This window comes from Breznakiella homolactica, assembly GCF_016616095.2.
In the GTDB taxonomy this organism is placed as follows: domain Bacteria; phylum Spirochaetota; class Spirochaetia; order Treponematales; family Breznakiellaceae; genus Breznakiella; species Breznakiella homolactica.
Genome location: NZ_CP067089.2, coordinates 1,265,546 through 1,380,888 on the forward strand (window position 1 = coordinate 1,265,546; position 115,343 = coordinate 1,380,888).

Annotated in this window: 100 protein-coding genes (2 of these 100 running past the window's edge); 47 read left to right on the plus strand and 53 right to left on the minus strand. The window is 51.0% G+C overall.

Translation table 11 applies throughout. From position 1 onward, the window contains the following. On the plus strand, positions 1-994 hold the 3' portion of the coding sequence (locus JFL75_RS05875; protein ID WP_215625756.1) for a nucleoside 2-deoxyribosyltransferase. Its footprint begins 98 nt before the window's first position; only the last 994 of its 1,092 coding nucleotides appear in the window; its start codon lies beyond the left edge, outside the window; it ends in the stop codon at positions 992-994. A gap of 284 nt (positions 995-1,278) precedes the next feature. Here the strand turns inward: JFL75_RS05875 and JFL75_RS05880 are convergent, their stop codons facing one another. After that, positions 1,279-2,073 (minus strand): GntR family transcriptional regulator, encoded by a 795-nt coding sequence (locus tag JFL75_RS05880; protein ID WP_215625757.1) that lies wholly within the window; start codon positions 2,071-2,073, stop codon positions 1,279-1,281. A 161-nt stretch (positions 2,074-2,234) separates the two neighbouring features. On the opposite strand from JFL75_RS05880, the gene JFL75_RS05885 reads away from it, so the two are divergent. The 9 genes from JFL75_RS05885 (at position 2,235) to JFL75_RS05925 (ending at position 10,174) form a co-directional block, all read left to right on the plus strand. Further along, the gene (locus JFL75_RS05885) at positions 2,235-3,266 is read left to right on the plus strand and encodes an ADP-ribosylglycohydrolase family protein (RefSeq protein WP_215625758.1); all 1,032 of its coding nucleotides are present in this window, start codon (positions 2,235-2,237) and stop codon (positions 3,264-3,266) included. Next, positions 3,263-4,168 carry a carbohydrate ABC transporter permease gene (locus tag JFL75_RS05890; protein WP_215625759.1) on the plus strand — a complete coding sequence of 302 codons (906 nt, stop codon included), beginning with the start codon at positions 3,263-3,265 and terminating at the stop codon, positions 4,166-4,168. The genes JFL75_RS05885 and JFL75_RS05890 overlap by 4 nt, the downstream gene beginning before the upstream one ends. Then, the gene (locus JFL75_RS05895; protein ID WP_215625760.1) at positions 4,165-5,001 is read left to right on the plus strand and encodes a carbohydrate ABC transporter permease; all 837 of its coding nucleotides are present in this window, start codon (positions 4,165-4,167) and stop codon (positions 4,999-5,001) included. The genes JFL75_RS05890 and JFL75_RS05895 overlap by 4 nt, the downstream gene beginning before the upstream one ends. A gap of 24 nt (positions 5,002-5,025) precedes the next feature. Then, positions 5,026-6,384 (plus strand): extracellular solute-binding protein, encoded by a 1,359-nt coding sequence (locus JFL75_RS05900; protein ID WP_215625761.1) that lies wholly within the window; start codon positions 5,026-5,028, stop codon positions 6,382-6,384. A gap of 66 nt (positions 6,385-6,450) precedes the next feature. Then, complete coding sequence (locus JFL75_RS05905; RefSeq protein WP_215625762.1) at positions 6,451-7,275, plus strand: HAD family hydrolase; 825 nt, start codon at positions 6,451-6,453, stop codon at positions 7,273-7,275. Next, a complete protein-coding gene (locus JFL75_RS05910; RefSeq protein WP_215625763.1) occupies positions 7,272-8,138 on the plus strand; it encodes a sugar phosphate isomerase/epimerase family protein in 867 nt (288 codons plus the stop codon). Before JFL75_RS05905 ends, JFL75_RS05910 begins: the two co-directional genes overlap by 4 nt. 23 nt (positions 8,139-8,161) lie before the next feature. Next, on the plus strand, positions 8,162-9,295 hold the full coding sequence (locus JFL75_RS05915; RefSeq protein WP_215625764.1) for an SIS domain-containing protein: 1,134 nt from the start codon (positions 8,162-8,164) through the stop codon (positions 9,293-9,295). Between the two features lie 10 nt (positions 9,296-9,305). Next, a complete protein-coding gene (locus tag JFL75_RS05920; RefSeq protein WP_215625765.1) occupies positions 9,306-9,710 on the plus strand; it encodes a secondary thiamine-phosphate synthase enzyme YjbQ in 405 nt (134 codons plus the stop codon). Between the two features lie 50 nt (positions 9,711-9,760). Beyond that, positions 9,761-10,174 (plus strand): EamA family transporter, encoded by a 414-nt coding sequence (locus JFL75_RS05925; RefSeq protein WP_251106223.1) that lies wholly within the window; start codon positions 9,761-9,763, stop codon positions 10,172-10,174. Between the two features lie 14 nt (positions 10,175-10,188). Here the strand turns inward: JFL75_RS05925 and JFL75_RS05930 are convergent, their stop codons facing one another. Continuing rightward, positions 10,189-11,307: a lipid II:glycine glycyltransferase FemX gene (locus JFL75_RS05930; protein WP_215625767.1), complete on the minus strand. Its 1,119-nt coding sequence runs from the start codon at positions 11,305-11,307 to the stop codon at positions 10,189-10,191. Between the two features lie 576 nt (positions 11,308-11,883). Here JFL75_RS05930 and JFL75_RS05935 point away from each other — a divergent pair. From JFL75_RS05935 to JFL75_RS05945, 3 genes are all read left to right on the plus strand, one after another. Further along, positions 11,884-12,834, plus strand: a complete 951-nt coding sequence (locus JFL75_RS05935; protein WP_215625768.1) for a hypothetical protein — start codon at positions 11,884-11,886, stop codon at positions 12,832-12,834. 14 nt (positions 12,835-12,848) lie between these two features. After that, entirely contained in the window at positions 12,849-13,547 is a 699-nt protein-coding gene (locus tag JFL75_RS05940) for a hypothetical protein (RefSeq protein ID WP_215625769.1), read from the plus strand. Between the two features lie 72 nt (positions 13,548-13,619). Next, on the plus strand, positions 13,620-14,375 hold the full coding sequence (locus tag JFL75_RS05945; RefSeq protein ID WP_215625770.1) for an exodeoxyribonuclease III: 756 nt from the start codon (positions 13,620-13,622) through the stop codon (positions 14,373-14,375). A gap of 19 nt (positions 14,376-14,394) precedes the next feature. Here the strand turns inward: JFL75_RS05945 and JFL75_RS05950 are convergent, their stop codons facing one another. Next, the gene (locus tag JFL75_RS05950; RefSeq protein ID WP_215625771.1) at positions 14,395-15,231 is read right to left on the minus strand and encodes an aldo/keto reductase; all 837 of its coding nucleotides are present in this window, start codon (positions 15,229-15,231) and stop codon (positions 14,395-14,397) included. A gap of 57 nt (positions 15,232-15,288) precedes the next feature. After that, positions 15,289-16,974, minus strand: coding sequence for an oleate hydratase (locus JFL75_RS05955; protein ID WP_215625772.1), 1,686 nt, complete (start codon positions 16,972-16,974; stop codon positions 15,289-15,291). Between the two features lie 247 nt (positions 16,975-17,221). Between JFL75_RS05955 and JFL75_RS05960 the strand changes: the two genes are divergently transcribed. Beyond that, on the plus strand, positions 17,222-18,277 hold the full coding sequence (locus JFL75_RS05960; RefSeq protein WP_215625773.1) for a glycosyl hydrolase family 18 protein: 1,056 nt from the start codon (positions 17,222-17,224) through the stop codon (positions 18,275-18,277). Position 18,278: 1 nt separating this feature from the next. Here the strand turns inward: JFL75_RS05960 and JFL75_RS05965 are convergent, their stop codons facing one another. Then, positions 18,279-19,250, minus strand: a complete 972-nt coding sequence (locus JFL75_RS05965; protein WP_215625774.1) for an alpha/beta hydrolase — start codon at positions 19,248-19,250, stop codon at positions 18,279-18,281. A gap of 145 nt (positions 19,251-19,395) precedes the next feature. On the opposite strand from JFL75_RS05965, the gene JFL75_RS05970 reads away from it, so the two are divergent. Beyond that, positions 19,396-19,866, plus strand: coding sequence for a flavodoxin domain-containing protein (locus JFL75_RS05970; RefSeq protein WP_215625775.1), 471 nt, complete (start codon positions 19,396-19,398; stop codon positions 19,864-19,866). A gap of 29 nt (positions 19,867-19,895) precedes the next feature. Here the strand turns inward: JFL75_RS05970 and JFL75_RS05975 are convergent, their stop codons facing one another. Continuing rightward, on the minus strand, positions 19,896-20,648 hold the full coding sequence (locus tag JFL75_RS05975) for a DUF2087 domain-containing protein (RefSeq protein ID WP_215625776.1): 753 nt from the start codon (positions 20,646-20,648) through the stop codon (positions 19,896-19,898). 219 nt (positions 20,649-20,867) lie between these two features. Here JFL75_RS05975 and JFL75_RS05980 point away from each other — a divergent pair, with 219 nt between their 5' ends. From JFL75_RS05980 to dinB, 4 genes are all read left to right on the plus strand, one after another. Beyond that, positions 20,868-22,064: a GGDEF domain-containing protein gene (locus JFL75_RS05980; protein WP_215625777.1), complete on the plus strand. Its 1,197-nt coding sequence runs from the start codon at positions 20,868-20,870 to the stop codon at positions 22,062-22,064. Between the two features lie 90 nt (positions 22,065-22,154). Further along, positions 22,155-23,576 (plus strand): DUF3943 domain-containing protein, encoded by a 1,422-nt coding sequence (locus JFL75_RS05985; RefSeq protein WP_215625778.1) that lies wholly within the window; start codon positions 22,155-22,157, stop codon positions 23,574-23,576. A gap of 38 nt (positions 23,577-23,614) precedes the next feature. Then, positions 23,615-24,778 (plus strand): Mbeg1-like protein, encoded by a 1,164-nt coding sequence (locus JFL75_RS05990; RefSeq protein WP_215625779.1) that lies wholly within the window; start codon positions 23,615-23,617, stop codon positions 24,776-24,778. Positions 24,779-24,973: 195 nt separating this feature from the next. Further along, a complete protein-coding gene (dinB, locus tag JFL75_RS05995; protein ID WP_215625780.1) occupies positions 24,974-26,218 on the plus strand; it encodes a DNA polymerase IV in 1,245 nt (414 codons plus the stop codon). A gap of 364 nt (positions 26,219-26,582) precedes the next feature. On the opposite strand, the gene JFL75_RS06000 is transcribed toward dinB, so the two are convergent. The 9 genes from JFL75_RS06000 to JFL75_RS06040 form a co-directional block, all read right to left on the minus strand. Next, positions 26,583-27,911, minus strand: coding sequence for a sulfatase family protein (locus tag JFL75_RS06000; protein ID WP_215625781.1), 1,329 nt, complete (start codon positions 27,909-27,911; stop codon positions 26,583-26,585). Further along, entirely contained in the window at positions 27,908-30,253 is a 2,346-nt protein-coding gene (locus JFL75_RS06005) for a glycoside hydrolase family 65 protein (RefSeq protein ID WP_215625782.1), read from the minus strand. The genes JFL75_RS06000 and JFL75_RS06005 overlap by 4 nt, the downstream gene beginning before the upstream one ends. 33 nt (positions 30,254-30,286) lie before the next feature. Next, a complete protein-coding gene (locus tag JFL75_RS06010; RefSeq protein WP_215625783.1) occupies positions 30,287-31,126 on the minus strand; it encodes a carbohydrate ABC transporter permease in 840 nt (279 codons plus the stop codon). Continuing rightward, the gene (locus tag JFL75_RS06015) at positions 31,123-32,004 is read right to left on the minus strand and encodes a carbohydrate ABC transporter permease (RefSeq protein WP_215625784.1); all 882 of its coding nucleotides are present in this window, start codon (positions 32,002-32,004) and stop codon (positions 31,123-31,125) included. The genes JFL75_RS06010 and JFL75_RS06015 overlap by 4 nt, the downstream gene beginning before the upstream one ends. 111 nt (positions 32,005-32,115) lie before the next feature. Then, complete coding sequence (locus JFL75_RS06020) at positions 32,116-33,363, minus strand: ABC transporter substrate-binding protein (RefSeq protein ID WP_215625785.1); 1,248 nt, start codon at positions 33,361-33,363, stop codon at positions 32,116-32,118. Between the two features lie 181 nt (positions 33,364-33,544). After that, on the minus strand, positions 33,545-34,513 hold the full coding sequence (locus JFL75_RS06025; RefSeq protein ID WP_215625786.1) for a LacI family DNA-binding transcriptional regulator: 969 nt from the start codon (positions 34,511-34,513) through the stop codon (positions 33,545-33,547). Between the two features lie 435 nt (positions 34,514-34,948). Beyond that, positions 34,949-36,502: a DUF4127 family protein gene (locus JFL75_RS06030; RefSeq protein WP_215625787.1), complete on the minus strand. Its 1,554-nt coding sequence runs from the start codon at positions 36,500-36,502 to the stop codon at positions 34,949-34,951. Positions 36,503-36,522: 20 nt separating this feature from the next. After that, positions 36,523-37,455: an N-acetylglucosamine kinase gene (locus tag JFL75_RS06035; protein WP_215625788.1), complete on the minus strand. Its 933-nt coding sequence runs from the start codon at positions 37,453-37,455 to the stop codon at positions 36,523-36,525. After that, complete coding sequence (locus tag JFL75_RS06040) at positions 37,455-38,522, minus strand: SIS domain-containing protein (RefSeq protein ID WP_215625789.1); 1,068 nt, start codon at positions 38,520-38,522, stop codon at positions 37,455-37,457. Before JFL75_RS06040 ends, JFL75_RS06035 begins: the two co-directional genes overlap by 1 nt. Before the next feature lie 123 nt (positions 38,523-38,645). Here JFL75_RS06040 and JFL75_RS06045 point away from each other — a divergent pair, with 123 nt between their 5' ends. Then, on the plus strand, positions 38,646-39,782 hold the full coding sequence (locus tag JFL75_RS06045; protein WP_215625790.1) for an ROK family protein: 1,137 nt from the start codon (positions 38,646-38,648) through the stop codon (positions 39,780-39,782). 376 nt (positions 39,783-40,158) lie between these two features. Here JFL75_RS06045 and JFL75_RS06050 read toward each other — a convergent pair whose 3' ends face one another. Continuing rightward, complete coding sequence (locus tag JFL75_RS06050; RefSeq protein WP_215625791.1) at positions 40,159-40,797, minus strand: helix-turn-helix transcriptional regulator; 639 nt, start codon at positions 40,795-40,797, stop codon at positions 40,159-40,161. Positions 40,798-41,165: 368 nt separating this feature from the next. Between JFL75_RS06050 and JFL75_RS06055 the strand changes: the two genes are divergently transcribed. The 10 genes from JFL75_RS06055 to JFL75_RS06100 all read left to right on the plus strand — a co-directional run bounded on the left by JFL75_RS06055 (position 41,166) and on the right by JFL75_RS06100 (position 55,835). Next, positions 41,166-42,440, plus strand: a complete 1,275-nt coding sequence (locus JFL75_RS06055; protein WP_215625792.1) for an ABC transporter substrate-binding protein — start codon at positions 41,166-41,168, stop codon at positions 42,438-42,440. Positions 42,441-42,513: 73 nt separating this feature from the next. After that, positions 42,514-43,446, plus strand: a complete 933-nt coding sequence (locus JFL75_RS06060; RefSeq protein ID WP_215625793.1) for a carbohydrate ABC transporter permease — start codon at positions 42,514-42,516, stop codon at positions 43,444-43,446. Between the two features lies 1 nt (position 43,447). Then, positions 43,448-44,296, plus strand: a complete 849-nt coding sequence (locus JFL75_RS06065) for a carbohydrate ABC transporter permease (RefSeq protein ID WP_215625794.1) — start codon at positions 43,448-43,450, stop codon at positions 44,294-44,296. A 4-nt stretch (positions 44,297-44,300) separates the two neighbouring features. After that, entirely contained in the window at positions 44,301-46,808 is a 2,508-nt protein-coding gene (locus JFL75_RS06070; RefSeq protein WP_215625795.1) for a beta-mannosidase, read from the plus strand. Next, entirely contained in the window at positions 46,799-47,920 is a 1,122-nt protein-coding gene (locus tag JFL75_RS06075) for an alanine racemase (protein WP_215625796.1), read from the plus strand. Before JFL75_RS06070 ends, JFL75_RS06075 begins: the two co-directional genes overlap by 10 nt. Continuing rightward, positions 47,917-49,512 (plus strand): N-acyl-D-amino-acid deacylase family protein, encoded by a 1,596-nt coding sequence (locus tag JFL75_RS06080; RefSeq protein WP_215625797.1) that lies wholly within the window; start codon positions 47,917-47,919, stop codon positions 49,510-49,512. The genes JFL75_RS06075 and JFL75_RS06080 overlap by 4 nt, the downstream gene beginning before the upstream one ends. Before the next feature lie 50 nt (positions 49,513-49,562). Then, positions 49,563-50,024: a RidA family protein gene (locus tag JFL75_RS06085; protein WP_215625798.1), complete on the plus strand. Its 462-nt coding sequence runs from the start codon at positions 49,563-49,565 to the stop codon at positions 50,022-50,024. A gap of 51 nt (positions 50,025-50,075) precedes the next feature. Further along, positions 50,076-52,319 (plus strand): glycoside hydrolase family 3 N-terminal domain-containing protein, encoded by a 2,244-nt coding sequence (locus tag JFL75_RS06090; protein ID WP_215625799.1) that lies wholly within the window; start codon positions 50,076-50,078, stop codon positions 52,317-52,319. Positions 52,320-52,363: 44 nt separating this feature from the next. Beyond that, positions 52,364-54,766: a glycoside hydrolase family 9 protein gene (locus JFL75_RS06095; RefSeq protein WP_223292776.1), complete on the plus strand. Its 2,403-nt coding sequence runs from the start codon at positions 52,364-52,366 to the stop codon at positions 54,764-54,766. 181 nt (positions 54,767-54,947) lie between these two features. Next, positions 54,948-55,835, plus strand: a complete 888-nt coding sequence (locus JFL75_RS06100; RefSeq protein WP_215625800.1) for a fructose bisphosphate aldolase — start codon at positions 54,948-54,950, stop codon at positions 55,833-55,835. 14 nt (positions 55,836-55,849) lie between these two features. On the opposite strand, the gene JFL75_RS06105 is transcribed toward JFL75_RS06100, so the two are convergent. From JFL75_RS06105 to JFL75_RS06120, 4 genes are all read right to left on the minus strand, one after another. Then, on the minus strand, positions 55,850-56,710 hold the full coding sequence (locus JFL75_RS06105; RefSeq protein ID WP_215625801.1) for an SDR family NAD(P)-dependent oxidoreductase: 861 nt from the start codon (positions 56,708-56,710) through the stop codon (positions 55,850-55,852). Between the two features lie 94 nt (positions 56,711-56,804). Beyond that, positions 56,805-58,097, minus strand: coding sequence for a sodium ion-translocating decarboxylase subunit beta (locus JFL75_RS06110; protein ID WP_432756663.1), 1,293 nt, complete (start codon positions 58,095-58,097; stop codon positions 56,805-56,807). A gap of 53 nt (positions 58,098-58,150) precedes the next feature. Then, positions 58,151-58,762, minus strand: a complete 612-nt coding sequence (locus JFL75_RS06115) for an OadG family transporter subunit (protein ID WP_223292777.1) — start codon at positions 58,760-58,762, stop codon at positions 58,151-58,153. Between the two features lie 178 nt (positions 58,763-58,940). Continuing rightward, on the minus strand, positions 58,941-59,282 hold the full coding sequence (locus JFL75_RS06120; RefSeq protein ID WP_215625803.1) for a hypothetical protein: 342 nt from the start codon (positions 59,280-59,282) through the stop codon (positions 58,941-58,943). A 148-nt stretch (positions 59,283-59,430) separates the two neighbouring features. Here JFL75_RS06120 and JFL75_RS06125 point away from each other — a divergent pair, with 148 nt between their 5' ends. Further along, complete coding sequence (locus JFL75_RS06125) at positions 59,431-60,012, plus strand: hypothetical protein (RefSeq protein ID WP_215625804.1); 582 nt, start codon at positions 59,431-59,433, stop codon at positions 60,010-60,012. A 15-nt stretch (positions 60,013-60,027) separates the two neighbouring features. Here JFL75_RS06125 and JFL75_RS06130 read toward each other — a convergent pair whose 3' ends face one another. Together JFL75_RS06130 and JFL75_RS06135 are read right to left on the minus strand one after the other, a co-directional pair. Further along, positions 60,028-60,333 (minus strand): hypothetical protein, encoded by a 306-nt coding sequence (locus JFL75_RS06130; RefSeq protein WP_215625805.1) that lies wholly within the window; start codon positions 60,331-60,333, stop codon positions 60,028-60,030. 192 nt (positions 60,334-60,525) lie between these two features. After that, on the minus strand, positions 60,526-61,890 hold the full coding sequence (locus JFL75_RS06135) for an MATE family efflux transporter (protein WP_215625806.1): 1,365 nt from the start codon (positions 61,888-61,890) through the stop codon (positions 60,526-60,528). A 114-nt stretch (positions 61,891-62,004) separates the two neighbouring features. On the opposite strand from JFL75_RS06135, the gene JFL75_RS06140 reads away from it, so the two are divergent. After that, the gene (locus tag JFL75_RS06140; RefSeq protein WP_215625807.1) at positions 62,005-62,781 is read left to right on the plus strand and encodes a sulfite exporter TauE/SafE family protein; all 777 of its coding nucleotides are present in this window, start codon (positions 62,005-62,007) and stop codon (positions 62,779-62,781) included. 29 nt (positions 62,782-62,810) lie between these two features. Here JFL75_RS06140 and JFL75_RS06145 read toward each other — a convergent pair whose 3' ends face one another. The 10 genes from JFL75_RS06145 to JFL75_RS06190 form a co-directional block, all read right to left on the minus strand. Continuing rightward, positions 62,811-63,965 carry a radical SAM/SPASM domain-containing protein gene (locus tag JFL75_RS06145; protein WP_215625808.1) on the minus strand — a complete coding sequence of 385 codons (1,155 nt, stop codon included), beginning with the start codon at positions 63,963-63,965 and terminating at the stop codon, positions 62,811-62,813. Positions 63,966-63,974: 9 nt separating this feature from the next. After that, complete coding sequence (locus JFL75_RS06150; protein WP_215625809.1) at positions 63,975-65,003, minus strand: YeiH family protein; 1,029 nt, start codon at positions 65,001-65,003, stop codon at positions 63,975-63,977. Between the two features lie 114 nt (positions 65,004-65,117). Then, complete coding sequence (gene garR, locus JFL75_RS06155) at positions 65,118-66,002, minus strand: 2-hydroxy-3-oxopropionate reductase (protein ID WP_215625810.1); 885 nt, start codon at positions 66,000-66,002, stop codon at positions 65,118-65,120. A 70-nt stretch (positions 66,003-66,072) separates the two neighbouring features. Next, positions 66,073-67,584, minus strand: coding sequence for a galactarate dehydratase (garD, locus tag JFL75_RS06160; protein ID WP_215625811.1), 1,512 nt, complete (start codon positions 67,582-67,584; stop codon positions 66,073-66,075). 6 nt (positions 67,585-67,590) lie between these two features. Then, entirely contained in the window at positions 67,591-68,934 is a 1,344-nt protein-coding gene (locus JFL75_RS06165) for an enolase C-terminal domain-like protein (RefSeq protein WP_215625812.1), read from the minus strand. A gap of 1 nt (position 68,935) precedes the next feature. Then, positions 68,936-69,769 carry an MBL fold metallo-hydrolase gene (locus JFL75_RS06170; protein WP_215625813.1) on the minus strand — a complete coding sequence of 278 codons (834 nt, stop codon included), beginning with the start codon at positions 69,767-69,769 and terminating at the stop codon, positions 68,936-68,938. Next, positions 69,762-71,285 (minus strand): tripartite tricarboxylate transporter permease, encoded by a 1,524-nt coding sequence (locus tag JFL75_RS06175; protein WP_215625814.1) that lies wholly within the window; start codon positions 71,283-71,285, stop codon positions 69,762-69,764. The genes JFL75_RS06170 and JFL75_RS06175 overlap by 8 nt, the downstream gene beginning before the upstream one ends. An 11-nt stretch (positions 71,286-71,296) precedes the next feature. Continuing rightward, positions 71,297-71,758 (minus strand): tripartite tricarboxylate transporter TctB family protein, encoded by a 462-nt coding sequence (locus JFL75_RS06180; RefSeq protein ID WP_215625815.1) that lies wholly within the window; start codon positions 71,756-71,758, stop codon positions 71,297-71,299. A gap of 55 nt (positions 71,759-71,813) precedes the next feature. Next, complete coding sequence (locus tag JFL75_RS06185) at positions 71,814-72,803, minus strand: Bug family tripartite tricarboxylate transporter substrate binding protein (RefSeq protein ID WP_215625816.1); 990 nt, start codon at positions 72,801-72,803, stop codon at positions 71,814-71,816. 62 nt (positions 72,804-72,865) lie between these two features. Beyond that, a complete protein-coding gene (locus JFL75_RS06190; protein WP_215625817.1) occupies positions 72,866-74,191 on the minus strand; it encodes an enolase C-terminal domain-like protein in 1,326 nt (441 codons plus the stop codon). Positions 74,192-74,459: 268 nt separating this feature from the next. On the opposite strand from JFL75_RS06190, the gene dapA reads away from it, so the two are divergent. After that, positions 74,460-75,341: a 4-hydroxy-tetrahydrodipicolinate synthase gene (dapA, locus tag JFL75_RS06195; protein WP_215625818.1), complete on the plus strand. Its 882-nt coding sequence runs from the start codon at positions 74,460-74,462 to the stop codon at positions 75,339-75,341. A 24-nt stretch (positions 75,342-75,365) separates the two neighbouring features. Continuing rightward, positions 75,366-76,160 carry an IclR family transcriptional regulator gene (locus tag JFL75_RS06200; RefSeq protein WP_215625819.1) on the plus strand — a complete coding sequence of 265 codons (795 nt, stop codon included), beginning with the start codon at positions 75,366-75,368 and terminating at the stop codon, positions 76,158-76,160. Positions 76,161-76,211: 51 nt separating this feature from the next. Here the strand turns inward: JFL75_RS06200 and JFL75_RS06205 are convergent, their stop codons facing one another. From JFL75_RS06205 to JFL75_RS06260, 12 genes are all read right to left on the minus strand, one after another. After that, positions 76,212-77,570, minus strand: a complete 1,359-nt coding sequence (locus JFL75_RS06205) for a TolC family protein (protein ID WP_223292778.1) — start codon at positions 77,568-77,570, stop codon at positions 76,212-76,214. Then, positions 77,567-80,653 carry an efflux RND transporter permease subunit gene (locus JFL75_RS06210; protein ID WP_215625820.1) on the minus strand — a complete coding sequence of 1,029 codons (3,087 nt, stop codon included), beginning with the start codon at positions 80,651-80,653 and terminating at the stop codon, positions 77,567-77,569. Before JFL75_RS06210 ends, JFL75_RS06205 begins: the two co-directional genes overlap by 4 nt. Before the next feature lie 3 nt (positions 80,654-80,656). Then, positions 80,657-81,715: an efflux RND transporter periplasmic adaptor subunit gene (locus JFL75_RS06215; RefSeq protein WP_215625821.1), complete on the minus strand. Its 1,059-nt coding sequence runs from the start codon at positions 81,713-81,715 to the stop codon at positions 80,657-80,659. A 331-nt stretch (positions 81,716-82,046) separates the two neighbouring features. After that, a complete protein-coding gene (locus JFL75_RS06220) occupies positions 82,047-83,333 on the minus strand; it encodes a glycosyltransferase (protein WP_215625822.1) in 1,287 nt (428 codons plus the stop codon). A gap of 123 nt (positions 83,334-83,456) precedes the next feature. Next, on the minus strand, positions 83,457-84,512 hold the full coding sequence (locus JFL75_RS06225) for an efflux RND transporter periplasmic adaptor subunit (RefSeq protein WP_215625823.1): 1,056 nt from the start codon (positions 84,510-84,512) through the stop codon (positions 83,457-83,459). A 270-nt stretch (positions 84,513-84,782) separates the two neighbouring features. After that, positions 84,783-85,874: a HAMP domain-containing sensor histidine kinase gene (locus JFL75_RS06230; RefSeq protein ID WP_215625824.1), complete on the minus strand. Its 1,092-nt coding sequence runs from the start codon at positions 85,872-85,874 to the stop codon at positions 84,783-84,785. Then, positions 85,871-86,542, minus strand: coding sequence for a response regulator transcription factor (locus tag JFL75_RS06235; protein ID WP_215625825.1), 672 nt, complete (start codon positions 86,540-86,542; stop codon positions 85,871-85,873). Before JFL75_RS06235 ends, JFL75_RS06230 begins: the two co-directional genes overlap by 4 nt. Before the next feature lie 106 nt (positions 86,543-86,648). Then, positions 86,649-88,025, minus strand: coding sequence for a TolC family protein (locus JFL75_RS06240; protein WP_215625826.1), 1,377 nt, complete (start codon positions 88,023-88,025; stop codon positions 86,649-86,651). Between the two features lies 1 nt (position 88,026). After that, positions 88,027-89,967, minus strand: a complete 1,941-nt coding sequence (locus tag JFL75_RS06245; RefSeq protein WP_215625827.1) for a MacB family efflux pump subunit — start codon at positions 89,965-89,967, stop codon at positions 88,027-88,029. A 1-nt stretch (position 89,968) separates the two neighbouring features. After that, complete coding sequence (locus tag JFL75_RS06250) at positions 89,969-91,027, minus strand: efflux RND transporter periplasmic adaptor subunit (RefSeq protein ID WP_215625828.1); 1,059 nt, start codon at positions 91,025-91,027, stop codon at positions 89,969-89,971. Between the two features lie 710 nt (positions 91,028-91,737). Beyond that, entirely contained in the window at positions 91,738-92,241 is a 504-nt protein-coding gene (locus JFL75_RS06255; protein WP_215625829.1) for a hypothetical protein, read from the minus strand. A 73-nt stretch (positions 92,242-92,314) separates the two neighbouring features. Beyond that, positions 92,315-92,941 carry a TetR/AcrR family transcriptional regulator gene (locus JFL75_RS06260; protein WP_215625830.1) on the minus strand — a complete coding sequence of 209 codons (627 nt, stop codon included), beginning with the start codon at positions 92,939-92,941 and terminating at the stop codon, positions 92,315-92,317. A gap of 327 nt (positions 92,942-93,268) precedes the next feature. Between JFL75_RS06260 and JFL75_RS06265 the strand changes: the two genes are divergently transcribed. Continuing rightward, the gene (locus tag JFL75_RS06265) at positions 93,269-95,362 is read left to right on the plus strand and encodes a methyl-accepting chemotaxis protein (RefSeq protein WP_215625831.1); all 2,094 of its coding nucleotides are present in this window, start codon (positions 93,269-93,271) and stop codon (positions 95,360-95,362) included. A 118-nt stretch (positions 95,363-95,480) separates the two neighbouring features. Here JFL75_RS06265 and JFL75_RS06270 read toward each other — a convergent pair whose 3' ends face one another. Together JFL75_RS06270 and JFL75_RS06275 are read right to left on the minus strand one after the other, a co-directional pair. Continuing rightward, positions 95,481-96,143 (minus strand): YczE/YyaS/YitT family protein, encoded by a 663-nt coding sequence (locus JFL75_RS06270; protein WP_215625832.1) that lies wholly within the window; start codon positions 96,141-96,143, stop codon positions 95,481-95,483. 161 nt (positions 96,144-96,304) lie between these two features. Continuing rightward, positions 96,305-97,648 carry an iron-containing alcohol dehydrogenase gene (locus JFL75_RS06275; protein ID WP_215625833.1) on the minus strand — a complete coding sequence of 448 codons (1,344 nt, stop codon included), beginning with the start codon at positions 97,646-97,648 and terminating at the stop codon, positions 96,305-96,307. Positions 97,649-97,765: 117 nt separating this feature from the next. Between JFL75_RS06275 and JFL75_RS06280 the strand changes: the two genes are divergently transcribed. Together JFL75_RS06280 and JFL75_RS06285 are read left to right on the plus strand one after the other, a co-directional pair. Further along, complete coding sequence (locus JFL75_RS06280; RefSeq protein ID WP_215625834.1) at positions 97,766-98,206, plus strand: PTS sugar transporter subunit IIA; 441 nt, start codon at positions 97,766-97,768, stop codon at positions 98,204-98,206. A gap of 141 nt (positions 98,207-98,347) precedes the next feature. Next, on the plus strand, positions 98,348-99,205 hold the full coding sequence (locus JFL75_RS06285) for a MurR/RpiR family transcriptional regulator (RefSeq protein ID WP_215625835.1): 858 nt from the start codon (positions 98,348-98,350) through the stop codon (positions 99,203-99,205). A gap of 1 nt (position 99,206) precedes the next feature. Here JFL75_RS06285 and JFL75_RS06290 read toward each other — a convergent pair whose 3' ends face one another. The 4 genes from JFL75_RS06290 to JFL75_RS06305 all read right to left on the minus strand — a co-directional run bounded on the left by JFL75_RS06290 (position 99,207) and on the right by JFL75_RS06305 (position 102,449). Further along, on the minus strand, positions 99,207-100,160 hold the full coding sequence (locus JFL75_RS06290) for a hypothetical protein (protein ID WP_215625836.1): 954 nt from the start codon (positions 100,158-100,160) through the stop codon (positions 99,207-99,209). Positions 100,161-100,304: 144 nt separating this feature from the next. After that, entirely contained in the window at positions 100,305-101,150 is an 846-nt protein-coding gene (locus JFL75_RS06295; RefSeq protein WP_215625837.1) for a PTS system mannose/fructose/sorbose family transporter subunit IID, read from the minus strand. Then, positions 101,147-101,947 (minus strand): PTS sugar transporter subunit IIC, encoded by an 801-nt coding sequence (locus tag JFL75_RS06300; protein WP_215625838.1) that lies wholly within the window; start codon positions 101,945-101,947, stop codon positions 101,147-101,149. The genes JFL75_RS06295 and JFL75_RS06300 overlap by 4 nt, the downstream gene beginning before the upstream one ends. Positions 101,948-101,969: 22 nt before the next feature. Further along, entirely contained in the window at positions 101,970-102,449 is a 480-nt protein-coding gene (locus JFL75_RS06305; protein WP_215625839.1) for a PTS sugar transporter subunit IIB, read from the minus strand. 286 nt (positions 102,450-102,735) lie between these two features. Between JFL75_RS06305 and JFL75_RS06310 the strand changes: the two genes are divergently transcribed. The 6 genes from JFL75_RS06310 (at position 102,736) to JFL75_RS06335 (ending at position 107,538) form a co-directional block, all read left to right on the plus strand. After that, the gene (locus tag JFL75_RS06310) at positions 102,736-103,353 is read left to right on the plus strand and encodes a beta/alpha barrel domain-containing protein (protein WP_215625840.1); all 618 of its coding nucleotides are present in this window, start codon (positions 102,736-102,738) and stop codon (positions 103,351-103,353) included. Positions 103,354-103,360: 7 nt separating this feature from the next. Beyond that, positions 103,361-105,004 (plus strand): phosphoenolpyruvate--protein phosphotransferase, encoded by a 1,644-nt coding sequence (gene ptsP, locus JFL75_RS06315; RefSeq protein ID WP_215625841.1) that lies wholly within the window; start codon positions 103,361-103,363, stop codon positions 105,002-105,004. Then, entirely contained in the window at positions 105,001-105,258 is a 258-nt protein-coding gene (locus JFL75_RS06320) for an HPr family phosphocarrier protein (protein WP_215625842.1), read from the plus strand. The genes ptsP and JFL75_RS06320 overlap by 4 nt, the downstream gene beginning before the upstream one ends. A gap of 60 nt (positions 105,259-105,318) precedes the next feature. Beyond that, entirely contained in the window at positions 105,319-105,948 is a 630-nt protein-coding gene (locus tag JFL75_RS06325) for an HAD-IA family hydrolase (RefSeq protein ID WP_215625843.1), read from the plus strand. A gap of 31 nt (positions 105,949-105,979) precedes the next feature. Continuing rightward, entirely contained in the window at positions 105,980-106,609 is a 630-nt protein-coding gene (locus JFL75_RS06330) for an HAD-IA family hydrolase (RefSeq protein WP_215625844.1), read from the plus strand. Positions 106,610-107,112: 503 nt separating this feature from the next. Beyond that, positions 107,113-107,538 carry a copper resistance protein NlpE gene (locus JFL75_RS06335; RefSeq protein WP_215625845.1) on the plus strand — a complete coding sequence of 142 codons (426 nt, stop codon included), beginning with the start codon at positions 107,113-107,115 and terminating at the stop codon, positions 107,536-107,538. A gap of 121 nt (positions 107,539-107,659) precedes the next feature. On the opposite strand, the gene JFL75_RS06340 is transcribed toward JFL75_RS06335, so the two are convergent. Beyond that, the gene (locus JFL75_RS06340; protein ID WP_215625846.1) at positions 107,660-108,508 is read right to left on the minus strand and encodes an AraC family transcriptional regulator; all 849 of its coding nucleotides are present in this window, start codon (positions 108,506-108,508) and stop codon (positions 107,660-107,662) included. A gap of 132 nt (positions 108,509-108,640) precedes the next feature. Here JFL75_RS06340 and JFL75_RS06345 point away from each other — a divergent pair, with 132 nt between their 5' ends. Genes JFL75_RS06345 through JFL75_RS06360 form a run of 4 tightly spaced genes read left to right on the plus strand, consistent with a single transcriptional unit; the run spans position 108,641 to position 113,586 of the window. Further along, positions 108,641-109,405, plus strand: coding sequence for an HAD family hydrolase (locus tag JFL75_RS06345; RefSeq protein WP_215625847.1), 765 nt, complete (start codon positions 108,641-108,643; stop codon positions 109,403-109,405). Further along, positions 109,392-111,209 (plus strand): ABC transporter permease, encoded by a 1,818-nt coding sequence (locus tag JFL75_RS06350; protein ID WP_215625848.1) that lies wholly within the window; start codon positions 109,392-109,394, stop codon positions 111,207-111,209. Before JFL75_RS06345 ends, JFL75_RS06350 begins: the two co-directional genes overlap by 14 nt. Before the next feature lie 20 nt (positions 111,210-111,229). Then, positions 111,230-112,351 carry an ABC transporter ATP-binding protein gene (locus JFL75_RS06355; protein WP_215625849.1) on the plus strand — a complete coding sequence of 374 codons (1,122 nt, stop codon included), beginning with the start codon at positions 111,230-111,232 and terminating at the stop codon, positions 112,349-112,351. 26 nt (positions 112,352-112,377) lie between these two features. Further along, positions 112,378-113,586, plus strand: a complete 1,209-nt coding sequence (locus JFL75_RS06360; protein ID WP_215625850.1) for an ABC transporter substrate-binding protein — start codon at positions 112,378-112,380, stop codon at positions 113,584-113,586. Positions 113,587-113,688: 102 nt separating this feature from the next. Here the strand turns inward: JFL75_RS06360 and JFL75_RS06365 are convergent, their stop codons facing one another. Next, positions 113,689-114,960 (minus strand): anaerobic sulfatase maturase, encoded by a 1,272-nt coding sequence (locus tag JFL75_RS06365; RefSeq protein WP_215625851.1) that lies wholly within the window; start codon positions 114,958-114,960, stop codon positions 113,689-113,691. A 20-nt stretch (positions 114,961-114,980) separates the two neighbouring features. Then, a protein-coding gene (locus tag JFL75_RS06370) for a dienelactone hydrolase family protein (RefSeq protein ID WP_349629693.1) crosses the window boundary here: on the minus strand, positions 114,981-115,343 show its final stretch. Its footprint extends 606 nt past the window's final position; the window shows 363 of its 969 coding nt (coding positions 607-969); its start codon lies beyond the right edge, outside the window; it ends in the stop codon at positions 114,981-114,983.

The following is a 115,343-nucleotide window of genomic DNA, read 5'->3' on the forward strand; positions in this document are numbered from 1 at the left end:
GTATTACGGGTTCAATGTGGTGTTGCCCAACGATACCCCAAAAAAACTTGACCACGAAAACCTGCGGCTCAACGCGGATGCCATATTCGCGAACCTCAAGGAGGTTATCAAAGAAACTGGAATCATCATCGCGGATCTGGAACTCTTCAGGAGCACCGAGGCCGACGGCGGAACGGTCTTTGAAATGGGGATGGCCCACGCGAAAGGGGCGCTCCTGTACGGCTATACCCGGGATAAGCGGGCCATGGTACAGAAAAACCAGTTCTGCGCCATGGCGGAGAACGGTGGCGTCAGGGCCCAGGATGGGCAGATCCACCGGTACGCGGACCTGCCCTTTGCCCCAAGCATCGTTGCTTCGGCAATGATTGTAGAGGGTGATTTCCATGATTGCCTCAGGGCGGTGATGAGTGATCTCGACGAACGCAAAAAGCGGGAATACCTAGGGGGTGCCGCTGCCTGTTCTGCGGGAGCAACGATTCCGGAAAGACCCGGGGATTCCGAGCCGGTAATCTTTTTATCAGGCCCCGGCCGGTACAGCGATAACGCCCGGGAACGGTACGCGGAAATGGTCCGCCGATGCAGACAGTCCGGATTCAAGGCAGTGACCCCGCTGGACGGACTGGATGAGATTGAACTGCAGACACCGGATCCCCTGGAACGGGCGTGCCGGCAGTTTTCCCTCTGGCAGCGGCACGTACGTAACTGCGACATATTTCTGGGGGATATCGGGGATTTTCACGGGTGGGAACCCTGCAGCGACACGGCCTTTGAAGCGGGCGCGGCATGGATGCTCCGCAGGGAATGTTACTGCTATATGCCCGATACCAGCCCCATGATGGAACGGATACCCAACATCGGCGGCCTCGACTGGGCGGGCAATATCGTTGAGAATTTCAACTACCCGGTAAACCTGATGTTCGCGTCATCCATGCCCGTCCTCCAGGGAAGCTTTGAGGATGTACTGGAACAGATAGTTAAACTGCGTTCAAAGTAATCAGGGGTAAGTAATACATCCTGTCACCAGCGCCGCCCCATACAGGAACAGCGTTCTCCCCGCCCCGGCCACGTACAGGGCCTTCCGCGGTATACAGCCACCCGCAGCACCGAAGCATGGGGCCGGACTGGTAACGCGGGGTGCCTTAGAATATGGGCTCTGAGCGACTTTCGAGGCCGCTGGCCGACACGGAGCCAGAGCCCATATTCTACGGCAGGCCCCCCGGACCTTGTTTACACCATGCTTCGGTGCTGCTGATTATCAGGTATACCGCAGATACCCTGCTACGGCCCCATGACGAAACCCTGGTCCGTATGGTGCAGGGTAAAATGGAACCGTACCTTATCACCGAGCCAGGCGGTCTGGGAGTATTCCACGGGACGGCCGTCGGAGAGATAGGAAATTCCCTTAATAAGAATCAGGGGCGCGTCATAGGTACTGCGGAGAAGCTCGTACTCCGACTGGGTGGGCCGGACCACATCGAGGTAATCCTCCACCCGCACCGGTGTTATGCCGTACCGTTTCACCAGGGTTTTTGACAGGGAATTGTCGATGAGCCCGTCCTCAGCGAATTTAGGAACCAGACTGTCGGGGAGCCAGGATTTCCCGATGGCAATCGGCTTTTTATCGAGCAGGAAAAGCCGCTTCATGTAAATGACTTTTTCATTGTCCCGGAGCTTGAGGCTTTCGTGTATTTCCGGAAAAGTGGAAACGAGCCGTTCCAGCTGAAGAACCTTGGCGGTCATGGTGTTTTTCCCGTAGCTTTCCTGGGTCATCCGCCGGCCGGAAACGAGGGTATAGCTGAGATCATGCACAAAAGGGGAAGGAACGGCATTGATGATCGCCGCCTTGCCCCGGTATTTTTTGATTATTCCGTCCTTTTCCAGTTCCGCCAGGGCCTGCCGGAGGGTAATTCTGCTGACATCGTATTGGGTGGCAAGCTCCGACTCCGAAGGCAGGGACTGATGGATGGCCCATTCACCTTTGGTAATCCGTTTTTTCAAATCGAGCTCGATCTGGTAATACACCGGTATCGGCGAATCCCTGTTGATTGCGACAGAATAACCGTTCTTTTCCATATTCTATCCTTAATATAAAGATACCATGTTTTCAATACTATTATTTCCCGCCGTGAATTAATTCAGGGGAAATGTTCTTATACAGAAAAACTTTTGTTGACATACATTATAACATATAATAACATATATACAAGTTTACAGGATAAATTTCCGGAGGAAATATGGAAACAGCACCATTTGAGCGGGTTGCGGGAAGCCTCTACGGAATGGCAACCGGGGATGCCCTGGGGGTCCCTACCTCATTTCTGACACCGGAACATATCCGCCGGGTATGGGGATGGGTTGATACATTCTATCCGCCCGAACCGGGCCATATTTTCCATGACGGACTTACCGCGGGGGAGTTTACCGACGATACGGAACAGGCCCTGGCGCTGATAAAATCCTTTACCAGGGAACGGCGGGTCGTTCCCGAGGATGTGGTCCGGGAAATTCTCGCCTGGGCCGAACGGGTAAAGGACAAATACGCCAGCCCCCTGGGCCCGAGCACCGAACGGGCGCTCAAGGCCATTGCCGCGGGGGCGCCGGTCACCGAATCGGGCAAATGGGGCAATACCAACGGCTCGGCCATGCGGATAAGCCCGGTGGGTATCATTCACGGTCTGCGGGGTTCTTCCTGTGAGGAACTCGTACGGGATGTATACCTCACCTGCCTGCCGACCCACAACACGACGGTATGTGTTTCCGCCGCCGCCGCGGTTGCCTGGGGAGTCGCCTGCTGTATCCGCGGGGAACACAGCGTTCAAACCATTGTTGAAGAAACCATGAGAGCCGCGGATTTGGGAAAACAGTTCGGCCACGAGATTCCCGCGGCATCCATATCCGCGCGTATTGCCCATATTCATACCATGATTGCGGAACGGTCTAGTGACGAACAGGCGGCCGCGGATATCTACGCCCTGTTCGCCGGGGGTGACCTGGCGGCGGATTCCATACCGGTCGCCATAGGGCTCTTTGAACTTGGGAAAGGCGATCCGAAACGGGTCAATGAGCTCTGCGTTAATTTCGGCGGTGACTGCGACACAAACGCCGCCATGGCCGGAGCCATGGCCGGAGCTTTTGCCGGGATAGAGGCCGTTCCCGCGGAATGGCGCGAGACCGTACGGACCGTTAACAAGGTAAATCTTGAACAATACGCCCGGGATCTTATTACGCTTGCCCCGGAATGGAAAACAGGGGAGATACAGCCATGAGCGGTCCTTCGCCGTATGCCCTGAACCGGAGTCAGCGGTTCAAGCGGAAGCTGGAACCTTTCTTATATTTGCTGCCGGCAATACTTTTTTTCGGCCTGTTTACCTATTATCCCTTTATCAATACAACCATAAACAGCTTCTTCCTGGTTGATTCCATGGGAAGAATAAAAGCCCCGGTGGGATTCGAAAATTACATCCGGGTGCTGACAAACCCGAAATTCCTCCAGGCAATAAAAAACACCTTCCTGTACGCGTTTATGGCGGCGCCCCTGAGTATTTTCATCGCCCTCCTGCTGGCATTGGTGGCCAACAGACGGCGGCTGGCGTCTTCCGTATACGAAACTCTGTTTTCCCTGACCATGGCGATGTCCATGTCGGTGAGCGCCATGATATTCCGCCTGGCTTACAACCCCACCATCGGCGCGGTCAACTATCTGCTTAACACCCGGATAAACTGGCTCAACGATGACCGGTACGCCATGGTTGCCATCAGCGTCATATCCGTGTGGATGAATATCGGCTACAACTTCCTGTTCCTCCTGGCCGGAATCAGGGGTATCTCCAGTGAAGTTCTTGAAAGCGCCGAACTTGACGGAACGTCATTGTTCAAACGAACGGTTCACATCATTCTGCCCATGATATCCCCTACCCTGTTTTTCCTGATCTGCACGGCCCTTGCCAAAAGCATGATGATGTCGGGCCTGGTTCTTATCTTTACCAATTCCGGGAGCATCGCCACCACCGCCAATGTCGAAACCATGATCTCATTTATGTACAAACAGGCGGTGAACAATCTTAATTACAATGACGCCTACGCCGCGGCGATGATTGCCTTTGCTATCACCTTCATCCTGATACTGATCAGTTTCCGGTTTGAAAAGAAAGGGGTGTATTACAAATGACCAAGGCACGGGCAATAAAACAGACAAAGAGTGTTCTGTACCAGGCGTTCGCGATTTTCCTCGGATGCGTCATAATCCTCCCCATCATCTACGCGCTGCTTATTTCATTCATGCCGGCGAACCAGATTCTGCGGCGGCCCCCGACATTCATTCCCAAAACCTGGATACTGGATAACTACCGGATGGCGATATCAGCCACAACCCTGGGCCGGTTCATGATCAACTCGCTGATCATCGCGGGAGTCTCCAGTATTATCCGGGTTATTACATCGGCCATGGCGGCCTACGCGTTCGTATTTTTTAATTTCAAATTCAAGAATATTATTTTTATGATCTTCCTGGGAACAATAATGGTTCCCTCGGATATTGTGCTGGTAACCAATTACCGGACCGTTGCCAACCTCGGTCTGATCAACACCTACACCGGCATGATGATAATATTTTTCTGCTCCGCCACGAACATTTTTATGATGCGGCAGTACTTTATGACGTTCTCGACCAGTATAAAAGAAGCGTCCACCATTGACGGGTGCGGCAATTTCCGGTTCTTCATCCAGATTCTGCTGCCCCTTTCCATGCCGGTGATGACCACGATTTTTATTTCGTCATTTATCAGTACCTGGAACACCTATCTGTGGCCCATGCTCGTTACGAACCAGAACAATATGCGGACCGTCCAGGTCGGGGTTACGATGATGAACTTTCCCGACGGGGTTGTCTACGGCCCGATCATGGCCGCTTCAATTCTTGTGCTTTTGCCTACACTGCTGATCTTCGTCATCTTCCAGAAGAAGATTGTCGGAGGAATCATGGGTGGGGCTGTGAAGGAATAATTTTTTGTTCAGGAGGGAAACCACATGAAACGGCTAATCACAGCGGTTCTCGCAATCTGTCTCCTCGTTCCCGCGGCGGTTTTTGCCGGCGGTTCGAAGGAAGGCACCGGCGCTCAGGACGGCATGATTCAGATTGAATTCTGGCATACCATGTCAGGAGTAAACGGCGGTGCCATCGACAAACTCGCGGAAAACTTCAATTCCACCATCGGCAGGGAAAAGGGCATCATCGTAAAATCGGTATTCCAGGGCAACGATAACAGTGAAAAACTGAAGACCCTTGCCCAGGCCGGGGACTTCAGGAATTTCCCTGATATCGCCCAGATAGCCGGCGCCGGAATACCGTCGGCCATAACCTACGAGCAGCTTGTACCGGTCCAGAGTATGTTCGAAAAAGGCGGATCAACCCTTACCCGGGACGAAATTGAGCCGAACATGCTCAGGGCGTACACATACCGGAATCAGCTGGTGGGTATGCCCGTAAGCTGTTCCGCGATTCTCCTGTTCTACAACCAGGATATGTTCCGTTCAGTGGGACTCGATCCCAACAGGCCCCCCGCCACGATCGCGGATATGGCCCAGGCAATTTCGAAACTGATGATTAAAAAGGGCAGCACCGTGGATCGGTATGGACTCAATGTCGCTGTCCGGCGGTATCAGCTTTCCAATTTCATCGGCGGCCAGGGTACGGGGAATTATTTCGGTGACAATGAAGGCGGACGGACGGCGCCCATGACGCGGGTTACCTTCGGCGACGACGGTACCCTGATGGCGTTCCTCAATGAATGGGAAAAGGTCATCAATACCGGGGGATACAAACCGGTGGAGGACAATATAAACGAAGAATTCGCCCTGGAACTTTTCGGCATGGCCATCATGTCCACGGCCCGGATCGGGATAGTTACCAATCTGGTGCAGGATAATTTTAAGTGGGCCGTGGCGCCGCTCCCCAAAGTTAAAGCCACCGACACCGGAGGAATTTCCGTGGGCGGCTCCTGCGTGGTTATGTTCGATCCGGCCAAGGACAGCAGCCGGGTGAACGCCGCCTGGGAGTTTGTCCAGTATCTCGCGTCCCCGGACGCGCAGTTCCAGTTCCACAAAGACACGGGATACATTCCGGTGAACCGGAAAGTGTATGAGCTCCCTGGAGTTGACCAGTGGTTCGCGGCAAATCCCAGCTACAAAGTAGCGGTGGATGCGATCCACGCGTCGAATCCGATTGTCCAGGAACCCTTTGATATTATCAACTGGGAAATTGATTCCGTCATCCGGGAACACATGCTGAATTTTGCCACCGGAAAAGAAACAAAACAGCAGTGCCACGACGCCATAGTCCGGGAGTGCAACGAAAAACTCGCGGCCTACCACAGGGCTAATTCGTAGCGGCGATTACACCCGCCCCGGCTGCCAGGGCATGCCGGGGTTATTTTCAAAATACGGAGTGCTGTGTTGATTAAACTGGTTGTATGCGATATAGACGGCACGCTTATCGGCGCGGATGAGAATCTGCATGAAAAAGCATCGGAACTTACGAAACGGCTCGACGCGGAACATATTCTTTTTTCCCTGGCCACAGGCCGGGCGGATTACCTTGTTTCCCGGTACGCGGAACAGCTCGATATTTCTGTTCCCTATATTACCTGCAACGGAGCCGCGGTTGTTTCCGGCGGACGGCGCCTGACGGAGAAGCTCATGGACGCCGCACCGCTGGAAGCGGTGATCACCGAGGCGGACCGGCTTGGGCTTTCCATCGTGTACAGCCTCGGCGGCCGGGAATCGGTCTGGCGGGAGACTCCCTGGATTCTCGAATCCCGCCGCCGCTACGGCCGCTACGGCCGGGTGCACCGTTTCTCCCGGGAAGAATGGGCGGACACGAAGCTCGACAAAGTTCTCATATTGGATGAAAATAAAGAAGGGAAAATCGATACTATCGAAAATCACTGCCGGAGACTTTTCCCGGATTACGGTTTTACCCGGTATATCGACTGGTCCGTGGAAATAGTTGCCGGAGGGGTGAGCAAAGCCCAGGGCCTGAAGGAACTGGCCGCACTGCTTGGGATACCTCTGGACGAGGTGCTTGCCATCGGGGACCACCAGAATGACATTGAAATGATCACCGCCGCAGGACAGGGGGCTGCCGTAGGCAATGCCACCGCGGACCTGAAAAAAGCGGCGGATTACGTATGCAAAGCCGAGGCCCTGGACGGTGTAATAGAAGCGGTAAACCATTTCTGTTTTTCCGGGCGGCAGCTCAGGAAGGTACCGAACCGATGAGACTTTCAACTTCAACATGTTTGGTTTTCAACCGCCCCGGGGGACGGAAAGCCTCAATAGAAGACTGCATCCGCCTCTGCGCCGGGGCAGGCTATACCGTTATGGATATGAATTTCCATGACTGCGCTACGTTTGAAACCCCGCTGTGGCACAGCGGATGGGAATCATGGGTCCATACAATCAATGAAACGGCCCAAACATACGGCATTGAATTCTCCCAGGCCCATTCCCATTTTTACAATTACTGCGATCCCGCCATAACCGGCAGGGATGTATATGATGAAAAAATCAGGCGGGGGATTATCGGCGCCGGGATCCTCGGAATACCGTGGACCGTAATACACGCCGCCACCGACTTCGGTTCCGCCACTCCGGTGGCTTCTTCAAAAAAGAAGGCGCTGGAATATTTCAAACCTTTGCTTGAACTGGCCGCGGAACACAATGTGGGAATCGCCATAGAGAATTTATGGGAGCTAAACATTTCACCCCAACGCCGCTATACCACCACAGCGGAGGAACTGGTCGATCTCGTTGACTCACTGCCTTTCAGTAATGTGGGTATATGCTGGGATGCGGAACACGCGGATATCATGCAGCAGGACCAGCTCGCGGCTCTCAGCCTTGTGGGGGACCGGCTTAAGGCGACCCATATATCCGACAACAAGGGACGGTACTTCGACCATCTGCTTCCATTTGCGGGCACCACAGACTGGCCTGCTGTTATGAAAGCTCTTAAGGCCGTTGGATACAGCGGAGACTTCACCTACGAAGTTCTCCATTATATAGACAACACCCCCGATGAACTGGTTCCCGGGGCTTTGCGCTACAGTGTGGATATAGGGAACTATCTTCTATCGTTATAGACAATACAATCTGTGAGGAAACCATGGAATTTGACAATCCCCTGCGGAGACAGGTGTTCAGCCTTCCGGACCTGATCCGGGAGCAGTACAAAGATCTCGAACCGAAGATCAGGGAAACCCTTTCAACCCCTGAAATCTACAGCATTCAGCGGATAGTACTGACCGGATGCGGTGACTCTTATGCGGCGGTATACGGTATGCGGTACGCCTTTGAGGAACTTACGGGTATACGGACCGAAGTGGTTCAGACCATAGAACTGAGCCGCCACTACAATAAAAAATACCTCGGTTATGCTCCGAACAATCCCCTGGTAATCGCGGTGAGCAACTCCGGAAAGGTTGCCCGCCTCGGGGAAGCCATAGACCGGGTCAACAAATACGGAGCGTTTTCCCTGGGCATAACCGGGGACCCGGAATCCCCGGTGGGTACAAAGTCGAAGCGGATTGTCCGGATGGAAATCCCAAAATTCGAAAGCGCCCCGGGAACGCGGACGTACCTGGTTTCACTCCTGGCGCTGCTCCTGATAGCGATCCGCATCGGTGAGGTAAAGGGAAAGTTTACCATGGATACCGCCAAGGCGTACCGCAAAGATATCCTTGCCCAGGCGGACGCGCTGGAAGACACGCTTCCGGCCATGGATACGGAAGCCCTTAAAACAGCAAAAACATGGAAAGACTTTCCCGCCTTTGATTTTATCGGTTCCGGCATGGATTACGCCACCGCGTGGTTCGGAACGGCGAAGGTTTTTGAGGCCACCGGCGCATTCGCCGCGTCGGTAAACACCGAGGAATGGCTCCATCTTAATTTCTTTATGCGGGACAACGAACGAATAGGAACCGTGGTTGTTATCAGCAAAGATAATCCCGCGCTCAGCAGGGCAAAGGAAGTAATCGCCTATGCCCGGGAACTGGGACGGCCCCTCATGGTCATCACCGACGGCGATGAAGCGGATTTTAACGTCCCCGCGGTCTACTGCAAGGTCCCGAAAACGGAACTGTCTTTCTGCGGCCTGCTTACCCAGTTTACACCCCTCTGCCTCCTCATGGGGTACATACAGATCATGATCGGCGAACGAAGCGGCCGGGGCTGTGAAGGCCCCTGGAGTTTCAGCAAAGGCGCGGCCTGTGTCCGTTCCAGTGAAATAATAATCCTATAGGAGTTTTGCCATGTTCAAGCAATTCCCCGTGGAAACACAATTCAACGATGTGGTATCCATCACCGACCGGGTCCTGGAAATTGTGGCGGAAAGCGGGGTACAGAACGGAACCTGCATCGTATATATCCCCCACTCCACCGCGTCCGTAACCGTAACCTCCCCCTGGGACCCCAGGGGATTCGAGGATATCCAGGATGAAATTTCCCGGCTCATTCCGACAAAGGTTAATTTCAAACATCAGCATGATACGCCCCAGGACGCTGCCGGCCACGTAAAATCTGCGATCATGGGAGTCTCGGTATCCCTGATAATAGACCTGGGGAAACTCATGCTCGGCAGTTCCCAGGGTATTTTCTTTGTTGAATTTGACGGCCCCAGGAAGCGGCAGGTTTACGTAAAAATCAGTTCCGATTAGGAGTTTCCCGCCGCATTGCCATTCGGCCGGGAACACAATATACTTTTCTCATTATGTGGATTGTTTACGCAGTACTGTCCGCGGTGTTCGCATCACTCACAAGCATTCTTGCAAAGATAGGATTAAACGGCGTCAATTCCCATCTGGCGACGGCGATCCGGACGGTGGTGGTGCTGCTCTTTTCCTGGGGCATGGTTTTTATTGCCGGCGCCCAGAAAGGAATCTCTTCCCTGTCGCGGCAGAATATTGTTTTCCTGGTTCTGTCGGGAATCGCCACAGGGGCTTCATGGCTTTTTTATTACCGGGCCCTGCAGATCGGTGATGTCTCCAAGGTAGTGGCAATTGATAAATCAAGCCTCGTTATCACCATTGTTCTTGCGGCGATTCTGCTTAAGGAACCCTTCACCGTCAAGACGCTGATCGGAACCGTGCTCATGGCCGCGGGAATATTCGTACTGATGTAAAACCCAGACCCGGGCTAAACGTTGAATCCGGGGGACGCCGCTTCCTTGCACTGGTACTGCATATACAGTTTCTCGTCATAGGGATAATCCCAGGCGCCCTGGCGGTGCAGCATTCTGCCGCCGAACCCCTTTTTAAACCGGTAGAGTCCGTGCATGGGATGTTCCGGTTCCGGCGCCGGAGCGACACCAAAAAAATCATAGCTCGTGCAGGAAACATCCTTTGCTTTTTGTATGGCGTACCACTGCAGCGCGTAGGGGGCCATATAGTTCCGCCGGTCATCCGAAGAGGCTCCGTACAGATATGTGGCCCGGTCCGAAGATGTAGCCATAAACATTGCCGCCAGCGGTGTCTCATCCGCTTCGGCGATCAGGAGACTTATCGAGGTGTCCGGTACTGAACCCGACTCTATTCCGATGGATTTTCCGGTACTCCTGCTTTTAAAGAGCTGGAAAAAATAATCGGAACCGTGGTTTTGGATACTGTTTCTGGCGGCGGTCACGGAATACAGGGTATTCCAAATACCGATATCCCTGCAGGTTCCCTCCCGTACGGTAACCTGATGCCGCTCCGCGAGACGAATGTTGTACCGCGTTTTCGGGTGCATTTTTTCCAGCAGTGATTCCTGTTCATCCCGGATATCCAGAATAATAGTATCGTTGGGCAGGTAATTTGATGAAGCCTTGCGGAGGCCGGTCCTTTCAACACCCCAGTTCATCCTCAGTTCCTGCAGCCGTGTCTCGGGCGGGCCCAGCCATTCGTTTTTTTCATTGTACCGTCCGGGATCATCCGCGTAAGGTGATTCCCAGGGTATATCCCAGCGCATGAATATGCAGGAATTTCCCAGATACGGATACAGCTGTTCGGATAATTCCGCCAGATATACGCCTTCCGAAGTTTCCTCGGGAATAGTCTCAGGTCCGTAGGGCGCGTATGCCATAAAACGGCCTTCACCGAGGTTCTTTTTGAGAATCAGGACATCACCGATGGTACGGTTCCCGAACTGTATATCAAAGGCCAGCGGTTCCCAGCCAAGACCGCCCTTTACGGAACTCCAGTAACTCGTCTGCTGCAGAAGCCGTGATTCGTATAGTTTTCCGGAGGATTTTTGTAGTATATCGATTTTCACAGACATACCTCGAAATCGTATTTTTTGCTCACAAGCCCCGGGGAACACCCCGGCAATAAAAAAGAAACCAGCAGTCTGCACAAGCACAGCGACTGCCGGTTTCTTTCATCTATAATACAGCATCCGGTAAAACAAAGCAAGGTGCGGGGGATCACCAAGTCTGACAGGCCGGAAAGCACCCGTATTAACGGGACTTCGAGGCCTGCCGGGAAAAAACGGATACCTTCCGGCCTAACCGGCTTGGCACTGCCCTCACATGAGGGCTGCGTGTGTCCGAAGGACACGACCCCTCACTCCAGTCTTGCCGTATTATCCATGGAGTTTTGCAGAGCAAAACTCCTGAAAGACTTGACGCCCCAGGCGGCAAGTCTTACACTGCCCCCATTTCTGGTTGCGGGGTATCGGTTGATATACTTCCGAACCCGTGACTTCAATCATACTCACTAATATATCTACCGTTAGGTATATGAACTTTATGCATTCCACGGTTGCCCCGGCGGAAAAAACGAGTATACTTGATTTATAGTAACTTCTGGGGTAAGTTCATTCTTTGTATAGAATAATGATTGGGTTGGTTTGAATATGCTCAGTTTAAGTGAACAGGAACAGCAGCTGGTAACGGAAATACAGGAATACCTCACAGCCAATTACCCTGAGGAATCAGAGCTGGTCAGCAAACGTTTTTCATCTCTCAAAGCCCTGGGAGAAGCTATTTCCCTGTTTCCTTCGGTCCGGGAGAACCAGGTGCTCCGGGGAGAGGTACGGAGCGAACAGGACCTGGTCAAATCGCTGTACCAATTTTCAACCTCATCCCGGCTTCTCTATACCCCTACCCGGGTAGTGGCAACCCGCGGATACCTGGTGGCGAAATTCCAGTCATTTTCCATGCTTGCCATGCTGGTTCCGGATATCAAGAAACTGTATGTCCCCCTGCAAAAAGTAATCTTTTCAATTATTTCCACACTGATGGCCGAAGAAGTATACTTTTCCGGTCTCGATGAACCGTCATTTTCTGATGCGATAAAAATACAGCTGGCCCATGATCTCATTTCAATCTGGGACACGGGAAACGATCCCAGAATGAACCGCCACCTGCCGGCCCTGCAGGCCCTTTGGGCTGCCCGTGACGCGTCACCGCCCTGTTTCGGGACCATGAACGGCTCCAGCGAAATGATGCGCCTTTCCATGGAACTGGGAGACGACTGGCGGAAATTCCTGATTGACAATCTCACGGATGATGAAACCCGCTGGGCTCTGGAGGAATTTCTCTTCGGGATATCCTATGAGGAAATTCTGGAAGTACGTTCACGGCTGAACAAATACGGAATCAGCGCGGTGGACCACAATGAGGTACGGTCCTATCTGGGAAAGATACCGTCCTATGCGTCGATTGAAAATGACGATCCCAGGGTCATCTACAATTTCTATGTTGAACGGCGGGACGCGGCTTTTTTCAGAAAGCGGTTTTCCCTTCCGGGTCCGAAAAAAACTCTGGAGGAACTGTACGTAAAATACAGAATAGCCAGAGAGTAGCATAAGGATTCAGTATGAACGGCGATTCAGAATTACAGCACGGAGAATTCTCCAATGAAACAACAGCGTCCGCGGCGGGCATTGCGGCGGACGCGGCGAAACAGGGGAGCCGGGCGGTCAAATACACCCTTCTTATGGGGTTGTTTTTTCTCCTCCCGAATACCGGCGCCTTAGCCGCGGGGCTCGTCGGTTTTTTCAGCGCCGGCATCACCGGCTTGAAGGGTCTGTACCTTTTTCTGATTATCCTGGCAGGGGCCGCGTCCTGCGTCGCCGCGGCCTATTGTACCTACCGGTTTCTCATTATTGATACCATCCGGATAAGCTACGGTTATTTGACACCCTTGTTCCGGAAACTGTGCGGAGGAATCGCGGAAAAGATAGCCGCCGGTTCTGAAAGCCCGATAAAAAAAGGATATGACTGGGCGGAAACCATCGCGGACTCATTCCAGGAGGCTTACAATAGCAGGATCCCCTGGCTCATCCGCAAAGGGGTACAGTTTATCCTTGAGCAGATTCCCTTCGGGGATATCATGTACCATGTATCCGTGGATACATCCGGTGAAGCCCCGCAGGTGGGCGAGTCCCTGTATACCCAGACCGACGCGTATATCAAAAAAAGATTTTTTGCCGGCAATTCCATGAACTGGGTCCTGTGGCTGCTTCCGGCAAATACAATTTTGCAGTTTATTTTTTTAAAACTTATTTTTAAGTGATCCTTTCCGGTTTTTATATACATGCAGCGGCGCTTGCGGATACAATGCGGAAGGTTTTAAAGGAGCGGAACAATGAAACTGGTTTCATGGAATGTCAACGGACTCAGGGCCTGTCTCAATAAAGGTTTTTTGGATTCCTTCAAAAAACTGGACGCGGATATATTCTGCCTCCAGGAAACAAAGATGGAAAAAGGCCAGGCGGAAATTGATATCTCAGGATATGAAGAATTCTGGAACAGCGCCGAAAAGAAGGGCTATTCCGGAACCGCGGTATTTTCCCGGACAAAACCTCTTTCGGAGTGGTACGGAATCGGCAAGGATGAACACGACCGGGAAGGACGGGTCATTACGCTGGAGTACAGCGGCTTTTACCTCGTTAATGTATACACCCCCAACTCAAAGCGTGAGCTGGAACGGCTCGAATACCGTATGGGCTGGGAAAAAGATTTTAAGGCGTACCTTCTGAAACTGGATAAGAAAAAGCCTGTAGTTGTATGCGGCGATCTCAATGTAGCCCATGAAGTGATTGATATAAAAAACGCTAAATCCAATGAACGGAGCGCGGGGTTCACCATCGAAGAACGCACCAAGATGACGGAACTTCTGCAGGCTGGGTTTTCAGATACCTACCGGACCCTGCATCCCGATGAAAAAAGCGCCTATACCTGGTGGAGCTATATGGGAAACGCCCGGGCGAACAATACCGGATGGCGGCTGGACTACTTTATTGTATCCAGCCGGCTTATGCAGCAGGTTTCCGGCGCGCTCATTTACAGTGATATACACGGCAGCGACCACTGCCCCGTGGGACTCATCCTGGAACAGTAACCGGGACTTAAGCGCGGGCTTAGAGCATCTCCAGGGGGACCTTCCTTCCCGGGGCGGGAAAGTTTTCATCCAGAATTTCCATATCATCTTCTGTCAGGGAGACTGACAGGGCGCCGAAATTTTCTTCCACATGCCCGGGACTGCCCGCCTTGGGAATAGCCAGTACACCGGGCATCCTGAGTACCCAGGCAAGGGTAATCTGGGCAGGGGTAACCCCGTGTTTTTCCCCAAGCTCCCGCAGGGCGGAATTATCCAGAACCCGCCCCTGCTCTATCGGGGAATAGGCAATGATAGGAAGTTTCTTTTTTCCGCACCAGGGAATCAAATCGAATTCGATACCCCGCCGGGACAGATTGTACAGAACCTCATTGGCGGCGCAGGTATTTCCTCCGGAGATCGAATAAAATTCTTCCATCTCCGGAACATCCATGTTGCTGACTCCCCAGGAACGGATCTTGCCTTCTTTAACCAGCTCAAGCATGGCTTCCACGGTTTCGGCAAAGGGATACCGCCCCTGCCAGTGCAGAAGATACATGTCAAGTGTATCGGTTCCGAGACGTTTCAGACTGTTCTCGCAGGCAGCCTTCGTTCCTTTCCTGCTGGCGTTTGAGGGCAGTACCTTGCTGATGAGAAAAACCTTGTCCCGTCTTCCCGCGATCGCCTCGCCGACCAGGACCTCGGACCTTCCGTCGCCGTACATCTCCGCAGTATCGATCACTTCCATACCCAGGTCTATGCCCGTCCGGAGCGCTTTTATTTCATCGGTACGCTTCCGGGGATCGTCCCCCATATACCAGGTTCCCTGGCCCAGGGCCGAAACGGATTTTCCGTCTAAAATAGAAATCGCAGTATTCATGAGGCTTCCTTATTATTTTCTTTTTTCTGCGGCGGCTTTTAACCGCCGCAGAAAAAACTAAAGTAGTTCCGCAAGGGAAGTTTTTCTCAGAAGATGGTGGGCGATGGTCTCGCCGGGAATCTTCCCGCCGTACAGAACCTTTGTGGCCTGTGTAAGGGTCCGGATATCGTAGAACGAAGGAAATACCGGAATAACTTCCTTTTCAAGATTAAGCATCCGGTATACGGCGGTCATGGCGGTCCGTACCGAATACTCCACCGTAAAAACACAGTCATCCGGCTGCTCCGCAAACTGCCCCAGGAACGCGAGGTTTACGCTCCCTTCGGGAATTACATCCGGCCGGTCGCCTTTTACCCGGGGCATAAACTGGCTGGTGATGTAGGGCATCATGCAGGGAATAACCTTTACTGTGGGAAGAAGATCCTTTATCTTTTTCTCCAGGCCCATATGATAAAGGAGTTCGGAAACAAGTTCCAGTCCCGTACATTCGGACATTTTCTTTTTTATGAAATTTCCCTCCGCATCGGGGAATAACCCATAGGCCCATACAACAAATACATCCTTCGGCTGATTCGGGAAATGGGGCTGCTTCGGGACTGTCCAGCTGATCAGCCAGTTGGAGTCCTTTACGGTTACCACCCCAGCCATTCCCGGCTTACGGTCGGTGAGCTTTCCGAGATAGTCCGCCATGAATTTCCCCTTGAAGGTCATGGTAAAGGATTCCCACTTTGTTTTGTCAATATCGCCGCAGAAAACCTCCGGACGGCCAAAACCCTTTCCTTTGGCGGCTATCTTTTTCCAGAGGCTCCAGCAGCCGGCTTTCGCCGTATCCCGGTTGAGAACCGGCGGTTTGCTGTTGTCCCCGTAGGTTGAATTTTCTGTCATTGAACCATTGGTCACAAAGACGAGATCTGCGGCGGCGGTTTTGACCACCGATTCCTTTCCCTTCTTCAGAATATGGATACCGGTGACCGTCTTCTTCCCCCCCTTGGCGGTTATATCAATATCGACAACCTGGGTGTTGAGTTCAAAACGAACCCCCTGTTTTTTGAGCCAGGTTATCAGGGGAAGAATCATGGAATCGTACTGGTTGTATTCAGTATGGAGGATTCCCCATAAACGGTTCATGCCGGGCAGCAGATGGATGAACCGGCGCATGTACCGCCGGACTTCAACAACACTGTGCCAGTTTTCAAAGGCGAACATGGACCGCCAGAAATAATAAAAATTTGTTTCCAGGAATGACTTGTCAAAATACTGTTCGATGGTTTTAGTACCGAGACGTTCCTCGGTTTCAAGCATCAGTTTTATTATTTCAACCACATGCCGGTCTTTAAGACCAAACGAAGAAAAGTCAGCGATTTTTCCCTGTTTATAGGTCAGCCGGCTGTGGGACTCCACAGGCTCGGCAATATTCAGTTCCCGGATTTCATCGAGAACGGTACGGGACGGATCCTTCAGGGACGGAATAAATCCCCAGAGATCGAACATGCATTCGTAATGTTCTTCCAGCTCGCGGCCGCCCCGGGCGATATAACCTTTTTCGGCGTCCCCTTTGCCGTCCATGGCGCCGCCGAGAATATCGAGTTCTTCGAAGACGGTAATATTTTTACCCTGCATGTGACCATCCCTGATCATATACGCCGCCGCAGAAAGGGATGCGATGCCCCCGCCGATGAGAAACGCTTTTTTGCTTTCAACAGCCTTCTGTTTTACTGGATTTATTCTTTGATAAGATCCCATTTTTTAAATTTCCTTTTTTAATTTTTTCTTTATCCCGCCTTTTTCCGTCAGCGGAAAACGGGAACGAAATTCCCGCAGCATGCAATCCGCGGAGTTTCTCCGGGATAGACGTTTTTACCTGCTTCTTCTGGTTTATGTAAAGGGCAATTGCTATTTCCTCCTTAGAAAATTTTAGGTTACCGGGTATACAAAGTCAATAAAACCCGCCCCTTGACTAAGAGACAATTTCTGCTATATTCAGGAAGAGATGAATCATCCATGGAAGCCCCTTTTTGCAATACTATGCGTTTCTTTGTTTCTCGGTTCGTGCAGATCCTCCCCGCCGGCCCCGCACGAAAGTGATTCGATCCCGGCGGATAAACCAAACGAACAGCCCGCCGACTATGTCGAGATTCCGCCGTATCTGTCGGATCTTCCGGTTTCTTCATTCGGTGAAATTTGGGGGTACCTGGTAAGCGGACGGGAAGAAACCCTTAAGACCCACTATCCCCTGTCCGATGTCGGATATTTCGGCGCCGAAGTGGACACCTACGGAAAACTGACCGGTGTGCCGGATCCCAAAAAAATTGAAGGGTTCCCGGGCAGGGTCCACCTTGTGGTGATCTCCGACAGCAGGGCGCTGACGCACTTTGTACTTGAGGAAGGCAGCCAGGTACGGAAACAGCTTATTGCCGATCTGCTCGAGGCCTCCAGGAATTTCGACGGCCTCCAGATCGATTTTGAATTGGTTCCGAAGAATGACGGGGAAACGTTCCTCTCCTTCCTCGCGGAACTCCGGGAAGGTCTGGGGAACAAACTGTTTACCATTGCCCTCCCCGCCCGGATGCGGACGATTCAGAATGATGTGTACGATTATGCCCGGATAGCGCCTTTGGTGGACAGGATTCTTGTCATGGCCTATGACGAGCACTGGTCCACGAGCAAACCCGGTCCCATCGCGTCCATGGAATGGTGCCGGTCCGTGGCCCAGCATTCCCTTGCGGTTGTCGGTCCGGAAAAACTGATCATGGGTCTTCCGTTTTACGGAAGGACCTGGGGGAACGTAAATACCTTCCGGGCGTTCTTTTTCTCGGGTATTGAACGGATAAAAGAAGAAAACAACGTAACCGATGTCAGCAGGGAAGACGGAATTCCCACTTTCACCTATGAAATCCCCGTGACTGTTACGGTCTACTACGAGGATGACCATTCCCTTTCCAGGCGGATGGAGATGTACAAGGGCATGGGGGTGCAGTCGATAGGATTCTGGTCCCTTGGACAGGAAAGTCCGACTCTCTGGAATATCCTTAACCTGTCCGAATAAATCAATCCTCTATATAGTTTCCGAGAAAGTCACCGACTTCGGTCCAGTATGCGTCCCCCATCACAATCGCCGCCATGCCGTGGGCGGCCCCCGGAACCACCAGCCGGCGCTTCGGGGATGAAGCGGCGTCGTATACTTCATCCAGCATATAAAACGGGACAAAGGTATCCGCGTCTCCGTGGATAAACATAATCGGGACGGATGTTTTCCGCACCTGTTCCAGGGCGCTGGCTTCTTCCAGGGTATATCCGGCGCGGATTTTCGTCACCATAGATGAAAAATTCATAACCGGAAAAGCCGGAAGCCCGAATATAGTTTTCAGCTGATAGGCGAATACATCCCACGCGGAGGTATATCCGCAGTCCTCAACTATGGCCTTTACCTGGGGTGGCAGTTCCTCCCCGGAAACCATCATCACCGTGGCGCCGCCCATAGAAACCCCGTATACCGCAATCTGTATGGCTCCATGTTCTTCAACCAGCGTATTGATCCACGCCGTCACATCCTTCCGGTCCGGCCATCCCATGCCAATATAATCTCCGCCGCTTTTACCATGGCCCCGGGCATCGGGCAGGAGCAGGTTGTACCCCATGGCGTAAAACTGACGGCCCTGGGTCACCATGCGAAGGGCATCGCTGGTATATCCGTGGCACAAAACGGCCCATTTTTTGGAATCATCCCGGTGCGTCAGTTCATAGGCGTGGAGCGTAAGATTATCAAAGGACTGTATATACCGTTCTGTATATTCGTTCCGGAAAAACCATTCCTGGTCACGCTGAAGGGTATCCTCTTTTTCACCGCTTCGGGACCCTTCGGAATTTGACGGAGCGTCGAAAACCACGGATTTGTCGGTTTTCGGGTTAATGGCAAGGTTGTAAAAAAAGTTCCCCGCGGCAATTCCCGCAGCGGTAAAAATCACCATACCCGCGGAAACTATCCCGATTACCCATACAAGCACCGTATTTTTTTTCATACTTTAAGTATATCCGGCGGCGGACAAATTGAAATACCTTAATAAAAATCACCATAACTACAGAAAGTTTTCTATTGACCGGTATGGTCACAGGGGCTACTATTTACTACTGATTGAATTTAAAACTGCAGTAAGGACTATCCCTATGAAAACCTTAATTCTTTACGCGACAAAACACGGAGCCACGGAAAAAATAGCGGAACTCATCGCGGAGGAACTCCCCGGATCAGAACTGTTCAATATCCGGAAATCCCCTGCCCCGTCCCTCGGCCAATACGATACGGTGATACTGGGAAGTCCCCTTACGGCGGGCCGGATCAGAAAGGAAATCCGGGAATTCTCCAAAAAGAACGAATCCGTTTTATTGGGAAAAAAACTGGGGCTTTTTGTTTCCGGCCTCTCGGATACCGGAGATGAACAGTACTTTGAAACCAATTTTCCTCCCGCCCTGGCGGCCGGAGCCGCGGCGAAGGCGTTTTTGGGCGGTATCTATGACCCCGCCAAATGCAACGCCTTTGAACGGATGGTCATCAAAGCCGCATCAAAACTGACGGTTTATACTTCCGTGATTAACCGTGACAGAATCAGTTTATTTGCGCGGAAGCTTTCCCAATAAAAAAACGTAAAAATCTTATTGCCGGCATGTCAGATGGTCAGCCAGTATTCCCCGCCGCCGGGCGTGCGCTTCATAAAACCGTAATCAATGAGATACCGCCGGATTGTTGCGTAATCATCAAAAACAGCTTCAAGAATACGGTTAACATCCTTCTCGGAATACATTCTTCCCGATTCGAACTGTTCGGCTATCTTTGTAAGAATAACAACTTTTTTCTTTTCCTTGGGTGGAAATTTACCAAGACGCAGGGGATCCAGACTGGTAAAACACGCATGGAGAATGGTGTCCCGTTCTTCACCGGTTACTACATAGCGCTCATCCACCATCGTCGCGTGACCGTGTACCGGCATTATATCCTGAATACCGGCGGTTTTTTTCCCGAAGGCGTATTCATATAACGCAAGGTAGAGTTTTGCCTGTTTTGCCTTTTCCCTGAACATGAACTTCTGGTGCCGCACCGTCGATGCCGCGACTCCCAAGGTCCGGGCAATCTCCTTGTCGCTGGTTCCGGAGGCAAACATCCTGAAAAGCTGCTTCTGGTTTTCCGTTAGAGTATTGTACCGTGAATCATCGGCAATAAGCTGTTCCTGATAATCCCGGTGATCCGTTTCCAGATGTATCTCAATTGCCCGGGACGCCGCAAAAAAGCGTCCGCCGATTCCGTATACTTCCCCTGTTTCAAAGGTTTTTCCGCAGACAGCACAGCGGTACGATTCCCGCGGGAACTCCGAAATCGTATAGCCCCGCCCAATATCCTTAATCTCTAAATCATCTACTTTCATTGTTATTCCTGTCTATATTTATTATAAACATATCTTATTATTGTTTATTTATTATGTCAACCAACCACTATTTACAAACAAAAATATCGGTATTTGGTATTTCAGGGAACGGTATTTCCAAAGTCAGGGCAAAAATAAAAAATCAGGTTGCATTATGAAAAGTATCATACTATCCTATATTAGTTATATTTAACGATTAACCTCATAAAGGATGGGACCATGGAGCTGATACATACCGCTGTTACCACCCTTTTTGATCTTGATACCAAAACATTAATTGGTGTCCTGGTATGGGGTAACATCGCGGCGGCAGTTCTGATTCAGACATTTCAGTCCCATAATCTGAGTACCACCGACATCCAGAATATCAAGCGGATGACCCTGATCCGGATTTTCTACGCCATCGGATATATACTGTTATTTTTGCGGGGTGTGTTCCCGGATATCCTGTCGGTCAATGCCGGGAATACCATTCTGTATATATGTTTCTATATGGAAGCCAGCCTTTTGCTGACAATGATGGAGTCCGATTCAAGGGTTTTGTCGGCGGTTCTCAAAATCACGCTGGCCGCTGTGGTTTTATCATTTAACATCTTTGAGTTTATGTACAAAGATCCGTCATTGCGCATAACCATGGCATCGATAAGTATCTTTGCGATCCTCGTAACTCCAACAATTAAACTTCTCTTTTCAAAAAAAGTCAGCAAGTTTAAACACGCCATCGGTTTTTTTTACGTAATACTGCTGTTAACCATAATACCGAGGTCAATCCTGCCCCTGGTAACCGGAGATGTCAGTCTTCATACCAATAATTTATATCAGACCCTGTTTTTTATTGCCCAGATTTTAATGATGGTTTCCGGTACCATCATAAACCTGCTTTTTATGAAGGAAAAAAACGACAAGATTATCGAAACCATGGCAAAAACCGACAGTCTTACCAGCATTGCCAACAGGCATTGTTTTCTGCAGGAAGCCACGGTACTTTTTAATATTTGCAGGGAACAGAAAAAAGAGCTGACCCTTCTCTTTTTTGATCTGGATCATTTTAAAATGATCAATGACCGGTACGGTCACCAGTTCGGGGATGAAGTCCTTAAAACTTTTACCAATATTCTGAAACAGAGCCTGAGAAACGGGGACCTCTCATGCCGGTACGGCGGAGAGGAGTTTATCGCCATTGTTCAGAATCCCCGGGAAAATCTTGGGGAACTGATCGCCGAGCGGATCAGGAATGAAGTAAAGCATACCAGCTTTGAAATGATCCCCGGTTTCAGATTTACCGTCAGTATCGGAATGATATCTTCGGTTCCCGGACAGAGTGAAAGCCTGAGCGACTTTATCCAGAAGGGCGACATGGCAATGTACGAAGCCAAGAAATCCGGAAGAGACAAAACCGTCGTCTATTCCTGCTGAAAAAAACACCGCAATGTGGTTATTGATAAACAAATTTTATTATATTAATATTAGATAAATTTATATTTTTAGCTTTTCAGGATATAACCGGTGAAAAACTCGCTCCCGCTTTTCAGGATAGTATTGTTTCTTTTTTTCTGCAGAATGGCTGTTCCGCAAACCGTAACGGCTCAGGAAAATCCCGCGGCGGACCAGGATGAATTATCCCTGCCGGATATTACGGAAAAGCCCCGGATTGGGGTTGCGCTGATTGAGGCAATGGCAAGCAATCTGGTATTAGGCGGGGTTAACCGCTTTATTCGAAGAGCCGATTACGCTTATATATCCCTTGATTCGATAAATTCAAATGTAACTTCCACATGGGTTTGGGACCAGGATGAATTTCCGGTTAACCAGCTGGGTCATCCCTATCAGGGTTCATTTTATTATATCGCCGGACGTTCCAACGGGTTAAGTTTCTGGCAGTCCTCTGCCCTTACCGCCGGAAACAGCATATTCTGGGAATTAATCATGGAAACCGAAACGCCCTCAATAAACGATTTAATTCTTACCACGGCGGGATCTATTTCCGTGGGGGAAATGCTGCACCGGCTGTATGTGGCTTCCGATTCGGCGGGCTTTTTTTTCAAATGGATACTGAGTCCCTTTGACGGCATAAACGACGCTATCTTCGGAAACAGAAGAAATCCTCAGAACTATTCTCCCCTGTACCAGGAAGAAACCTATTTTTCCTTTGGCCCCGGGATGCTGCTGAGCCGGATGGACAGCCAGCGCACCGGTACCGTGGATATTACCAGGCCCTCACTGTTCATTGAAGGCGGTATCGTGTACGGCAACCCCTATTCCAAACGGGTGCGGGCGCCTTACGATCATTTTGAAGTCCGGGCAAGAGTCCAGGGCTCCATACCGTATTATTCTCTGGAATTATTTTCCGACGGGGCGCTGTATACAATTGGTCTCTGGGATACGGAAAAACACCAAAGCGCGCTGACGCTGAATCTTCATTACGATTTTATTTACGGTTCCCTGGTTAATTACTCCGCGAATTCCCTTGGACTGGGCTATAAAATGCATCAGTCGGTTTCGGAGAACTGGGAACTGTCTTTTAAATCCCACCTGAACTGGGTATTCCTGGGAGCGAGCGAGTTTATCCGTATATGGTACGGTGACATAACCTACGAGGATGAGGACGCGGAACACCGGACTTACGATTTCAGTACCGGCGGCGGAGCGAAGATATATTTTTACGCGCTCCACTCCAGATTCGGCGGTATTTACCTGGACGGTCTGGTAAATTTCCTGTACACCATACCCGGCACCGTTCCCGAGAACGGCTCTCCCGGTTTCGCTGTCATCGGAATGGGAAATATCTCCTATGAAAAAGAAATCAAGGCGGGATGGCACGCGGGCATCACCGCGTCGGGATACTGGAAGAGCGGATTTTATACGGAAGCTAAAAATGTCCATGAACTCATTACAAGCTGCAGTCTGTATGCAAAAAAACGATTCTGACATATCATTTATAAAAACATGGAAACGGAGGCTGTACCATGGCGAATATCCTGGATTATCTCAATTGGAGAGGAGACCTGCCATTCAGCTGTGACCCGGTCAATACGGTGGATGAATTCATCCTTTCCCGGATTTCGTATTTACCCTTTGAGGGAATTCTCCCGGGAGAAGCGGACAATAGTTCCATTACCATAGGAGAAGCTTCAGAAATTTTCAAAAAACTTCGGAGTGACAGCCGGACCGCCGAAACCCTTCGTATTATCTGGCCCGATGACATTCCTTTTTTTGAGTCTCTGGGACAGAATGAACGGTACCGCAGCCTTCGCCTTACCCGCTACGTCAACCACATTAATACCGCACAGGAAAAACAATTTTCCGCGGTTACAATCCTGACCGGGGACGGTTCGGTCTTCGTATCCTACCGGGGAACCGACAATACCTTGGTCGGCTGGAAGGAAGATTTTAATATGGCGTTCCTTTCCAATACCCCCTCCCAGCTTGAAGCGGTCTCATACCTGAAGGAAACCGCGGCGGTTTTCAGGAAAGAAAAATTAGTTCTCGGCGGCCATTCCAAGGGCGGCAACCTGGCGGTATACGCCGCGGTATTCTGCGGCAGGAAAATACAGAACAGGATAACTTCGGTGTATACCGAAGACGCGCCCGGTATCAGCAAAGAAATACTTTCCGCTGAAGAATACAGCGCCGTAAAACAAAAGATCCGGGCGTTTGTTCCCCAGGGTTCGGTGGTGGGAATGCTCTTTGAGCATCCCGCTGACTATACGGTGGTGGAAAGCACCCAGAAGGGACTGCTTCAGCATAACATTTATTCCTGGCAGGTAACCAGGAATGATGTGGTACGGCTAAATACCGTAACCAAGGGAAGCGTCTTTATGGACCAGACCCTCAACGAATGGATTTCTGGTCTGACCAGCGAACAGCGGAGGCAGTTCGCGGAAACAATTTATACGGTCCTGATTTCAACCAGCGCCGAGACCATACCGCAGTTTACTTCTTCATGGTACAAACACGCAAGCGATATGGTAAAGGCCTTAAAGGAAATTGATAAACCGACCCGGGACGCTGCGTATAAGGCGGTCGGGGCGCTGTTTAAAGCGGCCCAGGAGAATATGGGGACGCTGCTCGCCAAGGACCGGGAAAAAACCGGGAACACGCCGAAGGGAACCGATTCACCCTCCCCCTGAGTTCCGCAGCTATCTACTTGGTATAGATGCTTCTGAGCACTCCCAGGCCGCCGTATTCACGGTCTACACAAAGCAGCGGTGATTCCGGTCTATACTCGTGCCGAGGACACGTTCATTATCCGCTGCCCCATTATTGCCAGAATATCCATTATCTTATCTATATAAATTATAAAGAATGCGTTAAAATGAAAGTGGATGAACCCTGAAAAAGAACGGATAATATTCCATATAGACTGCAACGCGTTTTTCGCCAGCGTTGAGGAGATTCTGTCACCGGAGCTTAAAAAAGTTCCCATGGCGGTCTGCGGAAACCCGGAAAGCCGCCGTGGAATTATCCTCGCGAAGAATGAACTGGCAAAAGGGTTCGGGATAAAAACAGCGGAAACGATCTGGCAGGCTAAACGGAAATGCCCCGGCCTTGTGCTGCGCCCGGTCCGCCACCGCTTGTACACTGAATACAGCGAGCGGATAAATACAGTCTACGGAGAATATACCGATCTGGTGGAGCGGTTCGGCCGGGATGAAAGTTACCTTGATGTAACCGGTAGCATCCGGCTGTTCGGCGGAGATCCCGCGGCATTGGCCCATACTATACGGGAACGCATTCCCCGGGAATTCGGACTTACCGTATCGGTGGGCGTTTCATTCAATAAAATATTCGCGAAGCTGGCCAGCGACCTCAAAAAACCGAACGCGGTCAGTATTATTACCAGAGATAATTTCCGGGATGTTGTCTGGCCCATGCCGGTCTCCGCCTTGCTGATGGTTGGTGAATCAACCGCCAATGTACTGCATTCCATTGGCATCAGTACCATCGGCGACCTTGCGAAGGCAAAGGAAACGACCCTGGAACGGAAGCTGGGAAAATTCGGAGAGCTCCTGTTCCAGTATGCCAACGGTACGGACACCTCTCCGGTCCGCTCCGCGGACGAAATTCCGGATGTCCATTCCATTGGAAACGGAATGACATTCAAAAGGAATTTATATTCCCAGGATGATATAAAAACCGCAGTCACAGCCCTCGCGGACACAGTGGCGTCCCGGCTCCGGCAGCAGGGCCTAAAATGCCTCACCGTGCAGATTACCATCAAAGATCCTGAACTGAAAGTAATTACCCGGCAGAAAGCGGCCGCCGGTCCTACCTGGCTCGCTTCTGAGCTGGCCCGGGAATCTCTCAGCCTCATCGAGGCGTCATGGTCTCCCGGAAAACCTATCCGGCTGCTCACCGTAACCGCCCAGAAATTAGTCCCCGCGGACGCTGCCAGGGAACAGCTGAACCTTTTCCAGGAGCCGGATCAGAAAATAACCCGGCAGAAAAAAGAAAAACTCGAGCGGGCTATTGATACCATCCGGGATAAATACGGTACCCGGAGTATTTCTCCGGGGAACGTAATCGGCAATGATCTGGGTATTAATGAAGATTATAGCTTCGACGAATGATGCGGGGGAGCACCGACGCTGACAATCCGGAAAGCCCTGGGGATGGCGATACCGCGGGACCCGTCACAAGGAAATGGGTTTGAGCGGCTTTCGAGTCCACGAGGCCGCTGAGGAGCCAAACCCATTTCCCTGTGACACCCGGCGTTACCATAACGGCCCGAGGGGGCTTTCCGGCATAACCGGCTCGGTGCTGCCTGACAGAGAGGGCGGCTCCCCCTGCGCTCCAGCCTTGCCGCGTTATATGTGGTGGAGTTTTGCTCCGCAAAACTCCTAAAAGACTTGGCGCCGTAAGCGGCAAGTCTTACGCTGCCCCCACTTCGGGTTCCCGGGTGATTGAGGGCACTTCCGGCAGTGAACCGGTCCCTCAGGTTTCCTGGGTAAAGATATCCTCTTCCCGCAGACTCTCCGGGTCGGCGCAGGCCAGGGTGTTTACGAAAGCCCCCTTGGGAAGCGGCACAGGGCCTTTCCTGAGGGGGTCATCGGTTTCTTCCATAAAATGGTCCAGCATATCCGAAAGTTCTTTTCTGACCGCGGTGTACTGTCCGTCATGGACCCGGTTCTGCCGCTCATTGGGATCAAGGTCAAGATCAAAGAGCTGCTCCTGGTCTATGGCCATCTCCGCCAGGCCGGCGGAAAGCATATACTCCTTGGAGGGGCTGTTGTCAATATTCGCAAGCACCGGCACCGTATGTTCCGGGTTAAAGCGCCTGATATATTTGTAGCGTTTCGTCCTGACCGCCCGCTGGGGATCATAGGATGCATGGTAGGTTACTTCCGCAAAAATACGGTCGTTGACTTCGTCGCTTTTATTTTCAAGAATCGGCAGCAGCGACTTTCCCTGGAGCCATTCCGGTTTCGGAACACCCAATAGGTCGCACACTGTGGGAAACACATCCAGATGGCTCGTCAGGCTATCCTTGGCTGCCCCCGCGCTGGGGTTACCCGGGTAGCGGATCATCAGGGCCGTCCCGATACCGCTGTCGTAGAGATTGCACTTCATAAAGGGAAAGGCAATGCCATGGTCCGTGGTGTAAAAAATCACCGAGTCTTTATCGAGCCCCAGCCGCCGGATTTCATCCAGGACCGAACCGAGAACGGTATCCGCTCTCCGGGCGGAGGTTAAAAACCCCTGCATATCTCCGCGGATTTCCGGACTGTTCGGCAGGGGATCCGGCGAGCGGAGGTACTTCCGGGAAAGATCGTCATCAAATTCCGTAAAAGGCCGGTGGGTATGTTCCAGACCAAAGGACAGGAAAAATGGTTTTGAATGGTTTTCCCGGAGGAACGAAATTGCCGATGCCGCGTTTGCCTCATCCCACTGGGTCGCGTTTTCCATTCCCGCTTTATCGGCGATATATACCCGGCTGTACCCGATCATACCGGCATCCGCCGCTTCGTGCTGCATCCCGCAGAGTACCGTCTCAAACCCGTTCCTGCCGAGATACTGGGCAAGGTGTTTCGTGTAATCGATACTGAATCCCCTGTGGGCCAGCCCCATCATGCCGCAGCTGTGGGGAACCATTCCCGTAAGCATCGCGCTGCGGCTGGGGGAACAGGTGGGGCCGCAGCAGTAGTTGTTCCGGAACAGCGCGGACTGGCCCGCAAGCTCACGGAGACGCGGGGTCGGGACCGCGTAGCCGTAGGGTTCGAGGTACCGTCCCGTATCATGGGTATGAAGGTAAATCAGATTCATAGTATTCCTATCCTTTCTTCCTTTGGAGCGGCGGTATCCGCCGGGTTCAGCGGAACCATCTGGGGATTATTTTCCGTAAGTTCCAGTGTCCTGCCCCAGCAGACCAGGGACATTTCCTTTCCCGTAAGAAGCGTCAGCAGAACGCCTTCCCCGGCAATGGCTACTTCAATAAGACACCGGCGGAACCGAAGCCTGAATTTGTAGGACTTCCATTTTCCGGGGAGCAGCGGCCGCAGTTCCAGCCTTCCGTCGTACTGCCGGACACCGGCAAATCCGTTGATAATACACATAACCGTTCCGGCCATGTTGGCGATGTGGACACCATCCTTGGTATTGCCCTTATGGTCATCCAGGTCCGTGCGGGCAGACCGCAGAAAATAATCATAGGCTTTATCGAGGTATCCGATCCTGCTGGCGACTATACTGTAGATACAGACTGACAGTGATGAATCATGGGTCGTAAGGGGTTCGTAATAATCAAAATCCCGTTTGATCTGATCATCGCTGATATACTGGTCAAGCATAAAGTCCGCCAGTACCGTATCGGCCTGTTTGAGCACCCGGTGGCGGTACAGCACCAGGGGATGGTAGTGGAGCAGCAGCGGATAGTGTTCCTTCGGTGTCCCGGAAAAATCCCAGTCCGCTTTATAGGCAAAACTGTCATCCTGCAGAAAGACTCCGCGCTTTTCATCATACGGAAAAAACATCGCGTCCCCTGCCCGCTTCCATTCCTGAGGCTCTTCCGGTCCGAGTCCGATTTTTTCGCGGAGTTCCGAAAGCCGCCGGGGATTTTTTTCTTCAAGTTTCGTGTAAATACTATGGGCGTACCACAGATTTTCCCGGGCGATCCGGTTGGTGTAGAAGTTGTTGTTGACTAAGGCGGTATACTCATCGGGACCGGTTACGCAGTTGATGCAGAACATGCCGTTCCTTTCTTCCGAATAATTTCCCAGATCCCTCCAGAACCGGGCGGTTTCAAACAGTATCTCCGCGCCGCACTCTTCCAGAAAACCAGCATCCCCGGTGACCTGAACGTAATTCTTTACCGCCACGGCAATGTCGCCGTTGATATGGTACTGGGCCGTTCCCGCCGGGAAGTACGCGGAACATTCCGCGCCGTTGATTGTCCGCCAGGCGAACAATGCCCCGTTTTTATGCCCCATCTCCCGGGCCCGTTCCCGGGCCGCCGGCAGGCATTGGTAACGGTATTCCAGAAGGTTTCGGCATATTTCGGGATTGGAGTAGAGGAACGACGGAATTACGTAGATTTCCGTGTCCCAGAAATAATGGCCTTCGTAGCCTTCTCCGGTAAGCCCCTTCGCGGCAACACTGCGGCAGCTGTCCTTCCCGACGGATTGTATCAGGTGGAAACTGTTGAATCTCAGGCCCTGCTGCAGATAGTCATCCCCGTTAATTTCGATCCCCGCGGTTTCCCAGTACCGGGAAAGGTAGGATTCATTTTCCGAAACCAGAACGTCAAAACCTTCCCGGGCCGCTGCTTCAGTTTCTCCGAGTACCGTTGTGAGCGGATCACCGTCACCGCCGCACAGACTGGTCTCGCCGCAGTAGGCTATGTACTTTTCAAATTCCACCGTACTTCCGGGAACACAGTCAAAGGCAAACGCCAGTTCAAGGGATTGTTCCCCGCAGGTATAGTCACAGCCGGATTCACCCGTTACCGTGTGGCCCGCGGCGCAGGCTACGGTCAGCCCGCTGCGGATTGTACGCTGGACGGCATGCAGAGTATTGCCGTTCCGGCCGGTTTCAATCCGCTCAAAACAATTCTCCGGGAGATGGGTTCCGATCCGGGGATCCTTATCGGCGTTCTGGTTGCTGGACTTCGTATCCAAAGCCGACATAATGGTGAGTTTTCCCGAAAAATCAATCGGTGTCACCGAAAAAGCAATGGCACCGCAGTGCTTCCGTACAAAGCTGACAACCCGGCGCACGGCGACCCGGATACTCTTTCCGCCACTGGCGGCAAACACAAAAGAACGGGACAGTACCCCTGTCCGGAAATCCAGTTCCCTATGGTATTCCCGGATTTTATCCGGATCCATCCGGACCGGTTCCCCATCCGCTTCCAGACGGATGGTTTTGGCATTCATTACGTTGAGCATGGTCTGCCCCTGCCCGGGATACCCATAGGCGGTTTCAGGGTATTTTATCGGAAAGGTTTCGTAAAACCCGTTGAGGTAACAGCCTTCCAGTGAATTTGGTACGCCGCCCTCCTCAAAGGTTCCCCGCCATCCGAAGTATCCGTTGCCCTGGGCAAAAAGAGACTCCTGTTTGCGGAGGTTAGATAGATCGAGCTCATGCTCTTCGAGTTTCCAAGTGTTCATAATATGCTGTATGCTCCGAATGTAATGATCGCGCTATTGCTTAATAGCTCCGCTGGAAACACCGGCGACGATATATTTTTGCGCTGCAATATAGAAGATAATCACCGGCAGTATGGTAAGGGTAAGCCCTGCCATAGCGAGGTTCCACTGGATGGTGTATTCACCGAAGAACGAATAAGTTGAAAGCGGGATAGTCCTGAGGTCTTTGCTGGAAAGCACCAGGGACGGCAGCAGAAAGTCGTTCCAGATATGGATAACCTGGAGAATCATGGCCGTCACCGTGGTAGTTTTAAGCATGGGGAAAACAATCCGCAGAAAAAGCTGCCAGGTGTTGCAGCCGTCTATGGTGGCGGCTTCTTCTATGGATACCGGGATAGATTTTATAAACCCATGGTACAGGAAGACGCACATGCCGACGCCGAACCCGATGTTCATGTAGATCAATCCGAAATGGCTGTTCAGGAAAGGGATACCGGTAGTATTTTTCAGGATTCCCATAAACTGCATCAGGGGCATCATGATGGACTGGAACGGAATAATCATGGTGGCGATAAAAATGTAAAAAACCACAGAGCCTATCTTTGAAGGTCTGCGTACCATTATCCACGCGGTGGCTGAGGTAAGGATAATAATAAAAACAATACTGAGAACCGTCACAAACAGAGAATTTGTCAGGGCACTCCCGAAATTCATTTTCTGCATGGCGGTCTGGTAATATTCAAAGGTCAGCGTCTTCGGCAGTCCCAGGGGATTAAGACTGATCTCCGCCCGGTTTTTGAACGAGTTAACAATAACAACGTAAAACGGAGACAGGTACAGCAGCGCCGCGAGAAATAACAATATGGAGCAGATAATGTTTGTTCGCTTTTTCACATTACCACCTCCCGGCGTTTGTTAAAATATGTCTGAACCAGGGTAATAACCGCCACGAACACAAAAAACACAATGGCCTTTGCCTGTCCGTATCCGTAATTGCCGATGGTGAAGATTTCATTGTAAATGTTGATGGCAAACATTTCCGTTGAGGAAAAAGGCCCGCCCGCTGTAAGGGATAAGTTGACATCGTAAATTTTGAATGAATTGGAAAGGGTCATAAAGGTTGTAACCGTGATGGCGGGCATCAGCAGGGGAACCGTGATACTGCGGAACCGCTGCCATCCGGTGGCGCCGTCGACACTGGCGGCTTCCAGGAGATCCATGGGAATGCCCTGCAAACCCGCGATGTAGATTATCATAATGTAGCCGGCCATTTTCCAGGTATTGACGATCACCAGAGCAGCCATGGCCGAAGCCGGCTGCAGGAGCCAGTTAAAAAATATTTTTTCAAGGCCGAGCAGCTCCCCGATGGCGGGGAATGGTCTGGCAAAAACAAATTTCCAGATAAATCCCAAAAGCAGTCCGCCGATAAGATAGGGCGCGAAAAACATTGCCCGGGCGGCATTGCGGGTACGGAGATTGGTGGTCACCACCAGCGCGAGCAGGAGCCCCAGAAGATTCGTGGAAAGGACACTGAAAAAGGTAAAAACCAGGGTATGCATACCGGAGCGCCAAAAACGCGCATCCGAGAAAATGCGGATATAATTGCCGATACCGTTCCATATCTTCGGATTGGCGGGTATACCGTCCCAGGTAAAAAAAGAATATCCGATACCGATTATGAACGGAATAATCACCACCGTGATAAAAATAAGAACCGTTGCCGCCGGTATGATCAAAAATGAATAATAGGCAATATTTTTCTGGACCCTCATACGTACCCTTTCTGTTTTCCGGGAAGCACCCCAGGCGGTGGTGTCCCGGGAATCCGGTCAGAACGGTTTCCGCCCCGGCTGCCGCGGCGGAGACCGTTACCTTTTTTACAATTACTTCGCCGCTCCTTCAACCCAGGCCTTATCCAGTTCTTCCAGGAAACGCTGACCCGTCATGGATGTATCGGAGAAGAATTTCTGGGCAGTGGGAAGAATATGGGTATTGATAAGCCCTTCCGGCCAGTCACGGTAGGTCCAGGGCAGGGTTTTTCCGCTCCGGGTGTATTCATGTACCACAGTGGAAAGAGGATCAAGTCCCGATACCGGTACACTCTTGAGGGCGGGAATGAAGTTGAATTCATTGGCGATATAATGATGCCCCCGCTCGCTGGTAAAGAACCACTCAAAGAATTTAAGGGCTTCGGTGATTTCTTCCTGGCTGCGGTCCTTGTTGATACACCACGCGTTGGGCATACCTACGGACAGCTTATCGTTGCCCATAAGCGGAAGCGGCGCGATGGACATATCAAAGGTAACACCGTAGTCGGCGAACATACCCCAGACCCAGTTTCCCTGGTGGATCATCGCGGTTTTGCCGGTGGCAAAATTCGCGATCTGATCATCATAGGTAACTCCCATGGGATTGGCGGTATTGGCCCGGATAACTTCCATAAACCGCGCCCATTCCTGGAACTCCGGGGTCGCCGCCATTTTCACCTCACCCTTGTTGAGTTTGGCGATATAATCAAGATAATTATCCTGCATGGCAAAGGGAACATTGAGGATGTGGCCCACCAGGAAGTAGGCTTTGTCGGACATCTGAACCGGGTCAACGCCGGAAGCCTTGAGGGACGCGGCATAGGACCTGAAACTGTTAAAATCGGTCATCCGTGAAGGATCCACAAGTTTCTTGTTGTAGATCAGTCCGTATCCTTCAACACTGTAGGGTACACCGAGAATCTTTCCGTCATACACCAGTGCCTGGTTATCCGCAATGTCCGAAATATAAGGCTGCCCCGAAAGATCATACAGATACGAATGGAGCCGTTCCAGCCGTCCGCCGGGGGAAACATTGAAAATAGTAGGACCCTGGCCGCTGGTGAGCTTGCCTACCAGGGTATCCATATAGTTGTCCCCCGAAGCGCCGAGCACTTCAACCTTTACGCCGGTCAGCTCGGTATACTCCTTAGCCATTGCTTCCAGCTGATCGACGATTTCTACCTTGCTCTGGAAAATCTGTACGGTTACGTTGCTTCCGGCTTTTTTTCCGGACGACGACGAACCGCTGTTGCCGCATCCGGTAAACGCGGACAAGGCCAGTATTCCAATTAGTGCCAAGGAAAAAATATTTCTGCTGTTCATCCCATATCCTCCTTATTGATCATGGATTGGATGTAGATAGGAACGTTTAGTTAAACGTTAAACCCACGATACCATCGCATAGTACCGGTGTCAATCAATTTTTTTTGAAAAAAAACGAATATTTCTGGGCTTATTGCAGATTTTAAAAAAAATGTATTATTGCAAGTTAAACGTTTTACATCTAACGGGTCGAACGGCCCCATACCACCGGCGCCTTAATTTTTCGCTCCATGGCAGGCATTCCTTCGTTCATCATTTTTACCAGTGTCTCCGCAGCCAGATACCCCATCTCGTAACGGGGAATCGCGGCGGTGGTAAGGTACCCGTCGGGCAGTTCCGACATGTGGTCACCGTCAAAACCCGATACCGCCACCCGTTTAGGCACGTCCACATCGAATTCCCGAAAAGCCTGGACAACTCCCGCGGCCATATTATCGTTGGCGCATACCACCACATCCGGGAGATTCCCCCCCATGGCCATAATATTTCCCGCCCGTATGCCGCTCTGAACGGAATAATCCCCCTGGTAATAATTGTCCGGGGTAAAGGCAATACGGTTGGTTTTAAGGACAGCCTTGAAGGCTTCGTAGCGTTCCACATGGTCCGGGGTATTTTCAATGCCGCCGAGGTAATTAAATCTGCGGTACCCCTTTTGAACCAGGCGCTTGGTCAGTTCCTCCATACTGGCGCGGTTATCGGTTACCACCGAACTGACTTTGGGAGAATCCAGGATGCGGTCCATCACCACAAGGTTCATGTCCTGGCTGGCGGCGTCCAGAATCTGCCGGTCGTTGATGCTTTTATCCAGGACAATGGCCCCGTCAACAAAACCGTTCCTGAGGAAACTGTTGATGGCCGAGTGGGTACAGATAATCATACCGATATGATGTTCATGGAGACAGTCGTTGATACCGTTGATAATTTTCAGGTAAAAACTCCGTTCAAAATCGCTGAAGCAGAACATGGCGGTATTGGTTTTACCGGACTTGAGGTTCCGGGCCATAATGTTGGGATGGTAATCCATTTCCCTGCAGAGGCTGAGTATTTTTTCACGTGTTTCCGGCCCAACATTGGCTTTTCCGTTGAGAACATTGGAAACGGTCGTTACCGATACGTTTGCGGCCTTGGCAATGTCCTTGATGTTTGCCAACCAGCGCCTCCTTCCGGTTGCCCTGTTTTTCAAAATGTAGATCAATACCGCGGTAAAATCAATACGGGGGGAGCACCGGGTCTGACAAGCCGGAAAGCACCCGTGGGTACCAGGTCCGCGGGGCCCGGCACGGGAAAGCGGGTATGGCGGTGCGTCGGCCTGCGGCCTCGAAAACCGCTCATACCCGCTTTCCCGTGCCACCCGGCGCTGCCATTACGGCGGGCGCTTTCCGGCTTAACCGGCTCGGTGCAGCCCCTTCCATGGGGGGCTGCTCCCCCTCGCTCCAGCCTTGCCGTACCGCCTCTGGAGTTTTGCGGAGCAAAACTCCTAAAAGACTTGACGCCGCAGGGGGCAAGTCTTACGCTACCCCCACTTCTGGTTTCCCGGTGATAAGACGGTACGGATACGGTCGGCCAGTCAGGACAGCGTGTCCTTTTAGCGCGGCCCATCTGTCCGGGTAAGGGTAAGGCGGATCTCAAACATCCGGTTCCAGGGCATTTCCGCTGAAATATCCCAGGGAACGGCCGCGAAGTTTTCTCCGGCAAAAGCCCGGAGGCGGCGGGTCGCTTCCTCCGCGATGGCAGCGCCCTTTCCATCAAGATCCCGGACCGTGACAGACGGCCCGAAGTCCCCGGTGTTTATCAGATCAATGATATCCTGCCGGACCTGGGTCATGTATCCCCAGTCTTCGATATACCGGGAAAACCGGAATTTATCGGAAAGTTCCTGTACGGCGCCGGTGAAGCTCCCCTGTTTTCTGGCAATGCAGACGGCTGCTGCGTGGGCCACCGCGGTTCCCATGGCGTTGGATGACGTATTCCATCCGGAATAGCCATGGATCGCGCCGAGCAAATTCTGCTCCTTGAGAAAAACCATCAGGCATTGGTCGGCCCCGTCCGGTACGGCGCAGTCCGCCACGGCGCATACCGATCCGGCGGCGAGGAAATCTTTGATGCGGTCCATGAACGCGGGGAGATTGCGTTCCGGCTCCATGTACAGCTTCCGCCGGTCCAGCTCGAATTTTATCCGGTTGCTGAAAGCCGTGGGCGGATTGACCATCAGGGCAATGTCGGCTTCCCCGGGATGCTTCGCGGAAGAAGCCCCGGCGGTCCGGATATGGTGCGGGACGGTCTCACCGATGGTCCGGTCCTCATAGGGAGGTATTGTAAGTTTGCCGGTATTGGAGGAATACTCCACCCAGAATTTCGGGGAAACATTCGCCGTATCGCATAAAGCCCGGGCAATCAGGGTACATCCCATTTCATCAGCCCCGGGATACATGGATATTTTTGAAAGCATCACGAGTTCCGCGGCCTTAAGGGCCAGGCGCCGCCGTTCCGCCGGAGCGAAACCGTATTCCGCGCAGTCGTCCAGGGGAATTACCAGATGGTCGATGATTCCCCGGGAAGCCAGGTCGATGGTCCCGGTGTTGGTCAGGAAGTTAATTTCCCTGCGGGCGAGAAAATCCTCAAGGAAATTCCCCGGAACCCGGCGGAGGATGTCCTCCTTTTCCGAGAGTTCCGAAGGCGCCGCTGCGCCGGAGTTTTCCTTGTCGGAAATAACCCCATACCGGAAAATATCGTAACCGTGGTGCTCATAGTAATCCGGTTCCTCACCGCTGCCGTTCCGCGCGGGAGCGCGGGTGATAAGCTGGAAAGCGTAAACCCTGAGTCCGGGATTCTGTCCCTTAAGCTCCCCGAGACGGTTCGCCCGGCGGGCGCATTCCTCCGCAGTGCTATGGTGAAGCCGGGACGGCACTATCCCCCCGTAGCAGAGGAGATCCATGGATACCACCGCGTGGCTTGCGGACCGGGATTCCCGGAGCAGCCATTCCCAGAGGGCCTCCGTATCCGCCGGTATTTTATAGTTCCCCATTATTTCCATCGGAGGGACAGTGATTTCCGCCCCGCCGATCCGGGCAACTGTCTGCGGGTAATCATAGTTGCAGGGCCGCTCATCCAAAGGCAGATATACAATCCTGGGGTTCATATTGAATTCTCCGATCAGTTTCAGCCGTTTTTTTTCAGCCGGTCCAGGGCCAGTTCCGCCGCGCCCTGGGCCGCGCTTTTTGACGGAAGAATTACCGCCGCCCGGGGAAACCGCTGCCCTATGAGCCCGGTAAAAATCTCCCGGTGGCGGCGGCTGTTCACGATATTGCTCCCCCAGATTCCGATTTTAAAATCCGGTTCAGCATCGAGCTGCAGCATGGTGACAATGGTTTCCGCAAGCTTGAATATCTCATGGGCCGCTTTGGTGATAATCTCGGCGGCATAGGGATCTCCGGCATCGGCGGCTTTGTCCACAAGAGCGCCGAGTTTTGGCTCCCGCCACGGGGGCGTACCGATGGCAACCGCCAGATCCATGAGTTCCTTGTGGGTATGGACATTGGTCTCGGCGGACACGAGTTCCGCCAGAGGACCCCGCTCCGCGGCGCCGTCGAGACAGTTCCCCAGGTGGCGCAGAGCCATGCGGGAAACCCAGGATCCCGATCCTTCCTCGCCCATAATTGAAAAAAGCCACCCCCCCGTCCGGGCGCTCCGGCCGTCGGAGCTGCGGCCGAATGCTATGGACCCGGTGCCGGATATCACCAGAGCCCCCACCCCGCCGGTAACGGTGTGGTGGGCGAGCTCCGCGTCGTTGATACAGTAAACCGGACAGCTGAACCCCGCAAGGCTTTCATAGGCCTCAATGAGTATGGCTTCGTCTTCCTTGCTGTCCAGTCCGGTGGTTCCGCAGACAATATAGCGGCAGTCTTCCCGCCGGCCGCCGAAGGTTTCAAGGCACCGGTCGATATTTTCGTTAATGCCGCGGACCATTTCTTCCCGGGGAAAATAGTAATGGCTGCAGGTTCCGCCGGAATATTCCCCCAGTTTTTGTCCGTTTTCATCCACCGCAAGCACCCGGTAATGGGTGCCGCCGCTGTCAATCCCAAGCACGTACATCAGATTCCCCCTGCGAATTTGATATTCAGGGCGGAATCCAGCGCCTTGTACACCTTCGAGCCGTTATCTTCGATACCCAGAACTGCCGGAAGTTTCGCCCCCATAATCTGGCAGGGAAGAATGAGTTCAAAGGGTTCGGTGTACCACCGGCCTGACAGCGCGAGGCCGCAGTCCCGTTTGTCTCCGCCCAAACTCCCCGCGGTAAAAACCAGGGGCGAAATTCCCCGGTGGAATTCCACGAGCCGGTTCATCCGGTTAAAGGCGCCGTCTCCTGATTCCGGCAGCAGGTAAATTCCCGCCATTCTATCGTCCAGGGCACAGATCGGCCCGTGGAGGTATTCCTCGAATTCATAGGCGGCCGCGGGAACCAGCATGGTCTCGAGAATTTTCAAAGCCCCTTCCTGGGCAACCGGAAAGGCTGTGGTCCGGGCGACCACAAAACATTTTTCAATCTTTTTTAAGGACTCCAGGTTTTCGGAAAGCCAGGTTTCACAGCGCCGGATGTTTCCTTCCATATTTTCCACCGCTGTTTCCAGAACTCCGATATAGGAGCGGTATTCTTCCCCGGAAATACGGCCCAGGGCCAGGGCCGTTTCGAGGGCCAGGAGATACAAGGTCATAACCGTGGCGGTATAGCCCTTGGTTTTCGGGCCCGCGGTTTCCGGACCGCAGCCGATTGAAACATGGGGATGGATTTCGTTTATCCGGCATTCCTTCTGTCCGGTGAGCGCCAGGGAATGAATACCCTTCCATTGCTCTATCGCGGAAATCGTATTGTTGGAATTGCCTCCCTGGGATACGAACAAAGCAAAGGGCGAATTGCCGTATACCCGGGGCAGCAGCGTCGGAGGCGCGACACGGACTTCCGTCCCCAGGAGTTCTTCCATAAAGGGCACCGCCATGGCCGCGGCGTTGTTTGATGTCCCGCTGGCCACAAGGTAGAGCCGGTCCGGGCTGCCGCGCTTCCACTCCTCCGTAAAGCGCAGCGTATTTTCTTTGCGGTCCCCCAGAATCGACCGCAGCACCCGGGGCTGTTCCGTGATATAGTCCGTCATTGTCCCTGCCATATATTCCTCCGATATTTACTAAATAAACTTTACTAAGTAATCAATATGACCTATACTCTACCACAGGGACACCGGTTATGCAATCTCAAATTGCAGCGGTTTCCCCGCGGAAAGGAGCAGCCCATGGGACGATACCTCCCGGAATACCTCAAATCCCAAAACCGCAGATTGGTCTTTGATATTCTTTCCCGGGAACGGGAAATTTCCCGGGCCGGTATCGTCCGCATCACGGGAATGAGTTTTCCCACCGTAAGCAAGGCCGCGGATTACCTGATTGAAAAGGGAATCGCCATAGAAACCGAAGAGGAGTCCCCTCCGGAAGGCGGAATCGGCCGCAGGAGCAGACCTATCCGGTTTAACCCCGACGCGTACTGCGCGGTGGGAATGGATTTTGAGGGAAGCACCGCCGAAATCGGGGTCGTTAATATGGCCGGAGAACTCCTCTCCCGGGAACGGTTCCCTTTTTCCGATTTCAGGGATAAAAAAGCCCTGTCCGCTCTGGGAAGCCGGGCGAAGGCGCTGGCCCGGAAGAAAAAAACCCGGGTCCTGGGAGCCGGGATCGGGTTCCCCTCAAACGTAAATCCCGGCACCCGCCGGATTGTAAGCTTCGGGACCCTCGGTATACATGAGCCTGTTTCCTTCGACGAACTTTTTTCACCGCTGATAAAAAATCTTTCCATGCCATTTTTTGTTGAGAACGATGTTAACCTTGCCGCCAAGGGAGAGCTCTTCTGCCGGGGAACCGAGGCGGCCCGGTCCAGCCTGGTGTACATGACCCTGGGAACGGGGTTTGGGGCGGGAATAATACTGGAGGGCCGGCTCTGGCAGGGGCAGAACCATAAAGCCGGGGAGATCGGCAACACCCTGGCGGTACCCGCGGGAAAAGCGCCGCCGATCCCCCTGGAAAATCTCATCAGCGCAGGAGCCATTAACCGGAAATTCAACGTCACAGTCGAAGACCAACCTCTGGAGGACGAAAGATTGAAAAAACGGATCATCGTCTATCTCCTGCCCTACCTGACCGCGGCCCTGTACAATTTCGTGTATCTATATGATATAGAACAGTTCGTATTTTCCGGCTCCGTCCCGCGCTTTCTGGGTTCCGGGCTGTACACGGCTCTGGAAAGAGAACTGTCGTTTCTGATGAATACCCGGGGCAGAAGCATCTCCATTGTTCCGCCCTCCAGCGAAAGCCCGGTCGTAACCGGCGGCGCTTCCATGGTTTTTGAGAAGATGCTTCTGGACCAGTTTCAGGGGTGACACCGGGTGCCTGCACTGTACATGGTAATACGGCGCCTTTCCGGGCTTAGGTAATTGGCCTTAATAGACGGGAGAGACGGCAAAACCGCGGGATCCGAAGTGGGGGTGATGGAAGCCCCCGGAGCGGAAAAACGGAACGTTTTGCCGCGAGGAGGCTGGAATCAGGGGGAGCAGCCCTCCGCAAAGGGCAGCACCGAGCCGGTTAAGCCGGAAAGTACCCGTCGTACCGGGAATGCCCGGTGGCGCGCAAAAAAGGGGATGAGCGACTTTGGAGGCCGGAGGCCGAGACAGGAGCCCATCCCCTTTTTTGAGTGACAGGCCCCGCGGACCCGCTATACACGGGTACTTTCAGGATTGGAAGACTCGATGCTCCCCCTCACCCCGCTTTCCCCCGGATAGCCTCGAGATCGCTGTACAGAGTGAATTTGCTGATCCCCAGAACCTCACAGATCTTGATACTCGATTTTGAAATCTGGAAAGCCCCTTTTTCGTCAAGATAATTCAGGAAGGTGATCCGTTCGTCCTTGTTCATTTCCTTCGGATCCTTCCCCACCAGGGACTGGGCCTGCTGGATGAGATAATCCAGAAGTTTGTTTACATCCTGGGCAAAGAACTCGCCCTGGGATGATTCAAAATGGTTGTACTTCCTGAGGAACCCTTCCATCTTGAGGGTCTCGGTAATATCGAGGTTGATACAGATAGAAGCGATCACCGTTCCTTCGTCGTTTTTGATGTAAATCGAAGAAGACCGCAGAATTTTCCCGTCGGCGGTGGTGGTCACGTAATTAAAGCGGTCGCCGTCCACGACACTCCCGTTGAGCACCTCCAGACCGAGGTTGCTTCCGCAGCCGCCCACCACCCGGTTGGTGATATGGCCGTTCCTGATATCCACTATGGTATGGTTATAGTCTTTTGTTAAGTCATGCAGGACAACTTCGCAGCTGCCGCCGAACTGCGCGGAGATCAGTGTAAGCAGCTGGTCCAGTAATTTGCCCTCATCTTCAAGCCGCTTCATAGGCAGAGCCTCCTTTCCGCATACAGCCATGGGCTGAAAGTTTTACGGCAGAAAAAACCCGAAGTACTCCGGGCAGCGTATTTTCTGTTCATATATTTATTATCACAAATTCGGTAAAAAATAAAGCCTTAATTTCAAAAAACCTGACAATTTTTCATAAAATAACATACAAAAAAGATTTTTATTCATATTTTCGTTGACAGCTTAAAAAAACCATGGTAATTTGCATTGAATTACAGGGGTTTTGCCGTCTTTTTCTCAGAAAAACGCGGCGAAAGACCTGACAAATTATCAGGTAAGTAACGGCAATCCCAGGGCTGTACAGTGCCCTGAAAAATCATTGGGTCCTAATAAGTAAGGAGGTTTCCATGAAAAAAATCATAACCGGTGCACTGGTTATTCTTATGGCGGCGGCAATGTTCACCGCCTGTTCCGGCCGCAGCAGCAGCTCCGGCGACAATAAGGACGTTACCTTCTGGTACGCCTACAAAGGGGACGAAGCGGTGGCTTTTGAAAACGCCATTGCCAAGTATAACGAAAGCCAGAGCAACTACGTTGTCCAGGGCCTGAGCGTCACGGACCAGCAGAAACTGATCGTGGCCCTGGCGAGCAACGAGGCGCCGGACGCGTTCACCCTGTCGAACCAGGACGTGATCAACTTCCAGACCAACGGTCTGCTCCAGGGTCTGAAACCCTACATCGACAAGGACCGATACGATATGAGTATCTATTCCGACAAATCCCTGGAAGCCAACAGCGTCGGCGGCGAAGCATTTGCCCTGCCCCTGAGCGGCTACACGATCCAGATGTTCTACAACAAGGATATTCTGAAGGAAATCGGCTACGATGAACCGCCGGCTACCATGGAAGAGATGTATGAAATGGCGGTAAAAGCCACCCAGACCGACCGGAACGGGAACATCACCCGCCTGGGTTACCCTCTGTTCCCCCTGGCTTCCGCCCGGCAGGAACTGATCTACGGATTCGGCGGCCGCTGGTGGGCCGATGACGGCAAGACCCTTACCCCGGAAAATCCCCACAACATTGAAAGTCTGAAAATGAATGTCCAGTACCGGAACCTCTACGGCATTGAGAAGGTCCAGGCCTTTGTGGCCACCGCCAATACGAACCGGTACACCGCCCAGGACATGTTCTTTGCCGGCAAGCAGCTGTTCCGGCTGGATGGTTCCTGGCTGCCCACCATGATGCAGAACTTCAACTCCACCGTAAATTACGGCATTGCCCTGGTTCCCGGAACGAAAGCCAATCCCCAGAACCGCGGCGTCAGCCGGTTTGAGACATCCAGCGTCTCAATTCCCATCACCGCGAAGAACAAGGACGGCGCATGGGATTTCATCAAATGGCTCAGCAACACCGAGGGCAACAAAATCCTGCTCCAGGGGATCGGCAACCTCCCCGCGCTCAAATCCCTGTACACCGATCCCGAGATTCTCGCGAAGCCCGGCTTCCCGGAATTCATCGATGCCCTGGAACTTGAAAAGGGAATCCAGTATCCCCAGATCGCTGACTTTGCCAAATACGTGTCCCTGATCAACGAACACCTGGATTACGTGTACGCCGGAATGCAGACCCCCGAGAAGGCCATGGAAAATCTGGCCAAGCAGTCGGCTAACCTGAAATAACCGCACATTGTTTTTCTTCTGCCGGCGGAGTCCTTCCGCCGGCAGTGTTTCTATTTACGCAATAGGAGGAACCATGAGTAAATTCCGTTTGAGTGAGAATGCCCGGAATACGAGAAATGGCCTGCTGTTCGCCCTGCCGTGGATCATCGGTTTTCTCGCCTTCAGCGTGTACCCGCTGGCGGCTTCATTGTATTACAGCTTTACCGAATTCAACCCGGTGCGGCCGCCGGTTTGGGTCGGGCTGGATAACTTCAAAGATATTTTCAGCGATCCCCTGGTATTCAAAAGTCTGGGCAATACCCTCTTCATGGCCTTCGTTTCAACGCCGATCAATCTCTTTGTGGCGGTTCTCCTGGCCAGCATCGTGAGCAAAAAGTTTAAAGGCAGAGGGCTGGTGCGGACGTTTTTTTTCCTGCCCTCGATCATTCCCATGGTGGCGGCCACCATGGTGTGGATATGGATGTTCGACCCGACCTACGGGTTTATCAATAATTTTCTTGCGATCTTTGGTATCAACGGTCCGTCATGGCTGATGGACCCCCGGTATACCAAATGGGCGCTCCTTCTCATGGGAACCTGGTGCACCGGCACGAGCATGCTGGTCTGTATGGCGGCCCTGCAGGAGGTTCCCAACAGCTACTATGAATCCGCCGAAATCGACGGAGCCAACGCGGTGCGGAAGTTTTTCAGCATTACCCTGCCGTCGGTGGCCCACGTTCTGGTGTACCAGGCGATACTCAACTTCATCAACGCCTTCCAGTATTTCCAGCAGGTATATGTCATCGTAAACGCCAGCCACGGCGGCGGCGGCCGGGGGGTAGCCAGCGGCGGTCCCGCGAATTCAATCCTGATGTACCCCCTGTACATTTTCCACAATGCCTTTACCTATATGAAGATGGGCAAAGCGTCGGCCATGGCCTGGCTGCTTTTTATTGTGGTGGCGCTTCTTACCGTAGTCATGACCAGGGTTACGAAAAAAGCTACGGAAAACGCGGGAGGTGAATAATATGACCTACAGAACTGGTTTTATGATCAAAAAATATACCGGCACCACCCTGTTTTTCCTTCTGGTGATTGCCCTGTGCCTCGTCTTTCTGTCGCCCTTCCTGGTCATGTTTACCACATCCTTTAAAACAAACAGCGACGCCTTTACCATTCCCGTAAAAATCTGGCCCCGCACCTGGGTGTTCGAGAATTACCCCGCCGCCCTGGCCCAGATTCCGTACCTCCGGTACATGCTGAACACGATCTACATCACGGTCCTTTCTATTCTGGGACAGGTCCTGGTGACTCCCATGGTGGCTTACTCACTTTCAAAAATACAGTGGAAGGGAAGCAAAATAATCTCCGGACTGCTCATGGCGACCATGATGATTCCCATAACGGTTACCATGATCCCGCTGTACCGGACCTACTCCATGCTGGGACTGACCAACAGCTACGTTCCCCTGATTCTGCCGACGTATTTCGGAAAAGCCTTCTATATAATAATAGTCCGTCAGTTCTTTAACGGGGTTCCCAATTCACTGATCGAGGCGGCCCGGATAGACGGGGCCAACGAACTCCAGCGGTATATCTTTATCGCCCTGCCCCTCTGCAAGCCGGTCCTGACCACCGTGGGAATCTACGCGTTCCTGGACGCCTGGTCGGATTACCTGATGCCTACGATTTATATTACCAAATCCGAGATGCTGACCCTCTCCCTGGGACTGCAGCAGTTCATGAATGAATACTCCGTGGACTGGGTCAGGCTCATGGCCGCGGCGGTCATGTTTGTCGTACCGGTCATCGTTTTCTTCGCGATCTTCCAGAAGAACTTTGTCCAGGGCATTGCCACCAGCGGACTGAAAGCGTAGTACCATGCAGAAAAAGCAGCTGCTGAGCGGTGTTTGGGAATGGAAGGCCGCGGATGATCCGGCCTTCCGCAGGGGAACGGTTCCCGGTTCGGTCCTCTGCGATATGCTGGACCTCGGTCTTATTGAGGACCCTTTCTGGCGTCTGAACGAATATCCCACCCGGGAACTGATGGGCAGGGATTACATCTACCGGCGAAGCTTTTCGGTTTCCGAAGAAGATCTTTCCGCCGACCGGATTGAACTGGTCTGTGAAGGCATCGATACCATTGCCGCGGTCAGCATCAACGGCAGGCCCGCGGCGTCGGTGGACGACATGCATCGGACCCACCGCATTCCGGCGGCGGACTTTCTTAAACCAGGGGAAAATGAAATTATTGTTGAGTTTTCCTCCGCCCTGCGGTTTGTCCGGGAAGAGGATGCCGCAAATGATATCCACTACGCGTCCACCGGCAGCATCCATGGAAACGCCGCAATCAGAAAAGCTCATTATATGTTCGGATGGGACTGGGGTCCCCAGCTTCCGGACATGGGAATCTTCCGGGATATCTATATTGAATATACCCGGGACGCATCCCTTGATGATGTCAGGATCCGGCAGTTTCATTTTCCCGGCGAAAACCGGGTGGACCTTACCATCGAAGCGGAGGTATCCCTCTTCGGGACGGAAACAGCGGAACTGCGCGCGGAAATTGAAAGTCCCCGCGGTAAACATTTTTCAGTAAACGGTATATACCGGCCCGGAGAAAACCTGGTCCTGTCCATACCGGAGCCCGAGCTGTGGTGGCCCAACAATCTGGGAGACCAGCCGCTGTATTCGGTTACGGTCCGCCTCCTTGCCGGCGGCGCTGAACAGGACCGGTACGATTGCCGGATCGGTCTGAGAACAATAACGGTAAGTACCGACGCCGACGAATACGGCAATGAATTCGCCTTTATGGTAAATGGTGTAAAAATCTTTGCCATGGGGGCCAATTACATTCCCCAGGACAGCCTTATTCCCCGGATAACCCCTCAGCGGTACCGGACCATGGTGAAGGAATGCGCCGAAGCGAATTTCAACTGCCTCAGGGTCTGGGGCGGCGGGTACTATCCCGGGGACGCGTTCTACGATGCCTGCGATGAGTACGGTATCCTGGTGTGGCAGGATCTGATGTTCGCCTGCAATGTCTACGCCCTGAACGACCATTTTGAACAGAACATAACCGCCGAAACCCGGGATGTTGTCCGCCGGCTGCGTCACCGGGCCTGCCTGGGACTGTGGTGCGGCAACAACGAAATGGAATGGGGATGGGGAGAAGGATGGAAGCGCATCCTGGGACACCACCCACGGTACAAAGCTGACTACCTTAAGATTTTCGAAATGGTGCTTCCCCGGGAACTCATAAAACATGACGACCAGACTTTTTTCTGGCCGTCATCACCCTCCTCCGGAGGGGCTTACGATTTTCCCAACGATCCCGACCGGGGGGACCAGCATTACTGGGAAGTCTGGCATTCCGGGAAACCTTTTACGGAATACCGTGCCAGCCACTTCCGGTTCTGCTCCGAATACGGATTCCAGTCTTTCCCCCACAGCAAAACCCTGGCGAGCTTTACCCTTCCGGAGGACCGGAATATCTTCAGTGAAGTCATGGAGTCCCACCAGAAGAACGGAACCGCCAACAGTAAAATCTTTACGTATATTTCGGACTACTTCCGGTATCCCAAGGATCTTGACTCCATTGCCTATATCTCCCAGATACTCCAGCTCAAGGCTATCCAATACGGCGTGGAACACTGGCGGCGGAACCGCGGCCGGTGTATGGGTTCCCTGTACTGGCAGCTGGACGACTGCTGGCCTGTAGCGTCATGGGCGAGCATCGATTATTTCGGAAGATGGAAAGCCCTCCACTACGGAGCGAAACGGTTTTACGCTCCCCTGATTGCCTCCGCCTGTGAGCGGGAGGAACTGGATACGGAAATTACCTACTTCATCCACAACGATTCTTTGAAATCCGAACAATGCAGGCTCGAAGTGACGCTGATGGATACAGAGTTCAAGGTGCTTCACAGCGCAGGTATTACCGCCGAAGCCCCGCCGTTATCGGCGGCGGCGGTACTTACCGTTGATTTCGCGCCCTTTATTCCCGACGGCAATACCCGGAAGCGGGTATTCGCGCGGTACCGGCTGCTGCGGAAAGATTCCTGTGTGAGCCAGGGTACGACCATGTTCGTAAAACCAAAACACTTTGAGCTTCCCCAGGTTTCATACGAAACCGCAGTTACCGATCTCGGCGATACCTACGAAATCTCGGTCCGGGCCGGTGGATTTTCAAACTATACCGAAGTATTTTTCAGGAATACCGACGCGGTATTGAGCGATAACTTTTTCGATATCACCGGCCCTGAAGCCGTGCGTATTACCGCGGAAAAATCCCGGCTCTCACGGGATCCCGGTGCCGGCGGCTTGGCGCAGGAACTTGCTGTCCGCAGTGCGGCGGACAGCTATGCACGGGAGGAACTATGGAACTGACCGGGAACCAGCTGAATGAAGTGGAGACTCCCTGTCTCATCATTGATGTAGAGCAGGCGCGGCGCAACATAGAATCCATGCAGAAGGCCGCGGACGCGGCTGGCTGCGCCCTGCGGCCCCATATCAAAACCCATAAGATGCCCTTCTTCGCCAAAATGCAGGTGGAAGCCGGCGCCAAGGGTATTACCTGCGCGAAGGTCTCCGAAGCGGAAGTAATGGCAGACGCCGGGATTCAGGATATTTTTATTGCCTACCCCATGGTCGGGGATTTCCGGATCCGCCGGGCCATAGATCTGGCGGGCAGGATCGGGCGGCTTATCCTCGCGGTGGACAGCCTGACCGGGGCGGAAGCCCTGGATAGAGCGGCCCGGAAAAGCGGGAAGCGGCTTGAGGTATGGCTGGAAATCGATACCGGCGCGGGACGCACGGGTATACCCGTGGAAGATTCCCCTGCTCTGGCCGCGGCAATCAGCAAAATGGACGGCCTCAGCCTGACCGGTATCTATACCTTTAAAAGTCTCGTATATCAGGGGAAGCCCACCGAGGACAACACGTTAGCCGCCCGGGAAGAAGGGGACATGATGGCCCGGACAGCGGATCTCATCCGCGCAGCGGGCGTGCCGGTTCAGGAAATCAGCGCCGGTTCTTCTCCCACCGGGGAGGCCGTAGCCCTGACCGGAAAGGTTACGGAGATACGGCCGGGAACTTATATATTCAAGGATGTAATGCTTGAAAAAGAAGGCGTGGCGGAACCTCCCGAGCTTGCGGTTAAGTACGCCGCCACTGTGGTAAGCTGCAATCATGACGGATACGCCGTGATCGACGGAGGCACCAAAACTTTCCCCACGGATATACCCATAAACACCGCGCCGGCGTTTTATCCGGGCTACGCGGTGGTGGAAGGTTCTGACCATCTCCGGCTGAGCCGGATGAACGAGGAACACGGAATAATCACCAGCACCACCGGCAAAACAGGTCTTACCGTGGGCCAGAAGCTTACCCTGCTTCCGATACACGTATGCACCGCCATCAACATGCAGAACTCGGTTTACCTCCTGGAGAACAATGTACTCAGGAGACAGACCGTGGATGCCCGGGGGATGCTGGTATGAAAACTCTTGTCAGAGGCGGGACCGTATACGACGGTACCGGGGCCGAAAGCTTTACGGCGGATGTCCTCATAGAGGACGGAATCATCACCGCAGTAGAACCAGGCATATCCGCGGACAGCGCCGAAATCATTGAAGCCGCGGGATACGCGGTTACCCCGGGTTTTATAGACGGACACCGGCACTGCGATATCGCGCCTCTGACACGGGACGATTTCGGGGATGCGGAACTTGCCCAGGGTATTACCGCGACCGTCGCGGGCAACTGCGGACTGGCTCCGGTTCCTTCATCGGAAACAAGCCGTCTTGAGATGTACGATTTTCTTGAACCCGTAACCGGCCCGATTCCTCGGGAGATAAGTTTCGGGAGCTATTCAGAATATAAAACAGCAATTGCAAAGGCGGGACTGCCCCTGCACATGGGATTCATGGCCGGCGCCGGGGCTATAAAAACAGCGGTAAAGGGTTTCGTCTCTTCTCCGTATACCGCGGAGGAAATTACCAAGGCCGCCGCCTACGTCGATGAAGCCATGCAGGCCGGAGCGCTGGGTGTTTCCCTGGGCATTATGTACCAGCCTGAAATTTTCTCCACCGCCGAGGAAATAGCCGCGGTTATCCGGCCAGCGGCGCCGTATAACGGAATCCTGTGCACCCATATCCGCGGCGAAGGCGACAGCCTGGCGGAGTCGGTGCAGGAGGTAATCCGGATTGCCGCCATGGCGGAGATGCGTCTCAATGTCAGCCACTTCAAGGCAACGGGCATCAGGAACTGGCGCAGCACCATATACCGGGCTATTGAATGTATAGAAGATGCCCGGGCAAAGGGCCAGCCGGTTACGGCGGATTTTTATCCCTACGACGGCGGAAGCAGCACCATGCTGTCCCTGGTTCCGCCCACGGTACTCGCCGACGGCAACAAGGCCATGCTCGAACGGTTATTAACCCCGGAAGGAAAAAAACACCTTGTCCGGGAGATCTACAGAGACCATCCGGGCTGGGACAACATGGTTACCAGCATCGGCTGGGACCGCATTCTGATAAGTTCCGTAACCCTGCCGGAACACGCTGCCTATTCCGGGAAAACCGTTTCTAAACTGGCGGATGAACTCGGTTACAGCGATCCCGCGGAATTCGCCGCGGAACTCCTCGCGGCTGAACACGGCAAGACCGGGGTAATTGTTCTGAGCATGGCCCAGGAGGATATCGATGATATCGCCCGTCTCCCCTGGACGGCGTTGATTTCGGATGCGCTATACGGCGGCGGGGATAATCCCCATCCCCGGCATTACGGAGCTTTCCCCAAGTTCCTCCGGGAATACGTTATGGAACGCCGGATCCTTTCCATGGAAGCGGCAGTACATAAAATGACCGCCATGACCGCGGACCGCATGGGAATCCGGAACCGGGGAAGGATACAGCCGGGATTCCGCGGCGATGTTCTCGTGTTTAATCCGGATAAATTTACCGACACCGCAACGTATACGGTTCCGAAAAAACTATCCCGGGGAATGGAATGGGTTCTGCTGGAAGGCAGAACCGTATGGCACGGGGAAAAACAGAACGGAAAAAAAGAAGGAAAGATACTGAGCCTGTAAACCGGCTTTTGATCAGCAACACTATCTTCATTTAATAGAGAGGAGAAAATATGGATATATACGAAAAGCTTGCGGAAATGAACATGGCTCTGCCCAAAGCGCCTCCCAAAGGCGGGGTCTACGCTCCGGCAAAACAATTCGGGAAGGGACTGGTGTACATTTCCGGCTGCGGTCCGGTAATAGATGCGCCGGTAGCCGGAAAACTGGGGAAAGAATTTTCCACAGAACAGGGAAAAGACTTAGCCAGGAACTGTATGCTTAATGTTCTGGCGGTACTGGAAGCCAATATAGGTGATCTCCGGAAAGTAAAGAACGCGGTAAAAATCCTTACCCTTGTGGCGGGAACCGATGAATTTTACGACCAGCCTATGGTGGCAAACGGCGGAACAGAGCTGCTTATCGATCTCTTCGGCCCTGAAAAGGGAGCCCCTTCCCGGTCGGCCATCGGTGTAAACGCCCTGCCCGGCAATATCCCCGTGGAAACAGAAGCGCTGTTCGAAATAGAAGAATAGCATACTCCGGAATCAGTTCCGGAATATTTACTGCTTACAGGAAAGGTTATTATGGAGCCTTACCGGAATACTGAGCTTACCCCAAAAGAGCGGGCGGCGGATCTGCTCCCCCGCATGACACTGCGGGAGAAGGTCGGACAGATCAACCAGCGGCTGTACGGATTCCAATGCTACCGGCGGGAAGGTTCGGAATTCGAACTGACCGAGGAATGCTGCGCGGAAATAAGCCGCTGGAGCGGACTCGGTGTACTCTACGGTTTATACCGCGCCGACCCCTGGTCCGGGAGAACCGAAGAAAACGGCGTTCCGCCGGAGCTCGCGCCGAAACTGTATAATCTGGTACAGCGGAGAGTTCTGGAAAATTCACGTTTCTCAATTCCGGTACTGATGAGCAGCGAATGTCCCCATGGACACCAGACGCTGGGAAGCTACCTTCTGCCGGTTAACCTGGCCGCCGGCGCGTGCTTTAATCCGGGCCTGCTGGAAGAAGCCTTTGCCGTTTGCGGCGCCCAGATGAAAGCCCAGGGTGTTCACCTCGGACTCCTGTCGGTTCTCGATGTTCTCCGGGACCCCCGGTGGGGCCGGAGCGAGGAATGCTATGGGGAAGATCCGTATCTGTCCCGGATTCTGGCGGCAGCGGCGGTCCGCGGATGTACCCGTGCCGGTGTTGAGGCCGTGGCCAAGCACCTCTGCGCCCAGGGCGAAACCACCGGCGGTATCAATTCCAGCGCCGCCCGTATCGGACCGAGGGAACTGCGGGAAATTCACCTTCCCCCTGTCTGGGCTGTCCTGGAAGAAGGAGCCGCGGGTTTGATGGCGGCATACAACGAAATCGACGGCATTCCCTGCCACGCGAACCGCTGGCTTCTCAGAGATTTTCTCCGGGATGAAGCCGGCTTCAAAGGCTTTGTTATGGCCGACGGCACTGCCCTCGACCGTCTGGATGAAATAACCGGTGACAATACCCTGTCCGGAGCGCTGGCATTAAAAAGCGGGATAGACATAAGCCTCTGGGATTCGGCCTTTTCCCGGCTGGAAGAAGCGGTTCAATCCGGCGCTGTTCAGGAGGAACGCCTCGACGAAGCGGTTTTCCGGGTCCTGGAATGTAAATTCCGCCTCGGTCTTTTTGAGCATCCCTATATGGACGAAGATTCCCCGGTCCGGCTTTTTTCAGCGGAAGAATATCCCCAGAGTCTGGAAATGGCGCGGCAGAGTATTGTACTCCTGCAGAACAAGGACACATTACTGCCATTAAGCCGGGAAGCCCGGACACGGATCGCCGTCATTGGGCCGAACGCCGACAACCTTTACGCCCAGCTCGGGGATTATACCCCGCCGGTTCCCGCTGAATCCGGCTGCACCCTGCTTCAGGGTCTCACTTCGGAAGCGGGCAGCGGAATAACACTGGAATACCTTCCCGGATGCGACCTGTTCACCGGCACGGAAAGCCAATTGGAAGCGGCCCGCCGCCTGGCGGAAAATTCCGATCTGGTGATTGTATGCCTTGGGGGCTCGTCAAGCCGTTTCGGCGAAGTGCGGTTCGACAACAACGGCGCGGCCATCCCGGGCAGCTCCGTTCAAATGGACTGCGGTGAGGGAGTCGACCGCGCGGACCTGGAACTTCCCGATTGCCAGTTAAGGCTTTTCGAAACCCTGGTACAAACCGGCAAGCCAATAATCGCCGCAGTAATCGCCGGAAGACCCTACGCGCTGCCGTCGGTTTCCGGAAATGCCAAGGCCCTGCTCTACGCGTTTTATCCCGGCCCCTGGGGTGGGAAAGCCCTGGCGGAAATTATCTTCGGCAGTACCCAGCCTTCGGGGCGGCTGCCCGTATCCCTTCCCCGTTCATCGGCCCAGCTTCCGTGCTGGTACAACGGCAAATACTCGCAGAAAATCAGGTCCTACTGTGATACGGACTCATCGCCGCTTTTTCCATTCGGAGCGGGAACGGGATATACCAGTTTTGAGTACCGCGATGTGCGGGCAGAAAAAAAGGAAAGAGGAATTGTCCTCAGCTGCACCATATCCAATACGGGGACGTCCCCGGGATACGCGGTGCCCATGATTTTTATCCGGTGGCAGCGGGGAACCATTACCGCCCGCCGCAAGGAACTGAAACAGTTTGCCAAACTGCGTCTTGAACCCGGGCAGGCCCAAATTCTTTCTTTGGAAATTTCTTCCCGGGACCTGGAACGGTGGGACCCGGATATGGTGCTGAGACCCGGAACAGGTCCGGTCCTTATCATGCTTGAGGACGGAGCCAATCTTCACTGGAGCGGAGAGGTACTGTACTGATGGTACGGACCTTACGGAAATAAAAACCTTGGAGGAGACCCAGGATGAACTTGGAAAAAGATTTCGAGCAGCGGCTGATGGATTCTTTTTATGTGCATATACCTTTAACTGCGGATGAGCAGAAGACCGCCGAACACCGGGCTGCCAATAAAACTGTGGTAAGCAGCCTTGACCTTTGGGACGGAAGTTCCATGGAGAGCTGGAGTTTTGACGGAGACGGAGAATGCTCCGTCTCAGCCGGCGGAGAGCTGGTGCTGAAAACCTGGTCCAGGGCTGACCGCTGGCCGGATACGGAAGTCCGGGCGGACAATGCCGCCGCCGGGGCATACGCAACCTTCGGGTCCTATATCGCGAAGCTGGATGTGCGGAAGTATGATCTCAGCAGAGGAAACAGAATCCGGTTTGAATTGTACTGTGACTGTCCCGGACTGCACAGCCCCATTGTGCGGGTCGGTTTCGTTAACAATGGACCCGTAAAAATCCCCGACGCCTATTCCCGGGAAGGCTTCCACGCCATGAACCTGAAAAACCATTCCTGGAATACCATGTACTGGGAAATCGGTTCCATTGCCCATGATAAGGTTGAAGAAATTTCATTTAATATGCACCGCTATGGGAAGGAGCCCTCCGCCGGCGGTGATGATCTTAACTTCAAAATAAAAAATATCCGTTTTGAGAAAGTGGAAGTCCCCGATGTTGTCCATGGCTGGGAATGCCAAAAGGGAACAGCTGTATTTTCCACCGCGGGTTATTCAGTCCGGGGAAGCAAAACAGCAGTTGCAAATACTGAAGAAAAACAGTTTTCCATCATTGATTCGGCAACCGGCAAAGCGGTTTTCCAGGGACCGGTGCAGCAGGCATCGGGGAAGCACGGAGATTTCAGTTTTCTGGACTTCACTGAACTCAAATCCGAAGGAAGCTACCATATCAAACTGGGAACTTATGAAAGCGAATCCTTCAGAGTTTCCGAAACCGTATTCGAACATACCGCGTGGAAGCTGGTTAACTTCCTCTTTTGTGAGCGCTGCGGATTCCCGGTGCCGGGCAAACACGGCACCTGCCATATCGACGTCACGGCCCGGCACGACGGAGTTTCCATGACCTATGCCGGCGGCTGGCACGATGCCGCCGACGTATCACAGCAGACCGTCCAGACCGCGGAGATACTCCACGCCCTTCTTGAAGCGGCACAGCCGGTTAAGCACAGCAACCGTCTGCTGTACAACCGCATGATGGAAGAAGCGAACTGGGGGCTGGACTTTGTGCTCCGGACCCGGTTCGGCGACGGATACCGGGCAACGAATTCCGGGATTCGCCGCTGGACCGACAACCTGATCGGAAATATGGATGACTGCCCCGCGGTGGTGCACAACCATTCTTTTGAGAATTTCATCTGTGCCGGTGTCGAAGCGTACGCCGCGGAATGTTTTGAAGAATCGGATCCAATTCTGGCATGGCAGTGCGCGAATGCCGCCCGGGAAGACTTTGCTTTTGCCATCGAACGTTTCCGCAGCGTCGGTCTTGAGGAACCCGTTAACCATGAGCACGCCACCGGCGCCAGTATTTCACAATACTATGCCGCGGCGTGCTGGTCCGCCGCCCAGGTATACGCGGTTTTCAGGGAAGATGAATACGCTCAAATCATTGCCGAGTTTGCCGGGAAAATAGCCGAATGCCAGGAAAAAGGAACCGACGGCATTCCGCTGAAAGGTTTCTTTTACCGGGATGCGACAAAAAAAAGCATCGTACATTTTAATCACCAGGCCAGGGATCAGATTTTTGTCCAGGCGCTGGAAGCCGCCTGCGGGGCACTGCCGGACCATCCCGAGAAACCCCAATGGGAATCCGCCATGGCGCTTCACGGAAAATATCTTAAGGATCTTATGAATTATACGGAGCCCTACGGTATGATACCCGCGGGAATCCATGCCATGGATGAAGTTGACGACAAAGAAACTTTTGCCAGGGTTCAGCGCCACGTTGACTATGACCGTGAAAAGGAGAATTACCGGGAACAGCTCGAGAAAGCGGTACCCCTGGGAAACGGTTATTTTCTGAAAACCTTTCCCGTATGGTTCTCTTTCCGGGGGAATTCCGCGGTCCATCTTTCCATGGGTAAAGCGGCGTCCATACTGGGAGTGTACTTCGGTGATGAGGAACTGCTTGATATAGCCCGGGAACAGATCTACTGGGCATACGGCAAAAACCCGTCCGGCCAGTCCCTTATTTACGGGGACGGCAGCAATTACGGACAGCAGTATACGGCACTTCTCGGGGAAACCGTAGGAGAAATGCCCGTGGGAATACAGACCCGGGGCAATGAGGATCTGCCCTACTGGCCGCCTGCTAATATTGCCACATACCGGGAAGTCTGGACCACACCGCCAGGCCGGTGGCTCTGGATAGCCGCGGACCTGATGGGAGCCAAAGCCGGCAAGCCGAAATAATTTCCAAAAAACTTTCGTCAGAGCTGCATCCCTCTCCGCTGTTTATAAAATAGCGGAGAGTTTCTTTATTTACCGCCGATAGATTTGCTATTGGCCGGCCGCGGTCTTATACTGTATGTATAGTGTTCGGATTTCCATATTATCAACGCTAAACAGTAACGAAAATATCTGGAGGTAAAAAATGAATAATGAACAGCTGGAACGGATGCATTCCGGAAAAGGCTTTATTGCGGCCCTGGACCAGAGCGGCGGAAGCACCCCCGGAGCTCTGGAGCACTATGGTGTTTCCAAAGACCAGTATAAGAATGAAGAAGAAATGTTTGAAAAGGTCCATGAAATGCGGACCAGGATCATCACAAGTCCGTCTTTTTCTTCCGAATATATTCTCGGCGCAATTCTTTTTGAAGGAACCATGGAACGGAAGATCCGCGGAATTCCCACGGCGGAATTTCTCTGGAAGGAAAAGGGAATTGTCCCCTTCCTGAAAATAGATCTGGGAATGGAACCGGAAAGCGACGGAGCCCGGCTCATGAAACCGATCCCAAAACTTGACGAACTGCTTAAGCGCGCCCTGAAGTATGGTATCTTTGGAACTAAAATGCGGTCCTTTATTTCCAAGGCGGACCCCGAGGGTATCCGGAAAATAGTAAAACAGCAGTTTGAACTGGCCATGCAGATTTCCAAGTCCGGGCTCGTACCGATAATCGAACCGGAAGTGGATATCAACAGTTCCACCAAAGAAGAAGCAGAACAAATTCTTCTTAATACTATTCTTGAATCACTTAAGCAGGTTGCCGGCGGAACGAAACTGATGTTTAAGCTTTCAATTCCAACGGCGGCAAATTTATATGAACCGCTGATGAAAGATCCCAGGACAGTCCGGGTGGTAGCCCTCTCAGGCGGCTACAGCCGTGATGAGGCTAATAAAAAACTTTCCGGGAATACCAATATGATCGCGAGTTTTTCCCGGGCGTTAATGGACGGTCTTACAGCCCAGATGAGCGATGATGAATTCAACAAAGCTCTGGCGGAATCGGTACAGTCGATTTATAAAGCTTCTATTACCTGATACGAGCCGGGGTTCTAAAGGTCGATTTCCTCTGGGAGTATTTTCCTGAACCGCGTCCAGCCAAGATCAACTTCGTCTTCCTTCGGCGGAACTTCCGGTATCCCCGGAAGTATCAGGCCGCCGTCAACACGGATAACCGTTCCGGTTATATACGAAGCGGCTTCGGACGCAAGGAATAATACGGTATCCGCAATATCACCGGGAGCGCCGATACGTCCCAGGGGAATCTTTGTTCCGAGGTTGATCCGCGCGTCAATGGTTTCGCTGTCCAGGCCCCGGGACTCAAGTTCTTCCCTGGTGCGGACCGCCACGGCTCCCGGGGCGATACAGTTGACCCGTATTCCATAGGGAGCCAATTCCAAAGCAATGGACTGTGAGGCCCTTTCCACCGCGGCCTTCATACTGCCGTACATAAAATCATTCGAATGGGCCCGCACCGCCCGGGTTGATGTAATGTTTATTATATTTCCGGCGGTACCGTGTTTAACCATATACCGCGCCGCGGTTCGTATACAGACCATGTACGCCCGGAAATTGGCGGCCATAACCAAATCCATGTTCTCATCGGAATAGGTTAAAACACCGCCATGCTTGTCGGTAATGGAGGCGTTGTTTACCATCAGATCGATACCGCCGAGTCTATCCACCGCTTCAGCTGCGAAGTCACCGGGGGTATTCTTATCACAGAAATCAGCCCGGAACATATAGCATCTGCGGCCGTATTGTTCGCCGACAGTTTTCAGGATTTCTTCCGCTTTTTCATCTCCGCCGATATAGGAAAAGGCAAGATCATATCCCGCTTCCGCAAGCCTGTATACGATTTCTCTGCCGATGCCGCTGTTGCCTCCGGTAACAATTGCTTTTCTGCAGTCCATTGTACCCCCTGTTCCGTATGTATTTCACCGTCGGTTATTATACCATTGGAACAGGAGGAATGGTGCAAAAAACTATGTAACCCGAACCAATCTTTCAGCCGCCGTATACGGCAATCATTACCCCCGCGGCGATAGCCGTTCCGATAACACCGGCGACGTTCGGCCCCATGGCGTGCATAAGCAGGAAATTGCCTGGGTCGGCTTCAAGGCCGACTTTGTTCGATACCCGCGCGGCCATAGGAACCGCAGAAACACCGGCGGATCCGATAAGGGGATTGATCTTCTCCTTAAGAAAAAGATTCATGAACTTAGCTACCAGGACTCCGGCGGCAGTGGCTATGGCGAATGCCACGAGACCCATAATTACGATAATTATGGAAGAGGGATTTAAGAATTTTTCCGGAGTCATCTGGCTTCCCACTCCCAGAGAAAGCAGCAGGGATACGATATTCATGAGCTCATTCTGGGCAGTCTTCGACAGACGGTCCACTACTCCGATTTCCCGGATAAAATTTCCGAACATGAGGCAGCCGATCAGGGGCGCGGCGGATGGTATGAGCAGAATCGTAAGGCAGAACACCACCAGGGGAAACATCTTTTTTTCATTGGACGAGACAGGCCTCAGCTGTTTCATTTTTATAAGCCGTTCATGTTTTGTGGTGAGGGCTTTCATGATAGGCGGCTGTATGAGCGGAACCAAAGCCATATACGAATAAGCCGCCACCGCCACGGTAGCCAGAAGATGCGGGGCCAGCTTGGAAGCAATATAGATTGTTGTGGGACCGTCAGCGCCGCCGATGATTGCCACGGAACAGGCTTCTTTAAGGTTAAACGATACCCCGGGAATATAGTTTGCTGCGGTAATTCCAATGAGAGTACTGAAAACCCCAAACTGCGCCGCTGCCCCCAGAAGGGCTGTCTTCGGGTTGGCGATCAGGGGACCAAAGTCCGTCATTGCCCCGATACCGATAAAAATAAGCAGAGGGAAAAACTCATTCCCGACCCCGGCGTTGTAAATTACATTGAGAAAGCCATGGCCTTCTCCCATTCCCGCAAAGGGTATGTTTACGAATACGATCCCAAATCCGATAGGAATAAGCAGGAGCGGCTCAAATCCCTTAGCAGCCCCCAGATAAATCACCAGGAATCCCACCGCCACCATGAACAATTCCTGCCAGCCAAAAATAGTAATAGGCTCTCCGGCAGGAGTTTCCCGCTGATTGACATTGTTTATGAATGCCGACAGCCCGGTGCTTTCACCCATGTTTCTTATAAATGTTCCGATAGAAACCCGGGGAAGATCCTCACTGTTGGCAATAATTCCCTGCATACCTCCGGCGGCTCCCGCTGCCTGCGCCGCGATGCGGGGCATAAACGAAAACACCATGGCTCCGACAACAAGGATGAGACATATTTTTGTGATCAATACCGGATTGTTTTTCATTGTGAAGCTCCGGTGAGAATCTCGGCGAGAATTTCCTGGGCCGCGACATGGGCTCCCGGAGCAGCCAGACAATGAACAGTTCCGGATACGGTTGCTTTTATTTCCAGTTCCATCTTCATGGATTCAATAATGATAACCGTGTCACCGGGAGAAACTTTGTCGCCTTCGTTAACCATATACCGGATAACGGTTCCGGCAACGGGAGACGGAATCGGAGTATTCCCGGCAGCCTGCGTTGGTATACTTTGTTCCGCCGGAGCAGCGGCGGCTGTTACTGCGCCTGAAGAGGAAACAGCGGTTCTGTAATCCGTACCGTTTACCGTAACAACATACCGGTCCGATGCGACATCGGTATTGCTATTCCGGTATTCATGGACGGCGGCGGAAATTACCGCATTCACCGCTGCGCCCTGCTGCGCGGAAGAAGCCGGCCGAGCGGAAGGGCTTACCGCTGCGGAAGGTTCAACATCTTTATCGAGCCCAAGCTTATGGATTATCTTTCCCACAAGATTTATACAAACAATCATTACAGCCAAAAAAGCGAACACAATTGCCATACCGAGCAGCGTGAGAATACCGCTCTGCTGGAACATTTCAAGTATAGTCATAAATTCCTCATAAATATTTCTTTGTCAGCCATGGTACTCCGCAGGAGAAATCATATTCAGCGGCGGGTATATGGGAATGTTAATTAAACTGATTCACAGCGGCTTTATGAAAAATCATCTGTCGGGTCAGAACAGTTTTTTCAGAGAGAACCGCTGTTATTATAGAGGAAGATATGAATCAAATTCTCAAATTAAACGGAACAAGATGAATTGATTTTAAATTGTAGGTTTTCTTTACAAGGTCCGACGGTATCATTGCCGGATCCCTGGCTTCCGAATCGGAACGGTGGATATAAATATCCCGCTGCATCGGCAACCTCGCCGATATGAATCCGCTGGTTGTGGCCGCAAGGATAACCGGTTCATTGGCCGGATCCACCGGCAATGCATCACCACCGTGCACTGCAGCAACGGCCCCAGAAAAAGGCTCAGACAAAAAACCGCTGACGGCAAAGGGCTGTCTTTCCAGCAGCGTACAGCAGAGAATCATAACTGTCGCAAAAAACAGCACACGGTGCACACCGGGCTCCTTAAAGGTACTTTCGTGAAGAAGATTACCAAAATACCCTGCCCCTGTCAATTGAGCCCGGTTACACAGCGGAACCTTCGGTGCCGATCTATTTTTTTTTGGCTTTGTAAAAATCTGCTGTTTAAATTACACTATACCCGTGGAAAGAAAGGATTATCTGCGGCAGCTAAAAAGTCTTATCAAAAAATACCATCCCGATTTATGCCAGGATGAAACGGTAAAATCTCATTTCTCGGAAATTACCGTACAGCTGAATAATGAACTGGACAAAGCAAGAAATACCGGAACAGCCAGAGGTATTCCTGCAGGGAAAAACCCCAGCGGCGGTTCAGGCAAAAACCCGAACGCGGCGGCTCCTGTTTCCGATCAGGGCTACGCGTATTACCGGCAGGGAATAAAATTTTACCGGTATATTCACCCGGACCAATTTTACAAAAAAAATTTAAACACCCCTTACGAACCGGTAAATTACGGTGAACAGCTCAAGGCGCTGGAGAAAATTTTCCTATCGTTTAACCTTGCGGAGTATTATTTCAGGAAAGTTATCAATGATTACCCTGAGTCAGGATGGGCGGAAGACGCAAAAGACAAAATAAAACTGCTGAAAAAACTATGGAAGAGTTACGAAAAAAGAGCCGCCGAGGAGAATCCCCGCACAATCAGCGCCCGGCAGCTGGACGCATTCATGAATGACACGGGGATTCAGCATCACCGTTTCTGATTTTTATTACGATCCTCAAGGTTTGAATTCATTTAAAGAACTTTCGGTGACCGATACAATCTTCCGCAGTTTTTCATTAACCATATCATGCAAACAGTTCGGCAGATGATCTCTGTGGCCCCGGTGTATGGCGACACATTCCATGCAGCGGCCATGATGCTTGCAGGTTGCCACGGGGCAGCTGCAGTGATCTTCCCTGTTCCGCTTACTCTCACGGAACTGACGGATAAATTCATCCTCCAGCTCATGGGCCCGTTTCTTATCACCGCACCTGAACATTTCCATCGACTCGAGCTCGAGTTCGTTATTATCGATTTTCACTCCGGATCTCCCTACCAGTACTGTTCATAGCATGATAGCAGGAATACCGCTGAAAAGGAATATGGTTTTATAGCAACCGGAACTTTCAGGAAAAGCGGGAACCCAGCCGTTCAAATCACGCGGTGAAGTCCGGTGCCGGCAAAAACACTCTTTACAATGAGTAAGCCCTTCGGATTCAGGAGCCCTGCGGTATTATGCCGGCTGGTCAACCTGAACCGCATTGTGCTTCCACCGGCCGGAAACCAGGAAGATCACAATTATCAGCAGTGTTCCCGCACTGGCAACGGGAGCGCCCAGCCCGACTCCGAACAGCCCCCAGTCCAGAATGACCCCAAAAAAATAACACACCGGTACCCGGAGCAGAATTGAAGAAAGCAGGCTATTCACCAGAGTAAAAAGCGTGTGCCCTCCGCCGATGAGAAAACCGTTTATGCAGAAGACATAGGGAATAATAAGAAAATCAAAACTGAAAGACCGGAGATAGGTAATACCGTTCTCGATCATTTGAGGATCATCGCCGAAGAGCCGGATTACAGTTCCGGGAAATATCTGCACAAAAATAAAAAACAAATACGTTATGGCCACGGCAAATACAGTACCGATCCGGCAGGCCTGCACCGCCCGGTCCATTCTGCGGGCGCCGATATTCTGGGCGCTCATGGCGGAAATTGACGCGCTGATAGCCTGGGTCGGCATAAAGGCAAAGCTGTTGAATTTCCCCACGGCACCCACAGCGGCGGAGGCGCTGACCCCGCCGACCACATTGACAATGGCGGTAATGAACAGGAAGGAAAGGCTGATAACGCTGTTCTGGATACAAGTCGGAAGTCCGATCTTGAGAATAAGCCGGAGCTGATCCCCGTATATTTTAAACGATGACCATTTAAAGTCAAACTGGAAATTGTTCCGTACCATATATCCGATACAGAGGAACATGCTTAACCCCTGGGATATAACCGTAGCCAATGCCGCGCCGAAGGCGGCCCAGCGGAAAACACCCACAAAGATCAAGTCCAGGACTATATTGGTCACACAGGCAATCAGGACAAAATAAAAAGGCTGCTTTGAATTTCCCATTCCCCGGAGAATGGCGCTCAGGGCATTGTATCCGAAGATGAACACAATCCCCGTCACCGTTACGGAAAGATACCGGCGGCTCTCCGCAAAGGATTCCGGCGGAGTACGGATCAGCCGCAGAATCGGATCGGTAAAAATCAGCATGACCGCGGTAATGACCACGGCCAGCGCTAACAGAAGTGTAATAATAGTTGCGGTTACCCGTTTCAGCGCAAGGTGGTTACCCGAACCGATATACTGTCCGATCAGCACGGTGGCGCCCATGCAAAGGCCGATTACGGTGTTGGTGAGAATAAAGGTAACCTGTCCGCCGATATTAACCCCGGACATGCTTTCGGTTCCGGAAAAATTACCCACAATGAGCATGTCCGCCACATTGTAGAAAGACTGGACAATATTTGACGCCAGAAAAGGCAGCGCGAAGAGTATCAGCTTGGAGAGTACGTTTCCCTTTGAAAGGTTGTTTTCAATCTTGACCATGGATCATATAGGCATAACACGGCAGCAGTGCAATTGCAAGCCCATGGACATCCTGTACAGGGCATCCGTATTGTATTGTTCTGAAAGAACCGCTGTGGTACAGTAAATCCTGAAATGTTTGAAATAACCTGGCAGACCGCCTTAATATTGTTCCCCATGCTTTTTCTTGCGGCCTTTGTCGATTCCGCGGCAGGGGGCGGCGCATTGATTTCTCTGCCCGCGTATATGTTCGCGGGTTTTCCCGTTCACTATGTATACGGTACCAATAAATTCTCCGCGGGAATGGCGGCCCTTTTTTCAACCGGCAGGTATCTTAAAAACGGGAAAATCGCTTTTCTGCCGACACTATGCGCCTGCGCGGGGGCGGCGCTGGGTTCATGGCTGGGCGCAAAGATAGTGCTCATGCTTGACGCCGTGCTCCTGCAGTATATCTTTACGATTCTGCTGCCCATCGCTGGGATATTCATTATTGTCTACCAAATAAAAAAACCGGAAAAGCATGAACCCAGGGAGATTCCCCGGAACCGGGAAATTGTTCTGTCACTGATCATCGGCCTGGGTATCGGGGCTTACGACGGCTTTTTTGGACCGGGAACCGGGACTTTTCTTATCCTGGCGTTTAATGGGATTCTCGGAATGGAAATTATCACCGCTGCGGGAAGCGCAAGAACCGTCAATCTGTCTTCCAATATCGCGGCCCTCATCACCTACATTGCCGGCGGAAAGGTAATCTGGGCGGCAGCGATTCCCGGGGCGGTCTTCGCCATTCTTGGCGGACAGCTGGGAACATACTTCGCGGTAAAGAAAGGCGCCAGATTTATCCGGCCGCTGATGATCGTTGTGGTGGTCCTGCTCATGGCGAAAGTGGTCTATGATTTTTTCAGTTCATAGCAGGAATGAATTTAAAAACCACCGCCGGATCAGGTTTGAGACCGGTTCCGGCTTTCAAAATCAGCCATTTCCCGGATACGTTCCCACGCGTAGGAAAAGAATTCCTTGTATGACCGGCAGTACCGGTTGAGGACGGGCTTTCCATCCTTAAAGGGTTCCCGGTCCCGGCGGCATCCGCCGCGGCATAAGGGATAGGCGAAGCAGGTTTCGCATTCCGGTGATTTATGCCGGGAATCCCTGGTAAAACGGCGGGCGGCGGAACTCTCCAGCATTTCCTCAAAGGAAACATCCTTAATATTTCCCAGATACCATTCATCGGTAACATAGAAATCACAGGGATACACCGAACCGTCGGCCTCAACGGTAAAGCTGATTGGGCAGACACCGGACATTCCGCAGCTTTCCGGGGGGAATCCCATGGCCATGCTTACAATATTGTCGATCCACCGGACATTCATGGGAGTTCCGGCCCTCCATTCAGCATAGCGGAGGTCGAAGATTTCCCGGAGGAAGCGGCCGTAGGCTGCCGGGGAAAGGGACCAGGATCTTCCGCCGGGTTCCTCGCCCAGAGGATCCAGGCATGGAATGAACTGTATCCAGTCGAATCCGCGGGAGCGGAGATGGCGGTACACGGTTGCCGCGTTGTCAGCGGTAAGGGCATCCACCACACAAAGGGCGTTTACTGGTACCCCTTGGGCAAAGAGGAGCCGGGCACCGTCCAGCACCTGGGTATAAGTTCCGGAATCATCCCGGCGGACCCGGTAGGTATCGTGGAGCAGCCGGGGTCCGTCAATCGAAATACCGATAAGGAAATTTTCACGCTTAAAAAAATCCGCCCACGCGGGGGTAAGGGAAACACCGTTGGTCTGAAGGGTAAACTGTATCTCCGCGGTATAATCCGGGTCTTCCGCTGAGGCCTGCCGGATCTGCTCCCTGGCCATTTCCGCAAAGGACTCAAAAAAAGCAAGTCCCGCCAGGGTCGGTTCACCGCCCTGGAAGCCGAATGATATGAGCCGCGGCTTTGGTTCCAAAGCCCGGGAGATCAGCTTCCGGGCCGTTTCCAAATCCATAATACCGTAATCATCCCGTTCGCGGTTTTCCGCTACATCCCGGTAAAAACAATAGCGGCAGGCAAGGTTGCACCGCCCCGATGCGGGTTTAATTAAAAATCCAATGGTTTCCATATATCCTTTCTACCATATCCCCATCAGACGCTGAACGAATAGGCTGGTACCGGTTATGCTCAGCCAGCAGCAGAACCCCATGATCAGAGGCTTTCCGCCGGTTTTAATCAATTTAATGATGTCGGTATTAAGCCCAATGGCACCCATAGCCATTACAATAAAAAATTTGCTCAGAGTCTTTAAGGGGACAAAAATTTCCGATGACACTCCTAAACCCGTTACAATGGTTGTGATGACCGAAGCCAGTACAAAACCAAGAATAAAAAACGGGAATATTCTGCGGAAATCAACTCTGCTTTCTTTTTCCCCGGCTTTCCGGGTACGGTAAAAGGCAAGCGCCAGGGTGATGGGAATAATTGCAAGTGTGCGGGTAAGTTTAACCGTGACGGCCATATCAAGTGTCGCCGAGCCTAAATTATACAGCGAATCCCAGGTTGAAGCCGCGGCAGTCACCGAAGACGTATCATTGACTGCCGTTCCGGCGAAGACACCAAAAGCTTCACCCGATGTTGTGCTGAACCCCAGGGCCGCTCCCAATGACGGAAAAAGGACCGCAGCGGCAACATTAAAAAAGAAAATAACCGAGATTGCCTGGGCAACTTCTTTGTCATCGGCGCCAATGACCGGCGCGGTTGCCGCAATAGCGGAACCGCCGCAGATGGAAGAGCCCACGCCGATAAGGGTTGAGATTCTGCCGGGGATAGACAATACCCTATGAAGTACAAAAGCCACGGCCAGGGAAACCGCGATTGTGGCAACGATTATGGGTAAAGAACGTCTGCCGGTTTCAAGGACCACAGAAAAATTCATTCCGAACCCAAGCAGTATAACGGCATACTGCAAGATTTTCTTTGAGGTAAAAGTTATCCCCGCCTGGAGCGCGTCCCGGTTTTTAAAAATGAGCGCGAGAATCATGCCTATCAGTATGGCAAAAACGGGGCTCCCGACAATGGGCAGTAATTTCCCCAGAAGCCAGGCGGCGGCGGCAATCCCAAAACATACAGCAAGACCTGCCGCATATCTTTTAATTATTTGCACCGGAATCTCTCTCCCTCCCGGGTACTATACCAGTAACACCACGGTCTTGCCTATGCATAAAAAAACCGGCCCGCGGATAAGCGCAGGCCGGTGCTGAAAGAATGGGAGAAAAGCTTATTTTCCTATCTTCGTTCCGGAAACTTTCGCGTAATACTTGGCAAGGGCCGAATGGTCATCCTGGCCGGCGCCATCGGCGTGAAGTGTTTCCATCATTTCCCGGACAGAAGCGGTCAGCGGAAGCGGCGCCCCTACCCCATGGCCGGTATCAAGGGCATTCGCGAGATCCTTTATATGAAGGTCAATTTTAAATCCCGGCTTGAAATTGCCTTCTATCATCATAGGCGCTTTCGCGTTCATCACAGTGGAACCCGCAAGCCCGCCTTTGATGGCTTCGAACACAAGTTCAGGTTCTACCCCGGCTTTTTTTACCATGGTAAACGCTTCGGCCACAGCGGCGATGTTGAGGGCAACAATGATCTGGTTTGCAAGTTTGGTGGTATTTCCCGCGCCGATGCCGCCGCAATACACCACACTGGAACCCATTGAAAACAGTATGTCCTTTACTTCGTCAAAAAGCGCCTTATCGCCGCCGGCCATAACAGCAAGGGTTCCGTCAACTGCTTTGGGCTCACCGCCGGATACCGGCGCGTCCAGCATGCGGACACCCTTGGCGGCACAGGCTTTCTCTATTTCCTGGCTTGCCAGAGGCGCTATGGAACTCATATCGATAAGGATCTTTCCTTTTTCTGCTCCTTCCAGAACTCCCTTCTCACCCATGACTACAGTTTTAACATGGGGTGAATTGGGAAGCATGGTAATTACCAGCGGAACCTGGGATGCCACATCCGCCGGGGATGTCCCGGATTTTGCTCCGGCATCGACCGCATCCTTAACATTATTTTCAATAATATCATAGACGATAACATCATGGCCCGCCTTGAGAAGATTCTTTACCATAGGTTTTCCCATGATACCTAATCCGATAAATCCAATTTTCATCTGATTCCTCCGTCAAAATAATGGTATGATACAAACAGGCGGATTTCGTCCTCTGTTAAATCTATGTTTTTTATGTAATCGGGGCGGGATTGAAAACGCAGAGAAAATTATGCAAACCATATTTCTCCGTCCAGGGTTTGTCCCTCCCGCTGGCTACATCGATTATTTTATGAAAAAGCCTGAGGCCCGTCTCTTCTATTGTTTCTTTCCCCGAAGCAATGAGCCCCGCGTCAACATCAATCAAATCGTACCACATATCCTGCAGGTCTGTCCGGGAAGAAACCTTAATCACCGGTGCCGCCGCAAGACCATAGGGTGTTCCCCGTCCGGTCATAAAAACCTGGAGTGTAATCCCGCTGGCAAACTGCATTGCCCCGCATACGAGATCGCTGGCGGGGGTCGCGGCAAAAATAAGTCCTTTCCGGGACGGCCGCTCTCCCGGAGACAGAACTTCCGCAATGGATGCCGTACCGGATTTGGCGATGGAACCCATGGCTTTTTCCATGATATTCGCAAGTCCGCCTTTCTTATTTCCCGGCGTCGGATTGGCGCTCCGGTCGGCTCCGCCATCCTTAAGGTATTCATCATACCAGGCCATTTCTTTTGCCAATTTTTTTACCGTATCATCATCGGTGCAGCGGGCGGCCAGCATGTGCACTCCGTCTCTGACTTCCGTTACTTCGGAAAAAAGAACCGTAGCGCCAGCCTGTACCAGGAGATCACTGGCATAACCCGCCGCTGGATTTGCGGTAATACCGGAAAAGGCATCACTGCCGCCGCACTGCATGCCGATGCAGAGCCGGTTAAGAGGCAGGATGCTGCGCCTGCGGCGGTTAAGCCGTTCCAGTTTTGATTCCGCCATCTTCAGCAGCGCATCGGTCATCGCGCGGAATCCTTTGTGGTCCTGAAGGATGATGACGTTCTCCGGGTTGTTTTCCTCCGGTTCAAGGAGCATGTCGGGGGTCAGTTTTTCGCAGCCCAGACCGACCACCATTATTTCCCCGCCGAAATTGGGATTCCGTATGATGCTGCGGAGCGCGGTAATAGGAATGTGTGATTCCCTGGCGTTGATAGCGACACCGCATCCATAAGCGTGGTTGAGGGCGACGATATCATCCACATGGGGATATTTCGGAAGGAGTTCTTCCTTCATTTTTTTTACCGCCGTATCAAGCACACCCGAAACACACTGTACCGTCGTCATGATCCCCAGAATATTCCGGGTCCCCGCATAACCGCCGCCCGGAACATCATACCCTTCAAAATCCTTCAGCGGCGCTTCGGGCAAATCGGGATACGGACCGGTTCCCGCCGCCAACGAATCGAGGGCGGGAGGTTCCGGCAGCGTAAGCATGTGTTCCGTGATCAGACTGCCCTTCGATACATCGGTATTCAGAAATCCGAGGGTTACCCCGTAACGGATGACTTTGTCACCTTTCGCCAAATCAGTGAGAGCAATCTTATGTCCCTGGGGGATATCCTCAAGAATGGTTAGGTTTTCCCAGGTCACAGAACCCTTCGGGAGGTTCTCCGCGGGAATCGCAACGTTATCCCGTTTATCAACCTGAATAAGTTTTATCACGAAATTTCACTCTCTTATTAAGCATGGTTTTTTGGGATCAAATTTCCAGCCCGGAATAAGGTACTGCATTGCCTTCGCATCATCCCTGTCGGGATTGTCCAGTTTCCTGTACAGTTCGTGGGCCTTCATGACCTTGTCCATGTTGATGGAAATTCCGAGACCCGGTTTATCCGGTATCCGGATTTTTCCATCAATTATTTTCATTGCATCATCACAGAGGTCCTGACCGTCCTGCCAGATCCAGTGGGTGTCCATGGCGGTGATATCCCCCGGACACGCGGCGGCGGTCTGGGCGAATATGGCGAGGGAAATATCGAAATGGTTATTCGAATGGCAGCCCCAGGTCATGTTCCAGTCGCTGAGAAGCTGACCGCAGCGGACAGATCCATTCATCAGCCAGAAATGGGGGTCCGCCAGAACAATATCAACCGCCTTTGAAACCACCGAATGGTGCAGCTGCCGCCAGTCGGTGGCAATCATATTCGTCGCCACGGGAATACCGGTCAGCATTTTGAATTCGCTCATGATTTCCCGGCTCGAGTATCCCGATTCAGGACCGCAGGGGTCTTCGGCATAGGTGAGAATATCCTTCACGCCGATACAGAGCTCTACGGCTTCCCGCAGTGACCAGGCGCCGTTGGGATCGATATTTACCCGGGCATCGGGAAATTCCTTTTTTATTGCCCGGACCGCCTCCATTTCATCATTCCCCCGGAATACCCCGCCCTTGAGTTTGAAATCCCGGACGCCGTATTTATTCTGCACCGCCCGGGCCTGTTCAACAATCTGTTCAGGCGTAAGCATGGGTTTTCTCCGGAGTCTGAACCATTCGTCTCCGGAAGAATCTTCATCGATATAATCCAGGTCTGTTTTACTCCCGTCGGAAACGTAAAACAGATACCCTAAGACGGTGATTTCATCCCGCTGCTTCCCCTCGCCCAGCAGGGAACAGATGGGAAGGTTGACGTATTTCCCCAGCAGATCCAGCAGGGCGCATTCAAGGGCGGTATCGGCCTTGACGACAAATTTCAATTTCGCCAGATCAAGACCCTGGAGGCCTTCGCCGCCGCTGTTTTTAGAAAACGCGGGGTTCCGCAGCGACAGGAGGATATTCCGGTAATCGGCTATCTCCCGGCCCACCACCTTAGGAATATAGGATTCCAGGGTTCTGCGGAAAGATTCACCCCCATGGACTTCCCCGATTCCGGTATTGCCGGAGTTATCCGTGAGGATCACCAGGTTCCGGGTAAAGACCGGCGCATGGGCTCCGGAGAGGGTCATGAGCATACTGTCGTACCCGGCGACCGGGACAACCTTCATGTCTGTAATAACCGGGGAAGATGATTTCATTTTACGGATCCTGTCTGAACAGCGCCAGAGCCATGTCCAGCCGTTTATTCAGCATGGTATGCCATACAGCGGAATCAACATAGGGATTAAAATCATCCCGGATTTTGTCAACGTCCCTGAGAATTTCCACCTGGTTAGTATGGGAAGGAAGACAAACGTCAACATCCATTTTGTCGAGTTTTCTGAGTCCTTCGGCAAATTCCTCCCGCAGGGAAATGGGCTGGCCGTTTTCCTCAAAATATTTTCTGGACATGGTATTCAGCCCCAGCCCGCCGTGCATGCCGCAGCGGAGGGTTTTACCCCGTTCCTGAACATCGAAGAAAAAGGATGTGCAGCCCGGGGTATGGCCGGGGGTGCTTACAGTTCTGATGCTGATATTTCCCAGGGTAATCGGAGTATTGTCATCATACAGTTCGTCCGGGTAAATATCCCCGCAGGTATATCCTTCCCCGGCGATAAGATCCTTCCGTTCGGTCACAAAAAGGAGATCCCGTTTGCCGAGGTATACCGTCGCGCCGGTCAGTTCCTTTAAGGTCCGCGCCCCGCCGATATGGTCGATGTGGGCGTGGCTCAGCAGAATCTTTTTGATATCCTTCGGCTTAAATCCCAGGAGGCGGATATTCTCAAGGAGCAAATACACCGTTTCGTGCATGGCGGTATCAATAAGGATGAGACCATCCTTGGTATCAATCAGGAAACAGGATACCCAGTCGTTTCCCGCGATGTAATACACATTCTCAGCCATTTTAAACGGCGGAACATACGCCTCCCAGGGCCGCCGGCAGCAGCGTTCCATCAGTTCCTGGGGTGAAGGTGTTTTAGTCTGTTCAGCCATTGACAGCTCCTTTGTCTTTGGGACCGCGCAGTTTTTTGATTAGTTTTCCGAAGAGCGGTCCCAGGAAAGGCCAGAAAACACATCCGATAGCGATTACGCAGAATATACATGACAGTGGCCTGGTAAAGAATGTTGCCACCGTTCCTGTATACTGGAATGCCTTAAGCATATTAAGTTCAAGGATTGGCTGCAGGATAAAGGCGAGAATAAGCGGCGCCGTCGGAAGGCCGCCGAAACTCATAAGCACCCCCACACCGGCGAATACAATCATCATTCCGCATTTGTACAGGCTGCTTGAATCCACGTAGCCGCTGATGAGGGAGATGATCAGCAGCGCGGGATACATGTAATACGGCGGAACCTTGAGTATATGGGGAAAAACCCGCATTCCCAGACTCTGCATCAGAAGGATAACAACAGCACAAACCATCACCACACTGAACATAAGGTACACCACGTGGCCGCTGTTCCTGAAGACCATGGGCCCCATTTCGAGGCCGTGTATCGTCAGGGCGCCGATAAGAAGCGCGGTGGTGGAATCCCCGGGGATACCCAGGGCGGCCATGGGAATCATGGCGCCGCCGATGGACGCGTTATTCGCCACCTCCGGAGCCCAGAGTCCGGCGGGATTTCCCTTGCCGAAACTGTCGGGGTCTTTGGACGCGTTCTTCGCGGATGAATACGCAACGAGATTTGACAGACCCGAACCCATGCCCGGAAGGAAACCGATACCAAGGCCGATCAGGAATGACCTGATAATATTAACTAGCTGTTCTTTGATTTCCTTAAGCGTAACTCCGAGGCCTTTGATTCCCTTTGTGTTTACCTCGGGGGTAGGAGGATACCCTTTGGCAAAATCCACTATAATATGGCTTACCCCGAAGATACCGAGGAGAACCACGGTCATCCCAAGCCCTCCCATCAGGTACATATTACCAAAAACGAACCGCGGTTCGGCGTCGATTGGAGAAAACCCTACCGTAGCAAGCAAAAGGCCAAGGGACGCAGAAGCCAGACCCTTGAACATATTGCCCTTTGAGATCGCCAGAACCATGGTAATGGCCAGCAGGCAGAGACCAAAGTATTCCCAGGGACCCAGCATAAAGGCAATATCCGCGATTTTCTGGCTGAGCAGCGCCCCGATAATGGCACTGAAAAAAGTACCCGTAAAGGACGCGATCATTCCGATGGCCAGAGCTTTGCCGGCTTTACCCTGCTGGGCCATGGGATACCCGTCCCAGCATGTGGAAACCGCCGAAGCCGATCCGGGGATTCCCAGAAGGACCGATCCGATAAAGGCGCCTGAGCAGCCGCCGATCCACAACGCCAGCAGGAAAATAATCGCTGAGCCGGCTTCCATGGCAAAGGTCATGGGCATAAACAGCATAACCGCCAGGGTTCCCGAAAGGCCGGGAATAGCCCCGAAAATAATTCCCACAAAGCATCCGGCCACAAGCAGGGCGATATTGTAGGGCTGTACAATCTGACCAACAATATACGGGAGATATTCAAACATGGTTTTTCTCCTTAAAACAAAACCCCGCCGGGCATTCTAAGCCCAAAGGCATATACATAAATCACATAACTGATCAGTGTAAATGCGATGGCAAAAATTATACGGGGAACCAATTTCGATACAAAGCCTTTTGAGTAAACCGTACAGAGAGCAAACAGCACAAAGGGTGTCGTTATGAGATACCCCAGATATTTCATTATAAATACATACAGAATGAGCAATCCGAAAGAAATACCGATTCGTATCCATCCTTCTTTTAAAACAAATTTCTTTTCTTCTTTTTTGCTGAGGGTACTCTGGAGGAATATTCCTGTCCCGCAGATAATAAAACCGAATACAGAAATAAGAGGAAACATTTTCGGCCCGGGATAGTCAGGTCTGATATCAACACTGAATTGATTTACCAGAATGAAAAAAAAGACACCCACGAGAACCAGAACGGCACCCGTAATTTGATCGCGTTTTACCAGCATAGGTACTCCTTGGTTACAAGGCTCCGTCCTTACAGACGGAGCCCCGTAAGAGTATTTATTTCGTTTTAAGCCCCAGGTCAGCTACAACGACATCAATTTCCGCCTGCTGTTTCCTGATTGCTTCTATACCTTCTTCCCGGCCGAAGAATTCCATCTGGAATCCCGCGGGTCCAAGGATGGCGTTGACATCGGCGTCATTGGAAGCAGCTACATAATATTCATAGAACTGCTGAACCAGCGCCGGGTCCATTCCCTTGGGCCCGAGGAACAGGTGGATGGAAGCGAAACTGAAATTTATCCCCTGTTCAATGAAAGACGGCACCGTGGGAAGAACGGCGCTCCGTTCTCCCCTGTCATCCCGGGACACAACCGCCAGAGCCCTGGCCCGCCCCGACTCAATATACTGTTTTGCCTGATTAGGATTTACCAGGCACATATCGATGCTGCCGCCCACCAGGGTGGTCAGTTTTTCCGTATCGGAACCGGCTTCCACGAACTTCAGGTCTATTCCCGCTGCCCGGGCGAACATACCGCTGAGGATATGGGCGGTTCCGCCGGTTTCAACACCAGCCAGGAGTTTGCCGGGATTGGCTTTCGCTTTGTTGATCACATCCTGCAGGGTGTTCATGTCCGACGCGGCGCTGACGAGGAGTGTATAGGAAGCCTTATCCAGGCCCCTGCTTACTCCGATAACGGTGAAGTCATCGGCGGCGCTTCTGTTGTATACACCGGTGGCTGTTTTGATCAGCATGGTGGAATGGAACTGCAGGATAACACTGCCGTCTTTTTTCGCGTTCCGGACCATCTCCATGGCCACAACGCCGTTGCCGTCGGTATTGTTTACGATGGTCAGATTGCTTCCGGAATTCTTGTTGATATACGACGCCAGGCTCCGGGCCATAACATCGGTCCCGCCGCCGGCCCGGGCAGGGACATAGACTTCAACGCTTTTGGGCATGGAAGTTCCGCCGCTGTCCTGGCCTCCGGCGGCAAAAACAAAGGAACTGAACATAACCAGAAGAACGGCTATTCCTATCTTCTTCATAATAGATCTCCTTATGACGAGTCTTTTTTCCGGAAAAGAAAATCCGGTGGATTCCTGTTTACTTACCGCACCATACACGGACGCTTCGGATCGAAGGTCCATCCCGGTATGAGGTACTGCATGCCTGTGGCGTCATCCCTGGCTCCGAGACAGTTGTCCAGATAAACCTGGTGAGCTTTTTTTATCTGGTCCATGTCGGCTTCAATACCCAGGCCCGGTTTCGCCGGGATCTCGATAAACCCATCCTTAATCTTCAGGGGTTCAACCGTAAGCCGCTCTATCCCTTCCTGCCAGATCCAGTGGGTATCAATGGCCGTGATCTTTCCCGGTACCGCCGCGGCGGTATGGCTGAACATGGCCAGGGAAATATCGAAATGGTTGTTTGAATGGGATCCCCAGGTAAGTCCGAAGGTATCGCAGTACTGGCCGACCCGCACCGAACCTTCCATGGTCCAGAAATGGGGATCCGCCAGGGGAATGTCAACGGACTGGAGCATGACGGAATGGGCCATCTGCCGCCAGTCGGTGGCGATCATATTGGTAGCCGTGGGGAGACCCGTGGCCCGGCGGAATTCCGCCATGATTTCCCTGCCGGAAAATCCGTTTTCGGCGCCGCAGGGGTCCTCGCAGTACGCCAGAACATCGTGAAGATCCCCGCAGAGGGAGATGGCTTCATTCAGTTTCCAGGCGCCGTTGGGATCAATGGTGATCCGCGCGTCGGGGAAGGCTTTTTTTAATGCCTTTACCGCCTTGATTTCCTCGGAACCATCCAGCACCCCGCCCTTCAGCTTAAAATCGCCGAATCCGTAGAGTTCCCTGCTGGCCCTGGCTAACGCAACCACCCCGTCGGGATCCATGGCTGCCTCGTGGCGGAGTCTGTACCAGGAATTGGGAGCGTTCTGATCCGAATAATAGGGAAGATCCGTTTTATTTCTGTCCGCCACATAAAACAGATACCCCAGAACTTTTACTTTCCGCCGCTGCTGGCCGTCCCCGAGCAGGGCCGCTGCGGGAACACCCAGATGCTTACCCAGCAGATCCAGCAGAGCCGCCTCAACCGCGGTTACCACATGGACTCCCGTTCTGAGATCGAAGGTCTGGGCTCCTCGGACATCGTCATCCTTTCCGGAAAATTCCCGCTGCACCGCCAAAAGGGTGTTTTTATATTCCCCAAGACCGGTACCAGTTACCAGGGCCGAAACAGCCTCCAGGCCCTTGGTAATCTTCTGCCCTCCGGGAACTTCGCCGACCCCGGTATTCCCGCCGGAATCCTTCAGAATAACCACATTCCGGGTAAAATAAGGGGCATGGGCTCCGCTTAAATTGAGAAGCATGGAATCTCTGCCGGCGACAGGGTACACTTCCATAGATACAATTTTAGGAACCATTATCTCTCCTCAGGTTTCGGTATTCAAACGGCAGAGCCCCTTCCGGAAGCTCACTCTGTGAATTTCACCGGGTCCGCCTGTAATAATTTTTAGAATAATAAATCTGTTTTTACGGTTTGTCAAATATTTTTAAATAGGATTATATATTTATTGCGTAATTTCAATTTTTTTATAATCTGATTATATTTTTATTTGACTAATCGGAAAAACAATTATATGATACTTGAAAGTATGGTCGTATACTGAATAACTCATTGCCGAGGATACTATGGAAAATCACGTACGAGGTATCATTCCCGCGGTAATTACCCCATTCCTGGAAAATGGTTCCATTAATTTTGAAGAATACAAAACGCTGCTGCAGTTCCTGGTTAAAGCCGGGGTCAATGCCGTATTTATTTCCGGCAACGCGGGGGAATTTTACTCCCTGACCTTTGACGAAAAGGCCCGGCTTATTAAGGAAGCTCAAAAAAGCATAGGAAACACTGTCCCGATAATTTTCGGTTCCGGCGCTGTTACAACGGAAGAAACCGTGGCTTTGACAAAAATGGCTGAATCGGAAGGTGCCGATGTAATCACGGTTATTACGCCCTACCTGATAAAACCCACCGAAGATGAACTGTTCGCTCATTTTTCCGCTGTTTGCGGGGCCACAAAGCTGCCTGTTCTCCTTTACAACAATCCGGCGATTACCTCGGTGCCCATTTCTTCGGCGCTGGTAAAAAGGCTTCTCTGTTTCGATAATCTCGTGGGTATAAAGGATTCTTCCGGCGATTTCGCCCTGACTTTGGATTTTATGCATCTTTCCAAGGAACTCCAGGTTTTCGCGGGGCGTGACGGGCTCATCCTTGCCACCCTTCTCCACGGCGGAGCCGGGGCCGTATCATCGATTGCGTCCGCGTGCCCCGAGCTGGCCGTCAGCATATACCGTCATTTTATTAACAATGAAATGGAAAAAGCCGTGGAAGCCCAGCACTGCCTGGCAAAACTAAGGCAGTGCTTTAACCTGGGAACTTTTCCGTCGGTGGTCAAGGAAGTCCTTTCCATGCGGGGCTTCAGTCCGGGACTTCCCAGAAAGCCCGTCGGACCGCTGCCGGAAGAGAAGAGAAGGATCCTCGAATCTACTTTGAGGGATATACATGTACTATAATTTTTTGTAGAGTAAGAAATAATTATGGATCAGGAAAACGGTGAGAAATACACGGTAAAAGTTGCGGAACGCTGCTTTGAAATTCTCGATCTGGCAATTTCCCAGGAAGAACCGCTGACGAACCAGAATGTCGCGGCGCACCTGAAAATAAATACCAATATGGCCTTCCGGCTTCTGTCAACCATGGTCAATTCCGGCTACCTTACGAAGGATGAATCCTCCGGACAGTACCATATTTCCCTGAAGGTTCTGCATCTTACGAGAAAATCCCTGTTATCACTGGACATCCGGCGGATCAGCATGCCCTACCTGGAGCTGCTCTGGCACCAGTTTCCCAAGGCAAACCTCAATATGGCGGTATACTACGACGGGGATATCCTGGTCCTCGACCGGATAGACAGTGTCAGTCTTCCGCGGACTTATTTTACCCCCGGAAAAGTTCTCCCCTTTCACTGCACCGGTCTGGGCAAGGTCCTTACTTCCGAAATGCCGGAAGAAGATATCGACCGGCTGGTTCTGGAAAAGGGATTAAATTCCTACACCACCTATACCATTTCCGACCCGGTCTCGTTAAAGAAGGAACTTGCCAAGGTACGGGAAGAACAATGCGCCAGGGACCGGAACGAATTTATCCTCAACGATAACTGCAACGCCGTTCCCATCCGAAACCAGAAAGGCGCCGTAATTGCGGCTATAAGTCTTTCGGCGTTTGAAAATTACATGAGTGTTGAGGAAGTGGAAAATACCATGCCGGTTCTGATGGAAACGGGAAGAAAAATCTCATTCCTCATGGGTTATCAGAAAGGTTCAATCCTGTAAAATACGTCAGGAAACCTGCTCCCGAAGACAGGAGCAGGTACAGTATTCCGGTTATTCCCCCAAGCCCGCGGCCAGTTCCCAATCGTACCACGCAACCAGGTATTCGTAGATAGCATTCTGGAATCCCAGGCTTGCCTGGTTCAGATTATCAACGGCCTGATTCACCGAAAGCTGGGTTACCAGTCCATTGGCATAGGCGTTCTGTGAAAGCTCCGCCGCCCGGGCCGCCATGCTTTCGGTCAGCTGGGCGGTATTAATCCGTTCCGCCGCTTCATTAAGCCGGAGCCTGATTTCCGACAGCTCACTTTCAATGGTGTCTCTTTTTTTTGCTAAGGAAAGATCGGCCTTTTCCTGTCCGAGCTTGGCTTCCTGCACCTTGGAAAGCCGGTATCCGCCGGTAAAGAGCGGTACATTCAATGTCAGGTTCAGTTTCATAACCGAATAGTCATAGTCCCCGATAAGGGAACTGCCGTTGCCCATACCGCCGAGACCGTAGGAAAAGCCGGCGGTCAATGTCGGGAGAAACGTGCCCAGGGCTGCCTGTTTCTCTATATCCGCGAGTTCCCGGGACAGAACCAGGGCACGGTAATCCGGACGGCTGGCCAGGATCTCATTGATGGTCCGGTCTTCCGGAAGGGAAGGAAGGCTTTCGCGGCTTTCCGTCAGGATTACGGTTTCCGAAGCGGGAATACCCGCCAGTTTCTTAAAGGCAATCATGGCCATGTCGGCGTTTTTGCGGGCTTCGATTGTCTGGGGGCTCCTGTTTTTCCAGTCTACTTCCGCCATGAGCAAATCCAGTTCCGTGGCGGCCCCGGCCCGGAATTTCCGTTCAGTACTCTGGTAAATATCCCGGCTGATTTCTTCGGAAGCTTCCAGGATGGTTACCAGGTTCCGCGCCAGCTGATTCTGGAGATACATTTTTTTTGCGATGGTGGCGATATTCTGCCGGCCGGCTTCGTATGCCTGCCCCTGGATGGACTGCCCTTTCTTTGCCTGACGGTAGCCGGCGATACTTCCCGCGTCAAAGATAGTCTGGTTAAGGCCGACCGCCAGGGAAAGCTCGTTATCGTAATTGTTAACCACATCATCCCAAATCAGAGGGCCGCCGCCGGGGACCGAGGCAACCGCCATGGTCTGGGTAGTTTCCAGGAAGTTCCGGTTATACCCGCCCTGGGCGGCAATGACCGGAAAGAACGCGGACCGCGCCTGATTCACGTACTGCTTGGCGAGTTCCAGTTCCTTGGCCGCCAGGGCAAGGTCCAGGTTATTTGTATTTACTTTTGCCAGATATTTTTCCAAATCGTAATCTTCCGCGTTGGCGGAGGCGGCAAGGCCGATGATAAAAAATACCAGTATGCCGAAAAAGATCCATTGGCGCATTGTATCCATTAAATAGTGTACGTATTTCATTTGTTCCTTCCTTCAAGCCGGCTGCGGCGGCTTACCAAATATTCAATTGCGGGGATAAACCAGAGAGTCAGTATGGTTGAAGAGATGATTCCGCCGATAACGATAACCCCCATGGGCTGGCGCATTTCCGCCAGAGAGGCGCCGATTCCCAAAGCCATGGGAACCATGCCCAGGATAATGGCGATATTGCTCATCAGGATTGCTTTGAGTTTTACGGGGCATGCCTGGACCAGGGCTTCCACCACGCCGAGTCCTTCTTTTTTAAGCTGGTTGTAATAATCCAGGATCAGGATGGCGTTGTTCACCACAATACCCACCAGCATGACAATACCGATCATGGCGATGTTGTTGAGGTTGGTGGCGGTGATAAGACAGGCCGCCACAACCCCGATAATCGAAAGGGGAATGGTCAGCAGGATAAACAGTGGCTGGGCCAGATTTTCCAGGACCGCCGACAGGAGCATATACACCAGAAGGATGGCGGTCAGAAAAACCATTACCATGCTGTGGTTTGATTCTTCCATGGCATCCGAAAGCCCGGCCTGGGTAATGCTGTAGCCCGCGGGCAGTTCAATTTCATTTACGGCTTTTAATACATCGGCCATGACCGGCCCCTGGGTATATCCCGGCAGCATTTCCGCGGTAATTTCCACGGTCCGCAGTTTGTCGGACCGCATGATTTTGTTGTAGCCGCTTTCAAAATGTACATCCGCGTACCGGGACAGGGGATATACCCCCCGGGCGGATGAGATGGGGATATTTCTTAAATCTTCGATGTCCATCAAAGCGGAATCCTTCATCTTTACCCGGATATCAAATTCCTCTCCGCCTTCGCGGTAGGTGGTGGCCACCAGACCGTCAATTGCCGCCCGGAGGGATACGGCGATGGACTGGACCGTAAGTCCGTCCTGGGAAATCTGTTTCCTGTTGGGTTCAAAAACCAGTTCGTTCTTTCCGGCCTTGGTGTTGATGCCGGTGCTCATGATCCCGGGCACTCCGTCGATCCGGGTTTTAATTGCCGTTCCCAGATCCTGCAGGACTTGGTTGTCCGCTCCCTGGAGGTACAGGTCGATGGGCGCGCCCTGGGCGATCACCATTTCCGAAGGAGCGGTCACCCGGATGATCGCGCCGGGAATATCCGAAAGGGTCCTGGTCATCTTCGCCGCCAGGTCCAGGTTGCTGAGGCGGCGCTGTGTTTTAGGCACCAGGGACAGCTGCATCATGGCCACGCTGACGTCGATATCCATGGAGCCCATAAGTCCCAAAGAAGTCAGAAGGGTTTCCACTTCATCATACTGAACCAGCCGGTCTTCAATTTCCTTAAGTACCGCCGCGGTGGTGTCCAGGCTGCTTCCCAGGGGGAGTTCCACGCTGACCTGGATTTTGCCGCCGTCGCTCTGAGGAATGAGCTCCATAGGAATTTTCGTAAAACCCATGAGTGAAAGCATAAAGGCAACAACGACCGCCGCACCAACCAAGGCGCTGCGCCATTTCCGTTTCAAAATTACCGTAAGGCTTTTCCGGTACATGGTTTCCAGCCATTTAAAAAACCGGTCCAGGGTTCTGCCGATTTTGCCCGGTTCCTTGAGCTGTTCCGGCAGCAGCTTCGAAGCCAGAAGCGGTGTAACCGTAAAGGATACAACAATGGAGAAGATGGTTGATATTACTACCGTGTAGGCAAAATGGCTGAGGATCTGGCCCATGGCTCCCGCCATTCCGCCGAGGGGCACAAAGACCGCCACGTTGGTCAGGGTGGATGCCAGGACCGCCATCATCACTTCCCTGGTTCCCTTTGAAGCCGCTTCAACCTTTGAGTGACCCATAGCCTTGTAGCGGAAAATATTTTCCAGTACGACGACGGAGTTCGCCACCAAGGTTCCCACCGCGCAGGAAAGCCCCATGAGGGACAGGACGTTGACACTGATGTTCATGGCCTGCATCACCAGGAAGGTTGAAATGATGGACAGCGGCATGGCCAAACTGAGAATGAGGGTTGACCGCAGATCGTGGAGAAACACCAGGAGTACGAGCCCGGTCAGGATGATTCCCAGAATCAGGTTGCTTAAGGTATCGTTGACCGAATCCCGTATAAAACCCGCGTCTTCCCGGATTACCTTGAGGGAAATATTCCCGCCCATATCATCTTCGATTCTGGGAATCCGTTTCATCACACCGTCAACAACAGCCACGGTATTGGCGGTGGGGTTTTTCATGACCTGCAGCAGCAGGGCGCCCTCTTTCCTGGTTCCCGTTTCTTTGTCCCGGAATATAACCCGTTCCCGGGCGTTCACATGGGTGTCTTCAATACTTCCCAATTGCCGGAGTTTGAAGGTTCCCGCGCCGGTGGGAATATCCAAATCGCCGATGGCTTCCAGGGAAGCTAACTCACCTTTAAATCTGACCGGAATATCCTGGTCGTCAATGGTTATGTTTCCGCTGGGAAGTTCGAGATTTGCGGCGCCGAGGATTCCCGCCACCCGTTCCACCGGAAGGTACCGTTCAAACACCGCGCCCCGGTCAAGCTCCACCCGGATTTCCCGCTCTACCCCGCCGAATACCCGGATGTTTCCCACACCGGGCACCTGGGCAAGCTGGTCCTGGATAACCGTGGAACCCAAGGTAAAGAGCTCCGTGGAATCCATGTTCCCTTCCAGGATGATATTCATGATCGGGGATGATGTGGCAATATCCACTTTGGATATAGAAGGTTTTTCGATATCACTGGGAAGCTGGTTCATGATGGCGTCGATTTTATCCTTCACTTCCTGGAGGGCCATATTTTCATCCTTGCCGTCCTTGAATGTAACGGTGATCAGGGAAAGACTATCCAGCGAATAGGATGTGACTGAATCGAGTTCCCCGATGGAGAAGACCTGGTCTTCAATCTTTTTGCTGACCTGTTCCTCGATTACCTGGGGGCTGGCGCCGGGGTAGATTGTCTGGATAGTGACAATGGGTACCTTGGTATCCGGGAGGAGACTCACCGGCATGGACATATAGGCCATGATTCCGAAAACCACCAAGGCCAGCATAACCATCAGAATGGTGATAGGCCGTTTAATTGAAATATCAATAATATTCATGACTTATTCCGCCTTTGTACGATTTGTATGTATTATGTTGAGAACCGTCTCCGGAGAGACCTGCTGGTTTCCCCGGGTAATCAGCAGATCCCCTTCTTTAAGGCCGCCGATTACTTCAAAAGAAAGTCCCTGCTCCTGTCCCAGTACGATCTGCACCGGCCGGGCCCGTCCGTCAACTGCCAGATAGGCTTCGTAGCCCTCATCGGTCCGGATTAATTCTTTCCGCTCCGCCACCAGAGCGTGTTCGTTTCTGTACACTTCTACCGACAGGTCCACGCCCATGCCGCTGACCAGTTTCCTGCTCTGCACGTCAAAAAAGGCGGTCACGGGGAAAGCCTGTTTTGTAACATCCATTACCAGGGAAACCTGGGTAACCCGGCCTTCAATGGTGTCGCCGTCCTTGTATATAAAAACCCGTTCGCCGGTTTTTATCAGATCGATTTCATTAGCCTCCACATGGAAGCGGGCTTCATATCCGTTCTGGTTTGATACCGTAAAGAGGGGCGTGCCGGGCCGAACATTCGCGGTAGTATGTACGTTCAGCTGGGTAATGGTGCCGCCGATGGGGGCTTTGATATTGATCATGTCCGCCGCCGCGTCCAGGTTTGTCCGGGCCAGGTCGTACTGCATCTTGGCGTTGTCAAAATCCTGCCGGGAAATATCGCCGTTGCCGAAAAGAAGGCGGCTTCTGTCGTAGGTGCTTTTCGCGTTATCGAAGGAAAGCCTAGCCTGCTGGTATGTCGGGTTATCCTGGGACAGGGAAAGTACCACCTGGTCCTGCTCAACCCGGTCGCCGATTTTTACATTGATGCTCCGTACCACATCGCTGATTGATGAATAGGCTGTTGATTCCGACCGGGCATACAGCACCGTGGGATATTTCCGGTAGACTGAAAAATCTTCATAAGCCATTTCACGGACCGCTACGGGAATTCCTTTTTCTGCGTGGATCTGCTCCATACTGGAAGCCTCTACAGCCGGTCCGCTTTTCTTTCCGCCGCACCCGGTGCAGGCAAGCAGCAGCAGGATGCCCAGGGCTGATAAAAACCATTTTTCCTTCATTCCATTCCTCCGATTAGATACAGTCACCGCCACAACCGGCGCATCCTGTTTTGGTACTTCCCTCATGGGATACCTCATTATTACTGGTGGGTGTTTCTGACTTGTCAAAGTTTTGTTAAAGAAATATTAAATCCGAACCAATTTGAAAGTTAACTTACAAGTAAAAACTGATATTTGATTTAGAAAATACAGTTCAGGAATTCCCACAAACCAGACAGATACCCCATATCTTTGTTAATCTTACGGCAAAGAGTTTTTTAAATGACATGAACAAACGCTGCTGGATTTGAAGCATAAACCAGGAATATACGGAACTATTCCAATCACATGATTATGACTCCAAATAAATAGTTTTGTTTCCGGGAAAATACTCTTTTGCGGCAAAACAGTTTCTTTTTTTTTCATATTTAGAAATAAGCGTTACATATATTTGTTCCATCCTCTTTGACTGGGATATCGATGCATATTCTTCTTCAATTAATGTCCGGGCATTACTAACGATACCGGATACCATTGCATCACTGTTAATTATGTTCATGATGATCTCAACCATACAGGAAATGTTATTTTCTGATATTAAATATCCTGTTTCACCATGACGGATTAACTCATCAAGTCCGGAATGATTATACGCAATGACCGGCAATCCTACTGCCATTGCTTCTTTCATGATATTTGGTATTTCTTCCATATCACCGCTGGAACTGGTATTACTTACACCAATAAAAATATCAGCGTCCATTAGATGCCGGCCTATTTCATCCTGAGAAATCCATCCTGGAAAAATGACTTCTTCCCGAATTCCAAGATTCATAGCTTTTGCTTTAAAATATTCTTTTTCCGGTCCGTCTCCGATGAGTTCCAGGGTTACCGGTACACCGTTTTTCTTTAACGCCGCGGCAGCCTCAATTGCCTGAGAGAATTCTTTCGTGGGGAGAAATCTTCCCGCTGATATCAGTTTGATTACAGCGGAGTTCTTTTTACGAAGTGTTCTGAAGGTGAATAAAGAAAGATTTATTGCTGAATGGACGGTAATTATTTTTTTTTCAGGAAAACCAATCAACCGCAGGCGTTGTATAAAGGAATCGCAGATAGGAAGAAATACATCACCTTCTTCCAAAATAAGTTTATATGTAAATGGTTTCCTATTTAAATAACTTGAAATGTCGGCACCCCTGAATGATACACACAAAGGCCCTGTTCTTACACCGCATGTTTTTAATGCTATTGCAATATTTCCAAGGGGGCCAAATTCGGCGTGAGTAATATCAAAAGAACTTTTACTGACTAAGCGAGCCGCCATAAAGGCCTGAAGAACATTATAATTCTTATGTAACCCTATTTGCCGTAATACTTTGGTAAAATGAATAGGATGAAAAAATAAAAAAAATAGGGATGAGAATATTGTGTATAAAACGGCAAATGTACGTCTCTTAGCAGAAAAAAATTTTACCGTTATTTTATCTGCGACCGAAGGAGATACATAAAATTTTTTAATCCCTGGTTTTTCAGCTATTACTGTAACAGCATGTCCCCGATAAGCCATTCCCAAAACGTGATTAACAGTAAAAGTCTCTAACTCAGCAGGAAAAGTTTTTGTAATAATTAATATGTTCATTTTTTCTTCCTTAAGCTGCAAAACTGTCTATTGCAATTTTGGTAACGCAATAAAAATAGATTAATTTCCGAAAGGTTTTCCCGGTAATTTTTCAGGTGAAAATATACCGGGAAATTTATCAGCCTATTTCGCTTTTGCCATGGCTAGTCCGCTTGTCTGTGTTCCGGCGGAGGCGAGATTCTGGGATCCTTCGCAAACCAGCAGGTCTCCGTATTCAAGGCCCTGGATTACTTCATATTTCAAACCCTGCACATGGCCAAGTTCCACCGGAACCGGCGCGGTCTCGCGGCCCTGGGATACATAGGCCTGGTAGCCCTCTTCGGTTCTGGTCAATTCTCCCTTGGAAACCACAATGGCCTTTTCATTCCGGTAGGTCTCAACGGCGATATCCACTCCCATGCCGCTGGCAAGTTTCCGGCTGTTCATATCAAAGGAAGCGGTCACAGGGAAAGCCTGTTTTGTTCCGTCCATCGCCAAAGATATTTGGGTTATCCGTCCTTCAATACTGAGCATTCTGCCGTCATCAATAAAAACCCGGGCGCCGGGTCGGACCCGTTCAATTTCATCTGCCCCCACATAAAAACGCGCTTCATAGCCGTTTTTGCCGGATACGGTAAAAAGAGGCGTGCCGGGATTTACGTTGGCGCTGGGATGTACATTCAGCTGGGTGATGGTCCCGGAAATGGGAGCCTTAATGTAAACCATATCTCTGGCCGCGGTAAAGTTTGCCCGGGCAAGTTCATACTGCGTGGCAATACTGTCAAAATTCTGCCGGGAGATATCCCCGTTGGCAAACAGGATCCGGTTCCGTTCATAGGCGCTTTTGGCGTTTTCCCACGCCACGGCCGCCTGCCGGTAAGCCTGGTTATCCGGAGAAAGGGACAGAACCACCTGATCCTGTTCAACCTGGTCTCCCACGGTTACGCTGATGTTCCGCACCACATCGCTGGTGAACGCATAGGCGGTGGATTCCGACTGGGAATAAACCGTACTCGGATACTTTAAATAAACCGAAAAATCCTCGGGACTTATCATCCGGACCTGTACGGCCGTGCCTGCCGGAATGCCGGCCTGCTGTATACCTGCCGTATTTTGTCCCGAAGCTTCTTTTGTTTCCGAACAGCCGCTTATTAATAAAACCACAATCAACACTGCCGCCGCATACATGTTCTGTTTCATTTTTTCCTCCAAAACGGTACCTGGATACCTATTGTTTACAATATTTTCAGTTTCCCTATGGGATACCTAGAATATGGACCAGAGGTGTTTCGGAGTTGTAAAGGAATTGTTAAAAAGATATTAAATTGACGAAAAATCGTTCTTTTTAGACAGGATTAACCGCGATTCGCCTAATAAATAGGAAGGAAGTTCCCGCGGAAACCTGCTTTTTCATGCCTTCATGATTCTTTTTTATGTTTCTGAAATGTTGAAACAGACTGAAAGGCAGCTTTAAACGGCTGAATTGCCGCTAATATTTCCGAGGCAGACCGTAAAAAGCGAACCTTTGCCGGGTTCGCTGTCTACACGTATGGTACCGCCGACCAGGTCAAGGACTTTCTTCGCCAGCGCCAAGCCGAGACCGTTCCCTTCCTGGGAATGTGAACTGTCGCCCTGGTAGAATTTATCAAAGATCCGTCTGCGGGTTATTTCATCCATTCCGCAGCCCGAATCGGCTATGCGGAACACCGCGAGGCCATCCTCCATTTTCAGGCTGAGACCGATGGTCCCATTCAAGGGGGTAAATTTTACGGCGTTTGAAAGAAGGTTATTCCAGACCAGTTCCATCATGCTTTCATCATACTGCACCGTGATTTCCTCAAGGTCCGCATCAAAGAAAATCCCCTTCTCTTCCCACAAATCCTCAAAGGCCAGGGCGCAGCAGCGGATCTGCTCCGCCAGATTGTAGATAACCGGAGCAGGCAGGATATCCTGGTTTTCCAGTTTGTTCAGCCTGAGTATGTTGGTCACCAGGGCGGAAAGTTTCCGGGCCGCTTCCTGGATGGTTCCGGTAAATTCATGCCGTTCTTCGGAACTCAAATCATCACTCTGGAGGGCGGCCGCGTAATTCTGGATAATCGCCAGGGGGGTTTTAATTTCATGGGACACATTGGCGATGAAATCATTTTTTAAGGTTTCGGTACTGGAAAGTTCATCCGCCATGGTATTGAAATCCTCGAACATGACCCCGATATAATCCTTCCGGCCATCCTTCCTTGCGGGAATTTCCAGGCGGACCGAGAAATCCCCGGCGGCAATATTCCGGGCCGCTTCACTGAGTTTCTTTACGGGCTTGGTTTGATATCTGTACCGGACGAACCAGATAAAAAAACATAAAAACAGGGCATTGACAACCAAATATATAATGAGAGCATTTATTAAAAACTGAACGGAAATGCCTTCCATGTTGCTGAGCGTTTGGTATACAAACATGTGGTTTCCGTTGATAACCACCAGCACCAGAAAAATCAACCCCCATTCTTTAAAGGAAAAATCCTTTACCGTGACCCGGGGGTCTTTATCCTTTTTCTGTTTCCATTTCATTTCAGCACGACCTTATACCCCAGGCCGTGGACCGTCAAGATTTCAAAATCCCCGCAGTCCCTGAGTTTGTCCCGGAGCTTCGTGATATACACATCCACCGTCCGGGGGCCGCTTTCGTTGTCGGTGCCCCAGAATTCGTCCATCAGCTGGTTCCGGGTAAATGTCCGTTTCGGATAAGAAAGCAGTTTGAAAAGGATATTGAATTCCTTCACCGTCAGGGGAATCTCTTCTCCGCTGAGGGTGGCGGACATTTCATCGGCGTTCATTTCCAGACTGCCCAGGGTCAGTTTTTTCTCATTTGAAATATTGGCTCTCCGGAGCAGGGCCTCAACCCGCAGTACCATCTCTTCCATTTCAACGGGCTTCACCATGTAATCATCTATACCAAGCCGGAACCCTTTCTGTTTGGCGGAAATATCGTCCCGGGCGGTCATAAACAGAATTGGAATGGTTTTATTCTGTTCCCGCACCATGGCGGCGAATTTAAAACCGTCGATTTCGGGCATCATAATATCCGAAATGATTAAATCCACCATATATTCCACCATCTGGTCAAATGCTTCCACCACATTGGTACATCCGATGGCATGGTACCCATGGTCGTTTAAATAAGCGCAGACTATGCGGTTCAGTTTAATATCATCTTCAACTACCAGAATGTTTATCATGGCATTCCTCTTTTCTCTTATTGTATCCTATTATAAAAAAGAGTTGTTAAAAAATCATTAAATAAAAGCGGCTATTGATAGGTCCTGTTCGTCTTTTTTTGGCAGGTTACTCTGAGACCGAGTATTTTCCTGCCATTGCCTTATAAATATAATTTTCGTATTTGATTATTTGATACTTCTGCTGGATAAGATCTATCTTTGATGAGTTTTCACTATTGATAGCTCCAAGCAAATCCTTGAATTCAGCCTTCCCCGCCTTATATCTCCGGTCGTAATACTCGGCGATCTTTTCAGCCGTATCGCAGGCTTCCTGTGTCTTGCTGAAAAGCTCAACCGATTTAAGGTACGCGTAATAGTAATACGCCACTTCATTCAGCGCCTGGTTCAGGGTATCATTAAAATCAATCAGCGATATCTGGTAATCCGCCTCGGAAATCCTGATATTGCTTCTGACCCGGTTCCAGTCCAGAAACGGCAGGGAAACGGAAATACTGCCGAGGATGTACGGGAAATTAAAGGTTGACCAGACTTTATCGGACGAAGAATTAATTGCCCCGCTCAGGGAAATAGTCGGATACCATCCCCATTCTTCGGATTTCAGGGTTTTAAACGCACCCTCCAGCCGGTACTGGCTTGCGACAAGGTCGGGCCGGTTGGCAAGGACCGAAAGCGGAACATCCACGTCCACATCCAGGGTCTTCTGGTCCAGGAGGCTGCCGTAGCTTATCCCCAGGTCATCACCGGGTTTGATATTCAGAATGTTGCGGAGACTCTGTTCCAGTTCCCTGAACTGTGTCTCAATTTCCAGCAGGCTGCGCTGTTCCGCGATCCGGTTCTGTTCGGCCTGAAGCAGCTCCAGACCGTCGGTCTTTCCCGCGCGGAACTGATTTCCGGCGATTTCCTCTATACTTTGATAGGATGCAATATTTTGTTTTTTCAGGGCTATAGAATTCTCATAGTATTCAAGATTGAAATACAAATCAATGACGTTATACACGAGACTGAATTTTGCGGCGGTCTGATCCATGACCGTTGCCTTGAGCTCAAATTCCTGGGCTGACCGGGCGTTCCGGATTTTACCGTAGAGGTCGATTTCATAGCTCACCCCCAATTCTCCGGAGAAGGTATTCGCAAAAGAATCATCTTCATAGATTGCCCGCTGCGAAGAGGCTTTCACCGTGCCGTCCACCGACGGAAACAGGTCCGAAGCTGCAAGTTTAACATTGTAAAGCTCCCGGGTAATGGTGACAGCGGCTTTCAGGTAGTCCGGATTGGCGGCCAAGGCAATATCGATAAGCCGGTCAATCTCCGGGTTATCGTACTGTTTCCACCATTCCTCATCCGCGGTGTAGGTTTGTTTCACATCATCCGTGTACGCAAGTATCTCCGATACATCTTGGGACTGATATTTGCTTGAAACACATCCCGTATAAAAGAGAACACTGATAATAACCATGGATGGCAGCGCCAGATATCTTTTCATTTTATTCACTCGCCAGGGCGTCAATGGGATTCAGGTTGGACGCGTTTTTTGCCGGCATATACCCGAAGACAATACCGATCCCCGTCGAGGAAACCAGCGCCAGGACAATCGATGGAATCGAGAAGTCCATCCCGAAACTCTCCGAGAATGTATTGAATCCGAGACCAATAAGCAGGGCAAGAGCTATCCCCATAATACCGCCGACAATACAGATCAGGATGGCTTCTATCAGGAACTGCTGAAGAATATCCATCTGTTTTGCCCCGATTGCCATACGGATACCGATCTCCCGGGTCCGTTCGGTTACCGAAACCAGCATAATATTCATTACCCCGATCCCGCCCACAATCAGGGAGATCACCGCGATGCTGGCAATAAGCAGCTTCATGATATTCGTTGTACTTTCAATTGTCTGCTTGATACTGTCACTGTTGATCATGAAAAAATCCTTTTTTCCATGAAGCGCGGTCAATATCATTTCGATGCCCTCTTCGGCAACCTGGGAATTCACGCTGTCGGATACCTTAACCACAATGGCATTGATATCTTCGGAGCCGTTGATTTTATACATGGCGGTTTTGTACGGTGTCCACAGTGTCATGGAATTACCCGCCGGCCCGAAGCTGTCTTCCTTTTCCGTAACACCGATAATTTCCAGGGGCTTTTTATTAAACATGATGATTGATCCCACTGGGTTCGGGGTATTGGAAAAAATCTGTTTCCGGGTGTTGTCGTCGATCACCACAACAGAGGCGATACGGTCCACTTCATCATGGGAAAAAATACGTCCCTGTGCGATTTTTTTTCCCATCACATCAAAATACTCCGCCCCCACGCCGCTCAGCTGGGCACTCAGCGAGTTGCTTTCGTATACCAGTGTTCCGTTTGCCGATACCGTAGGGGTAGCGTTTTCGATAAAACTCAGCTTTCCAAGCTGATCCGAATCACTGGCTTTCAGGGTCTTAATTTTTCCCGACCGCATATCACCGAAACCGGTACCGGGCATGATTTGAATCGTATTCGTACCCATGGAACTGATCTCCGCCATGATTTTTTCCTGGGAAGCGTTTCCCAAAGCAACTACGGAAACCACCGATGCAATACCGATTATAATTCCCAGCATAGTCAGAAGGGAACGCATTTTGTTTGAAATAATTGCCTGTATGGACATGGTAAAGGATTCAAGAAAACGGTATTTGATCATGTCCTTTCTGCTTCGTTTAATAGGCGGCACCCGGTCTTTCATCTCATAGATATCCGACGATTTCCGTTCGTCCGATATTATCTGGCCGTCTTTGATTTCAATCTGCCGGCTTGCCTGGCTGGCTATCTTGCTGTCGTGGGTAACCAGGATGATGGTATGCCCCTGCCGGTGCAAGTCTTTGATAATTCCCATTACCTTTTCACCGCTCCCGGAGTCCAGCGCACCGGTAGGTTCATCGGCAAGAATGATTTCGCCTCCGTTCATTAATGCCCGGGCAATACTGACCCGCTGCTGCTGCCCCCCCGAAAGGGCGTTGGGTTTGTTATCAAGCCGGTCACCGAGGTTCAGGCTCTGCAGCAGTTCCACGGCGCGTTTGGTCCGGACTTCGGAGTTCTGCCCTGAATACACCGCGGGCAGGGCGGCGTTTTCACGGGCCTTCAAATTCGAAAGCAGGTTGTACCGCTGAAAAATAAATCCGAAGGTTTTGCACCGCAGTTCCGCCAGCTGGTTCTTGTCCATAGCGCCCGCTTCAACGCCGTTTATTTTATAAGACCCCGATGTCGGTACGTCCAGGCAGCCGATAATGTTCATCATGGTTGATTTCCCGGACCCAGACTGGCCGATGATAGCTACAAAGTCGCCCTTCTCAACGGACAGATTTATATCCTTCAGAATATGGACTTGGTTGCTTCCCTTGCCGAAGAATTTATTTATCTTCTGCAGTTCAATAATGTTCATCCTAGAAACCCCGGCCTCCGCCCATCCCTGAGGCGCTGTTCGCCAGTTCGGACGCAGACATTTGGGCCGTGATAATCGTATCCCCCTCACTGACACCGCTCTTGATTTCCACATTGATACCGTCGGATAAACCGGTTTCGACAGTCCGCTGCTCCACTCCATCCTTGGTCAGGATCTCAACATACTTAGAGGTACCCTTTTCCTTGACTGCAATAGAAGAGACCGAGAGAACATTATCCGCCTGGGCTACGTAAATTGCGTTTTGTGTAGTCATTCCAATCCGGAGCTTGCTGTCTTCATTCGGTACGTTCAGCCTGCCGTAATAGTAGATCGCTTCGCTTGATGAAACGACGCCTGTATACTCCCCGGTGGAAAGCAGAGTCAGTCCGGGATCGATGGATTTAAGGGTTGTTTCATGAACCGTTCCGAGATCAGACAGAATCGCGTAGGTTACCTTGATCCCCGGCTGTATCTCGCTGATGTCTCCTTCGGAAATCTCAATAAGAATTTCCATATTATGGAGGTCGGCAATCTGTACAATGGTTGGGGTACTCATGGCGGCGTTTACCGTCTGCCCCTGTTTTACCGGAATAGACACAATAGTGCCGGTAAGGGGAGCTGTTATTTTCGTGTATCCCAGATTGGTTTCAGCGGTGCTGAGGGAGATGTTTGCCTCTTCCAGGGCGCTCTGTATTTGCGCCACATTAGACCGCGCTGTTTCATAGGCATTCTGAGCGTTTTCAAGCTCTTCCGCGGATGCCGCGTTTTCCGCCCGCAGTTCCTGCAGCCGGGCGTATTGTTTCTGGGCAATATCAAGGGAAATTTTCGCGGCCGCCAGCTGGGTCTGATAGCTGGTAACTTTTGCTTTATTGCTGTTGACCTCGTTCTGCTGGGTGGTTGAATCTATCTCCGCGATGAGGTCCCCTTCCTGGACCTCCTGCCCAATTACAACATACAGTTTCTCAATCCGTCCGGAAGCCTGGGCGCCGACGGTTACCAGCTCTATTGCCCGTATTTCCCCGCTGGCGTTAACAATTTTCTGAATACTGAGTTTTTTCACCGTTTCCGTAATATACGTTATCTTGTTTTTGTTTTTATTATGATTATAAAACAAAAAAAACGAGACCACTGCAATAATCAGTATCGCCACAAATATAATAAGCTTTTTATGTTTTTTTAAAAAAACCTTAAGACGGGTCTTATCACTATTTTTTATTTCTTCATTCATTTTTATATTAAACGCAGGGCTTCTGAAGGACTGCAGATTCTTGCGGAGATTCATTATTACAAAGGTGTACAGCGTATTTCGAAATATACAATGTGAATCAGCGTCTCTTTAGAACTATGAACAGATTTTTCAGGCGCTTTTTGTCTCCTATTTTTAAATCATACCTAAATTTATAAATAGAATTACGCAACAGTCAAGGGAAAAAGGGAACATAACAATAATTTATATATGGAAAGAAAAACCGGCGGTATCGGCAGTTACGATGATTTTGCCGGCATCGGAATTTTCTCCCCGAACAATAATGGGAATACAATTTTTAAAAAAACTAAAAACCGGTGCCGCGACGGATAACCAGCACGGCTAGACAGCCTTATACATTCTGAACGGCCAAGACACCATTTTCGCTTTATCGCGGCGGCTTGCCGGACAAAGATACTTTCATTGCTGACAAATAAGTGAGCTGAACGTCTTCGGGTAAATTACCCCGAAGACGTTCTTTTCGAATAACCAAAAGAAAGCAATCTCACGGCGCAGCGGTTCAATCAGTCAAACCAGAAGCGGAATCCCAGTTCAGCCCCTATATCAAAGTCAGGGAAATCTATATCAGGAGTTACCTCAATCCCGAGGCTTGGAACTACCGCAAGATACAATTCAAAGGGATTCGCGATGTGCCAGGACAGCCCTATAGGCAGCCGTGCGCCGAGGGAAAGGAAGAAGTCATCATAAAATCCCATATTCACATACGCTCCCCCGCCTATGTACCAGTCAAGATTAAAATTTCCATCCTGAACCAAATTCCGGTCAATGAAATAATAATCACCGGTAACACCAATACCTAATCCATCGCTGTTGAATCTGAGTTTCGCAGCCCAGAACACCGGCAGACTGGGGATTTTAAAGGTGGCGCCTACGGTACCTCCCGCACCGCCGGTTCCGCCGCCGCCGCTGACAACAGGACCAATTGCGAATCCGCTGCCGTGATCCGCGAAAAGCCCGACCGTTCCGATAGTCAGTCCGAGTAAACAAACCGCAACAATTTTTTTCATAAATATCCTCCGAAATATTTTTCCATAAGGCTTTCTCAAAACCCATCCAGGTTTTTAAAAGTGTTATGGCATTTCAACTTCCTTTCCCCCTTGGTTTATCTTTAAGAACCAATTGGGTCATAAACTGTATTTGCTCATTAAAAACATTTTCCGGAATCGGTGCGGCAACGGATGACAGCATTAAACCTTCCAGCAAAAACAAGATATGCCTCACTACGGTTTCCACATCGCCGGGTTTAAAAACATTTGCCTTTTGTCCCTGTTTAATAAGCATTGAAAGAGATTTCTCTGCAGCACTGTACCGTTCCATCAGCAGTGGATATTGATCCGGTTCAAGCAGCGAGAATTCATAAAATGCGATATTCAGCCACGCCCTTCCTTCAATAAGAGCTTTTTTCTGATGCTGCAGTAAATCTATAAGAAGCTCCTCGGGCCCTTTTTCCGCTGCGAGAATCTTTTTTTGCTTCTTTTCTTCATCAGATATTTCTTTTTTTAGAATTTCGATAACGATTTCTTTTGTGGAACCAAAATACCTATAAACACCGCCGCGGCTTAAGCCGGATTTCTCACAAATATCCTTCATGGTAACCCCGGAATAAGTTTTCCGGGAATACAGCTCCGCAGCTGAGTCAATAATAAATTGTTTTGTTTTATCCCCTTTGCTCATCGCATCGGTTTTCGGATAAAAAGCGACACCCATGTCTTTTAATATAATTCTCTGAAAACTGATTGTCAATAAAGAATGAAAAATTCCATAAAAATTTAAAATTCAACAATAACCGTCAGTTTAAAAAATAAGGGAAGTTATTCCGCGGCAGTTTGTTTCGGAATGGCATTTTACTGCGGCACTGTGTAAATGAGTTTTCCTATTTCAGCATTCTTGAGAAACCGCCGTAATTCTGCGTTTTTTAAAAAAATATATTAAAAAAAAACAACTCTTTGAAAGATACTCCGCTAAAAGCATTTAATTCATTTGACGGTTTTTTATAAGGAAAATAATTTATATATGGGTTAATGGAGGTACAGTATGAGCCGTCAAATTCCTATAGGAATCCGGGTTGCAGGAGCTATCGGCGCATTGGTTCTGATTATTCTGCTTTCAATATTTTTTATTACCCGGGGTCAGGTACGTTCAACCTTGGGGAATTTAGTTGCTTCCAACACCATACAGATTGCGGAAGCCCGGGCTGATGAGATTAATCTTTTTCTTTCACAGTATCAGCAAATGCTTAAGACTCTTGTTTCACTGGATATCATCAGGGGAATCAGTGACCAAGAGCTTGAAGTATACGCAGAATCACTGGAAGGAAAGGTTGGTGATGACGCGGTGAATGTTTTCCTGGTTTGGCCGGACGGCAGAGCCACGACAGTAGCCGGACAGTATGTGGACAGCCGGGACCGGGCGTATTACCAGGCGATATTCGTTGATGGCATGGATTCTTTTGTGGGCAATCCTTTGATATCGAGAAATACCGGTCTGCCCGCGGTTATCCTTGTACAGTCTATTGAAGATACGGACGGATCTGTGCGGGCGGCACTGGCCTTTGAAATGTCCCTTGAACAAATTTCCCGTATTGTTGAAGGGATCGATATCGGTGAGACAAGCTACGGCTGGGTTATGGATAGTTCAGGGCTGATAATCGCCTCCCCGGCAAAAGATACGATTATGAAAATAAATATATCCGAAGGTGATGAGAAGCACGGCTATAAAGGAATGACCGCGCTTTCGAAGGAAATACTGGCAAACAAACAGGCCGCCGGTGAGTTCGTCCGTTTCGACGGTATAAAATACACGCTTTTTACCAATGAGATTTCCCCCGAGTATCAATGGCGGGTAGGAATAATGATAGCTTCCGAAGAACTGAATGAACCCCAGCAGAGGCTGACTTTTACCCTCGTGGTAATAATGGTAATCGCCCTTTTGATTTCCCTGGGTGCAGCTATTATTCTGGGACGCTGGATTTCCTCACCCATCAAGAAAGTAGCGGCCCATTTCAGGGACCTTGCGGAAGGTGAAGCGGATTTGACTAAACGGCTTGAAATTGTCCGGAATGATGAAATCGGAACCCTGGTCTCGGATTTTAATGTTTTCCTGGAAAAACTTTCAAACATAATAAGCGAAATGAAAACCGCCCAGGAAGAAATCAAAGAGAGCGGCCAGAAACTTGGGAATGAAACCCAGGAAACCGGTGTGGAGGTAGAAAAAATAACCGGACTCGCCGAGACTATTCAGGTCCGGCTGCAGAAACAGAACGACAATATTGATGAATCCGCCTCGGCGGTAAATAAGACATCCAATGGGATAATGGTTCTTGACAATCTCATTGTGGATCAATCTTCCAGCATTACCGAAGCCTCAGCTTCAATAGAAGAAATGGTAGGAAATATAGGATCCGTTTCCAGCTCCACCGAACGGATTGCGTCGGAATTCCAGATCCTGCTCGACGCGTCTGCCAGAGGGCTGTCAACGCAGAATACGGCTATGGAAAAAATCAAGGAAATTTCCGAACAGTCGGAAAACCTGCTGGAAGCAAATACCGCTATCGGGGCAATAGCGGCTCAGACAAATCTGCTTGCCATGAATGCCGCCATAGAAGCCGCCCATGCCGGAGAAGCGGGCAAAGGGTTTTCCGTGGTGGCCGATGAAATCAGGCGTCTTGCCGAAACATCAAGTGAACAGTCAAAAACAATCGGGGCAAAACTAAAATCCATACAGGAAACGATTGACGCGGTGGTGAAGGCATCCCATGATTCGGAGAAGGCATTTGAGGATCTCAACGACAAAATAGGAATCACCGATTCGCTGGTCGCGGAAGTCAGGTCCGCCATGACTGAGCAGCGGGAAGGTTCGGAACAGATACTGCTTGCTATAAAAAACATGAACGATATAACGGTAAAAGTAAGAACCAGTTCAAATGAAATGAGCACCGAAAACAAAGTAATCGTGGAGGCAATGGATAAACTGAACGAGGCATCCCGGGAAATATACAGCAGTTCCGAAGAAATCGTAAAAGCAGTCAACACCGTGGATATCAAAACCCACGAACTGTCAGGAATCGCGTCGCAGAACGGGGAACTGGTTGGCCGCATGGAAGGAACCATAGGAAGGTTTAAGGTTTAAAATACGCCGGTTGTTTTCAGCCGGCTCCGGACTTCTGTGAAGTCCGGGGATAAAAGGCCGTAAACGCGTACTGTGCCTTTACGGCGGTCAGTGCCGCCGGAACTGCCAGCTCCGCCCTTCACTGCTGTTCCGGACTCAAAGCTCCATTTATGACGGGGGCGGCGGCTTTCATAAACTGCCGTACCACATTGCCCGTAAGGAAGGCCGCCGCGACTGTTCCGATCTGGATACCTTCGAGTCTCCCAAGAAATAAAAGGGAAATGGCCGCGGACAAAGCGACACTGCTGCAGTCAATTATTATTTTTGCCGTTCCCAGGGATTTGCCTATCCGCGCTGCTACAATCCGGGCGAGATTATCCACCGGGAGCAATGTCACCCTAGGCAAAGCCTGAAGCCCAATACCGATTCCCATAATAACAACGGAAAGGGCAAAAATCAGTATCCGTCCGGCAAGATTTGCGGTCAAAAAATCTAGAATAAACATAAATGGCATTATAAGATCAAGGAAGACACTTAAAAGCAAACTTAAGGGTATCTGAAGCAGCAGCGTTTTGTCAAACTTCCAGCCGAGAAATGCAAGCTGAATAAGAATAAAAAAACAGTTCAGTCCGAGATGGACAGTACCGTATGAAAGATGGGTGATATATGAAACGACCCAGGAGACGCTGGGCACCGGAGCGAGTCCCAGGTTTGCTTTGGTCATGCAGCAGCATCCCAGGGCAAAAAGAAATAGCCCACCGGTAAACACCACCCATTTTTTTATTACCAGGCGCCGCTGCATTCATTTACCTTGGGGTATACTATTCCGCCTCCCGGGGCGGTTACTATCTGATAATATTCACGGTACATAACAGTAAACCTATAATTAAAAATCCATTTCTATGCAGAATAAAATTTATCGGTCATTAAATACCGGCACGGCCTCTGCCCTTTTGGGCGGGGTTATTCCGCCATTCCGTATATTTCCATAATTTCGTTTTCCGGAATCCGGTAGACCATGCCCGCTGGCGCTCCCTCTTTTGCGCATTCCCTGAGCATATCGGCCGTAATCCCGATCTCCCGTAAATGCGTCGGCAGTCCCATTACAGCAAGCCAGGCTTCGAGTCTGGCGGCGCCTTCAAAAACAATTTCTTTTTCGCTTTTGCCGCTGCCGTCAACACCGAAACATCGTTCCGCAAAATTCACAAAAGGCCGCGGGTTCTTTTTATAAACATGTCTGATATATGAAGGCGTCAGGATTCCCAGCACGACACCATGGGTTCCGTGAAACGCCGTAGTAACGGGTTTCTCAATATTGTGGCATCCCCAATCCTGTTTGACACCGCCGTTGGCGAGGTTGTCGCTGTAGGCCATCATCGCCGCTATGGACAGCACTGAACGGAATTTATAATTCCGCGGTTCTTTTAAAGCCAAAGGCGCGTAAGCAATAATTGTTCTGATGACGCCCTCGGTATATCCTTCCAGAAGAGGTTCTTCTTCTGTTTGGCCAAAGTATACTTCCAGGGCATGGGAAATACTGTCCATGGCACCTGCCGCCAGTTGTTTGGGAGGAAGAGAATAAGTCAGTTCAGGATTAACAATGGAAAAATCAAAGCAAAAAACCGGGTTCTTAAGCATGACCTTTATGGCAGGTTCTTTACGGTCGTCGATTATCATTATGGCTTTGCTGACCTCGCTGCTGGTACCCGACAGCGTAACAATTGCGGCATGAGGCAGAATCCTGTGATTCAGAACGGCGCTGAATGGTATGCCTAAAAGGTCCCCGTCAAAATTAATGGCCGAAGCGATATACTTTGCCGTATCCATAACGGAGCCGCCGCCGACGGCTAAGACAAATCCCAGATTTTCTCTCCTGCAGATCTCAATGCCCTCATTAGCTTTTGAAACCAGTGGGTTTGCCGTGATGCCGCTTAATTCGAAAAAACGTACCCCTGCGTCGGTCAGTGATGTTCTTACCGCGGCCAGCAGGTCTTTGAGATAGTCTCCGCCGTCATGTACGACAAGACATGAGTCAGCGTAGGCTTTTATCTTTGGGCCCGCAAGTTTTTCTTCACCCTTTCCGAAATATATACTTGTTTTTTGGTTCAGCGCAAAATTTTCCATAGGCTGATTATGAATTATCATATCCAATATGTCAACAAGAAATTGAATAGAATGAATAAAATATCCAGCATTATCCCAATTTCTTCTAATATTTTCTTTCAAAAATATAATCGTGATGAATAAATAGAATAATTTCGATTGACAGCCGAGAAGATCAGCCGTATACTTTTTGCAGGATTTCACAGAGGAAACGTATTTCCGCCTTAACCGGAAGGCGGCGGGAATCCGATTACCGATGGTTACCAGGCACGGTATGTACAAAAAATTACCTGCCTATTTTCAGTCTATGGAGAATACCGGATGTCCAAGAAAATATTGATAGCAACCCATACCACCCTGGCGGAGGGCTTTAAAAAAGCGACGGTTTTTTTTACCGGCATGGGAGAAGATATGGTTACGATCTGCGCCTATGAGGACACCCAGGAGCCTCCTCGTCCCGAGATAGACCGTTTTTTTGAATCGGTAAATCAGGATGATACGGTGGTGGTGTTTACCGATCTTATGGGCGGCAGCGTTAACCAGATCATGATGGAAAAACTCCTTACCAGGAAATTTCATCTTATCACGGACCCCAACTTGTCGGTGATAATGGCGGTGGCGACCCTCGGGGAAGAAGAACTAAACGCTGAAAACATCAGGGAAAGCATAGAACTGAGCAGCTCACAGATGAAATACATGAACGATGTACCGCTGGAACAGGGAAGCCAGGCAGAATCGGATACGGCGGATGATTTTTTCTGATATGACGGAGTTGCCGCGTTTTTATTCACAAAGCCTGTCAGCGCCGCGGCATCCGTTGATTGTACTTTTTTTGCCGGACTGGTATATTGATGTGATGAGCTTTTTCTAAATACCGCCCCTTGCATGGGAAAAGGGTTGATTATGTTCACTATTAAACTGAGAAAAGCTGACGGAATACTGACATATAAAGAACAATTAATCGCAAAGTATCTTTTAAACTACAATCAGTATGACTACTCTCTTCTGACTTCAAGCAGCCTCGCGGAAGACTTAAACATCTCACAGGCGACGGTGATCAGATTTTCCCAAAAACTCGGGTATACGTCGTTCAAGGAAATGGTGCTGGATATCAGGGAAAGCGCGGCCCTAAGCTTTGAGGGTAACATTTCACAAAATGATTCCGGCTATGTGATGATGGAGAAAATAAAGGCCCTGTACACCAGTTCTATCGATGATGTGGTAAAGCTGAACAGTGCCGAACTGATCGAAAGCACCGCTTCGGCAATTGCCTCAGCAAAAACAGTATTCTGTTTCGGGGTGCGTTCATCAGCGTGCATCGCCTTTATCATGCGCAACCGGCTGGCGACCATCGGCATTAACGCCGCCGGAACCGAAGACAGCTTTCTGTCGCAGTCCATTTCCCGGAATCTCGGAAAAGAAGATATTCTTTTTATTGTTTCCGTCAGCGGCGAAACATCACAGGCGGTCAGGGCGGTTCAGATGGCCCGCAGAAACGGATGTAAAATTGTTTCCATGACCGGCAACCATCAGAATAGCATCCGGGATATGGCGGACTACGCCCTGCTGCTGCCGGAATATGCGGTGTTTACCAAGGTTTTTTCACTGAACAACAAATGCCCGCAGATATTCCTTATCGACAGTCTCTTTCTCACCATCCTGAAAAAGGACAGCGACGATTACCAGAAGAATATCCGCGAGATAAACGAAACGGTTTCGGAAATTCCCGAAGGACCAAAGTACGATCTGTACAATCTATAAGTTAATTGCGGCTTAGGTATTCCAGGAAAAGAGACCTGAGCGCTTCCAGCCGGTCCGTATTGAGTCTCCCGTCTTTTCTGCTTCTGGTGTTTATAACGGCAAATTCTTCACCCTCTTTTTCTCCGCTGAATAGCAGGAGGCTTTCATCCATAACTGAAAGGACACAACGCTCCGCTTCTTCGTCGGTAAGGCTGACATCGATGATTTCCCCGGCGCCCTGGCAGGCCATAATACCGGCAACCTGTTTTTCGTTCTGGTCTTTTTTTCGGGCCAGAACAAGATCGGTTCCCCATGCCAGACAGTTCAGCAGAATAATTTTTTTCCGGTACTCCTTTGAGCAATCCCGATAAAATTGCATAGCCCCTCCCCGGAAAGCGGAGGAATTGTTACAGAACACAAAAGCGGCGTTTTTTTTGTCCGCAGACTCATTTGCCAGAACGTACATCAGGGTCAAAGCTGCGCTGTTCCGGTTAAAGTTGGGGCTGTTGGGCAGGCCCTGGGTTATCTTGAAAATGATAATCCCAAAAACCAGCACCGGCAGCAGGGTAAACAATGTCTTAATGCTTGTAAAAGAAAGGTCAACTCCTATAAGCCACAGCAGGAGTCCGCAGAGGCCGATGGAAAGCAATATTAAGGCCAGTTCGACCAGTCCGCTGCGGCGGTCGCCACGGGTATTTTTCTCATCATTCAGCGGATAATATCGGTAATTTGGAATGAAGCTTTTGGAAGGAGTATCATAGGCCGCCACGAAAATCGCCTTGGCCTGCCTAAGGCTGCCGTACACCACATATTCAGGGACCGGACGCTTCTTTTTATCATACTCCCGGTTATAGACGGCTTCCTTGTATCCGGCTTTTTTCATCCGGTGATCCAGCATGGTAAGAAACATTTTTTTGCTTTTAAGGGTATATCTGGCACCAAAAACTATGCCGAAATATAAAAAAATCTCTTCCATGCCTCAGTCCTTATAAATCGGAGAATATATTTTATTTCCTGATTATACATCAGAATAAAATATATTCTCCATAAAAGCATTCATAGGAGATACCCCTAGGGGATATCTCCTATTTTATTCAGGATGTCCTGACACAAACGCTGTTTAGAAAACGCCGATATACCTAAAGAGAATACAAACCGCCATGGAACCGAAAACGATATACATCGGTTTTATTCTCTTTTTCGTCAGCCATACCAGGAAGAAGATTACCACCAGCGACAGGAATCCTTTGACAATCCCGTCAAACAGATTGATAAGCGGCTGCTCAATACCATTCATCCTGAATGTAAGCTTGAGGGGAACCCGGATCATTCTGGAAACCATACCGCCGATCATGACAAGACCGATAACCGAAGCTGCCTTGATGATGTGCTGGATTACGCCGCTCTTGGCTGCCGACTCCAGGAAATCCCTTCCGAGTTTGAAGCCCAGGAAAGTAAGGTAATACCGGGTCGCCCATTTAGGGATGTTGTATAAAAGAAGAAACAGTATCGGACCGATTATGCTTCCTTCAAGACTGAAGGTAAGGGCAATACCGGTGACGATGACGCGCCAGGTAACCCAGAAAATGGTATCACCGATGGCTGACAGCGGACCGACGAGACTCATCTTTACCGCTTCAATGGACGCAACGTCAAAATCCTTGTTTTTAGCCGCCTGCATTTCCATACTGGCGATAAGCGCGACACCGAAGGCGTGCATGGTTGCTTCACAGTTCCAGTAATTGGCATGCCGTGACAGAGCCGCAACCTTGCGTTCCTTGTCTTCTTCATTAGGATACAGCCACAGAATAAAGGGCATAAGGGCATACGCAAAGCCGTTGCCCATAAAGCGGCTGTAACAGAAATTGATGCCCGCCGCCAGGGTGCGCCAGTACATCCGGCTGACCTGTTTTCTTTCTTCGGGCGCAAGTCCTTCTTTAAGTGATTTTATGCCGAACTGACTCATGACAGAAAGCCCTCCTCTTCACTTTGTTCCGGTGCCGCAACAGCCGCAGCAGCAGAAGCCTTCCCGCCGAGATCCATTTTTAAGAACAGTTCGGTGAGGCCGATTGCCAGGGCCATGACAAACAGGAAGACCAGGTCAACTCCCAGGTATTTTACCAGGAAGAAACCGACAAAGAAGTAGATCGCGGTTTTGCTGCTCCAGAGCATCGAAATAATCATTGCAAGACCAATACCCGGAAGAATACCGCTGGACAGGGTAATGCCTTCAAGCACAAAGACAGGGGTTTTCTCCATGATCATGGTCACCACGTCGCCGCCGAAAAGCACCGCCACAAAGACAAACAGGTACTGCGCAGCGCCGGCCAGGAAAAAACCAACAATCGCGATAACATCAAATTTGCGCAGATTGCCCGCTTTCAGATGTTTATCGGTGATGGGGATAAAGAGTTCCCCCACGAAATACCTGAGGGGTGAAAACAGATAACCCGCGTATCCAAGGGTAATACCAACCGGAAGAACCACTTCTACAGGAAGGTTTTGGGTAATTCCAATAGCCGTAGCAATTACAGCGGCTCCAAGATAATCCGCGCCGCCGTCGCCGCCGCCAATGGCCACAACACCCATAAAAACAAGTTCCAGCTGGGCGCCGATAATGATACCCTTGGTGACGTCTCCTAGAATAAGACCGATCAGGAATCCCGCGAATATCGGGCGGTCAATCAAGGGAACTGCAAGCAGGCCGTAGGTAGCCTTAATTATGGCTGTTACTACAAATACCAGTAATGCAGTAAAAAACATACTCATCGTATCCTCCTTCTAATTACAATGCAAGCTGTACTCTAGAAAAATTTGGGGCTTTCTGGTTGTACACCTCCTTTACCTTCGTCTTGATTTCCTTTACCAAATCGACGTTTCCGGCATCCATGGTCACGCCCTTGCACAATTGCTTCTTTGTCGCGCTGTCCTGCTGCACAATTCCCCCGAAATTCCCGATATTCACTTCGGTAATGCCATTGACGCTGTTTACAATCTTGAGGGTATCGGCGGGAGTTTTGACAACAATGAAGATTTTTAAAGGGTCGGAACGGGGATCGTTCAAAATACCGATAGCTTTATCAATGGTGGTAAAAATGCTTTTAACATCATTTGGTATTCCGAGACTCATAACCTGCTTCTGGAACGCATCGTTGGCCACTTCATCGTTGGCAATAATAAAATGCGATGCTCCCAGAAATTTAATCCAGCCGGCACATACCTGGCCGTGGGCAAGCCGTTCATCTATCCGCAGCTGCAGAATCATATAAGTAATCCTCCTCTCAGTATCCGTATTGGAGATATTTATCTTGGGATTTATTATAAATGCATTTGGGGCTTTGTCAACAAATTTATTCATTATTTATTCAATTACTACATTTTTAATACAGCAAGTATGGATATAAACGAGATAAACATTCGTTTTTTGTTAATTATTATGGATTTTCATTGCAAATTATTCTCTGTGATATTCATTTTATTCATTTTTTGATTGACATGGGAGATAATCCGGCTATATAATCGACCCAACAATAGATTCTTACGGAGGACACATGAAACTGCAATTAGCGTTCGACAATTCCAGTGCAGAGGATTTCTTTAGGGTAATGGACCAGGTAAAGGATGTTATAGACGTTTTTGAACTGGGATGGCTCGGCAATCACCTCGGGGCTATTTTTATTAAAGAAGCCAAGGCAAAGTATCCCAACATTCCCCTGGTTTGGGACCAGAAGAGCGCCACCATGTTTGACTGCATGCCGCCGGTGGAGTATGGAGCGGATTACGTTTCCATCGCCTTCTGCAGCGAACCGGTCGCCAAAGCGGCGGTTGACCTGGCACACCCCAAGGGTGTCAAAGTGGTGGGCGATATCGTCCATTCCGCATGCGACGGACAGGCTATCCTTAAGTTTGCCCGGGTCGGATGCGACGAGATATCCCTTTTCCCCTTTATGGGGTATGATAATCCCGATGTAACACCCTTAAAGGTAGCAAATGTTATGCGGGAACAGAACGGGCTTCCGATTTCAGTTTACGGAAAGCTGACGGTGGACAATATGAAGCCGGTATTGGAACTCAAACCGGATATTGTTGTTATCGGCGCGGCCATTGTTCAGGCAGCCGATCCCCGTACGGAAGCGATGAAAATCAAAGATCTGATGGCGAAATACTGAGAGTAGTATGAATTGTTATTCCGGGAAAAGTGTATTTCCCGGGATTGCTTTTGGCAAGGTGTACATCCTTACAAAGGCAATCCCGGGCCTTGATGAGAGTCCCTGCGTGTCGGCCGACGAAGAGATCGGAGCGTTTCGTTCCGCCCTTGAGGCCGCCGATAGGGAACTTGAAGAACTGTATAACAAAACCCTCGGGGAGACCGGCGAAGAAGAAGCCCTGGTTATTGATCTGCAGCGGAATATTTTACAGGACGGAGATTTTCACGACGTGGTAATTAATTTTATCAGGGATGAATCCAGCCGGGCACCCTGGGCGGTCAGCCGGGCGGGAAAGCAATTCTCACAGCTTTTTGAATCCCTGGATGATCCGTATATGAATGCCCGGTCCGCGGATATTCTCGACGCGGCTGACCGGATAGTATCTATCCTGCTCGGTATCCGCCAGACGGTTACCCTTGAGGAACCTTCGATTATCTTAGCTGAGGACCTAAGTCCCAGCCAGACACTTCAGCTTGACAAAAAACTTGTCAGAGCCTTTGTTACCCAAAAGGGTTCCTCCACTTCCCATACGGCCATTCTTGCCCGGAGCCTTGCCATCCCCGCCATTGTACAGTCGGAGATAGTTCTGGATGACAGCATGCACGGCAAGGAAGCGGCGGTGGATGCCCATGAAGGAAAAATATTTCTGGAGCCTGACGGTGAAACCCGGAGCAGGCTTGAGGCGCGGCAGAAGGAAGATGCCAAATCAAAAACGGAACTCCGCGCATACAGGGATCTTTCCACAGAAACCAAAGACGGCAAAAAGATTGAATTATACGCAAACATCGGCGGCGTTGACGAGCTAGAAGAAGTGCTGGAAAACGGAGCCGAAGGTATCGGACTTTTCCGCAGTGAATTTTTATACCTGGGAAGAAACGAACTTCCTTCCGAGGATGAACAGTTTGAAGCGTACCGGCGGGCGGCGGAAGTAATGGCGGGACGCCGTGTCGTAATCCGTACTCTGGATATCGGCGCCGATAAACAGGCGGCGTACCTCGGACTGGAAACCGAAGAAAATCCCGCTCTGGGATGCCGGGCTATCCGCCTCTGTTTTTCCCGTCCCGAAATTCTCGTTACCCAGCTCCGCGCGCTGTACCGCGCGTCGGCCTACGGCAACATCGCGGTCATGTTCCCCATGGTTGCTTCATTATGGGAACTTAAAAAGCTTAAGGAAATTTCCGCGAAGGTCCGGGAAGACCTTGAAAATGAGGGCAAAAAAACGGGCGCGCCTGAACTCGGCATCATGATAGAAACGCCGGCGGCAGCGCTTATCGCCGATGACCTCGCCAGGGAAGCTGATTTTTTCAGTGTTGGGACTAACGACCTGACCCAGTATACGCTGGCAGTGGACCGGCAGAATGAACGGCTGATCGAGTATGCCGACTCCCACCACCCCGCGGTGCTGAAACTGCTGGAGATGACCGCAGCCAGTGCAAAAAAGGCGGGGATCTGGGCGGGGATCTGCGGAGAGCTGGCCGCGGACCAGGAACTGACGGGGCTTTTTATCAGCATGGGTTATTCAGAGCTTTCGGTCTCCCCTGCCTTTATCCTTAGCATGCGGAAAAACATCCGCGAGACAGATCTTCCAATATTTACTGGAGCAAATAAATGAGAGAAATTACCTATGTACTGAAAGCTCCCATGGGGCTTCACGGCCGCCCCGCCGGGCTTTTAGCCGGAGCTGCCGGAAAATACAAGTGCGCCATCGAAGTCGGTTCCCCCGCAAAAATGGTAAACGCCAAACGGGTCATCGGCGTTATGGCACTGACATTAAAACAGGGCAACGAAGTAACCATGACATTTGATGGTGATGACGAAGAAGCGGCTGCGGCTTTTTTTGCCGACTTTCTCGAAAAAAACGTATAACCCCTAAAACGAACAAGGATTAAACCGGGCCTGGAAAATCTACCCCCGGAAAAACAAGACATGATTAAACATATTCTTTTTGATCTGGACAGTACCCTTTACTCAAAAAATCTTAATGTTGAAAGCGGTGTTGATCAGCGCATTACTCAATTCATTGCGGATTATCTTTCTGTCAGCCTGGAAGAAGCCCAGAAACAGCGAAGTCTCAATGTGCCAAAAAACTATGGCCTGAGTACCCAATGGCTTATAAAAGAAAAGGGCTTCAGGGATATCGACTATTTCTACTCGGTGATACACCCTGAAGACGAATGCAAAAACCTCAAATACGACCCGGAACTGCGCAGTTTTATTGAAAGCCTTCCGGTTCCCTGCGGCATACTTACTAATTCCCCCATGGTACACGCGTCAAGAGTACTTCAGGCGCTGGGCATCGCCGATCTTTTTCCCGTAGTAGTTGATATCCGCCAGAACAACCTTGTGGGAAAGCCTGACGAAGGGGCGTACCGGAAAGCGCTTACCGCCCTTGATGCGGAACCGGAAACCACACTGTTCATCGATGACGCCCCCCACTACGTCGAAGGTTTTCTGAAAATCCGCGGACAGGGCGTTCTGATCGATGAATTCAACGATCATCCGGACTGGCCCCATGAAAAGATTCAGAAGCTGGAGGAAATCCGCCGGTTCCTGTAATACCGTAAAATCTGAGTAACGGAGCTAGGTTATGATTAGGCACATTCTTTTTGATCTGGACAATACCCTTTACTCAAAGATCCACAACATTGAGCCCGATGTTGACCGGCGAGTCACCCAGTTTGTAGCGGACTATCTTTCCATCAGCCTGGAGGAAGCCCAGGAACAGCGGAAACGCAATATTCCAACCCGTTATGTCACCAGCACCCAATGGCTGATGGAAGAAGAAGGCCTTAAGGATATAAATTATTATTATTCTATGGTATATCCCGAGGATGAAGCGGAAAATTTACCGCCCAGCCCGGAGCTCCGCTCTTTTATTGAAAGCCTTCCGCTTCCCTACGCTATTCTTACTAATTCACCCATGGTCCACGCGCTGACAATACTCAGGCGCTTAGGAGTCTCCGACCTTTTCCCCTTCATTATCGATATCCGAGAAAACGCTCTTTTAGGAAAACCCCATGAAGGGGCATACCGGAACGCCCTCGCCGTCCTGGGGGCGGAACCGGAAACAACCCTGTTTATCGATGATTCTATTTCCTGTGTTGAAGGTTTCCAGAAAATCGGGGGACAGGGCATACTATTCGATGAATTCAATGAATATCCGGACTGGCCCCATGAAAAGATTCGGAAGCTGGAGGAAATCCGCCGGTTCCTGTAAAACCACGCAGCGCGGGATTCCGCAGCTTCCGGGAATAAACGCCCGCAGCGCCGCTTCGGCAGATTTCCAATATTAAACAGAACCGCAGGGTTCCGGGTCAAGAAAATTTTTAAATAATTTTTCTTTTATTTCTGCCGCCGCTTTCTCAAGAATCGGAACATAGCCAATAAGATGTGATTCTTCGTTAAGGCCAATAAAACCGGAAAAGGATAACGAAGCAATAATATGCCCCTTGTGGTTTCGTATAGGAACGACCGCTTATCGGTTCCGTGACCGCCGCCATCCTGGATTTCAGGGCGGTCTTTATTGTTACAGCCCTGATACTCGGGCTTTCCGCAACGGCGACTATCATGCGTAGATTAAAGTATATCAAGGAGAGGTAGTATCCTTCAGTATGATTCTGCGGAGCAGATATTATGGAAAAAATTGGCAGCTCTTATTAAGAGAGAAGTTTCTTGCCTGCCGTAATTCTCAGCAGTATTTTAGAAGGAGAGGTAAAAAAGATGAAAAAAAATATTGCTGTAGTTCCTATTGTTCTATTGGGTGTTATGCTGGGAGCCTGCGCCTCACAGTCGCCGGATACGCATACGTCACGGGACAGTTTGGATTGGGCGGGAGTTTATACCGGGACGATCCCGGCGGCCAGCGGGCCGGGCATCAACGTAACACTTACCCTTATTTCCGGTAATAATTCGGATTTTCGCTATACCCTCCGGTATGAATACATTGGCGAACCGAACGGCGTATTTACCGCGGACGGAACTTTCGCCTGGAACAAAGCGGGGAACACCATAACCCTTGACACTGCCCCGAAGGATTTTCCCGCCCAGTACCAGGTCGGGGAAAACAAACTGATTCAGCTTGATATGCGGGGAAAACAAATCACCGGAGACCTGGCTGATATGTATATACTGACAAAACAGCGGTAAACCGTTATTTTCATTTTGAAAAAATATTGCCGGAAAGGAATCTGCGTCGCAAGCTTCGGCATTCCATGCCGTCCTTCCTCACGCTGGCCGGCGTGGCCGGTACGGCACTAGCAGGGTCTTTTTACTTCCGCTTATTGGCATACCGGCTGACATATTCGGTAGGTGTTTCTCCGGTCATCCCTTTAAACAGCGTTGAAAAATAAAGAGGATTTTCAAATCCCACCGCGTAGGCGATATTCTTAATTGATTCAGGCTGCTGCTGCATAATAGTGCAGGCTTCCCGAAGCCGGAATTCCCGTAGATACTGCAAAGGAGAAACCGAAATGTGTTTAATAAAAACCCGGTACAGCTGGCTTCTGCTTACATTGGCGTGGGACGCGATATCCTCAACGGTTATATGCCGGGAATAATTGTTCGCAATATAATCGCAGGCCTGCTGGACATGGGTCAGTCCGATGTGACTCGAGAGGATCGGTCCGTTCCGCGCGGCATCTTCAATAAGACAGGCCAGCAGCGTATACAATCGGGCGGTCATGGAAATAAGCTTATAAACTTCCTGTCCCCGGCATTTATAAATATCCATTATGCGTCTGTGTATTTTCTCCGGTGAACTGGGGCGTACGACCGGTCTCTCCGGACTGAACCCGGCGGTATCCATCAAAATACGCGCGTCCGCGCCGTCAAATCCTACCCAGCAATATTCCCAGGGATCATTCCGGTCCGCCCAGTAATTGATTTGCATATTGGGATAAATCAAAAAAGATTCCCCGGCTTTGACACAGAAACGTTTACCATTCAAGGAATAAGTTCCCCGGCCGCTGATGACAAAATGAAGGATATAGAAATCCCTAACCTCCATGCCCCGGCTGTATTCACTGGTACACTGTTTGTAACCGGTACGGTAAACCGACAGGGAAGCCATAGTACGGAAACGGTTTCTGAAAATGTACTTGTATTCCTGCTTTTCCATAACTACCCAACCTTTCAGCATCCGCAATATACATTAAAAAAATCAAAAATGCAACATTCGTGAATATAGTCGCAACATTTAATAATAGCCTGATGGTTATTTCGGATTTACTCTGGAACGAAAGGATTGAATATGCTGAAAGCACTTATTTTTGATTTGGGCGGGACTCTGATAAATGTTACACACAAGGAAGAATACAATCTGCCCTGCGGAACAAAAATACTGGATTACCTGGCCCGCCATGATATTTATGTACCATTTAACAGTACGGAATTGATAAGAACCATTGCGGAGCAAAAAGAGCGCTGCTGGAAAATCAGGACAGCTACCTGCCGTGAGATCGCTCCATTTGAATTATGGTCGGAATGGTACCTGAAAGATTTAAACTTCAACCGGGACAAACTCAGGGTCATAGCCAATAACATCGCTGAAATCTGGGAACGGAATTATTACCGTATGGAACTGCGTCCGGAAACTCCGGCCATGCTGGAAGCTATATACGATACGGGCATTGCGATGGGGGTTATTTCCAATACCGTGTGTTTTAACCAGGCTATGGAGGATCTGTATCAATTCGGTATACGCCGATTTTTTAAAACCGTCTATCTCTCCAGCGTATCGGGTTTTATTAAACCCCATCCGGAACTTTTTATTGCCGCCGCCCGGGACCTGGGTGTCCTTCCGGAAGAATGTATCTATGTAGGGGACACCATATCCCGGGATGTCCGCGGCGCCAGAAACGCGGGATACAAGGCAAGCATACGGATTGATTCATATCTTTCCGGTGAACTGGATACAGCGGCTATTAAAAATGAAGACGAGGCGGACTTCAGGATTGAAAGTCTGAATGAGATCCCCGGAATAGTAAAAGGATTGTTACATCATGCGGAAAACTAATATTTCTTTTAATCCCCGCAGATTAAAAAACGAAATTATTAACAGGGTCCGCAATCCGTATATTATTATTACCATTATTGCGGTAGTAATCCTCTCGTATCTGATTATCCTGCCCCTCTTTGAAATGGTTATGAATACGTTCAGACTTACACAGCAGGATGTGCGCAGGGTTCCCAGCGCTTCCGCGGGAGATTTTTCTTTTTACTATTGGGCAAGACTCCTTTTCTCACAGGCCAGCTCAGCGCTGCTCTGGCAGCCTCTGCTTAATTCTCTCTTTATATCCCTGACTGTTTCTATCTACTCGGTAACCCTGGGCTCAATGATAGCCTGGCTTCTTGTTCGTTCCGACTTGCCGGGAAAAAAGTTTTTTTCTTTGGCGGTTATCATACCCTATATGCTGCCGTCATGGTGCAAATCCATGGCATGGCTAACGGTTTTTAAAAACGCGAGGATAGGCGGAAGAATTGGTTTTCTCGCGTCCCTGGGAATCGATACCCCTAATTGGCTTGCTTACGGACCGCTTCCTATCATCATAGTTCTAACCATTCATTATTATGCCTATGCCTATCTGCTGGTATCCGCCGCCTTAAGTTCCCTCAACAGTGAAGTGGAAGAAATGGGGGAAATTGCCGGGGCGACTAAGGGCCAGATATTAGGCCGGATTACCCTGCCCCTGGTTTTGCCGGCAATACTCTCATCGTTCATCCTGACTTTTTCAAAAACCATGGGTACCTTCGGGGTTCCCGCCTTTTTGGGGATGAAAGTCAATTACTATACTATTTCCACCACTCTGTATTCCACAATACGTCAGCGGCAGACCGCCACGGGTTTTGCCATCGCGGTTATCCTGATTTTAATTTCCGCGTTATTTATCTATATAAACCAGAAGGCAATCGGCAGCCGGAAAAGTTATGCCCTCATCGGCGGCAAAGGCGGACGGAAGAATCCGCTTCCGCTGGGGAAAGCAAAAAAGCCTATTGTGGTTTTTCTGATTCTTTTTATCGGCATCGTGGTTATAGGTCCAATCATTATTCTGACCATTGATACGTTTATGCTGAAGCCGGGTAACTATAGTTTTTCCAATTTTTCCCTTCACTATTGGATCGGCGCTTCGGATCAGACAATTTACGAAGGCGAAAGCGGTATCCTGGTTAATCCGCGGTTTCTGCGGACGCTGTTTAATACCTTGGCACTGGTCGGGGTTACCTCGTTAATCGCGTCTTTCTGCGGACAAATAGTCGGGTACATTATTTCCCGGGGCCGGGGAAAAATAAGCGGGAAATTTCTGGAACAGCTCGTCTTTATTCCGTACCTTATTCCGTCCATTGCATTCGGCGCGCTGTACCTTTCCATGTTTGCCATGCCGCGTTTGTTTATACCGTCCCTTTACGGAACGTTTGCTTTACTGGTTTTGGTCTGTGTGGTTAAAAATCTGCCCTTTTCCTGCCGGGCAGGCATTTCGACCATGATGCAGGTCAGTGTTGAGCTGGAGGAAGCGGCGGCTATTCCCGGCGCATCTTTCCTGAGACGCTTTACCCGGATTGTGTTTCCCCTTTCCCGATCCGGTTTTATTTCCGGCTTCATCCTTATTTTTATCAGCGTCATGAAAGAGCTCGATTTAATCATCATTCTTATCACGCCACAATTGGCCACGCTGCCCTACATGGCATTCCAGTATTCCAATGAAAATATGTTTCCTTATTCCAACGCCATTGCCGTTCTTATGTTCCTGATAGTCCTGGTTACGTACCTTATCACATACCTGTCAGGTAAAGCTGACATTACCCGCAGTATGGGAGCTTAAAAGATGTTGAGGTGTAAAGCATGAGCAAGATTGAACTTGAAAACATAAATAAATATTTTGGCCCCAACCATGTATTAAAAGACGTGAATCTGACGATAGAAGACGGAGATTTTATGACCCTCCTCGGCCCGTCGGGGTGCGGAAAAACGACAACCCTGCGGATAGTGGCCGGTCTCGAGCATCCGGATACCGGGACAATCCGTTTGGACGGCAAAGGAATTGTAAACGCTTCGGACGCGTATTTTCAGCCCCCATCGAAACGGGATTTGAATCTTGTTTTCCAGTCCTACGCCTTATGGCCCCACCTTACGGTATTTAAAAACGTCGCCTTCGGATTGAGTATAAAGAAAGTTCCCCGTGAAGAAATACGGGACCGGGTTGAACAAGTTCTGGAACGGATGCAGATACTCCAGTTCAGGGACAGGTATCCGGCGGAGCTTTCCGGCGGACAGCAGCAGCGGGTGGCCATCGCCCGGGCAATCGTCACCGCCCCAAAGACTTTGCTGCTCGACGAACCCCTGTCAAATCTTGACGCAAAGCTGCGCCTGGACATGCGTTCGGAAATAAAAAGGCTGCACCAGGAATTGGGAACCACAATCATTTATGTAACCCACGATCAGATAGAAGCCTTGACCATGAGCACCAAGGTGGCGGTGTTCTTTGAAGGATCCCTTGTGCAGGTGGACAGCCCACTGGAGATATACCGCAACCCTGCCACCCTTGAGGTAGCGGACTTTATCGGAAACCCGCGGATCAACTTTGTCGACGCGCAGGCCCGGTTTACAATGGAAAAAATTGAAGTCACATCCTGTCTCGGTTCATGGACATACAAGGCCGAGGATTTTACGGAAACCGGATTTCCGCAAAACGAGGATTTTAAATGCATTCTGGGGATACGGCCGGAACAGCTGCTGCTGCGGGATTCACCGGGAGAACAATCGACCGAAGTTACAATCTATACCGCGCAGCCCGCAGGGTCGGAAACCCTCGTACAGGTTCAGGTCGGAGACAACCTGATTCTGATTAAGGAATTGGGAAACCGCGCCTATGAAGCGGATGAAAAAGTGTATATGGAAGTTGATCCGGATTCGGTAAACATTTTTAATGAAAAAACCGGGAGACTGCTGAAATACGCGGAATAACCGGAGTTTTTTGGAGGTAGAATGCTATGAAACAGAGAGCGAAAGCGGTATTTCTCATCGGGTTATTGGTGATCTGCACCGCCGCGGTTTTCGGCGGCGGACAAAAGGCTCCGGGAAATAATGCGCAGACGGAACCGGACAAAATTATTGTCTCCGATTGGGCCATAAAAAACAAAATGGAGGTATATACCGAAACACCCGGAGAGCTTTATGAACTTGCGAAGAATGAAGGGAAAGTTGTGGTCTACTCCCTTTCGAGCCGGGCGCCCAGAATAAAAGCTGATTTCGAAAAACAGTACCCGGATATTGTGGTTGAGGCGTATAACATTCAAGCGGCGGAACTGATCGAAAAAATAACCCGGGAATATGAAGCGGGAATCCGCAACGCCGATATAATTCACATCCAGGACCTGGATGGTTCGGTCTACAAAGAAATGGTTCTCCCGGGCAAGTTTATCAATTACTATCCCGCGGACATCTGCGCCCACATTGATGAGTCCATGCTCACCTACTCCATGCCCATGCTCATTGAACTGAACTATTGGTACTATAATAAAGAAGTGTACCCTGAGCAGCCGATCTCGAGCTGGTGGGATCTGACCAAACCGGAATGGAAAGGCAAACTGGTAATGCAGAATCCTCTGGATAGTTTTGAATACCTTGTCAATTTTGCGACCCTCATCCTGTATTCCGATCAAATTGCCGCGGAATACGAGAAAGTATTCGGAAAGCCTATTCAGCTTTCCCCAGACTGCCCAACCGCGGGGCATGAGCTTATTAAAAGACTGGCGGATAACGATATTATTTTTGCTTCATCTTCTGACAGCGTCACTGAGGCCGTTGGTGTTCCGGGGCAAAAATCAGCGCCGTTAGGTTATTCCGCTTCATCAAAACTGAGGCAAAATGAGACTAACGGCTACGTTCTCGCGGCGGCTGATATGAGTCCCGCTACCAGCCTGAGCCGCCAGACTAATGTATATATTGTAAATGAAGCGCCCCATCCCAATGCGGCGAAACTTATGGTCCGCTGGCTTCTGGGTGAAGCCGACGGCAAAGGACCCGGCTTTAATCCGTGGAACACGGAAGGAGGATGGCCTGTCCGGGACGATGTCCCCAGCGCCAATTCAACCTCCCTGGCAGAAAATAAATTCTGGGCTCCTGACCCTGAATTCTACTATTATAATATACCTGATATCCGGGATTTCTGGATTTCTCTTCAGGCAAGAAGAAGATAGTCATAGGAGTCTGTCTGGAAAATCAGGTTTTATTCGGTAACTTTTCGGACAGACCTTTGCATTCAGCGGCAGCTGGGTTACTACAGCTCTCTTGAAATAGCGTTAAACCGGCCGTTTTGCCCAGCAGCAGTGTTTCGCTTTGCGGCCGCTCCCGCAGGGACAGAGGTCATTCCGGCCGACACCCTTCCACAGAACCGCGAGCCGGCTGCGCAGATTAGCCATGATGGCTTCCGGAGTATGGCCTTGTTTGGCAAGCACATTCACCATGTTTACCGCCGGCTCTATATAAGAGAAGAAACGACGGAGCCCTTCGCACAGATAATTAAGACCCGGCTCGCCGTCATCCGACAGGACGAAACGGTCCTTGGGGCAGCCCCCATTGCACAAGGCAAGGGACGGACAGGACCGGCATTGCGCGGGAAGGCTTGAGCGTTTGGCCTCGCCGAAACGGCGCTGGACAGAAGAATCGGCCAGATCACCTAACTGCGCGGTTCCAATTTCACCAATCCGGTATTCCGGCATCACAAAGTGGTCGCAGGAATAAACGCCGCCATCCCGTTCAACGATCAGCGCTCTTCCGCACACGGGTGCCATCCAGCACAATCCGGCGCTGCCGCCGGCCAGGACCCGCATGCTTTCGGCGAAGACCTGGACATCCAGCCGCCCCAGATCGTGAAGAATCCACTCATCAAAAACGGCGCACAGAAATTCTCCATACATCCGTCCGGTTACGCTGTCGGCGGTAACTTCGCCGTGAGGCATGGACTCATGGGATTCCCTGCGCACAATCGGAATGAACTGTATCCAGCCGGTATTGAATCCCCGCAATGCCCTGTAAATATCCAGAGGCCGCTTTGCCGCGTCGGAGGTCACCGTACACAGCAGGTCCGGCTGTATTCCATGGGACTGCAGCCGGCGGACAGCCGCCGCCGCCCGTTCATAACTGCCGCCGCTCTTATGGTCCATCCGGTATGTGTCATGGAGCCATTGCGCGCCGTCAATACTCAGTCCGACATCGAAACGCTCTTTCGCCAGAAAAGCGCACCATTCATCATCAATGAGGATCCCATTCGTCTGCAGATTATTCCAGCAGTTCCATCCTTCGGGAAGATATCGCTTCTGCAGCTCTACCACCCGCCGGTAGAAATCCAAACCGGCCAGAGTTGGTTCGCCGCCGTGCCAGACAAAACTCACATGAGGCCCGGGGCTCGACTCTATATATTGCCGGATAAACTGTTCCAGAAGCTGATCGGTCATACGGGACTGACCCGGGCTTTGCCCGGAGCCTGGTTTGGAGTAGTAGCAGTACGAACATTCCATATTGCAGAGAGAGCCTACCGGCTTTACCATCACAACGAAAGGCTCTGTTGTCATGTGAGATTCCCCGGAATCAATTAAGGTATCAGATGTTTTTTATAGAACTCCATGACTTTTGCCCAGGAATCCATAGCCTGGACCGGACGGTACGCGTCCCGGTCATAGGACCAGAAAGCGTGTCCGGCGCCGTCGTAACGGTAAAAATCATAGTCTTTTCCGTATTTTTTAAGTTCTTCTTCATGCTGGTTCACCTGTGCCGGCGAAGGACTCCTGTCGTCATTACCGAATATTCCCAGGAGGGGGCAGCTCAGCTGGCTGGTAAGGTCGATGGGCGCCACCGGGCGGGCCGGGGACAGATCGTCCTTCGACATAATCACCCCCCCGCCCCAGCAGTCAACCGCCGCGTTAAGGCCTTTTACGGTGCACCCCGCGAGGAACGC

Coding starts and splice junctions, on each gene's coding strand:
- JFL75_RS06005 (WP_215625782.1), bottom strand. CDS start 30,253: ATGAACACTTGGAAACTCGAAGAGCATGAGCTCGATCTATCTAACCTC.
- JFL75_RS06030 (WP_215625787.1), bottom strand. CDS start 36,502: ATGAACCCCAGGATTGTATATCTGCCTTTGGATGAGCGGCCCTGCAAC.
- dapA (WP_215625818.1), top strand. CDS start 74,460: ATGGAAAATCACGTACGAGGTATCATTCCCGCGGTAATTACCCCATTC.
- JFL75_RS06310 (WP_215625840.1), top strand. CDS start 102,736: ATGAAACTGCAATTAGCGTTCGACAATTCCAGTGCAGAGGATTTCTTT.
- JFL75_RS06270 (WP_215625832.1), bottom strand. CDS start 96,143: ATGCAGCGGCGCCTGGTAATAAAAAAATGGGTGGTGTTTACCGGTGGG.
- JFL75_RS06115 (WP_223292777.1), bottom strand. CDS start 58,762: ATGACTATACTTGAAATGTTCCAGCAGAGCGGTATTCTCACGCTGCTC.
- JFL75_RS06190 (WP_215625817.1), bottom strand. CDS start 74,191: ATGGTTCCTAAAATTGTATCTATGGAAGTGTACCCTGTCGCCGGCAGA.
- JFL75_RS06220 (WP_215625822.1), bottom strand. CDS start 83,333: ATGAACATATTAATTATTACAAAAACTTTTCCTGCTGAGTTAGAGACT.
- JFL75_RS06295 (WP_215625837.1), bottom strand. CDS start 101,150: ATGAGTCAGTTCGGCATAAAATCACTTAAAGAAGGACTTGCGCCCGAA.
- JFL75_RS05910 (WP_215625763.1), top strand. CDS start 7,272: ATGAGACTTTCAACTTCAACATGTTTGGTTTTCAACCGCCCCGGGGGA.
- JFL75_RS05935 (WP_215625768.1), top strand. CDS start 11,884: ATGCTCAGTTTAAGTGAACAGGAACAGCAGCTGGTAACGGAAATACAG.
- JFL75_RS05895 (WP_215625760.1), top strand. CDS start 4,165: ATGACCAAGGCACGGGCAATAAAACAGACAAAGAGTGTTCTGTACCAG.
- JFL75_RS05915 (WP_215625764.1), top strand. CDS start 8,162: ATGGAATTTGACAATCCCCTGCGGAGACAGGTGTTCAGCCTTCCGGAC.
- JFL75_RS06330 (WP_215625844.1), top strand. CDS start 105,980: ATGATTAGGCACATTCTTTTTGATCTGGACAATACCCTTTACTCAAAG.
- JFL75_RS06140 (WP_215625807.1), top strand. CDS start 62,005: ATGTTTGAAATAACCTGGCAGACCGCCTTAATATTGTTCCCCATGCTT.
- JFL75_RS05945 (WP_215625770.1), top strand. CDS start 13,620: ATGAAACTGGTTTCATGGAATGTCAACGGACTCAGGGCCTGTCTCAAT.
- JFL75_RS06135 (WP_215625806.1), bottom strand. CDS start 61,890: ATGGTCAAGATTGAAAACAACCTTTCAAAGGGAAACGTACTCTCCAAG.
- JFL75_RS06215 (WP_215625821.1), bottom strand. CDS start 81,715: ATGAAGGAAAAATGGTTTTTATCAGCCCTGGGCATCCTGCTGCTGCTT.
- ptsP (WP_215625841.1), top strand. CDS start 103,361: ATGAATTGTTATTCCGGGAAAAGTGTATTTCCCGGGATTGCTTTTGGC.
- JFL75_RS06090 (WP_215625799.1), top strand. CDS start 50,076: ATGGAGCCTTACCGGAATACTGAGCTTACCCCAAAAGAGCGGGCGGCG.
- JFL75_RS06110 (WP_432756663.1), bottom strand. CDS start 58,097: ATGGTGTTTTCGTTTATGCCCCGCATCGCGGCGCAGGCAGCGGGAGCC.
- JFL75_RS05990 (WP_215625779.1), top strand. CDS start 23,615: ATGGCGAATATCCTGGATTATCTCAATTGGAGAGGAGACCTGCCATTC.
- JFL75_RS06180 (WP_215625815.1), bottom strand. CDS start 71,758: ATGCTGGTAAAACGCGATCAAATTACGGGTGCCGTTCTGGTTCTCGTG.
- JFL75_RS06230 (WP_215625824.1), bottom strand. CDS start 85,874: ATGAAATGGAAACAGAAAAAGGATAAAGACCCCCGGGTCACGGTAAAG.
- JFL75_RS05955 (WP_215625772.1), bottom strand. CDS start 16,974: ATGGGATCTTATCAAAGAATAAATCCAGTAAAACAGAAGGCTGTTGAA.
- dinB (WP_215625780.1), top strand. CDS start 24,974: ATGAACCCTGAAAAAGAACGGATAATATTCCATATAGACTGCAACGCG.
- JFL75_RS06065 (WP_215625794.1), top strand. CDS start 43,448: ATGACCTACAGAACTGGTTTTATGATCAAAAAATATACCGGCACCACC.
- JFL75_RS05970 (WP_215625775.1), top strand. CDS start 19,396: ATGAAAACCTTAATTCTTTACGCGACAAAACACGGAGCCACGGAAAAA.
- JFL75_RS06235 (WP_215625825.1), bottom strand. CDS start 86,542: ATGATAAACATTCTGGTAGTTGAAGATGATATTAAACTGAACCGCATA.
- JFL75_RS06175 (WP_215625814.1), bottom strand. CDS start 71,285: ATGTTTGAATATCTCCCGTATATTGTTGGTCAGATTGTACAGCCCTAC.
- JFL75_RS05980 (WP_215625777.1), top strand. CDS start 20,868: ATGGAGCTGATACATACCGCTGTTACCACCCTTTTTGATCTTGATACC.
- JFL75_RS05920 (WP_215625765.1), top strand. CDS start 9,306: ATGTTCAAGCAATTCCCCGTGGAAACACAATTCAACGATGTGGTATCC.
- JFL75_RS06280 (WP_215625834.1), top strand. CDS start 97,766: ATGTCCAAGAAAATATTGATAGCAACCCATACCACCCTGGCGGAGGGC.
- JFL75_RS06060 (WP_215625793.1), top strand. CDS start 42,514: ATGAGTAAATTCCGTTTGAGTGAGAATGCCCGGAATACGAGAAATGGC.
- JFL75_RS06300 (WP_215625838.1), bottom strand. CDS start 101,947: ATGTTTTTTACTGCATTACTGGTATTTGTAGTAACAGCCATAATTAAG.
- JFL75_RS06210 (WP_215625820.1), bottom strand. CDS start 80,653: ATGAATATTATTGATATTTCAATTAAACGGCCTATCACCATTCTGATG.
- JFL75_RS06105 (WP_215625801.1), bottom strand. CDS start 56,710: ATGGACTGCAGAAAAGCAATTGTTACCGGAGGCAACAGCGGCATCGGC.
- JFL75_RS06285 (WP_215625835.1), top strand. CDS start 98,348: ATGTTCACTATTAAACTGAGAAAAGCTGACGGAATACTGACATATAAA.
- JFL75_RS05960 (WP_215625773.1), top strand. CDS start 17,222: ATGAATCATCCATGGAAGCCCCTTTTTGCAATACTATGCGTTTCTTTG.
- JFL75_RS06020 (WP_215625785.1), bottom strand. CDS start 33,363: ATGAACAGCAGAAATATTTTTTCCTTGGCACTAATTGGAATACTGGCC.
- JFL75_RS06165 (WP_215625812.1), bottom strand. CDS start 68,934: ATGAAATCATCTTCCCCGGTTATTACAGACATGAAGGTTGTCCCGGTC.
- JFL75_RS06325 (WP_215625843.1), top strand. CDS start 105,319: ATGATTAAACATATTCTTTTTGATCTGGACAGTACCCTTTACTCAAAA.
- JFL75_RS06040 (WP_215625789.1), bottom strand. CDS start 38,522: ATGGCAGGGACAATGACGGACTATATCACGGAACAGCCCCGGGTGCTG.
- JFL75_RS05880 (WP_215625757.1), bottom strand. CDS start 2,073: ATGGAAAAGAACGGTTATTCTGTCGCAATCAACAGGGATTCGCCGATA.
- JFL75_RS06095 (WP_223292776.1), top strand. CDS start 52,364: ATGAACTTGGAAAAAGATTTCGAGCAGCGGCTGATGGATTCTTTTTAT.
- JFL75_RS06365 (WP_215625851.1), bottom strand. CDS start 114,960: ATGACAACAGAGCCTTTCGTTGTGATGGTAAAGCCGGTAGGCTCTCTC.
- JFL75_RS06055 (WP_215625792.1), top strand. CDS start 41,166: ATGAAAAAAATCATAACCGGTGCACTGGTTATTCTTATGGCGGCGGCA.
- JFL75_RS06360 (WP_215625850.1), top strand. CDS start 112,378: ATGAAACAGAGAGCGAAAGCGGTATTTCTCATCGGGTTATTGGTGATC.
- JFL75_RS06260 (WP_215625830.1), bottom strand. CDS start 92,941: ATGGGTGTCGCTTTTTATCCGAAAACCGATGCGATGAGCAAAGGGGAT.
- JFL75_RS06045 (WP_215625790.1), top strand. CDS start 38,646: ATGGGACGATACCTCCCGGAATACCTCAAATCCCAAAACCGCAGATTG.
- JFL75_RS06225 (WP_215625823.1), bottom strand. CDS start 84,512: ATGAAACAGAACATGTATGCGGCGGCAGTGTTGATTGTGGTTTTATTA.
- JFL75_RS05885 (WP_215625758.1), top strand. CDS start 2,235: ATGGAAACAGCACCATTTGAGCGGGTTGCGGGAAGCCTCTACGGAATG.
- JFL75_RS06170 (WP_215625813.1), bottom strand. CDS start 69,769: ATGGCTGAACAGACTAAAACACCTTCACCCCAGGAACTGATGGAACGC.
- JFL75_RS06070 (WP_215625795.1), top strand. CDS start 44,301: ATGCAGAAAAAGCAGCTGCTGAGCGGTGTTTGGGAATGGAAGGCCGCG.
- JFL75_RS06265 (WP_215625831.1), top strand. CDS start 93,269: ATGAGCCGTCAAATTCCTATAGGAATCCGGGTTGCAGGAGCTATCGGC.
- JFL75_RS06145 (WP_215625808.1), bottom strand. CDS start 63,965: ATGGAAACCATTGGATTTTTAATTAAACCCGCATCGGGGCGGTGCAAC.
- JFL75_RS06000 (WP_215625781.1), bottom strand. CDS start 27,911: ATGAATCTGATTTACCTTCATACCCATGATACGGGACGGTACCTCGAA.
- JFL75_RS06335 (WP_215625845.1), top strand. CDS start 107,113: ATGAAAAAAAATATTGCTGTAGTTCCTATTGTTCTATTGGGTGTTATG.
- JFL75_RS05940 (WP_215625769.1), top strand. CDS start 12,849: ATGAACGGCGATTCAGAATTACAGCACGGAGAATTCTCCAATGAAACA.
- JFL75_RS06205 (WP_223292778.1), bottom strand. CDS start 77,570: ATGAAATACGTACACTATTTAATGGATACAATGCGCCAATGGATCTTT.
- JFL75_RS06100 (WP_215625800.1), top strand. CDS start 54,948: ATGAATAATGAACAGCTGGAACGGATGCATTCCGGAAAAGGCTTTATT.
- JFL75_RS06340 (WP_215625846.1), bottom strand. CDS start 108,508: ATGGAAAAGCAGGAATACAAGTACATTTTCAGAAACCGTTTCCGTACT.
- JFL75_RS06085 (WP_215625798.1), top strand. CDS start 49,563: ATGGATATATACGAAAAGCTTGCGGAAATGAACATGGCTCTGCCCAAA.
- JFL75_RS05950 (WP_215625771.1), bottom strand. CDS start 15,231: ATGAATACTGCGATTTCTATTTTAGACGGAAAATCCGTTTCGGCCCTG.
- JFL75_RS06015 (WP_215625784.1), bottom strand. CDS start 32,004: ATGAGGGTCCAGAAAAATATTGCCTATTATTCATTTTTGATCATACCG.
- JFL75_RS06345 (WP_215625847.1), top strand. CDS start 108,641: ATGCTGAAAGCACTTATTTTTGATTTGGGCGGGACTCTGATAAATGTT.
- JFL75_RS05975 (WP_215625776.1), bottom strand. CDS start 20,648: ATGAAAGTAGATGATTTAGAGATTAAGGATATTGGGCGGGGCTATACG.
- JFL75_RS05965 (WP_215625774.1), bottom strand. CDS start 19,250: ATGAAAAAAAATACGGTGCTTGTATGGGTAATCGGGATAGTTTCCGCG.
- JFL75_RS06355 (WP_215625849.1), top strand. CDS start 111,230: ATGAGCAAGATTGAACTTGAAAACATAAATAAATATTTTGGCCCCAAC.
- JFL75_RS05900 (WP_215625761.1), top strand. CDS start 5,026: ATGAAACGGCTAATCACAGCGGTTCTCGCAATCTGTCTCCTCGTTCCC.
- JFL75_RS06050 (WP_215625791.1), bottom strand. CDS start 40,797: ATGAAGCGGCTTGAAGATGAGGGCAAATTACTGGACCAGCTGCTTACA.
- JFL75_RS06290 (WP_215625836.1), bottom strand. CDS start 100,160: ATGGAAGAGATTTTTTTATATTTCGGCATAGTTTTTGGTGCCAGATAT.
- garR (WP_215625810.1), bottom strand. CDS start 66,002: ATGAAAATTGGATTTATCGGATTAGGTATCATGGGAAAACCTATGGTA.
- JFL75_RS06320 (WP_215625842.1), top strand. CDS start 105,001: ATGAGAGAAATTACCTATGTACTGAAAGCTCCCATGGGGCTTCACGGC.
- JFL75_RS06350 (WP_215625848.1), top strand. CDS start 109,392: ATGCGGAAAACTAATATTTCTTTTAATCCCCGCAGATTAAAAAACGAA.
- JFL75_RS06080 (WP_215625797.1), top strand. CDS start 47,917: ATGAAAACTCTTGTCAGAGGCGGGACCGTATACGACGGTACCGGGGCC.
- JFL75_RS06035 (WP_215625788.1), bottom strand. CDS start 37,455: ATGTACGTGCTTGGGATTGACAGCGGCGGCACCCATTACCGGGTGCTT.
- JFL75_RS06185 (WP_215625816.1), bottom strand. CDS start 72,803: ATGAAGAAGATAGGAATAGCCGTTCTTCTGGTTATGTTCAGTTCCTTT.
- JFL75_RS06255 (WP_215625829.1), bottom strand. CDS start 92,241: ATGAAAAAAATTGTTGCGGTTTGTTTACTCGGACTGACTATCGGAACG.
- JFL75_RS05890 (WP_215625759.1), top strand. CDS start 3,263: ATGAGCGGTCCTTCGCCGTATGCCCTGAACCGGAGTCAGCGGTTCAAG.
- JFL75_RS06240 (WP_215625826.1), bottom strand. CDS start 88,025: ATGAAAAGATATCTGGCGCTGCCATCCATGGTTATTATCAGTGTTCTC.
- JFL75_RS05930 (WP_215625767.1), bottom strand. CDS start 11,307: ATGTCTGTGAAAATCGATATACTACAAAAATCCTCCGGAAAACTATAC.
- JFL75_RS06305 (WP_215625839.1), bottom strand. CDS start 102,449: ATGATTCTGCAGCTGCGGATAGATGAACGGCTTGCCCACGGCCAGGTA.
- JFL75_RS06245 (WP_215625827.1), bottom strand. CDS start 89,967: ATGAACATTATTGAACTGCAGAAGATAAATAAATTCTTCGGCAAGGGA.
- JFL75_RS06200 (WP_215625819.1), top strand. CDS start 75,366: ATGGATCAGGAAAACGGTGAGAAATACACGGTAAAAGTTGCGGAACGC.
- JFL75_RS06075 (WP_215625796.1), top strand. CDS start 46,799: ATGGAACTGACCGGGAACCAGCTGAATGAAGTGGAGACTCCCTGTCTC.